Source organism: Paraburkholderia sp. J10-1, assembly GCF_905220165.1.
Lineage (GTDB): Bacteria > Pseudomonadota > Gammaproteobacteria > Burkholderiales > Burkholderiaceae > Paraburkholderia.
In genome coordinates this window covers 1,256,020-1,371,362 of the sequence record NZ_CAJMYW010000001.1, presented here as the reverse complement: position 1 = coordinate 1,371,362, position 115,343 = coordinate 1,256,020, and the positions used below count along the sequence as shown (strand labels likewise).

General features: G+C 63.9%; 98 protein-coding genes (1 of these 98 running past the window's edge). 46 read left to right on the top strand and 52 right to left on the bottom strand.

The genetic code is table 11. From position 1 onward, the window contains the following. Both U5A65_RS05985 and U5A65_RS05980 read left to right on the top strand, forming a co-directional pair. Nucleotides 1–391, top strand: the 3' portion of a protein-coding gene (locus U5A65_RS05985) for an enoyl-CoA hydratase/isomerase family protein (protein ID WP_321945752.1). 398 nt of this gene lie to the left of the window's left edge; the window shows 391 of its 789 coding nt (coding positions 399–789); the start codon falls outside the window, past its left edge; the stop codon is at nt 389–391. 58 nt (nt 392–449) lie between these two features. Further along, on the top strand, nt 450–1,361 hold the full coding sequence (locus U5A65_RS05980) for a LysR family transcriptional regulator (RefSeq protein ID WP_321945751.1): 912 nt from the start codon (nt 450–452) through the stop codon (nt 1,359–1,361). Nucleotides 1,362–1,652: 291 nt separating this feature from the next. On the opposite strand, the gene U5A65_RS05975 is transcribed toward U5A65_RS05980, so the two are convergent. Together U5A65_RS05975 and U5A65_RS05970 are read right to left on the bottom strand one after the other, a co-directional pair. Then, a complete protein-coding gene (locus tag U5A65_RS05975) occupies nt 1,653–2,024 on the bottom strand; it encodes a hypothetical protein (RefSeq protein ID WP_321945750.1) in 372 nt (123 codons plus the stop codon). A 52-nt stretch (nt 2,025–2,076) separates the two neighbouring features. Further along, on the bottom strand, nt 2,077–2,565 hold the full coding sequence (locus U5A65_RS05970) for a hypothetical protein (RefSeq protein WP_321945749.1): 489 nt from the start codon (nt 2,563–2,565) through the stop codon (nt 2,077–2,079). Nucleotides 2,566–2,718: 153 nt separating this feature from the next. Between U5A65_RS05970 and U5A65_RS05965 the strand changes: the two genes are divergently transcribed. Beyond that, complete coding sequence (locus U5A65_RS05965; RefSeq protein WP_321911062.1) at nt 2,719–3,414, top strand: response regulator transcription factor; 696 nt, start codon at nt 2,719–2,721, stop codon at nt 3,412–3,414. Here U5A65_RS05965 and U5A65_RS05960 read toward each other — a convergent pair. Together U5A65_RS05960 and U5A65_RS05955 are read right to left on the bottom strand one after the other, a co-directional pair. Beyond that, nucleotides 3,411–5,333, bottom strand: a complete 1,923-nt coding sequence (locus U5A65_RS05960) for a hybrid sensor histidine kinase/response regulator (RefSeq protein ID WP_321945748.1) — start codon at nt 5,331–5,333, stop codon at nt 3,411–3,413. The two genes, U5A65_RS05965 and U5A65_RS05960, sit on opposite strands and share 4 nt — an antisense overlap. A gap of 282 nt (nt 5,334–5,615) precedes the next feature. Next, on the bottom strand, nt 5,616–6,926 hold the full coding sequence (locus U5A65_RS05955; RefSeq protein WP_321935908.1) for an MFS transporter: 1,311 nt from the start codon (nt 6,924–6,926) through the stop codon (nt 5,616–5,618). Nucleotides 6,927–7,380: 454 nt separating this feature from the next. Between U5A65_RS05955 and U5A65_RS05950 the strand changes: the two genes are divergently transcribed. The 4 genes from U5A65_RS05950 (at nt 7,381) to U5A65_RS05935 (ending at nt 10,828) form a co-directional block, all read left to right on the top strand. Then, nucleotides 7,381–8,190 carry an acetoacetate decarboxylase gene (locus tag U5A65_RS05950; RefSeq protein WP_321945747.1) on the top strand — a complete coding sequence of 270 codons (810 nt, stop codon included), beginning with the start codon at nt 7,381–7,383 and terminating at the stop codon, nt 8,188–8,190. Between the two features lie 34 nt (nt 8,191–8,224). Beyond that, nucleotides 8,225–9,007, top strand: coding sequence for a 3-hydroxybutyrate dehydrogenase (locus tag U5A65_RS05945; RefSeq protein WP_321945746.1), 783 nt, complete (start codon nt 8,225–8,227; stop codon nt 9,005–9,007). A gap of 26 nt (nt 9,008–9,033) precedes the next feature. Beyond that, nucleotides 9,034–10,296 carry a patatin-like phospholipase family protein gene (locus tag U5A65_RS05940; RefSeq protein WP_321945745.1) on the top strand — a complete coding sequence of 421 codons (1,263 nt, stop codon included), beginning with the start codon at nt 9,034–9,036 and terminating at the stop codon, nt 10,294–10,296. Between the two features lie 97 nt (nt 10,297–10,393). Beyond that, entirely contained in the window at nt 10,394–10,828 is a 435-nt protein-coding gene (locus tag U5A65_RS05935) for a MarR family winged helix-turn-helix transcriptional regulator (protein WP_321911326.1), read from the top strand. Nucleotides 10,829–10,858: 30 nt separating this feature from the next. On the opposite strand, the gene U5A65_RS05930 is transcribed toward U5A65_RS05935, so the two are convergent. Then, nucleotides 10,859–11,635 (bottom strand): enoyl-CoA hydratase-related protein, encoded by a 777-nt coding sequence (locus U5A65_RS05930; protein WP_321911075.1) that lies wholly within the window; start codon nt 11,633–11,635, stop codon nt 10,859–10,861. Between the two features lie 245 nt (nt 11,636–11,880). On the opposite strand from U5A65_RS05930, the gene U5A65_RS05925 reads away from it, so the two are divergent. Next, nucleotides 11,881–12,342, top strand: coding sequence for a hypothetical protein (locus tag U5A65_RS05925; RefSeq protein ID WP_321945744.1), 462 nt, complete (start codon nt 11,881–11,883; stop codon nt 12,340–12,342). Between the two features lie 131 nt (nt 12,343–12,473). Beyond that, nucleotides 12,474–12,851 carry a hypothetical protein gene (locus tag U5A65_RS05920; RefSeq protein WP_321911079.1) on the top strand — a complete coding sequence of 126 codons (378 nt, stop codon included), beginning with the start codon at nt 12,474–12,476 and terminating at the stop codon, nt 12,849–12,851. Between the two features lie 253 nt (nt 12,852–13,104). Here U5A65_RS05920 and U5A65_RS05915 read toward each other — a convergent pair whose 3' ends face one another. The 11 genes from U5A65_RS05915 to U5A65_RS05865 all read right to left on the bottom strand — a co-directional run bounded on the left by U5A65_RS05915 (nt 13,105) and on the right by U5A65_RS05865 (nt 31,367). Continuing rightward, nucleotides 13,105–14,271, bottom strand: coding sequence for an alginate O-acetyltransferase AlgX-related protein (locus U5A65_RS05915; RefSeq protein WP_321945743.1), 1,167 nt, complete (start codon nt 14,269–14,271; stop codon nt 13,105–13,107). 4 nt (nt 14,272–14,275) lie between these two features. After that, nucleotides 14,276–15,685: an MBOAT family protein gene (locus U5A65_RS05910; protein WP_321945742.1), complete on the bottom strand. Its 1,410-nt coding sequence runs from the start codon at nt 15,683–15,685 to the stop codon at nt 14,276–14,278. A 4-nt stretch (nt 15,686–15,689) separates the two neighbouring features. Then, entirely contained in the window at nt 15,690–16,406 is a 717-nt protein-coding gene (locus tag U5A65_RS05905; RefSeq protein WP_321935915.1) for a cell division protein FtsQ, read from the bottom strand. A gap of 39 nt (nt 16,407–16,445) precedes the next feature. Then, on the bottom strand, nt 16,446–17,099 hold the full coding sequence (locus tag U5A65_RS05900; RefSeq protein WP_321945741.1) for an SGNH/GDSL hydrolase family protein: 654 nt from the start codon (nt 17,097–17,099) through the stop codon (nt 16,446–16,448). Between the two features lie 45 nt (nt 17,100–17,144). Then, entirely contained in the window at nt 17,145–21,203 is a 4,059-nt protein-coding gene (locus U5A65_RS05895) for a cellulose biosynthesis protein BcsC (RefSeq protein ID WP_321945740.1), read from the bottom strand. A gap of 13 nt (nt 21,204–21,216) precedes the next feature. Continuing rightward, entirely contained in the window at nt 21,217–23,553 is a 2,337-nt protein-coding gene (bcsB, locus tag U5A65_RS05890; RefSeq protein WP_321945739.1) for a cellulose biosynthesis cyclic di-GMP-binding regulatory protein BcsB, read from the bottom strand. 40 nt (nt 23,554–23,593) lie between these two features. Continuing rightward, on the bottom strand, nt 23,594–25,981 hold the full coding sequence (gene bcsB / locus U5A65_RS05885; protein WP_321945738.1) for a cellulose biosynthesis cyclic di-GMP-binding regulatory protein BcsB: 2,388 nt from the start codon (nt 25,979–25,981) through the stop codon (nt 23,594–23,596). Further along, nucleotides 25,978–28,224 (bottom strand): UDP-forming cellulose synthase catalytic subunit, encoded by a 2,247-nt coding sequence (gene bcsA, locus U5A65_RS05880; protein WP_321911094.1) that lies wholly within the window; start codon nt 28,222–28,224, stop codon nt 25,978–25,980. The genes bcsB (U5A65_RS05885) and bcsA overlap by 4 nt, the downstream gene beginning before the upstream one ends. Beyond that, a complete protein-coding gene (gene bcsR, locus U5A65_RS05875; RefSeq protein WP_321945737.1) occupies nt 28,221–28,748 on the bottom strand; it encodes a BcsR/BcsP family cellulose biosynthesis protein in 528 nt (175 codons plus the stop codon). The genes bcsA and bcsR overlap by 4 nt, the downstream gene beginning before the upstream one ends. Nucleotides 28,749–28,837: 89 nt before the next feature. Then, nucleotides 28,838–29,266 carry a cellulose biosynthesis protein BcsD gene (bcsD, locus tag U5A65_RS05870; protein WP_321911097.1) on the bottom strand — a complete coding sequence of 143 codons (429 nt, stop codon included), beginning with the start codon at nt 29,264–29,266 and terminating at the stop codon, nt 28,838–28,840. A 463-nt stretch (nt 29,267–29,729) separates the two neighbouring features. Then, the gene (locus tag U5A65_RS05865) at nt 29,730–31,367 is read right to left on the bottom strand and encodes an MFS transporter (protein ID WP_321945736.1); all 1,638 of its coding nucleotides are present in this window, start codon (nt 31,365–31,367) and stop codon (nt 29,730–29,732) included. Between the two features lie 211 nt (nt 31,368–31,578). On the opposite strand from U5A65_RS05865, the gene U5A65_RS05860 reads away from it, so the two are divergent. Further along, complete coding sequence (locus U5A65_RS05860; RefSeq protein ID WP_321945735.1) at nt 31,579–33,663, top strand: alpha/beta fold hydrolase; 2,085 nt, start codon at nt 31,579–31,581, stop codon at nt 33,661–33,663. Here the strand turns inward: U5A65_RS05860 and U5A65_RS05855 are convergent. After that, the gene (locus U5A65_RS05855; protein WP_321911104.1) at nt 33,649–34,128 is read right to left on the bottom strand and encodes a monooxygenase family protein; all 480 of its coding nucleotides are present in this window, start codon (nt 34,126–34,128) and stop codon (nt 33,649–33,651) included. The two genes, U5A65_RS05860 and U5A65_RS05855, sit on opposite strands and share 15 nt — an antisense overlap. A 60-nt stretch (nt 34,129–34,188) precedes the next feature. On the opposite strand from U5A65_RS05855, the gene U5A65_RS05850 reads away from it, so the two are divergent. The 6 genes from U5A65_RS05850 (at nt 34,189) to U5A65_RS05825 (ending at nt 42,009) form a co-directional block, all read left to right on the top strand. Then, nucleotides 34,189–34,752 carry a TetR/AcrR family transcriptional regulator gene (locus U5A65_RS05850; protein ID WP_321945734.1) on the top strand — a complete coding sequence of 188 codons (564 nt, stop codon included), beginning with the start codon at nt 34,189–34,191 and terminating at the stop codon, nt 34,750–34,752. 75 nt (nt 34,753–34,827) lie between these two features. After that, entirely contained in the window at nt 34,828–35,946 is a 1,119-nt protein-coding gene (locus U5A65_RS05845; RefSeq protein WP_321945733.1) for a patatin-like phospholipase family protein, read from the top strand. A 94-nt stretch (nt 35,947–36,040) separates the two neighbouring features. Continuing rightward, the gene (locus tag U5A65_RS05840) at nt 36,041–36,811 is read left to right on the top strand and encodes a hypothetical protein (protein ID WP_321945732.1); all 771 of its coding nucleotides are present in this window, start codon (nt 36,041–36,043) and stop codon (nt 36,809–36,811) included. A gap of 54 nt (nt 36,812–36,865) precedes the next feature. Next, the gene (locus tag U5A65_RS05835) at nt 36,866–37,645 is read left to right on the top strand and encodes a phosphoribosyltransferase (RefSeq protein WP_321935929.1); all 780 of its coding nucleotides are present in this window, start codon (nt 36,866–36,868) and stop codon (nt 37,643–37,645) included. Nucleotides 37,646–38,037: 392 nt separating this feature from the next. Then, nucleotides 38,038–41,013 (top strand): patatin-like phospholipase family protein, encoded by a 2,976-nt coding sequence (locus tag U5A65_RS05830; protein WP_321945731.1) that lies wholly within the window; start codon nt 38,038–38,040, stop codon nt 41,011–41,013. An 81-nt stretch (nt 41,014–41,094) separates the two neighbouring features. Further along, nucleotides 41,095–42,009 (top strand): lipase family protein, encoded by a 915-nt coding sequence (locus U5A65_RS05825; protein ID WP_321945730.1) that lies wholly within the window; start codon nt 41,095–41,097, stop codon nt 42,007–42,009. Nucleotides 42,010–42,024: 15 nt separating this feature from the next. On the opposite strand, the gene hydA is transcribed toward U5A65_RS05825, so the two are convergent. The 5 genes from hydA to U5A65_RS05800 all read right to left on the bottom strand — a co-directional run bounded on the left by hydA (nt 42,025) and on the right by U5A65_RS05800 (nt 49,235). Next, nucleotides 42,025–43,479 carry a dihydropyrimidinase gene (gene hydA / locus U5A65_RS05820; protein WP_321945729.1) on the bottom strand — a complete coding sequence of 485 codons (1,455 nt, stop codon included), beginning with the start codon at nt 43,477–43,479 and terminating at the stop codon, nt 42,025–42,027. 44 nt (nt 43,480–43,523) lie between these two features. Next, nucleotides 43,524–45,026, bottom strand: a complete 1,503-nt coding sequence (locus U5A65_RS05815) for an NCS1 family nucleobase:cation symporter-1 (protein ID WP_321945728.1) — start codon at nt 45,024–45,026, stop codon at nt 43,524–43,526. 73 nt (nt 45,027–45,099) lie between these two features. Next, entirely contained in the window at nt 45,100–46,377 is a 1,278-nt protein-coding gene (preA, locus tag U5A65_RS05810) for an NAD-dependent dihydropyrimidine dehydrogenase subunit PreA (protein WP_321945727.1), read from the bottom strand. Between the two features lie 76 nt (nt 46,378–46,453). Then, nucleotides 46,454–47,848 carry an NAD(P)-dependent oxidoreductase gene (locus tag U5A65_RS05805; RefSeq protein WP_321935937.1) on the bottom strand — a complete coding sequence of 465 codons (1,395 nt, stop codon included), beginning with the start codon at nt 47,846–47,848 and terminating at the stop codon, nt 46,454–46,456. Between the two features lie 121 nt (nt 47,849–47,969). After that, nucleotides 47,970–49,235: a Zn-dependent hydrolase gene (locus U5A65_RS05800; protein ID WP_321911120.1), complete on the bottom strand. Its 1,266-nt coding sequence runs from the start codon at nt 49,233–49,235 to the stop codon at nt 47,970–47,972. A gap of 347 nt (nt 49,236–49,582) precedes the next feature. Between U5A65_RS05800 and U5A65_RS05795 the strand changes: the two genes are divergently transcribed. Beyond that, nucleotides 49,583–50,302 (top strand): TetR/AcrR family transcriptional regulator, encoded by a 720-nt coding sequence (locus U5A65_RS05795; protein ID WP_321936033.1) that lies wholly within the window; start codon nt 49,583–49,585, stop codon nt 50,300–50,302. 61 nt (nt 50,303–50,363) lie between these two features. On the opposite strand, the gene U5A65_RS05790 is transcribed toward U5A65_RS05795, so the two are convergent. Beyond that, complete coding sequence (locus tag U5A65_RS05790) at nt 50,364–51,140, bottom strand: helix-turn-helix transcriptional regulator (protein ID WP_321911121.1); 777 nt, start codon at nt 51,138–51,140, stop codon at nt 50,364–50,366. Nucleotides 51,141–51,274: 134 nt separating this feature from the next. Between U5A65_RS05790 and U5A65_RS05785 the strand changes: the two genes are divergently transcribed. From U5A65_RS05785 to U5A65_RS05770, 4 genes are all read left to right on the top strand, one after another. Continuing rightward, nucleotides 51,275–52,222 carry a DMT family transporter gene (locus U5A65_RS05785; RefSeq protein ID WP_321911122.1) on the top strand — a complete coding sequence of 316 codons (948 nt, stop codon included), beginning with the start codon at nt 51,275–51,277 and terminating at the stop codon, nt 52,220–52,222. 213 nt (nt 52,223–52,435) lie between these two features. Continuing rightward, nucleotides 52,436–52,924, top strand: a complete 489-nt coding sequence (locus U5A65_RS05780; RefSeq protein WP_321945726.1) for a MaoC family dehydratase — start codon at nt 52,436–52,438, stop codon at nt 52,922–52,924. Next, a complete protein-coding gene (locus tag U5A65_RS05775; protein ID WP_321945725.1) occupies nt 52,921–54,606 on the top strand; it encodes a class I poly(R)-hydroxyalkanoic acid synthase in 1,686 nt (561 codons plus the stop codon). The genes U5A65_RS05780 and U5A65_RS05775 overlap by 4 nt, the downstream gene beginning before the upstream one ends. A gap of 392 nt (nt 54,607–54,998) precedes the next feature. Continuing rightward, nucleotides 54,999–56,915 (top strand): SMP-30/gluconolactonase/LRE family protein, encoded by a 1,917-nt coding sequence (locus U5A65_RS05770; RefSeq protein WP_321945724.1) that lies wholly within the window; start codon nt 54,999–55,001, stop codon nt 56,913–56,915. A gap of 709 nt (nt 56,916–57,624) precedes the next feature. Here U5A65_RS05770 and U5A65_RS05765 read toward each other — a convergent pair. Beyond that, complete coding sequence (locus U5A65_RS05765; protein WP_321945723.1) at nt 57,625–57,852, bottom strand: hypothetical protein; 228 nt, start codon at nt 57,850–57,852, stop codon at nt 57,625–57,627. 663 nt (nt 57,853–58,515) lie between these two features. Here U5A65_RS05765 and U5A65_RS05760 point away from each other — a divergent pair. Both U5A65_RS05760 and U5A65_RS05755 read left to right on the top strand, forming a co-directional pair. Further along, on the top strand, nt 58,516–58,767 hold the full coding sequence (locus tag U5A65_RS05760) for a hypothetical protein (RefSeq protein ID WP_321935941.1): 252 nt from the start codon (nt 58,516–58,518) through the stop codon (nt 58,765–58,767). A gap of 438 nt (nt 58,768–59,205) precedes the next feature. Then, on the top strand, nt 59,206–59,967 hold the full coding sequence (locus tag U5A65_RS05755) for a YoaK family protein (RefSeq protein ID WP_321911129.1): 762 nt from the start codon (nt 59,206–59,208) through the stop codon (nt 59,965–59,967). Between the two features lie 35 nt (nt 59,968–60,002). Here U5A65_RS05755 and U5A65_RS05750 read toward each other — a convergent pair whose 3' ends face one another. The 9 genes from U5A65_RS05750 to U5A65_RS05710 form a co-directional block, all read right to left on the bottom strand. After that, a complete protein-coding gene (locus tag U5A65_RS05750) occupies nt 60,003–60,299 on the bottom strand; it encodes an H-NS histone family protein (protein ID WP_321945722.1) in 297 nt (98 codons plus the stop codon). A 118-nt stretch (nt 60,300–60,417) separates the two neighbouring features. Continuing rightward, on the bottom strand, nt 60,418–60,693 hold the full coding sequence (locus U5A65_RS05745) for a hypothetical protein (protein WP_321911131.1): 276 nt from the start codon (nt 60,691–60,693) through the stop codon (nt 60,418–60,420). Between the two features lie 137 nt (nt 60,694–60,830). Next, a complete protein-coding gene (locus U5A65_RS05740) occupies nt 60,831–61,601 on the bottom strand; it encodes a J domain-containing protein (RefSeq protein WP_321945893.1) in 771 nt (256 codons plus the stop codon). A 231-nt stretch (nt 61,602–61,832) separates the two neighbouring features. Next, nucleotides 61,833–62,030, bottom strand: coding sequence for a hypothetical protein (locus tag U5A65_RS05735; RefSeq protein WP_321911134.1), 198 nt, complete (start codon nt 62,028–62,030; stop codon nt 61,833–61,835). 88 nt (nt 62,031–62,118) lie between these two features. Further along, on the bottom strand, nt 62,119–62,352 hold the full coding sequence (locus U5A65_RS05730; RefSeq protein ID WP_321945721.1) for a phasin family protein: 234 nt from the start codon (nt 62,350–62,352) through the stop codon (nt 62,119–62,121). Between the two features lie 480 nt (nt 62,353–62,832). Next, the gene (locus U5A65_RS05725) at nt 62,833–63,117 is read right to left on the bottom strand and encodes a hypothetical protein (RefSeq protein WP_321911138.1); all 285 of its coding nucleotides are present in this window, start codon (nt 63,115–63,117) and stop codon (nt 62,833–62,835) included. Nucleotides 63,118–63,561: 444 nt separating this feature from the next. Next, complete coding sequence (locus tag U5A65_RS05720) at nt 63,562–63,780, bottom strand: hypothetical protein (RefSeq protein ID WP_321945720.1); 219 nt, start codon at nt 63,778–63,780, stop codon at nt 63,562–63,564. Nucleotides 63,781–63,988: 208 nt separating this feature from the next. Then, nucleotides 63,989–64,129 carry a hypothetical protein gene (locus U5A65_RS05715; RefSeq protein ID WP_321935949.1) on the bottom strand — a complete coding sequence of 47 codons (141 nt, stop codon included), beginning with the start codon at nt 64,127–64,129 and terminating at the stop codon, nt 63,989–63,991. Between the two features lie 70 nt (nt 64,130–64,199). Then, the gene (locus tag U5A65_RS05710) at nt 64,200–65,390 is read right to left on the bottom strand and encodes a porin (RefSeq protein ID WP_321911141.1); all 1,191 of its coding nucleotides are present in this window, start codon (nt 65,388–65,390) and stop codon (nt 64,200–64,202) included. Between the two features lie 491 nt (nt 65,391–65,881). Between U5A65_RS05710 and U5A65_RS05705 the strand changes: the two genes are divergently transcribed. From U5A65_RS05705 to U5A65_RS05660, 10 genes are all read left to right on the top strand, one after another. Continuing rightward, nucleotides 65,882–66,739 (top strand): VOC family protein, encoded by an 858-nt coding sequence (locus tag U5A65_RS05705; RefSeq protein ID WP_321945719.1) that lies wholly within the window; start codon nt 65,882–65,884, stop codon nt 66,737–66,739. Further along, the gene (locus U5A65_RS05700; RefSeq protein ID WP_321945718.1) at nt 66,736–67,839 is read left to right on the top strand and encodes a M14 family metallopeptidase; all 1,104 of its coding nucleotides are present in this window, start codon (nt 66,736–66,738) and stop codon (nt 67,837–67,839) included. The genes U5A65_RS05705 and U5A65_RS05700 overlap by 4 nt, the downstream gene beginning before the upstream one ends. A gap of 46 nt (nt 67,840–67,885) precedes the next feature. Further along, nucleotides 67,886–68,902 (top strand): quinone oxidoreductase family protein, encoded by a 1,017-nt coding sequence (locus U5A65_RS05695; protein ID WP_321945717.1) that lies wholly within the window; start codon nt 67,886–67,888, stop codon nt 68,900–68,902. Further along, nucleotides 68,899–69,321 (top strand): PaaI family thioesterase, encoded by a 423-nt coding sequence (locus tag U5A65_RS05690; protein WP_321935957.1) that lies wholly within the window; start codon nt 68,899–68,901, stop codon nt 69,319–69,321. The genes U5A65_RS05695 and U5A65_RS05690 overlap by 4 nt, the downstream gene beginning before the upstream one ends. A 69-nt stretch (nt 69,322–69,390) precedes the next feature. After that, nucleotides 69,391–71,049: an ABC transporter substrate-binding protein gene (locus U5A65_RS05685; protein ID WP_321945716.1), complete on the top strand. Its 1,659-nt coding sequence runs from the start codon at nt 69,391–69,393 to the stop codon at nt 71,047–71,049. A gap of 13 nt (nt 71,050–71,062) precedes the next feature. Beyond that, nucleotides 71,063–72,055 (top strand): ABC transporter permease, encoded by a 993-nt coding sequence (locus U5A65_RS05680; protein WP_321935961.1) that lies wholly within the window; start codon nt 71,063–71,065, stop codon nt 72,053–72,055. Continuing rightward, nucleotides 72,052–72,945 carry an ABC transporter permease gene (locus U5A65_RS05675; RefSeq protein WP_321945715.1) on the top strand — a complete coding sequence of 298 codons (894 nt, stop codon included), beginning with the start codon at nt 72,052–72,054 and terminating at the stop codon, nt 72,943–72,945. The genes U5A65_RS05680 and U5A65_RS05675 overlap by 4 nt, the downstream gene beginning before the upstream one ends. A 46-nt stretch (nt 72,946–72,991) precedes the next feature. Beyond that, nucleotides 72,992–74,539 carry a class I adenylate-forming enzyme family protein gene (locus U5A65_RS05670; protein WP_321945714.1) on the top strand — a complete coding sequence of 516 codons (1,548 nt, stop codon included), beginning with the start codon at nt 72,992–72,994 and terminating at the stop codon, nt 74,537–74,539. An 8-nt stretch (nt 74,540–74,547) separates the two neighbouring features. Further along, entirely contained in the window at nt 74,548–75,327 is a 780-nt protein-coding gene (locus U5A65_RS05665) for an SDR family oxidoreductase (protein ID WP_415764315.1), read from the top strand. 13 nt (nt 75,328–75,340) lie between these two features. Next, a complete protein-coding gene (locus U5A65_RS05660) occupies nt 75,341–76,999 on the top strand; it encodes an ABC transporter ATP-binding protein (RefSeq protein ID WP_321945712.1) in 1,659 nt (552 codons plus the stop codon). 38 nt (nt 77,000–77,037) lie between these two features. Here the strand turns inward: U5A65_RS05660 and U5A65_RS05655 are convergent, their stop codons facing one another. From U5A65_RS05655 to U5A65_RS05625, 7 genes are read right to left on the bottom strand one after another with little or no spacing between them, the layout of a single operon-like run. Next, a complete protein-coding gene (locus tag U5A65_RS05655; RefSeq protein ID WP_321945711.1) occupies nt 77,038–77,997 on the bottom strand; it encodes a branched-chain amino acid ABC transporter permease in 960 nt (319 codons plus the stop codon). A 9-nt stretch (nt 77,998–78,006) separates the two neighbouring features. Continuing rightward, a complete protein-coding gene (locus U5A65_RS05650; RefSeq protein WP_321945710.1) occupies nt 78,007–78,885 on the bottom strand; it encodes a branched-chain amino acid ABC transporter permease in 879 nt (292 codons plus the stop codon). Between the two features lie 12 nt (nt 78,886–78,897). Beyond that, nucleotides 78,898–79,644 carry an ABC transporter ATP-binding protein gene (locus U5A65_RS05645; protein WP_321945709.1) on the bottom strand — a complete coding sequence of 249 codons (747 nt, stop codon included), beginning with the start codon at nt 79,642–79,644 and terminating at the stop codon, nt 78,898–78,900. Then, nucleotides 79,641–80,411 (bottom strand): ABC transporter ATP-binding protein, encoded by a 771-nt coding sequence (locus U5A65_RS05640; protein ID WP_321911164.1) that lies wholly within the window; start codon nt 80,409–80,411, stop codon nt 79,641–79,643. The genes U5A65_RS05645 and U5A65_RS05640 overlap by 4 nt, the downstream gene beginning before the upstream one ends. Next, entirely contained in the window at nt 80,408–81,649 is a 1,242-nt protein-coding gene (locus U5A65_RS05635) for an ABC transporter substrate-binding protein (RefSeq protein ID WP_321945708.1), read from the bottom strand. The genes U5A65_RS05640 and U5A65_RS05635 overlap by 4 nt, the downstream gene beginning before the upstream one ends. 42 nt (nt 81,650–81,691) lie before the next feature. Beyond that, nucleotides 81,692–82,237: a carboxymuconolactone decarboxylase family protein gene (locus U5A65_RS05630; RefSeq protein WP_321945707.1), complete on the bottom strand. Its 546-nt coding sequence runs from the start codon at nt 82,235–82,237 to the stop codon at nt 81,692–81,694. Nucleotides 82,238–82,279: 42 nt separating this feature from the next. Beyond that, entirely contained in the window at nt 82,280–83,659 is a 1,380-nt protein-coding gene (locus tag U5A65_RS05625) for an LLM class flavin-dependent oxidoreductase (protein WP_415764313.1), read from the bottom strand. An 18-nt stretch (nt 83,660–83,677) separates the two neighbouring features. Between U5A65_RS05625 and U5A65_RS05620 the strand changes: the two genes are divergently transcribed. The 3 genes from U5A65_RS05620 (at nt 83,678) to U5A65_RS05610 (ending at nt 87,547) form a co-directional block, all read left to right on the top strand. Continuing rightward, nucleotides 83,678–83,917: a hypothetical protein gene (locus U5A65_RS05620; RefSeq protein ID WP_321945705.1), complete on the top strand. Its 240-nt coding sequence runs from the start codon at nt 83,678–83,680 to the stop codon at nt 83,915–83,917. 463 nt (nt 83,918–84,380) lie between these two features. Then, the gene (locus U5A65_RS05615) at nt 84,381–85,991 is read left to right on the top strand and encodes an ABC transporter substrate-binding protein (protein ID WP_321945704.1); all 1,611 of its coding nucleotides are present in this window, start codon (nt 84,381–84,383) and stop codon (nt 85,989–85,991) included. Between the two features lie 29 nt (nt 85,992–86,020). Further along, on the top strand, nt 86,021–87,547 hold the full coding sequence (locus tag U5A65_RS05610; protein ID WP_321945703.1) for an amidase: 1,527 nt from the start codon (nt 86,021–86,023) through the stop codon (nt 87,545–87,547). A 49-nt stretch (nt 87,548–87,596) separates the two neighbouring features. On the opposite strand, the gene U5A65_RS05605 is transcribed toward U5A65_RS05610, so the two are convergent. From U5A65_RS05605 to U5A65_RS05590, 4 genes are read right to left on the bottom strand one after another with little or no spacing between them, the layout of a single operon-like run. Further along, complete coding sequence (locus U5A65_RS05605) at nt 87,597–88,337, bottom strand: ABC transporter ATP-binding protein (RefSeq protein WP_321911329.1); 741 nt, start codon at nt 88,335–88,337, stop codon at nt 87,597–87,599. Between the two features lie 53 nt (nt 88,338–88,390). Then, nucleotides 88,391–89,257: an ABC transporter ATP-binding protein gene (locus U5A65_RS05600; protein WP_321945702.1), complete on the bottom strand. Its 867-nt coding sequence runs from the start codon at nt 89,255–89,257 to the stop codon at nt 88,391–88,393. Nucleotides 89,258–89,270: 13 nt separating this feature from the next. Next, the gene (locus tag U5A65_RS05595) at nt 89,271–91,094 is read right to left on the bottom strand and encodes an ABC transporter permease (RefSeq protein ID WP_321945701.1); all 1,824 of its coding nucleotides are present in this window, start codon (nt 91,092–91,094) and stop codon (nt 89,271–89,273) included. Nucleotides 91,095–91,136: 42 nt separating this feature from the next. Continuing rightward, a complete protein-coding gene (locus U5A65_RS05590) occupies nt 91,137–92,315 on the bottom strand; it encodes an ABC transporter substrate-binding protein (RefSeq protein WP_321945700.1) in 1,179 nt (392 codons plus the stop codon). A 305-nt stretch (nt 92,316–92,620) separates the two neighbouring features. Between U5A65_RS05590 and U5A65_RS05585 the strand changes: the two genes are divergently transcribed. After that, on the top strand, nt 92,621–93,820 hold the full coding sequence (locus tag U5A65_RS05585; protein ID WP_321945699.1) for an ABC transporter substrate-binding protein: 1,200 nt from the start codon (nt 92,621–92,623) through the stop codon (nt 93,818–93,820). Nucleotides 93,821–94,030: 210 nt separating this feature from the next. After that, nucleotides 94,031–95,371 carry an LLM class flavin-dependent oxidoreductase gene (locus U5A65_RS05580; RefSeq protein WP_321945698.1) on the top strand — a complete coding sequence of 447 codons (1,341 nt, stop codon included), beginning with the start codon at nt 94,031–94,033 and terminating at the stop codon, nt 95,369–95,371. A 266-nt stretch (nt 95,372–95,637) separates the two neighbouring features. Here U5A65_RS05580 and U5A65_RS05575 read toward each other — a convergent pair whose 3' ends face one another. The 6 genes from U5A65_RS05575 to U5A65_RS05550 form a co-directional block, all read right to left on the bottom strand. Further along, nucleotides 95,638–95,916, bottom strand: coding sequence for a hypothetical protein (locus U5A65_RS05575; protein ID WP_321911181.1), 279 nt, complete (start codon nt 95,914–95,916; stop codon nt 95,638–95,640). A gap of 2 nt (nt 95,917–95,918) precedes the next feature. Further along, a complete protein-coding gene (locus U5A65_RS05570) occupies nt 95,919–96,266 on the bottom strand; it encodes a hypothetical protein (RefSeq protein WP_321945697.1) in 348 nt (115 codons plus the stop codon). 537 nt (nt 96,267–96,803) lie between these two features. Further along, entirely contained in the window at nt 96,804–97,622 is an 819-nt protein-coding gene (locus U5A65_RS05565; RefSeq protein ID WP_321935991.1) for an alpha/beta hydrolase, read from the bottom strand. A 488-nt stretch (nt 97,623–98,110) separates the two neighbouring features. Then, nucleotides 98,111–101,209, bottom strand: a complete 3,099-nt coding sequence (locus tag U5A65_RS05560; RefSeq protein WP_321945696.1) for an efflux RND transporter permease subunit — start codon at nt 101,207–101,209, stop codon at nt 98,111–98,113. Continuing rightward, on the bottom strand, nt 101,206–102,327 hold the full coding sequence (locus U5A65_RS05555) for an efflux RND transporter periplasmic adaptor subunit (protein ID WP_321945695.1): 1,122 nt from the start codon (nt 102,325–102,327) through the stop codon (nt 101,206–101,208). The genes U5A65_RS05560 and U5A65_RS05555 overlap by 4 nt, the downstream gene beginning before the upstream one ends. A gap of 76 nt (nt 102,328–102,403) precedes the next feature. Continuing rightward, nucleotides 102,404–103,021, bottom strand: coding sequence for a TetR/AcrR family transcriptional regulator (locus U5A65_RS05550; protein WP_321945694.1), 618 nt, complete (start codon nt 103,019–103,021; stop codon nt 102,404–102,406). Nucleotides 103,022–103,119: 98 nt separating this feature from the next. On the opposite strand from U5A65_RS05550, the gene U5A65_RS05545 reads away from it, so the two are divergent. The 8 genes from U5A65_RS05545 (at nt 103,120) to U5A65_RS05510 (ending at nt 112,213) form a co-directional block, all read left to right on the top strand. Next, a complete protein-coding gene (locus U5A65_RS05545) occupies nt 103,120–104,589 on the top strand; it encodes an efflux transporter outer membrane subunit (RefSeq protein WP_321911193.1) in 1,470 nt (489 codons plus the stop codon). 549 nt (nt 104,590–105,138) lie between these two features. Beyond that, nucleotides 105,139–106,608, top strand: coding sequence for a catalase (locus U5A65_RS05540; RefSeq protein ID WP_321945693.1), 1,470 nt, complete (start codon nt 105,139–105,141; stop codon nt 106,606–106,608). A 66-nt stretch (nt 106,609–106,674) separates the two neighbouring features. After that, entirely contained in the window at nt 106,675–107,316 is a 642-nt protein-coding gene (locus U5A65_RS05535; protein WP_321945692.1) for an HD domain-containing protein, read from the top strand. 171 nt (nt 107,317–107,487) lie between these two features. Next, nucleotides 107,488–108,234 (top strand): glucose 1-dehydrogenase, encoded by a 747-nt coding sequence (locus U5A65_RS05530; protein ID WP_321911197.1) that lies wholly within the window; start codon nt 107,488–107,490, stop codon nt 108,232–108,234. Nucleotides 108,235–109,230: 996 nt separating this feature from the next. Then, complete coding sequence (locus U5A65_RS40930; protein WP_415764311.1) at nt 109,231–109,545, top strand: AraC family transcriptional regulator; 315 nt, start codon at nt 109,231–109,233, stop codon at nt 109,543–109,545. A gap of 243 nt (nt 109,546–109,788) precedes the next feature. Further along, nucleotides 109,789–110,610: an alpha/beta hydrolase gene (locus U5A65_RS05520; RefSeq protein WP_321945691.1), complete on the top strand. Its 822-nt coding sequence runs from the start codon at nt 109,789–109,791 to the stop codon at nt 110,608–110,610. 104 nt (nt 110,611–110,714) lie between these two features. Then, the gene (locus U5A65_RS05515) at nt 110,715–111,638 is read left to right on the top strand and encodes an MBL fold metallo-hydrolase (RefSeq protein WP_321911201.1); all 924 of its coding nucleotides are present in this window, start codon (nt 110,715–110,717) and stop codon (nt 111,636–111,638) included. Nucleotides 111,639–111,667: 29 nt separating this feature from the next. Continuing rightward, nucleotides 111,668–112,213, top strand: a complete 546-nt coding sequence (locus U5A65_RS05510) for a carbonic anhydrase (protein WP_321911203.1) — start codon at nt 111,668–111,670, stop codon at nt 112,211–112,213. Between the two features lie 296 nt (nt 112,214–112,509). On the opposite strand, the gene U5A65_RS05505 is transcribed toward U5A65_RS05510, so the two are convergent. After that, the gene (locus tag U5A65_RS05505; protein WP_321945690.1) at nt 112,510–113,694 is read right to left on the bottom strand and encodes an endo-1,4-beta-xylanase; all 1,185 of its coding nucleotides are present in this window, start codon (nt 113,692–113,694) and stop codon (nt 112,510–112,512) included. 413 nt (nt 113,695–114,107) lie between these two features. After that, a complete protein-coding gene (locus U5A65_RS05500; RefSeq protein ID WP_321945689.1) occupies nt 114,108–115,136 on the bottom strand; it encodes an AraC family transcriptional regulator in 1,029 nt (342 codons plus the stop codon). Between the last annotated feature and the right edge of the window lie 207 nt (nt 115,137–115,343).

Genomic DNA, 115,343 nt, shown 5'->3' with positions numbered 1-115,343 from the left:
CATCGTCACCGTGCTCGGCGGCATCTACCGCGTCGCGGAACGCGCGGGACGCTCGCGCGCTTCCGAATGGGCGCTCACGTCGGAGAAAGTGCCCGCCGCCACGATGGAGCGATTCGGCATCGTGAATCGCGTGGTGGCCGACGCAGCGCTGCTGGATGAAGCGACCCAGTTCGCGCGCCAGCTCGCGAGCGGCCCCACGCGTGCCTATGCCGCGCACAAGGCGCTGCTGCGCGCATGGGCCGTTGGCGGCGTCGCGGCGGCGGACGAAGCGATGCTCGACATTGCGATGCCGCTGTTCGAAACCGACGACGTGCAACGCGGGCTGCGCTCCGCCGTCGACGCGCTGAAGGCGGGCCGCCCACGCCCGGCGATGGACTTCAAGGGCATCTGAAAGCAGGTGTCGCGATTGTGCGGTCTAATGACGGCGTCCCTTCGAACGGAGACGCCTCATGGACCGCATCGCAGCGATGAACGCGTTCGTGCGCGTGGTCGAGGCCGGTACGTTCACGAAAGCGGCCGAGACGCTCGACATGCCGAACGCGTCGTTGACGCGGCTCATCCAGAAGCTCGAAGAAGACCTGAAGGTGCGTCTGCTGCATCGCACCACGCGCTCGGTGACGGTCACGCCGGAAGGCGCGCTCTACTACGACCGTGTCGTGCGTTTGCTCGCCGACCTCGCGGACATCGAATCGTCGACGACCCATGCGCGGACCAAGCCCTCGGGCAAGATCCGTGTCGACGCGGCGACGGCGATCGGCACACTGGTGCTCGCGCCGGCGCTCGATGACTTCTACCGCACCTATCCGGACGTCCAGATCGAACTGGAGGTGGGCAATGAGCGCGCCGACCTGATTGCCGAGGGCTTCCACTGCGCGATCCGCGCCGGCAAGGTCGACGAACCGTTTCTCGTCGCACGGCAGATCGGTGCGTTCGGCTTCACCACATGCGCGACGCCGGCGCTGCTCGACGCGCACGGCACGCCCACCTCGCCGGATCAGTTGAGCAACTTTCCGACCATCGGCATGATTCCCTCGGGCGCAGGCTACCCCGCGTCATTCCCGTTTTTGTACGACGCTCGAAAAGAGGGGCTGCCGCTCACTCACCGGCTCATCGTCAACGATACGAATACTTATCTGGCAGCCGGCCTCGCGAGCCTCGGCATTATCCAGGCACCCGCCTATTCGGTGCACGACGCCATTGCCGCGGGAAAGCTCGTGCCGCTGCTCGAGGACTGGTCGCAGCCCACCTACCCCGTGCACGTGATCTATCCGCCCAACCGCTATCTGAGCGCGAAAGTCCGTGTATTTATCGACTGGCTCGTCGAGCTGTTCGAACACAATGAGCTTCTGCGACGCCGATGAGATTCAGGCGTCACGCTCGAAAAAAATAAATGCCGTGCGGCGCGATACGCGTGCCGCACGGCGAACGCCAACAACCCTGTAGTTATTGCTGGGTCTTCAAGGGCGGCGGTTGTTCTTGCAATCTCCTTGCCTGAACGACGGACAACGGAACCCCGAGCGTTGCTGTGTCCGATGCCAGCATCGCGTTCCCGCTAGTGCGAATGGATGGTTCTTTTCGCTGATTTTTTTGGTGGTCTCTCACGCTTCCCGTATTGCTTTGCTATGCCCCCGTTTTTCTGCTTCCAACATTATTCAGCCCATTGCCTGCCCCCCGGACATGACCGCGAACCGATCCAGCAAACACTTCAGCCGACGCTCCTGAACGTACAGAATGCCCGGTGTGGACCGGAGTTCGAGCACACGAGCGTGCCAATAGCCCGCACCGAAAATCTCCATCGCTTTATCTGCGCCAATGGCGCTTTCGAGGTGAGCAATCGCGGTGTCGAGAGTGTGGACAGTGTAGGGACTGTGAGGCCGCCGCTCTGTCTCTGTCTCTGTCTTTGTTTCAATCGCTTTGTCGCGCCCTGCCCGCCGGCCTCCCACCTGGCTTTCGCGTTCCTGCGCGAGCAGGGATTGCAGGCGCCTTTCATCAAAGGCGTCGTACTCGATGGAATGGTCTTGCATCGCACGATCTCCTCGTCAGCCAGGCGGTTCAGTCGGCCCATGCGTTGATCGTTCACCAATTACCATCGAGCCCATTGAGCCCGTCGCGCCGCTCGCTGATGATGACGGTCTGGCCACGGTTGTCGTGATTCACCAGGGTCACATCCGTGCACACGGCGCGCTTCGCTGCGGCCCCGCGCCGGTGCCGCGCAATCGACTCCAGCAGACTCAGCGTGATGCAGAAGCTCCGGTCGATCTGCTCCGTCCAGCACTTCTGGTCGTAGGCGCTCAAGGCCTGCACGAATACGTCGTAGATCTGGTCCGGGAATTTCACGCCGCTCGACTCGATGCGCACCATCAGCGCCCTTGCCCGCAGAAGCTCCGCCAGGATCGTGGCGTCAGGCTGCGTTGCCGGTTCCGCCTCCGGCTCCGGCTTGCACTGGCGCGCACGGGTTTCGTCGTCCGACGAGAAGCGGAAAATATTCAGCAGGCTTTTGAAGTCGGCATGCGGCGTATGCATGGTGGTGTCCCTAGTCGTCTGAACTGCACGTCCGAACTGCATTGACGCCATCGTGCTCGTTTCGGGACGCTGGAAAAACCGGCCATAGCGGGGGAAATACGCCTCCAGAAGGTGGCCCCGGATGCGTCCCCCGCTATGGGGGGATCGCAACCAGATGAATTACGGGTACAGTGGTCGCGACTAGAGAGGCGCCCGATGGACAACCTGTATTTCCGCCACGTACTGCTCGTAGAAGACGAAGGCCTGACGCGTATCGCGATGAAGAGCCTGATTCTGACTTCGGAGCCGACGCTCGATATCGACGAGGCGGGCTCGTACGACGCCGCCGTCGAGCGGCTCCAGAACAAGGCTTACGACCTCGTTTTTCTCGACTACCAGATCGGGAACAATCACACCGGGCTCGACCTGCTGCGCTGGCTGCAGGACAACGAGCGGGCTGCCCATGTAGTGATGCTGTCCGCGCAGGACGACCGCGAAACCGTGCTGGACTGCATCAAGAATGGCGCTGGCGGCTTCATTTCGAAGGCCAGCGAGGAAGGCGGCGCAGTGTTCCGGGAGGCCCTGCAGACGATCCTGAACGGACGCGTTTATCTGCCCAACAGCGTGCTCGGCAAAGGCGGGCATACCCCGCAGTCCCCGGGCCCGAGCAAGGGCGTGCCGATCGACTCGCTGAACCTGCCGCCGCGCCTCGCGCAAACCTTGGGCTTTCTATTGCAGGGCATGTCGAACAAGGCCATCGCGCGCAAGATGAATATCTCTGAGAACACCGCAAAGGAATACATCAGCGATCTGCTGAGCCGCTTCAACGTATCGCGGCGTACGTTCCTGATCGTCGAAATGGCGCGCCGGGGCATTGAGATTCCCACCGTGGCGCATGCCCCGGCGGTCTAACTCGCCCGGGCCGACGCCTCCGTCAATTCGAGCATGCGCGCAATCAGCAGGTCGGGAGACAACGGCTTGCTGAGCACGCAGCGCTCCGGCAATACGCCCTGCGTGCTGGCCACGGCTTCGCCCGTCACCACGAGGCACGGCACGGGCCGCGCAACGTGCTCGCCAAGCAGACGAATGACGTCGTGTGCGGTCGACATCTCCGGCAACCGGTAGTCGCTGATCACCAGGTCCGGCACGCGTTCGATCGACTGCAGCAGTTCGCTGAGTTCGGCGGCGGAGCGCACCGAATCGGACAGCACCCCCCACCGCGCAAATAGCGCTTCCATGGACGCGCGCACGAGGCTGTCGTCTTCCACCAGCAACACATAGAGACCGCGCAGCGACGACGGTGACTGCGACGCTGCCGTATCGGCCGGCGGCAGCGTGGCATCCTGGAGCGCAAATTGATCCGCCACCGGCAAGCGCACCGAGAAGCGCGATCCGTGTCCCTCGATCGATTTCAGTTCGAGACGGTGCCCCTCGAGCAGGGACACCACCGCATTCACGATCGACAAGCCGAGTCCAAGTCCTTTCTCGCGGTCCCGCTCCGGATTGCCGAGTTGCACGAACGGCTGGAAGATCGTGTCCCAATGCTCCGGCGCAATGCCAATGCCGTTGTCGAGCACGTCGAGGCGAACATAATTAGGCATACGTACCAATCCCACTAGCACCGTGGAGCGCCCCGCTTTCGATGGATCCGAGTATTTGATGCCGTTCGCAATGAGATTGCTCAACACGCGGGGAATCCAGTCGGGGTCGGTACGCACCCATGCCGGTTTTTGCAGCGCCCTTGCATAGCGCAGCGTCACGCCGCGGCTCGCCGCGAACGACGCGAGTTGCTCAACCGTCTCCGCGATTACGCGGCTTAAGTCGACGCTCGTATAGACCGGGTCGACGTGCCCCGATTCGAGCTTCGACAGGTCGAGCACCGCGTTGAACAGACGTGCCGACAACACGGAAGCCTTGCGCGCCTCGCCGATCAGCTTGCTCGACGCTTCTATGTCGCGCGCATCCAGCGCTTCGTCAGCAGCGGCAAGAAAAAGGTTGAGCGCGTGCATGGGCTGGCGCAGGTCGTGCGCGGCTGCCGCCATGAAGCGCGATTTCGCCCGGCTCGCCTGCTCGGCGGCTTCGCGCTGCTGCTCGCGCAACGCGATCAGGGCTTCCGACTTGGTCTGCTGGTCGCGACGCGCGCGCTCGAGATCCTGGTGCTTTTGCGCGAGTTCGGCATTGGCGCTTTGCAACGCGTCGTTGCTATGGGCAAGCGCCTGGACGGCGACATAGCGGTCGCGCACATGCCGCTCGGCGTTCACGTTGACGCTATGGCCCAAAAGGGCGACGTTCAACAGGTAGAACATGCCCGCCGCGAAGTTATCGGGCTCGACCGCCTGAGTGAGCAATTGCGCCGCCACGATCACGGTTATCACGCACACGGTGAGTATGAAAGTCGCCTTGGCCCGCAAGCGAAGAAAGCCGAACAGATAAAAGAGAATGAGATAAAAGCCGACGAAGAAATGGGTGAAATTGAACGGACGTGGCGCGAGCACCGTTTGCATCAACAGGCAGAAGCACATGAACGCCAGCCCCGAAAGCAGGATCCAGTGTGCAACCTTGTCGCGATGAAATTCGAGTCTGAAGGCGAGCACAATGCCGACGGTCGCGCCCAATGCCCCCGCGCAACGGAACGCGAACACCTCTGGAAAGTACGGCCGGAACACCGCGCTGGTCTGCGCGAGACTGATTTCCCAAAAGCCGAAACACACCCAGATCAGCGTGCCGAGCACTAATGCCGCGCGGCGAAAGTCGGCAAAACGCCGGCCGTAGTCCTCCGTGAATTCCCGCTCGACCTGCGGATCGGCGAATCGGGCTGGCCAGCAAAGCATGTCGACCAGCCATGCACGAATCGCGCTGGGCGCATGCGATCGTTTGAGAAATGCCGAGTCCGTCGCCGATTGAAACCTGAATATGCTCATCGCATCTCGCCGGTATGCTCGCAGGCCTCGCGAAACAGGAAGCACGTCTTGTGCTTAGGCGTGCCAATCCATTTTAGTCCGTCACTATCTTGCTCACTCGTAAAGTGTCACGTTCCAGTCCCGGCCTGCAAACCCGCTTTCATGCGCAATGAATTTAGGCGGCAGGCCGCGCATACCGTTGCTCGTTTGTGATCACCCGACGAGCGCCGGTGCCTCCTCCTCCTGCGCAACAGCGATCTTGCCACGCACGAGCGCCACATAGGCGAGTGCCGCCAGCAGCGACATTCCCGCGCCAATGTAAAGCGCAAGATCGAACGAACCGGTCTTCTGAACGATGAGACCCGTCACGATCGGCGCGCAGGCGCCGCCCAGGTAGCCGCCGAAGTTCTGCAGCGAACCAAGCGAACCCGTATAGGCCGCGGGCGCAAACACGCTGACCATCGCCCATGCGATCGTCGTGGCGGCCGTTCCGCAGAACATGGCCCCCGAAAGGCATGCAATCGCGACCGCGTTGCTCGTGCTCGACACCGCGCAAATGACGAGCAGCGTCTGCACGACGAGGAACACGCACGCGGGCGCCTTGCGGCTCGTGGTCAGGCTCGCGCCGCGCTTCGAAAGCCAGTCGACGAGATAGCCCGCCGTGATCGCGCCCACTACCGCGCACGAATACGGAATGGCCGCCATCCAGCCCACTTGCACGAGGCTCATGTGCCGCTGCATGTGCAGATAGCCGGGCAGCCACGTATTGAAGAGCCAGTTCACGTAGATGATGCCGAAGTAGCCGGCAAGCATGCCCCAGGTGGTGCCGGACCGGAAAAGGCTCGCCCACTGCCGCAGGCTCACCTGCTGAGCGCGCGCGCCGCCATGGGCGGGCGTGCCGAAATAGGCTCGCTCGTCTTCACCGAGCGCGACTTCGTGCGGGCTGCGGTATTTGAGCCCCCAAACGAGCGCGACGATCAGTCCGAGCACGCCCATGATGACGAACATCCAGCGCCAGCCGAACGTCAGCATGAGCCCCGTGATGAGCGGCGCGGCAATGCCGGTGCCGAGATAGCTCGCGCACATGAACCAGCCGGTGGCGCGGCCGCGATCGCGCACGGCGAACCAGTCTCTCGCCGCGCACGCGGCGGTCGGAAACTGCGGTGCCTCCCCCACGCCGAGCAGCGCGCGCGAGCCGGCGAACGCGAGGGTGCCCGTAGCCGCGCCGCACAGCATTTGTGCCGTGGACCAGACGGCAATGCCGGCGGTGAGCACACGGCGCGGACCGAACCGGTCGATCAGCGGCCCGATGGGCAACTGGGCGACGGCGTAGGCCCACAGAAACGCGGACAGCAGCAGCCCCATTTCCGAAACGGAAAGGCCGAGGTCATGCCGGACAAGGGGATTGGCCACCGCAAGCGCGGCCCGGTCGATGGTGCTGATCGATACACAAATGACCAACAGGATGAGGGTTTGACGCTGAATGGTTTTGACTCGCCGTGAAGGCGCCACGTCGGGCTGCATAGTGTCTCCGTAACTATTCTCGCTGCCGGCGGGCCTGCCCCGCCGCCTTCCCCGCAGGAAGCGACGCTATGTTACGCCAGACAACCAAAAAGATGTATTACAACATCGCATGTGTTGCGGGGCGCGGCGCGGCGCGCCGCGGCGTTCGTGCACGATGCAAGGGGGCTGGCCGCCCTTCCCGATCCACGCATTAATCTATTTCGTGTTTTGAGCGCGGCATTCCTCATACGTTTTCACGCAGATAAACGTAATGCGCTGATTAAGCGCCGGAAATTGTTCAATACGAGGCCGAAACCATTACCCGAAAATAACCGCGTTATGGCCGATAAACTTTCAATTTCCTTTTTATTTAACGAAATCGAAACGGTGTTTTATCGCCATAAATGCGATTGTGTCATGGTTTCCCCTTACCATCTGTTGCGACGTTTTCACGCAACCTGGCCTGGAGAACAGTATGGATCTGGCAAGAATCCGCCGTGATGCTTTCGCAATGCCGATGCACAACCCCGCGTATCCGCGGCCGCCGTTTCGCTTCGTCAATCGCGAATATTTCATCATTACCTACGAAACCGATCCCGATGCGCTGCGCGCCATCGTGCCGGAGCCGTTGAAGCCCGAAAACAATCTCGTCCACTACGAATTCATCCGCATGCCCGACTCGTCGGGTTTCGGCGACTACACCGAAAGCGGCCAGGTGATCTCCGTGCGCGATCCGCAAGGCCGTCTCGCGAATTACACGCATTCGATGTATCTCGACGACGAAGGCCCGATTGCCGGCGGACGTGAAATCTGGGGCTTCCCGAAGAAGCTCGCACGCCCCGTGCTCGCGGTCGACGGCAACGACACGCTGCTCGGCACGCTCGATTACGGCACGCAGCGCATCGCGACCGGCACGATGGGCTACAAGCATCATGTGCTCAATAGCGAAGACGAGCGCCGCAAGCTCGCCGACACCCCCAACTATCTGCTCAAGATCATTCCGCACGTGGACGGCACAGCACGCATTTGCGAACTCGTGCGCTTCTATCTGCGCGACGTGACTGTGCGCGGCGCATGGAGCGGCCCGGCCGCCATCGAACTGCATCCGCACGCGCTTGCGCCCGTCGCCGATCTGCCCGTGCGCCGCGTGGTGGGCGCCCGCCACGTCATTGTGGACCTCACGCTCGACATCGGCGAAGTCGCCTTCGACTATCTCGCCGACGCATCCAACCACGGCGCGAGCCGCGGCGCCGCCTTGGACGAAGCCGAAACCGAGATCGCCTGATCTTTTTATCTATTTCACTTAGTAAGGAATACGTATGTCTTTGAAAGATAAGGTGGCAGTCATCACGGGCGCCGCGAGCGGCATTGGCGAACATTGCGCACGCACGTTTGCGAGCCAGGGCGCGGCAGTCGTGATTGCCGACCTCAATCTCGCCAACGCCGGCAAGGTGGCGGACAGCATCGTGGCCGCAGGCGGCAAGGCGCTTGCCGTGGCGATGGATGTGACCAACGAGGAAGCCGTGAACGCCGGCATCGAAGAAGCGGCGAAAGTCTTCGGTGGGATCGACGTGCTCGTGTCGAACGCGGGCATCCAGATTATCAGCCCCGTCGACGAGTTTGCGTTTGCCGACTGGAAGAAGATGCTCGCGATCCATCTCGACGGCGCGTTTCTCACGACCAAGGCCGCGCTCAAGCATATGTACGCGAGCGGCAAGGGCGGCTCGATCGTCTACATGGGCTCGGTGCATTCGCACGAGGCTTCGAAGCTCAAGGCGGCGTATGTGACCGCGAAACACGGTCTGCTCGGCCTGGCGCGCGTAGTGGCGAAGGAAGGCGGCCCGCGCGGCGTGCGCGCCAACGTCGTGTGCCCGGGCTTCGTGCGCACGCCGCTCGTCGACAAGCAGATTCCCGAGCAGGCCAGGGCGCTCGGTATTTCGGAAGCCGACGTCGTGAAGAACGTCATGCTCAAGGACACCGTGGACGGCGAGTTCACCTCGCTCGACGACGTGGCCAACACGGTCGCGTTCCTCGCGGGCTTTGGGTCGGCGGCGTTGACGGGCCAGTCGGTCCTCGTCACGCACGGCTGGTCGATGCACTAAGCGACAAACGAACGAAGGGAGAACGTATGCGCAGCAGCACACTAACCGCACGCACGGAGCGCAAGCCGTTTGAGCTGCCGCGCTACGACGAAATCGCCCTTGTTTTGCAGGGCGGCGGCGCGCTCGGGTCGTATCAGGCCGGCGTGTTCGAAGGGCTCGCGCAGGCTGGCGTCGAGCCGCATCGCATCGCGGGCGTGTCGATCGGCGCGCTCAATACGGCGATCATCGCGGGCAATGAGCCTGCGCAGCGCGTAGAAGCGTTGCGTGGCTTCTGGGAGTCGATCTGCCATCCGATCGACTGGCTCGGCAACCTCAGCGCCCTCGCCATGCCGATGTTCAGCCATCAGGAACTGGCGCGCCGCTGGGCTAGCATGTGGGCCGCAGGCCGCGCGATCACGGAGGGCCAGCCTGGCTTTTTCGCACCGCGCCGCCCGCTGCCCATCGCGGGCTGGCACAAGGCAACGCCGAGTGCCGTGAGCTACTACGACACCGCCGCATTGAAGTCGACGCTGCAACGTTTCGCCGATTTCGACCGTATCAACGATGGCCCAATCCGGGTGTCGGTGGGTGCTGTCAATGTTCGCAGCGGCAATCTCGTGTATTTCGATAACGCGAAAATGCGCCTCGAGCCCGAGCACTTCATGGCATCCGGCGCGCTGCCGCCGGGCTTTCCAGCTGTGGAAATCGACGGCGAATATTACTGGGACGGCGGCCTTGTGTCGAACACACCGCTCACGGAAGTGCTGCGTGACGCGGACCATAAGGACACGCTCGTCTTCCAGGTCGATCTCTGGAGCGCGAGCGGCACTGTGCCCGCCGATTTCATGGACGTGGCCGAGCGAGCCAAGGACATTCAATACTCGAGCCGCACGCGCGCCATCACCAACATGCTTGCCGATCGGCAAAAGCACGCGCGTTTTATCAAGGAACTGCTCGAGCACGTGCCCGCCGAGGCGCGCAGCAGCGATCCCCTCTTCCGGCTCGCCGAAAAGGTAGCCGACGGTTCGTCGATCAACGTGGTCCACCTGATCTACAAGAACAAGCCTTACGAAGGGCATTACAAGGACTACGAATTCAGTGCCAACACGATGAAAGAGCACTGGTCGAGCGGCGTAGAAGACATTCGCGCCTCGTTCGCGCATCCGGACTGGTTCGCGATACCGAGCCGCGAACAGGGCTTCGTCACGCATGACATCCATCGGCGCGCGGGCGAGGTGCCTGAGTCGGACCGCGCCGAGCTGAGCGCCGGCGCTTCGGGGCAAGTGGATTTGACTCGCAAGGTCGCGTAGGCAGCAGAAGGCAGGGAAGCCACAGAGGAAGATGCCGACTATCGCGCGTGATATCATTCGCGCGCGAACTAAATCGCTCAACCTTCTCTGCCGCGAAATGAAGCACCGCCTCGTCTATCTATTGAATGTCGGACAGCGTCGACTGCAACGGTGGTCGCAAGCACGCGCCGCCGGTGGCGGCGTGACAGCCGCGCAAGCGGGGCTGCTGTTCTTTCTGGGTGAGCGCAACGGCGCGCTGATGAGCGAGGCCGCTGCCGCGCTGGATCTGGGCGCACCGGGAATGAGCGGTCTCGCTGACCGCACAGAAAAAGCCGGCTTGATCGAACGCTGTGCCGACGAGAACGATGGCCGGGTGTCGCGCCTGTGGCTCACTGAGGCCGGACGCACCGCACGCCAGCGCTCAAAGCTTCGCATGAAAGACTTGAACGCGAAATTGACCGAAGGCTTTACGGAAGCGGAAATTGACGTCGTGGCGCGATGGCTGACCAGCCTGCAGACCAGGTTTCCGCTCGCCGAAGACGGCGACGCGTAACCCGATCCGCAGCCGCCAGCCAGGCATTGACTAGTGCTGCGCAACCTTGGAGAAGTCCGGCTTGCGTTTTTCGGCAAAGGCCGCGAATGCCTCCCTTGCCTCGGCACTAGCCAGCCGTTCCTGGAACTTTGCACTCTCACTGTCCATCTGCACAACCAGCGCCTCGGCGTCGCGCATGAGCTTTTTCATGGCGCTCAGCGAGCCGGCCGGCTTTGCGGCGATTCTTTCTGCCATCCTGCGCGCGTCATCCCGTAGCTGCCCCTGCGCACAGACCTTGTTCGCGATGCCCAACGCGACAGCAGATGGCGCGTCGAGCGGTTCGCCCAGCGCAAACATCTCGAAGGCCCTGACGTGGCCAATGCGCAGCGGCAGCAGCCAGCTGGACGCCGCCTCGGGAACGAGGGCGAGATTGACGAATGGGGTGATCAGCTCCGCGTCGGGTGCGAGCAGCACGTAGTCGCAGTGCAGCAGCATGGTAGTGCCAATGCCGACTGCCTTGCCCTGGACTGCCGCGATGACGGGCACGCTCGACTTCGCCAATGCATGCAAAAAGCGATGCACGTGTCGTTCAGCCGGCCCCTTTCCCGCTGCGATTGCGGCGAACTCGCCCACATCGTTGCCCGCGGTAAACATGTCTCCGTCCCCTTGCAGCAGCAATACACGGATCGTGCTGTCGTGCTCGGCGTTCTCGATGATGTCCGCCAACGTGCCGTACATCACATTCGTCAGCGCATTCTTCTTATCCGGCCGGGCAAGCGTAATCGTCAGAATACCGTCGGCTTGATCGACATGAATTTCCGCAGTCATCGTGCTCTCCATGAATTTACTTTGCATGCGAATTATATAGATAGTTCGCATGCAAAGTAAACCTGTGAGTCTTTAGCCGCGCGCGAAACGTTAGTAGACATATCAATCTCATGTCATTGACGGGCGGCCACCCTGCCAATAGTTAGAGTGGAGCCTCAATGCGCGCCGCCTGGTCGCAGGCCTCCAGCCGGTGAAATCCTATGCTCCAGTTGCCCCCGAGAAACCCATTGCACAGGAGCCGCAACGTGGACAACATCAAGCCCTTTCGCCCAGGATCGAAAGCTTCGCCGTCTTTCCACCTCGCGCACGTTCGCTCCCTGATTCAGTGTCCTGGCACGGGTGGCGACGCCATCGATCCGGCTCCGAATAGCACGGCCCCCACCTTCGAGGATCGCGTGGCCGGCGAAGTGACCGTACTCCTGCCTGGTGGAAGAGTGAGCCGCGCCCTTGCCTTCGAATCTCCGGCCTGCGATGAAGTCCCTTCACACCGCTTTTCCCACGGTGTCCTGAATGGAATCACCTACTGGTTTCGCTGTTCAGACGCGCCGGGAGTGCGTGACGATTCGCCCTGTTTCCGGGCGTATTTTGACCGCGAGGGAACGTGGTTCTTCTTCTACACCCAGGACTGCGCGCTGCCGTTCGGCGCAGAGGTCAGTTTCTCCGGGAACACCCATCGGGCGACGTGGAGCGTCGCGAGCGCAGCCTGACGGACCGTACCTGAGCTGTTTCGCCCGCGTGCGGCCGAGGGTTTTCCCGAGCGTCGGGCACGGCAACATTGCCAATGGTTGGTCAACGAAGGACGTGCTAGGCTTTTCTCCAAACAACTCCGGAGACTGCGATGCCGTTCATCTGCGAAAACGTTGAATGCCGTGCCGTGCTGGCTCGCGGGCAAGTCAGAGCCAGTCACGAGGACGCGGGTTGGTGCTTCTACTGCCCGGACTGCCACGCCAGGAACGAGTTGAAGGATATCGGCGCGCCCGAGGGGCCGGTCGAGTTGGTTCAGCCAGAACGATCCAGCCCTCCGCACAAGATCATTGCGAGGGCTCAGCCATTGGAGGATGGCCGCTATGCGGCGCAATTGTGCGTGCAGCGTGCGCTCGCGAAAAAAGGGACCTACGCGGTCGAAGAACGCTGGGAACAGCTCGGCGTATTTCCCGACGCGCAAAAGGCCGTAGCGCATGCCAATTCTTTTGCAGCGGAGCTGCTGAAAGCTTAGAAGCGCGCCGCCCGACGCCTCCAGGCACACTGCCACCCCAACGGCATGTGATTGTTGGCGCAGTGCATCGACAGGCGTCGGACCGTGTGCTGTCAGCGGACCATTCGACGGCCCATGGGTTGGCGCTGAAACGGCTGCCGGTGTTGGAAGCGTTCACTCGGCAGCGCAAGCGCCCGGTCGGCAAAAGCTGAAGGACGAAACCTACGTCAAGCTCAACGGCCACTGGCGCCAACTGTACCTGGCCGTGAACGCTTCAACGCGAAGCCACCGTGCCGACCGCACCGGATTTCGGCACGACAACATCATCTTCCGCTTCGAGCGGCGCCTGCAAATCCCGTTCGTCCAGTTCCCAAACGATCAGTTTGGGCGGCGTCTGCGCATACGCGGCGCTAGTGAAATAAGCGCGTGCCGAGCCGCCGAACTTGCCACCCTCGCGCGCGAAATTACCCACGCCCTTGCCTAACGCCAACGCCAGTTGGGGCACGAAATCGGACGTCGTCGAATACGACGTGCCGATCACCGCGATGGCCGGCAGGTCGGCATCGCCGAACAGATCGTCTGCCGACGCAGCCGCCTGGGCTACGTGAAGGTAATCGCGGCCGGCCACGATCTCCGCTCTCGGTTGCCACGACACCGGCAACGCATCGAGCCCGGCCAGTCGTACGAGATCGCCGGGCCGACGGGCGGCCGGCTTGCCGGCGACACGGTAGCCGGGCTGGCTCGAAACGCCTGAACCCAGCGGCTCGCGCATCGCCCGAATATGCTGCGCGAGCGCCTGCGCCGCAGCGCCCGCGCCGTCCTGGGTCCAGTGTGTGTCGGTCCGGAAGAACGCGTCGCCCGGCACGCTGCGCAGCGCTGAAGCGAGGTCGACTACCGGCACGCCCTCGGCAGCCAGACGCGTTGTCCAGTCAGAAAGCCGCGCACCCAGCGATGCAGGCCGATACAGCCCGCACAGATGTTGGGCTTCGATGCGCGACTTGTCGGGCACCACGGCGACGACCAGCGCAATACCGTGGCGCGCCAGTTCGCGCTGTACGGCGGCGACCGTAGCGGCGCGCTCCGCGAGATGGCGCTCGCCGTCGGCGTATACGTTCAGTTCGTCGCGCAGGAACAGCCAGCCGGGACAGCCCTGCCGCACGCGCGGGCCCAGATCGCCCACCGTGAGCCAGCCCAGCGCGCGCTGCATGCGTGCGGCGTCGGCTGCGACTGGCGTATCGGCCATGCGGCCGGCGAGCTCTTTCGATACGGCGCCGTCCAGCAGGCCTGCACGCGTGAGCGCGTGAGGCAACAGCGACGCCGTCGTCGCGGCGAAGCGGATATTGAAGCACAGGCCCGCGAACAGAAACACCATCAGAATGACGGCAACGACCTTGGCGGCGCGCGTAGCAGGCAATTGCGGTAGCGGCTTGGGATCGTCCATGGCGTCAGAACTGGAAGTAAAGGAAAGGCACCGCGCCGCGCGCGACAATCAACCCGAACGACAGCAGAAAGCCCGCGAGCGGCCACCCGGCTTGCCACAGCCTTCCCAGCGACGTATCGGCCAGGCGGTTCCAGCGCGATTGCCAGATCGGCAGCAGCACGCAGACGATGCCGAGCGCGGCGGCCAGCCCATGCACAGGCCGCAGCAGCACTAGCGTCGCGTCGCTCAGGCCAATGCCGTTCAGGCCGAATTGACCTCGGTACACGGCGAGCGCCGCATGAAACCCCACTGCGCGAAACAGCGTCCAGGCAAGCATGACGAACAGGATCGTCAGCACATGCGACAGCCAGAGCGGCACGGCGGCCATGCCGGCGCGGCGCCACAGGCGCGCCACGGTCAGCGCCACACCATGCGCGACGCCCCACAGCAGAAAGTTCCAGCTATCGCCGCCGTGCCATAGGCCCGCGATGGCCATGGTCAGCAACAGGTTGCGGCAGGTTTGCCATTCGCCGTCGCGGTTGCCGCCTAGCGGGATGTACAGGTAGTCGCGAATCCAGCTCGACAGCGAGAGGTGCCAGCGGCGCCAGAAGTCCTGAATGCTGCTCGCGAGGTACGGATGATTGAAGTTCTCGGGAAAGCGAAAGCCCAGCATTTGCCCCAACCCGATGGCCATCGCGCTATAGCCCGCGAAATCGAAGAACAGTTGCAGCGTGTAGAAGCCGCAGCCAAGCCACGCGTCCGCAAGCGTAGGCGCGTGCATGGCGAAGACCGCGTCGACGATGGGCGAAAGCGTGTCGGCCACCAGCACCTTCATGCTCATCCCCACCATGAGCCGCCGCGCGCCAGCCGCGAAAGCGTCCCAGTCGACCGTGCGCGACACCAGCTCGCGCTTGACCCAGGCGTAGCGAATGATCGGCCCGGCGATCAGGTGTACGAACATTCCCTGATAGGCGCCGTAGCGGATCACGCTGCGGTCCGCCGGCACCGTGCCGCGCTGCACGTCGATCAGGTACGAAACGGACTGCAGCACGATGAAGGACAGCCCGATGGGCAACACGACGTGCTGCCAGGGAATGGGTCCCGCATGGCCCGCCGCCAGCACGCTGTCGAGGCTATCGACCACGATGTTGGCGTACTTGTACCAGCACAGGATCGCGACATTCACGGCGATGAAGACCGCGAGCCAGCCACCGCGCGCACGCGGGCTCGGCGCGCTGTCGATCACCACGCCGCCGAGCCAGCCGCAGAAGGTCAGCGCGATGAACAGCAGCAGAAAGACCGGGCTCCACCAGGCGTAGAAGAACCAGCTGCAAAAGAGCAGCACCGCGTTGCGCCAGCGCGCGGGCGATACGACGTAAATCGCGAGAAAGGCCGGCAGAAACAGTGTCAGGAATTCGAGGGACGCGAAGACCATGCGCTCAGCGGCTCACCGCGTCGTTCGCGAAAAAGATGCGCGACTGCGCCCCGGCCGGCACGAGGAACACCGTATAGCGCTGTCCCGCCACGAGCGTGCCCAGACTCAGCGGCTGGCCCACCGGCTGGCCGCCGCACGCCAGTTGCACCGAAAGCGCGACCGGGTTGACCTGGCGGCGCTTGCCCTGCCCCGCGGCCACGCCGTCGAGCAGCACGATGTCGCGGCCAGGCACCTTCAGCGTGGGTGCGGCGCAGCGCGCATCGAGGTTGTAAAAGCCCACCGAGGCTTTGAGCGCGTTGAAGTCGTCCGGTTTTTCGCGCACCGTCACGACCTGCGAGCGCGCGCCTTTCTGCGCGCCGTCGAGCGCCACGATGCTGACGAATTCGCCGGGCTGCACGGTTGCGCTCACATCCTGGTGGGCGCCGCCCGCCGTCAGCGTTCCGGCCACCGGCTTGCCCGCGGCGATCGGGAAAAAGTGGCTGGCCGGGCTCGCGGCATTGAGTGTCAGGCGGGCTTTCGAACCTGCCGAGCTCACGTCCACCGGCTGCGATCCGCCGTCGACGAAACGCACGAACGATGCATCCTCCGCGGGCCCGGTTGGGTACAGCGGGATATCGGCGGCCATGGCCGGTTCAATGACGGACTGCGCGGCCAGCGCGAAGCCGGCCAGCGCGAGGCCGCGAAAAACGAAGCGCAGCGGCTGGAAAAGGACTTTTTTCATTGTTCTTCCACTCTTTCGATGTCGCGAGGCGGCGGCGCCTTACTTGTGCTGCTGCACGGCCGGCAGTTGAACCAGCGCCTTCATGATGTCCGCGCCCCAGTACTTGTAGCCGGTCGTCGTCAAATGCTGACCGTCGACGGTCGCCCATTCGCCCGGCTTCGAAAACGTGAGCGAGTCGATGTACTGGCACGGCGCGACATTGGTGGCGAGAAACGACGAAAGCTGCTTCACGCGCGCAAAGGTCTTCTGGTACTTGCCGCCCTCGGTGCCCCAGGCCGGGCCGACCCAGACGCACGCCGTCTTGCTGGCCGCCAGGTCTTGCGTGAGCGCCGTGACCTGCTGCCACGCCCAGCTCTTGGGAAAGTCGTCCTTGCCGTAACCGCCGATCGTGTCGCCTTCGACGATGATGACGAGGTTGGCCTTGTTCGCGGCGACCAGCTGATCGATCGGCTGGGTCTTCGCGTTGTGATCGACGACGAGCGGCGACTTGCCGTTACGCGTGGCCCCGCCGCAGGTGCCGGGCACCGACTTCACCCAGTCGCCCGGCGCACTGCCGCACACGCCGTAGGTATGCACCTGCGCGCCGGCGGCGATCAGCTGATCCTGCAACGTGTCGATGAGATAACCGGGCTCGCTCAAATGGCTATCGCCAATCATGAGAATGCTGAGACCTGCAAGTACGGAAGCAAGCATGAATCTGTGACTCCTGAAAAACGATCGATCGTCGAATCGATCGGGCTACTGATCGTTGTAATGCGACTGGTAAGGCATGACCGGCATGTCCAGCGACTTCGTTTGCGGTGCGAAGCTAAAGCGCAGATACAGTCCGGCCACCCACTGGCGGTAACTGGACGCGTTGTTGGCCCCCACGGACGCGCCGCCCGTGAGGTGATTGCTGAAGCGGTATTCCGCCGCGGCCAGCAGGTTGTAGCCGATGCCGGTTTTGGACTGCGCCGGATGCACCGCGCCATCGCTCAAGCCTAGCGTCGAAGCCGCCGATTCGGCCGCCGACTGCAGCGTGCCGTCGGTCGGGAAATACGGCGCGCCGGCCTCGTGGTAGTACTGCAGCCCTGCGGACCCTTGCAGCTTGTAGGTCCAGCGGTCCGAGCGCTGCGCCCAGGTGACCGGCACGGTGAACGCATAGAAGCGCTGCGGACTGAAATAGCCGCCGTTGCCGTAGGTGAAGTTGTTTTCGTTGTGGCGGTAGAACTCGCCGCTCAGGTTCATGCCTACGGTCAGCATGGTGTTGGCACTGCGAAGCAGGTACCAGTACGTGCCCGCGCCAACTTCCGCGCCCTCGTTGGACTGGACGTTATGGCCGTCCAGGTACTTCAAGGAACCGTAGCCGTAGAAACCGTAGTCCTGATTGTCGAGGCCGATCGCCCCATGCAGCCCCGTGGCGGTCACGCCGCCCCAGCTCAGGCCCGAGCGCGCATCGGTCGAACCGGCGAACGACGTGATGCTGTCGGTCACGGCCCGGCGCGACACGCCCGCGTTGAACCAGCCGCCGTCTTTCGCGCCGAACGCGCCCCTGAACGACGCGCCGCCGACCACGTTGGTGTACTGGAAACCCAAAGGCGTCGTGCCGATGTCGAACGCCCACTTGCGCGTTTCATAACCAACACCCAGACCCACGCCGTAAGCGCTCTGCGCGCCGGGAGCCGCGACCGTGCCGTCTTTCTGCGCCTGCGCCGCCACCGGCCCGCCGCCGAACTGGCTGCTGCTGTAGACATCGGTGCCGAGCGTGCCGCCTTCGAGCTCGACCGGCGTCACGCGCAACGACAGCTTGCCGTTGCCGACCGGCAGCAAGGCTTCGAGCGGCTGCTGCACGTTCGTCAGTTGCGAGGTCCCGCCGGCGCTGTTGTTCGACGCGACGAACAGGCCGCCGCGAATTTCCGGCGAGCGCTCCGAGCGGATATCGTCGAGTTCGTTGCGCATGTCGTCGAGCGAAATGGCGCCCTCCTGAGGCGCGCTAGTGGCCACGGCGTCCTGCGGCGCCCGCTCGCCGATCGGCGTGCCGGCCACCGTAGGCAGCGCGGACGCGCGCACCGGCGAACGCTCGCCCGCCGCCGTGGACGCCGCGGACGCCGTTGTTGACGCGAGGCCGGGCATCGTTGCCGCATCGTTCGCGAGCGCGCCGTCGGACACGGCGCCTGCGTCGCCCGCGGTGCCTGCGGTGCCTTGTGCCGCGAGCGCATTGGCCGCGCTCCGGCGATTGTCGCGAGCCGCACGGCGGCGGCGATCGTCGTCGTGCACGAAGGGATTGCCCGCCACATGGGCGCCTTGCGCCTGCACGCCGAGCCGCTGTTCCTTCGCGGCAATGGCCCTCACCAGCAGCGACTGCGCCTCGCGCGTCTTGCCCTGCATGACGTAAATGCGCGCGGCGCCCGCCAGCACGTCAGGATCGTTCGGCGCCTTCGCAATGGCCTGTTTCAGGGCTGCGTCCGCCACGCCGCCCTTGCCGGCCTGCACCGCCGTCATCGCCACGCCCAGTTGCAGCCCCGGATTGTCGGGGTCGTTCGCGAGCGCCTTCCGATAGAGCGACAGCGCTTTGCCGTACTGGCCGTCGGCGGCATACATGCGCGCAAGCGCGGCGTTGGCCAGGCTGTCGTTGGGCCGCTTCGCGAGCACCGGCGCGAGCGTGTCGTAAGCCTGCGCAAGATCGCCTTGCTGGCGCTGCTGTTCGGCGAGACGCACGGCGTAGAGATAATTCAGATCGTCGAGCTGGCGGCGCTGGTCCGCGGTCAGCGTCACGGTCTGCAATCCGCGCATCACTTCCTGGGCCTGAACGTTCTGGCCGGTCTTGAGCAGCAGGCCCGCATAGGCCAGTTGCATATCGGGACCGCCGCCCTTCACGCCGCTCCTCGTCGAATCAAGCATCAGCCCGTGCATCAGGGCCATGGCGCGCGGCAGGTTCCCGGCGTCCACCCAGGCCTGGGCGAGCGCGCTCACCCGCGCCGGGTCCTTGCCCGCCGACGCCTCGAGCCGCGCCAGCATGTTGCGCGCGTCGTCGAGATTGCCGTCGCGCGCCAGTTGCGAGGCTTGCGCCGCCACCGCCTGGAAATCGATCTGCTGCGCCGTCGCCACCATGTTCGGCGTGCGCGCGGCAGCGGGGATGCGCGCCATCGTGTCCTGCGCGCGCGTCCAATCGCCCATTTGCATCGCCAGCAGCGCGCTCGCGTAGAGGGCGTCCGGATTGTCCGGGTTCGACGCGAGCAGGCCATCGACGAGTTCGCGCGCCTCGTCGGCATGGCCCTGCCTCAGTTCGAAGCGCGCCAGTTCCAGACGGAGCCACGGATTGTCGGGATCCGCGCGCTGCGCGTCTTCGAGAATGCGGTGCGCCGCGTCCAGATCGCCGCGCTGCTCGGCGGCGTCGGCACGCCCGGAAGCGACTGCCGCGCGCAGACGATCGAGGCCGCCGATGCCGGCCTGCTGCTCGGGCGACATGCCGTCGACCCACTTCTGGGCCTCGTCGGCGCGCCCCGTTGCCGCGAGGATATCGACGAGCCCGCTCACCGCTTCGCGGTTGTTCGGGTGTGCCGCCAGCACCTCCCGGTAGACTTCTTCCGCATGTGCGAGATCGCCCTGCGCCGCATACAGGCGGGCCGATGCGTTGCGCCCGCCCGGTTCGGCCGGGTCCATGCGCAGCGCCTGGTCGAGCTTGCTGCGCGCGGCGGCGTAGTCGCCCACGCTTTGCGCGCCTTCGGCCTGATTCACGAGCAGCCAGTAGCGCGCCGAAGCGAGCGCCTTGTTCCAGTTGGCGCCGGCACCCGGACGCGCGACGGCGCGCGCGAGCAGCGTCTGCGCCTGCGCGAGGTCGCCTTGTTGCATGCGCACCAGACCCAGGCCGCCGAGCGCGTCGGTGTCGTTGGGTTTGTCGCGCAACACGTCGGTGAACGACTGCTCGGCGGTCGTGATGTCGCCCGCCTTGAACGCCGCGAAGCCGCGCGTGAGGCGCGGGTCCATGACCGGCACGGCGGCGGCGCCCGGCGCGCTCGGCGAGAGCAGCTGATGACGGATCTCGTCGTCATCGGGATGCAGCTTCAGATAGTCCTCGAACCACGACCGGTTCTTCGGCGTGGGCGTGACCCAGGTCAGCACGGAGCGCCAGGCTTCCGTGGCCGCGCCGCCGATGTCCGGCCGCACGGCCAGCTTTTCCAGCAACGCGACGCCGGCCGCGCGCTCGCGTTCGTCGCGCACCTGATGCTGGGCCAGCGCCAACAGGGTGTACGGATCGTTGGGCGTTTGCGCGTCCAGGCGCGTCAAGCCCTGAATGGCCGGGTCCACGCCACCCTCCGTATAGCCGAGGAAGGTGTAGTACTCGCGCGCCACGCTGCCTTGCGGCGGCTTGCCGCCCAGGGCCTTGTCGTATTGCGCCATCGCCGCCGCCAGCGCCTTCGGGTCGTTCTGGTTGACCGCGTCCTGCGCCATCTGCCGCGCCTTGGCAAACGTGGACTTGCCGGGCTCCACCGCAAGACGCAAGTCCTGCTCGAGCAGCGGCACGTAGCGGCTGTCGGGCGCCGCGGCGCGCAGTCTCGCCAGATAGTCGTTGGCGACCGAGAACTGCTTCTTGCCGACGGCGATCGACCCCATGCCATACAGGCCTTCGGGCTGCTTCGGGTCGGTCAGCAGCAGTTTCGACCAGGACTGCGCGGCCAGATCGGGCTTGTCATGCGCCTGCCAATAGCGGCCCTGCTCCAGCAGCATTCTGGAACTGGCGTCCTGCGCCCACGCGGGGTGGCTGACCGAGGTGAGCAACAAACCCAGAACACAGGCCTGGCTGCGGCTGACTAACATGAAGGTTTCCTGATTATTGTTGCGCGTGCTGCCCGGCGCGCAGCCGTGCCTCGGCCGCGGCATCGCGCCGTGCCTGACGGCGCCGCAACGTGACGAACCCGAGCGCTGCGAGCAGCACGAGCGCGACAGCACCGAGCGCCCTGAGCAGCGAGGCCAGCGAGAGGCCGAACGAAGCCAGCCACCAGTCGAGGCCGCGCCAGAGGCCGAGATGCCCGACGTAGTAGGTGTGCTCGCCCACGAGCGAATCGACTTGCTGGCCGCGGATCGACACGAGGCTGCCCTGGATGGGCTGCTTGTCGTAGTTCGGCACGCCCAGCAGCGCCGCAACCGCATCCTTGAGGCCCTCGGGCTGATTGCTGACCAGCATGACCACGCTGCGGCCCGTTGCCTTCGGCGACTCGAAACCCGCCAGCACGGCGCTCACGCCAGGCCCTGTCCAGGCGAGCGAGAGGCGGCCAGGCGCCGTGTCGAGACGCGGGTTGGCGTGGAACCATCCGCGCACGCGGCCCGGCAGATCCGAGAGCGAGAACTGCGCGCCGTGGTCATAGGCCGCGGGCATGTACGGCGCCCAGTCCTTGAGCCACGCCTGATCGGCGCCCGTGGCGATCACGAGCAGGTCCTTCGCCGTCGGCATGGCGTCGATCCGCTGACCGCGCAGCACGGTCACGCCGCGCGCCGGATAGCCGGTCGAGTCGCCCATGCGGCCCATCACGGCCAGGTACGTGCTGTATTCCTGCGGCCCCGCATTGGCGCCGAGCACCACATCCGTGTCGGACAGATCGGCCATGCGCGTGAACGGGAAACCCGCCTGCGCGAAGGCGGCCAGATTCGGCATGGCGATGTAGTGCGGATAGGTCGAGAGATCGATCGTCGATTCGGGATCGATCGCGCCGCGCACGTTGTCGATGATGATGTCGCGGCACTCGCCCTGCTTGATGTAGTCGTACATGTAGCGGAACTGCAGCTGCGTGTTCGGCTGCAGGAGCGTCTCGAGCGGCACTTCCAGCTTCGCCTGGCGCGGCAGGCTGCTGTCGGGCAGCACTTCGGCGCGCAGCTTGTCGCCGCCTTCGAGGCGCTCGAGCGGCAGCAGCGGGATCGACTTCATGAACTGGTCGCTGACGCTGAAGAGCAGCGACGAATTGACCATATAGGGCTGCGGCGTGTAGCGGTAATGCAGATCGATCGGCACGTTGGGCGCGTGCCAGCCGAACAGGTCGGGCGGCACGCGCGTGCTGATGCGGATGAGGTCGGGACTGTAGCCCGACACGCTCAACTGTTTAGTGTCGATCAGTTCGCCGAACGACACGGGGCGATCGGTGCGCAGCCAGCGCGGCGCGTCATAGGGCTTGCGCGGCGCGAGATCGGCGAAATGCGTGATGAGCGCGCTCGCGCCCGACAGCGTCTGGCTGCCCGTGACCAGCGCATCGGCCGCCTGCTTGAGTTCCTTGCCGTCGCGGCCCATGACGAGCAGCAGCTTGCCGTTCGCATCGTTCGGGTTGCCGACGATGGCGATGGTCGGGCCCTGCAGCGGTGCGCCCGCGAGCGCCGCCTGCTGCGCGCCCTCGACGATGACGACCGCGTTGCCCTGCGCGGGCACCGTGGAGAGCGACACCGGAAAGTCCGCGCCGCGATAGCTCGCCAACGCGCCGAACCACGACGACACGGCGCCGGCCGCCTCCAGCGCGGCCGCGTCGGGGTTGCCTGCGAACACGACCGGCAGCGTCAGCCGGCGGATGTCCTGGCCGTCGAAGAACGGCTTCGGCAGGCGCGCCAGATCGTTGGCCTGCGCGAGCGGCTGCGTGTCGAGGCTCAGCGTGCTTTCGTTGCTGATGTTGGCCCACAGGCTCGAATGCAACGGGTCTTCGCACTGCGTGGTGTAGTGGCCGATCAGTTGCAGACGCAACTTGCTGTTCGAGGTGAACAGATACGCCGGCAGCGTGATCGTGCGCTGCAGGCTGGTGCCGGCCGTGTCCTTCGGCACCGCGATCGAAGCCGCCACCTGGTCGTTCACGAGCACGTTGATGTGCGAGACATCGGGCAGCAGCGCCGGTGAATACGCATAGCGCAGGTTAAGGCGCGCGCCGCTCACGACCCGATCGTCGCGCACGCCGACCGGCAGCGTATTGCTGCCGTCGACACCGCGCAGGTTGAGCGCGTATTGCGCACCCAGTTGCCGCAACGACCAGGTCACGGTCGACGCCGCCGACGACGATGGCGTTGCCGCTGCTGCCACGGTTGCCGCGGCGGGCTGCGTCTGTGCGTTGCTTGCGGCATTGCCGCCTGCCGCGGCCTGGGCGTGCGCGGCCGAGGCGAAGACGCAGCCGAGCAGCAACGCCGGCTGAACAGTCATGCAACGCGCGAGGCGTGCCCGGGAGATAGCAGGCCGTCTTTTAAACATGAGAACCTCGTCGTCCTTCTTCACGTTGCGATGTCTGGGGGATGTCCAGGTTCAGGCGGCTCAGGGCGCGCCGATGCAGCAGCACGCCGCCGAGCAGACCGATGAGCACGACGCTCACGAGCGTCGACACGAGCAGCAGCACGATGTGGCTCGCGAAGAACCACTCCACAGCGAGCCGGAACGGCAAGGACCCGATGAAATAGCTCTGATCCTTGTTCAGCGTGGTGAGGATGCCGTCGTTCACGACCACGAGGCTGCCGCCGATCGTGTCGTCGACGCGGTAATGGCGCGTTTGCAGCGCGTCCACGACCGCACTGAGCCCGCGCGGCGTATTGCCCGATACGAGCACCACGCTGCGGCCGTGCGCCAGCGGCGACTCGAACCCGGCCACCATGCCGTCGTCGTCGTCGCTGCGATAGAGCGCGGCAATATCGGCTTCGCGTCTGGCCTGCGCCTGGCCGCCGGTCAGCTTGTCCCACCACCTGGCGAACCCGTTGCCCGGCGTCGCGTCCGGTGCGAAGAACCCGCGCGGCAACTCGGCGCGCCAGGTCGTGAGCAAGGGCTGGTTGTCGCCCGAAGCCAGCACGAGCAGATCCTTGTTGCGCAGCGTTTGAACCTGCGACGCATTGCCTACTGTCACGCCCAGCACCGGATAACCGGTGGCCTGCCCCATGCTGCCCATCAGCGTCAGATACGCGCCGTAGTCGTCCGCGACCGGCTGTGCCGGCAGGATCACAGCGGTTTCGGACAGATCGGCGAGGCGCGTGAACGGAAAGCCCGCGTTGGTGAAAGCACCCAGGTCGGGCATGGCCGTGTAACGCGGCAACTGCGAAATGTCGATCGTCGAAGTCGGATCGATGGCGCTCAGCAGCGGGCCGCCGGGCACGTCTTGCCAATGGTCCTTCGTCTTGACGGCTTCGTAGCGGTAGTCGAATTGCAGCGTCGTCAACGGCGGCAGCAAATACGTAGGAATACGAATCACGGCATGGCCGTCCGACGCGTCGCCAGGCAGCGGCAAGGCTGCGAGCGGCGTATTGCCCGCCAGCACGTGCAGCTCCGAATGCCGGGACTCCGGGCGCGCCGTATAGCGATAGCGCAGATTCAGCACCGCACCAGCGTTGTTGAAACCGAACAGGCCCGGCGGCAGACGCAGGTCCACATCGATCGCGCCGGGGCGCAAGCCCTGGATCGTGAAACGGTCCGCCGGCAGCAGCTCGCCCAGTTCCACCGGGCGGTCGCCCGGCAGCCAGTTCGGTGCGTCGAACGGCTTGCGCGGTAACGCGTCAACCGGGCCATCGATGCGGACCTGCGGGCCGGCCAGCGTCTTCGCGCCGAGCACCAGTGCCATCGCCGCCGTGCGCAGTTGCGGCTCGTCGCGGCCCGTGACGAGCAGCAATTTGCCGTTGGGGTCGTTGGGGTTGGACACGATCGCGAGCGCCGGACCGCTCGGGCCGTCCAGCGCAGCCGGGGCCAGGCCGAGGCCCGGCAACTCGTCGCGCAGCGCCAGCACGACGGCATGGCCATGCGCGGGCAGCGCGCCGAGACTCGCGGAAAAGTGCGAGCCGCGATAACCCGCCTGCGCGCCCAGCCACGAGGCGACGATCCCCGCAGATTCGAGGCGGCCGGTTCCCGGCGTGCGCGGCATCACGATGGGCAGGCTCAGCCTGCGAACGTCGCGCACGTCGAAGAACGGCGCGGGCAGTTGCGACAGATCGCTAGCGAGCGCTGCGGGCGCGACGGTCAGTTCGAGCGCGCTCTGCGGGCCGGCCTTCAGCCACAAGTCGGGGCTCAGCGGATCATTGCCCTGATCGCTGGCCTTGCTGTGCGCAATCAACTCGAGGTTCAGATGGTTGAACTCGGCGAGCAGCGACACCGGCAGGTCCACCGTCACTTGCGTCGACGTGCGCGGCGCAGGTTCGGGCAGTGCAAGCGTCGCCCCTACCACGCTGTTGACCAGCACATTGAGGTGCGAGAGCGTGGGGAGCAGCGTAGGCGAATAGCGATAGTCGAGCACGAGCCGCGCGCTGAGCACGCGCTCGTCGCGGCGCAAACCGAAGTCCATCCCGCCATACGCGTCCTCGCCGAGCAAGGTCAGCCCCTGCGCCGCGTTTTGCCGTAGTAGCGGAATGCGATAGGTATAGGTGTTGGCCGAGTCGGCGGCGGCTGGCTGCCCGGCCTCGGGCGAAGCCGGCGCCGCGGACGCGGCCTGCGAAGCGAACGCAGGCGCCGCTACGGCGGGCACGGTGGGCGCGGCGGGCAAACTCGCGGCCAGCGCAACGTTGGCGCCGAACGCGAGACCGGCGAGCACCGAAGCCCACCGCGGCGCCAACCGGCGCGTGCACGCGAGCGCGCGCAAAGGCAACAAATAGGCGTGGCTCACGATTGCTTCGATCCCAACTCGCTCGCCTGCGCCTCGGCCGAACGTGCGAAACGCTCGCGTCCGCCCATCAACAGATGGCGGGCCAACTCCTTCAGCCCGCGCATGCCGACGCCGAGCACCTCGAACAGGCTGCGCAGCGGCCGGTCGCGGCGATAGCGGCCCCAGGAGCCAATCCAGCTGTCGGCGCGCGAGAACGTCACGCGCATCAGGTCGCGTTCCTGATCGATCGTCAGGGCCGGGAAACTCACGCCCACGGTGCGGCCGCGGCACACCTGGACCTCGGCGGGGAACTTGCCCTCGTAGTCGTCGCGAAACACCGAGACCACGACGCGCTCGCCGCGTTGCGGCAGTGGGGCGTCCTCGGGCAGCACCAGTCCCAGGCCGCCTTGCGAATAGTCGCTGGTCTGGCACGTGACGCGACACCCGTTGGCGAGCTGCAGCGCGGCGGGCAACTCGATCTGCACGCGCGGCGTGAGGCGCAGCTGTTTCGACTCGGCCGCCACGCCTGCCGCCGCGCTCAGGTTCATGACGTTGTAGGTCACCCAGACCAGATTGAACAAAATACTCATCGCCTCGGGCCAGCCGGGGCTGCGGATCAAACCCGCCACACCCACCGCGAACCCGGCGAGGTTGATGAGCAGCAAGACGATATAGGGCCGCGCCATCGCCCAATCCAGGAAGGACTGCCGGATCACGCCGCCCTTGGAGGTCACGTTGAAGCCGCGGCTGCCGGGACGCAGCACGGCCTGGAGCGCGGGCAGCATCACATACCACGCGAGCACCGTTTCGTAGACTTCGCTCCAGAACGAATGGCGAAAGCGTCCTTGAATGCGCGAAGCGCCGATGCTCGAAATCACGAGATGCGGGACGACGTAGGCCAGCACCATGAGCGCCGACGCATGAAAGACATGCGCGCCGAAGAACAGAAAGGCCATGGGCGTGATCAGAAACACGATGCGCGGCAGGCCGAAGAAGAAGTGCATCATCGCGCTCAGGTAGCACAGCCGCTGCGGAATCGTCAGCCCCGAGATCAAGAGCGGATTGAACTGGCGGAAGATTTCCGCCATGCCGCGCGCCCAGCGAATGCGTTGGCCGATGTGCCGGCCCAGGCTCTCGGTGGCGAGACCCGCCGCCTGCGGAATGGCGAGGTAGCCCGTGTTGTAGCCCTTCATGCTCATCTTGAGCGCGGTCAGCGCGTCTTCCGTGACGCTTTCGGTCGCCACGCCGCCGACCTCCTGGAGCGCGGAGCGTCGCAGCACCGCGCAGGAACCGCAGAAAAACGCGGCGTTCCAGAGATCGTTGCCGTTTTGCAGCACGCCATAGAACAGGTCGCCCTCGTTGGGCACCTTCCGGTAGGTCTCGAGATTGCGCTCGAACGGATCGGGCGAATAGAACACGTGCGGCGTCTGCACCATCGCCATCTTCGGATCTTTCAGGAACCAGCCCATGCAGACCTGCAGAAACGAGCGCGTGGTGACGTGGTCGCAGTCGAACACGGCGATGAACTCGCCGCTCGTCTTCGGCAGCGCCGCGTTGAGGTTGCCCGCTTTGGCATGCGCGTTGTCGGGCCGCGTCAGATAATCCACGCCGGCCTGTTCGCAGAATGCGCGGAATTCGTCACGACGGCCGTCGTCGAGCAGGTAGACGCGCAACTTGTCGGCCGGCCAGTCGAGCAGCGTCGCGGCCAGCACCGACTGCCGCACCACTTCGAGCGGTTCGTTGTAGGTGGGGATATACACGTCCACCGTGGGCCACGTCGAGGTATCGGCGGGCAGCGGCGCAGGCCGTCGATGCAGCGGCCAGAGCGTCTGGAAGTAGCTGCACAACAGCATGAGCACCGCGTAGCCTTCGGCCAGCAGCAGCAGATAACCGAAGGTCCTGTCCAGCGAGTTGGTGAAGGACAGCGTCTGCGTTACGCGCCAGTACAGGTAGCGCAACGAGATGAACACCGACAACGCCACCAGCGACACCGTGAGCACACGGCCGCGAATGCGGCTCAGCGCAAGCGCCACGCCCATGCAAAGGATGGCGAACACCCACTGCTTCGACAGCGCGAGGTGCACCGTCATGGCGGACGTGAACAGCAGCACGGCCGCCAGCGTTACGAGCACGCGCGACCAGCGCGACGCGAGCAGCGACGCCCCCACTTCCAGCAGTGTGTCGTCCCAGTCTCCCGCATCGTCGCTTTGTCCCGCACCGGCGGGTGGTCGTTGCGGCTGCATCGATTTGCGTTTGAAGATCATGGCGCCCCGCGTGCTGCGACATCGGCGCGAGGCTCATTGCGTTCCATGAGGCGCGCAAACACACTGCTCAGCGCGGCAGACTGCTGCGCGGCGACGACAGGCTCGGGCGTAAGTTGAACGACAGGCTGCTCGGGTTCTACCTGATCAACCGGGGGAGGTTCTGAAGCGGCAGCGGAAATGGTGCACGCGACCGGCTGCGGCGGCTGGGGCGCGTCGGGTAACGTATCGGGCGTGGCGGCCGTTTCGCGCTTATCGACCGTCTCGACCGTGTCGGCCGTATCGACCGTCTCGGCCGTATCGGCCGTATCGAGCGTGGCGATCGCAGCGGGAGCCTCGGCCGAATCGGTGGCGGCGTCCTGCAACGCCATTGGCGCGGGCGCGACGGTATCCGGCTCCGCCGCGTTCAGCGTGGACCAGCGCCCACGCAGACCTTGCATCTGCTCCGCCCTTTCCACTTCCTGATACTGAAAAGGGCTTGCGTCCACTACCTCGAAAAGATTCGCAATGTCCGATGCACTGCTCATGCCCCGACCCCGTAGTATTCGTTGTGCTGTCCACGAAGGCGCGTGACGCGCGCAGCACGTTTTGTGTTTTTTTACTGACTTGCCGACTTCTACTTACCGAACAGGAAAACCATCGTTCCCGACGCATCCGCTGGGCCTGCCGTGGTCATTCGCAACTGCGAATCGGCGCCCAGCTGGTGCATCCATGCTTCATAGGCCCCCTCGAGGAAAGCGCCAGCCCAAGCCACGTTCTCCGCGCCGAATACGACCTTGAGCGGCGCGTGGTAATGCGTGAGCACCAGCCAGTCCTGAGCCTCGCGTATCTCGACCTGCCCCCAGTCCAGCTCGCCCCAAACCTGATTCATGGCGTCGCGCATCGCGGCCACGGTGAGCGCCTCGGCAAGCGCATATTGACGGGCGAACTGGCCGCCAGCAGCACGCATGAGCTGGGTCAGAAACCTGGGCGTCAGGTTCTGCGTCAACTCTTGCGTGAGGAACGACACGAACGGACGCCATTGCGGTGCTGGCATGGAATTCATCACATATTCATGCGCCCGGAAAGAAGGCGCATAGGGTCAACAAAACTTGCGCAAGCAACCTCATCACCATCCGGGCGGTGACCGGCGTTAAGCGCAGGCAATTCTTGCTGGTGATTCCGGAAGAACGTCGGATCAACTGACACGCGCGGCGGATTATACGTATTATTCCCGCCGTGTTTATTTTTTAATTGGCCTGCATCATTGAATTTGTCACGCCTGCGCGACAGATCAAATACGAAAACGTTTGCGCATAAAATGGGGCACGCAAGACTTAAGGCCGCTCGCATGGCACGGGCGTTTTTGCGGCCGCCACGGTGCACGAGATAATGTTGTCGTGCTGTTGTGCGTTTCGATTTGCCCGAATTTGAAACCTGAATTCAGTCGTTGTCATTTTTATTTAGTGCGTGTATAGCCCTCCGCGATTCGCGAAATGAACGTGCCATGTGTAATTTTGCGAAATATTTCAGCTGCAAACGTTTGCAGCGCGTTTGCGCGGCTGGATGGCTGCCGCAGCAATCCCAGCGCCAGCAAATGCGCACGCGGCCGACACAACGGCGACGGCGCGCAGCGCATCGATCAGGGCGTCCGCTTCTGCACGCGCCATCAGCGTCTCGTGCTGCCCGTGGGCGCCGCGCGATGGCATTTCCCCTCGCGCGTCAGGCTCCAGCAACTGCCTCGCCTCGCGCGCGTCGGGCGGCACGTGCAACGCGTCGAGCCGCGCCGATAGCGCCGCGTGATGCGACCACACGAACACGATGCCAAGCACCGCAACCGCCAGCAGACTCGCCACGCGCGCAACGGCATTGTTGATGCCTGAGGCGACGCCAGTGCGCTCGTGCGACACCGAGCCCATGACGGTGGTGGTGAGCGGCGCGACGGTAATCGTCATGCCGAGCCCAAGCACCGCGAGCGCCGGGAAAAATCCGGCCCAGTAGCCGCCGCGCACGAATGGCAATGCCAGGAGCGCGAAGCCGATTCCGGCGACGCCCGGCCCCACGGTCAGCAACGCGCGCGAGCCGAAACGGCTCGTCAATCCGCCGGTGAAACGCGATAGCAAGCCGATGATCACAGGCACCGGCAGCAGCGCCGCGCCCGCTTCGGTCGCGGTGTAGCCATGCGCGCGGATCAGCGTGAACGGCAGGAAGAAGAATGCGCCGCCGAGCCCGAAGTAAAGCAGCAGGGTGACGAGATTCGCGCCGGTGAAATCGCGTGAGCGGAACACGTCGAGCGGCATCATGGGGCTGGCGCTGTGTGCTTCGATCACGACGAATGCGACAAGCACGAGCACGCCAGCGCCTATCGCGCCCAATACGAGCGGATGCTGGAAGCCTCGCGCCGACGCCTCGGTCAGCCCGAACGTCAGTGCGCCGAGGCCTCCTGCCGCGGCCAGCGAGCCGGGCCAGTCGAGCTGCCCGGGCGCATCGAGCCGGTGGCTGTTGGGCACCGACGATACGGCGAGCGCGATCGTTATCGCGGCGAGCGGGACATTCAGGAAAAAGATCGCGCGCCACGAAAACGCGTCGACGAGCCAGCCGCCCGCCACGGGCCCCAGCGCCGACGTGATCGCGCCCACGCCCGCCCAGGTGCCGATTGCCCGTCCGCGCGCGGCGTCGTCGAACACCGCGCCGATGATCGCGAGACTGCTGGGGACGAGCAGCGCCGCGCCTATGCCTTGCACCGCGCGCGCGGCGATCAGTGCGCCCGCATTCGGCGCCAGTCCGCAAGCAGCCGACGCCAGCGTGAAAAGCGCAATGCCCGCGATAAACACCGTGCGGCGGCCAAGCTTGTCCCCCATCGAGCCGCCGACCAGCACGAGGGACCCGAGAAAGAGCAGATACGCGTTGACGACCCATTGCATCGCCGCGACGCTCGCAGCGAGTTCGCCCTGAATGGACGGCAATGCGACATTGACGACCGAGCCGTCGATAAACGCCATGCTCGAACCCAGAATCGTCGCCGCGAGCGCGAGACGCTTGCGCTGGCACGGACGGTCGACTGTGGTGGGCTGCGTGCGGATCACGAGCTTGTCGCACGGGCTCGCCTGCGCAGCGACGACGTGCACGCCCTTCGGCTCGCTTTCAACAAGATCCGGGTTGGCCAAGTTCGCTCCCTTGTGGATCGAGGGTGACTAGAGTCTGTTGATGCCGGGCTCGCCAGTCAACCCGGGAGAGCACATACCTGCGCGCCGCGGATCACCGCGCGAACGCAATCCGGATCAGGCTGGTATACATCGACCTGATGGCCACAGCGCCGCGCCGTCCCCCATTTCGCCACACGCTTGTGCGCGCCCGCGCGATTGGCCTGGATCCTTCATGACGCGCCCTTACTCATCACGCATGCCGCGTTGCCCGCAGGTGGCCCGTGTATTGGCCCAGCTTTCGGTCATTCTCGTCGCCGCGCTGCTGTCCGGCTGCGCGATGGTGCGCGTGAACTCGCTCGGCCCGCAGCAGTACTTTGCCATGCGCCGCGGAGATATCCTCTCGACCGGCCAGTTGAGCACGGCGACACAAGCCACGTTGCGCGTTGCGGCCCTGGACGAAAGTGCATGCCGGAACGCACCGCAAGCGTGTATCGACACGATCGCAACCGTGGGCGGGCTCAATACCGACCAGCGTCTCGCCAGCCTGGCCGAGTTATCGCTCCAGATGGCGCTTGCGCAAACGCCGCCTGCCGGCAACCCCTGGGGCGACGCGCAATTCGATTCGTGGCTCAAGACCGCGCGATACGCGTACGCCTTTCTGTTCCTCGGCCAACGCACGGCTGGCGAGCGCGCATTCGAGGACCGCCAGACACAGGTTCGCGACTACTACAACTATGCGGTCCAGGAACTCGCCGGCGCGCTGTTCCTGCGCGGCGCGCATGAAACGAACAACAGCAACCGCGATCCAAAAAAGCAGTTCATAGCAGGCTGGACCCTACGCATCGACCTGAGAGAAGTCCGGCTGCCCGAGGGCGTACGCGAACTCAGCGAAGTCATTCCGGCCGCGGGGCTGTCATTCGCGGGACTGCGCAACACGTATCGCCGCGACGGCCTGGGCGCGGAACTGGTCGCCGTCACGCAACCCGCGGCGCCCGACCCGGCCAGCGAGACGAACAACAGCGACGAAAACAGCGCCAAAAACAGCACAACAAGCAGCGCACCAACGGCCGAAGGCAACGGGAATTCGAACGCGGCCGCCACTATCTGGCTCGCCCCCGGCGCGCGGCCGTTCAACGAAATGCCTTCGCCGAGCGTCACCGCACTGCTGTCGTTTGGCGACGGCACGCTCGAGCAAGTGCTCGATTCGCACGACGTGGTCTTTTCCGCCTACGATCCGTATCGCGTAGAGAGCGTAGAGCTGAACGGCCAGACCGTGCCGCTCGCCGCCAACTTCAGTGCGGGCTATGGCATCTGGCTCGCCCGCTCGGGCTTTGCCAGGCAGTCCTTGCGTTCTCTGCTCGGCCGCACGCGGGGCATCGACCGTCCGCGCATTTACATGATGCAGCCCTTCGACCCGGACCGGCGCATCGTTCTGATGCTGCACGGACTAGCGAGCAGTCCTGAGGCGTGGGTCAACGTCGCCAACGACATTCAGGGCGACGAAATGCTTCGCGAGCATTTCCAGGTCTGGCAGGTCTACTACCCGACCAACGTGCCCATTCTCGTGAATCTCGCGAGAATACGCCAGGCGGTGCAACTGACACTCGCGCATTTCGATCCCGCTGGCGTGCTGCCCGCATCGAACGGCATGGTGCTGATCGGGCACAGCATGGGCGGCGTGCTTGCCCGGCTGCTCGTCTCATCGTCCGACGATGTGCTCTGGGTCACCGTCCAGAACAACTACCTGCCCGAAGGCATCGACATCGTTCGCGAGGACGAGCGGCTCAATCGTCTGCTGCGCTTTACGCCAATGCCACAGGTCGAGCGCGCGATCTTCATCGCCACGCCACACCGCGGCACGCCGTTCGCAAGCAATCGCCTTTCTCGCTGGGTTGCAAACCTGGTGCGCTTGCCGCTTGCGCTGTTAAAGGAGCTTGACGAGATGCTGCAGAGCGCGACCAACGCGGATAGCACCCACAGGGCGGGAGAGACCATCGCGGTTCCCAACAGCATTGAGCAGTTGCGGGACACCAATCCCATCATTCAGTCGACCTCGCGACTGCCGATCAGCCCAAACGTGTGCTTTCACTCGATTATTGCGAGACGCCGCGAGACGGGCCCGCTCGAGGATTCCGACGATGGGGTCGTCCCTTATCGCAGCGCGCACCTCGACGGCGCACTCTCCGAAAAGGTGATCGTTTCGGGACATAGCGTTCAGGAAACCCCGGAGGCGATTTTTGAAATCCGCCGCATTCTGCACGAGGATATCGAAGTGTTTGATAACGATGGCGCTTGCGCGCATTTACGCGCCAATTGAACCGGCCACGCCCTTGTCCGCCGCCATGCGTTTTCTCGCGCTCATAAAAGGCCCGGTCGGCTCGCACGCCGGCGCGAACCGGTCGAAGCCCACGGGCCCCGGCATGTCGACATAAACCGCTTCCATGCCTTGCCGGCTATAGCTTTCATGCCAGAAGCCCGCACCGCCGCTGTCGCGCAGGAACTCGCCCCACCAGCGCGAATGCGGCGCGCTGCGCGTGAAAGCTTCGAGGCTTTCGAGGTCACGCCAATACTGGCGAATCCCCACGTGGTTCAGTGCGAACAGGAACTGCTCGCTCGAGAGCAGTCCGGCAGGCGGGTTCAACTGGATTTGCCGCAAGCCCTTGCCGATGCCGAACAAGGTGGCGATGCCGCGCAGCCGCCGCACGCGAAAACCCAGGAGGATGACCACGAGATTCGGATAGGCGCTGAGATCGACGGACCTGCGGGTCACGGAGGCTTGCATGATGGCTCCCGGCTGCTTACGCTGTAAGCATAGTCCTTGATGATTACAGTGTAAACAGCCATGAACGATTCGATTTCGTCCCTGCGTGACCGGCTGGTTGACTGCGCGTTGGCCCTGCTCGAACAGGGCGAGAGCGACGTCAGCCTGCGTGCCGTTGCGCGGGCAGCCGGTGTTTCGGCGATGGCGCCCTATCGCCATTTCGAGGACAAGGCCGCGCTGATGGGCGCCGTCGCGCTCAAGGGCTTTGCCATGCTGGAAGCAGACGCCGCGCGCGCGGATCAAGTGGACAACGCGCACGAAGCGCTCACGGCGCAGGGCCTGGCCTACGTTGCCTTCGCCCGCGCGCATCCTGCGCTGTTCCGGCTGATGTTCGCAGATGGCGCGGGACTCGCGCTGCCCCACGGTGACTGCCGGGGCGCTTACACACTGATGGCGCGTCGGGTGGCGGAACTGGCGCCGAATTGGGCCGAGGCCGGAGCACTTGCCTGCTGGGGACTGGTTCACGGCCTGGCGACGCTGGCGCTCGACGGACGCATTCCGGCCAATGCCGCCGGTGAACGACTGGCAATCGCCCTGCTGACGCATGCGCTGGAGGTAGCGACGCCCGCCCTCACCCGTTGCTGACACAGCATCCATAGCACGCGCATTCCCGCTCGCGCGTACGATTGCCAGCAACGCGATGACGACGAGAGAAGAGCCATGGCGACCGAGCAATCCCCGAGCGGCATGCAACAGTCAGGCCCCAAAGTCGCGCTCGCGCTGCAGGGCGGAGGCTCGCACGGCGCGTTCACGTGGGGCGTGCTCGATCGACTGCTCGAATCGACAGCGCAGGGAACGCCACTCAACGTCGCGGCGATCAGCGGCGCGAGCGCGGGCGGCATCAATGCGGCGCTGTGCGCAGCGGGCCTCGCCACCGGCGGCGCCGCGAAAGCGCGCGAGATGCTTCGCACCTTCTGGGAAGCGGTGTCGCGCGCCGGCACGCTGGCCGGCAATGCTCTCTTCGGCTTTTCCGAGCCTGGGCCGTTCGGCGGCTGGAATATCGACTGGAGTCCCGGCGCCATTTTCACGGAGGTCGTGGGGCTCGTCGCCTCGCCTTACAACAATCCCTTTTATCGCGATCCGCTCGGCCCGTTGATCCACGCCACACTGTCGAAAACGGCTCTCTCCACGCTCAACACAACGCGCGGCGCCCCGCAGCTTTTCATTTGCGCGACCAATGTACGAACCAACGAACGCGCCATCTTCACGCAGCCCGACATTTCCGTCGAGGTGCTGCGCGCCTCCGCGTGCCTGCCGAGCGAATTCCGTACCGTGGAGGTCAACGGCGTGCCGTACTGGGATGGCGGCTATCTGGGCAATCCGCCGTTGGCCCCGCTGATCGCCCACGCGCAGGACCTGATCCTGATTCTCGTGAATCCGTTCGCGCGCCACGACATGCCGCCTAAAAACGCACGCGGCATTCTGGAGCGGCTCAACGAAATCGGTTTCAACGCCTCCGTCGTGCTGGAGATCAACGCGATCGAAGCGGTCAACCGCGTGCTCGACTCGGTTGGCGAGGAAGCCGCAAGCAAAAGCCGCTACAAGACCGTCCGCTTCCATCTGATTCGCGACGACGACTTTCTCGCGAAGTTCGGCTTCGTCTCCAAGAGCAGTACGTCCTGGTCGTTGCTCAAGGCGCTGTTCGAGCGCGGACGCGAGGTGGCGGACGGATGGCTCGAACATGACTACGCGAATCTCGGGCAAACGTCTTCGCTTGACGTAAAGGACGCGTTGCTCGATCCAACGCTCAAGCAAGGCAACGCGCCGCACTCGCAGTAACGCTCGCTCGAACGGCGGCTCAATAGCGTACAGTGACGCTTCGCGCACGGTGGTCCAGGAATCGACCTGGACTCGGCCTTGAGGGAGCAGATCGATGCCGTTCGAATATATCGATGTCGAAACAGCAGTCCAGCGGGACGGATTGCGCATGGTCGTGGTCGGCGGCGTTCCTAGCCCCTGGAGCGAGGCGGCCAAGGGCATCCTGCATATCAAGGGTATCGAGTGGGCCGCCGTGCGCCTCGCCTACGACAGCGAGACCCTGAAACAGTGGACCGGGGAGTTGAGCGCGCCCGTGCTCATGGTTGGACAGGAGCGGCCGCGCCGCGGTTGGGCGGATATTCTTCTGCTCGCGGAGCGGCTGGTGCCCACGCCTTCGTTGCTGCCGGACGACCCCGCGGAGCGCGCTCTGGCTTTTGGCCTCGCGCATGAACTGTGCGGCGAGTGCGGTTTGGGATGGTCGCGCCGTTTGCAGCTCATTCATGCAGGTTTGCACAATAGCGGCGGCTTCCCCGAGCGGGTCGCGAAATATCTGGGCAAGAAATATGGGTACAGCCAGGAAACCGGCGCGGCGGCGACCGGGCGCGTAACCGCCGTGCTGGGAATGCTGGCCGCGCGTCTGAAGGTGCAGCGGGCGGCGGGGTCCTCGTATTACATCGGCAATACCGTGACCGCGGTCGATGTCTACAGTGCCAGTGTTGTCGGACTTTTCCGCCCGCTACCGGATGATGTGTGTCCGATGGACGCGAGCGTGAGGGCCGCATTCGAAATGCGCGACCCCGAGACCGACGCGGCGCTGGATCCCATCTTGCTTGAACATCGCGATCTGATGTACGCGCGGCATCTTGCGCTGCCGCTTTCGCTGTAGATGAATTGACGCCACGTGAGCCTGAATTTCGCCCTTAAGATGGAGCAAAAATAGATGGACACCGAGTTCGCCAAACGCCCCGTCTACTTCTATGGCTACGACGACATAGAAACGTTTTGCCTGTCCAGAAGAGACCCACTGATTCACGAAAACGTGGGTTTGATACTCGGCATCTTGCGAGGCGGCGCCATACCCGCCCTGATGCTTTCGCAGATGTTGGGCCTGCCCGTGGACTTTGTTCACTACGATCGGCGCGAAGCTAAGGCCGAGATAAAAAACAAGAAAGCGCTCGATCTTGTCGACGCCTGCATCAAGGAAGGCAAGAGAATCCTGCTGGTGGACGACGTTGCCGGCGTGGGATATACGCTGGCCAATTGCCGCGATTATTTGCTTTCCCTTGTTAAAGACGAGTCTTCGATCAGGGTGCTGACACTGGTGCACCACGCAAACAGCAGAGCACAAGCGGACTACTACAAAGACTGTTCGTCAGTCCACGCGATTTTGCCATGGGAGCGCTATGTCACCAGCCACGAGTGCCTCGATGATTTCGCGAAGGCGCAAGCGGCACTGCTGGACGATCAACGGTATAAAAAAACATTGGCCATCGACGACGCTAACTACCCATTAAACCTGAAGCAGGAGTGGAGAGTCGATTGCCGCCTGGCATTCAACGGTGACTATCATTCGATCGTGCATGGCATTCGTGCCGTTGGCCCCGAGGAAATTTATTGCAACAACGAGTCTCTGATCAGCGCCATATTGAGCGAATGCCCGTTCTCCATCATCTATAAAACCATTCATGGCAGACGATACAGAATAAGCGCGTTTGATTGACGATTGAGTCGGCATTGACCGCGCCGACGCCTACCCGCACGTTGTAAGCAAACCAGTCGCTCACCACACGACCTCATGGTCAAGCGCCCAGCGCTACGTGAGTTACCTCAAGTGTTTGCGCCGCTTGTGTTCGCCAGATCACATACGCGTCCCACTATCCGGCCTTTAATTTCCTCATATGTGTTCGAAAGCGCATCTGCAAAGCGCCTGCCGTTAGCGCTTCACGTTCGCCCGGTTCCAGCACCGCTTCGGTAGCAGCCGGCGGGCGGGCTTGCGCGCATGCCAGGGCTCGCCGCCGCAGTTCGAACACGCCACGGTCTCGCGTTCTGCGCCTGTCTGTCCTGCCACTGCGACAAGTGCTGCGCCGTTCATCGTCCAGAGAACAGGAGTGAATGATGCCGGGCCTCCTCTCGTTCCTTGTCAGGACCCTACTGCGGCCCGCCTCCAAACGCGCCAGGGCCGCGACGCCCCCACCCGCGCCGTCCTGGCAATTGCCCACGGACTTCTCCCGCCGCGAGCACGCGCAGGTCGAGCGACACCGGCATGCGGTCGGCCTTTCCGCGTTGCCTCATGCCACCGATGCCTGCGGCCTGGCGATCTCGGGCGGCGGCATACGAAGCGCCGTATTTTCGTTAGGTATCCTTCAGGCGATGGCGGACAAGGGCACACTGAAGCATTTCGACTATCTATCCACGGTATCCGGCGGCAGCTACATCGGCGCATTCTATGGCAGTCTTTTCGTTCCGGACGAACTGCGCGCAGGAAACCTGCAGCTTGAAAAGTCGGCTTATATCGACCAAGCCAAAAGCGCGTCGGGCAAACTATGCCCGGACGCGCAGCCTGACGCTGCGAACGCGGTCACGCCCATTGCCTATTTGCGCGACAACTGCAACTATCTCGTGCCGAACGGCTTGAAGGACTACCTTCAATATCTCGTGTTCTCGATGAGAAACTGGTTCGCCGTGCAGTACGTAATCGGCGTATCGCTCCTGACTATCCTCCTTGCGTTTGGCCTGCTGGACTTCGCCGCGCACGGCCTGGCGGAGCAGCTCCTCGGGCCGCCCTCGCCAGCATCGAACGTCTGGTGGTTCTACGTACTCTCGCCGCACCCGGCGACCTGGTTGACGCATCCATCGATGGCCACAGCCGGTCTAAAGCAATTGCAGCTGGTTTCGCCGGAAGTGTGCTGGTCTCCGCTGCTCTCGTCCGTACCCGACGTCTGGTGTTCGCCGCTGATCGTGGGCGACCCCTGGTGGGCGCCGCTGCAGTCGGCCGTGCCCGACATCTGGTGGGCGCGCTCGCTGTTGCCCGCGTCCATCGCCGTCTTCATCGCCGCATTTGTTTTCTCTCCGCTCAGCCGCGCCTACTGGCTGACCCAGAACCTCGCGCAGAAAACGGGTTTCGTCGGCAAGTGGCTGCCATTCATATCACTCTTCGTGGTCACCGCATTGGCCGTCAGCACGATCGTCATCTTCAACTACGGATCGTCAAAGCCGATCGCAACCCTCCTTCTGGGCCAGCTCAAGCATCCATCGGGCAAACTTCTCGCTGCGATATTCGTCATCAGCACCGGCGTGCTCGGCACCCTCTATCTCATCATTGCATGGCTGTATGTCGGCAAGCGCGGCAGCGGCTCCGGCAAATCGTGGTTCCGCGGGTCGACGCCCTCCTCTTCGCCGCGCTCGGACAGCCGCGCCTTCGTCGACCGCTTGCGCAATGCGCTCACAAACGCGTTCACAACACCGCTTCGCCTCTGTGGACATCGTGTCGGCGCCGGTCCAATTCAGATCGTGCTCTGGTTGCTGCTTCTCGCACTCGTCGACGCGCTCGGCGGCCTCGCATACGAGGCCACTCGCCATGTCTCCATGAACTTCCTTAGCGCGACGAACTCCGGCCCGCTGGGCGCGCTGGCCGGCATCGGGGCGGTGCTATGGACTCTCGCGCGGTTCCTGTTAGCGCAAGGCGACAACATCGTCGGCGGTCTGGCCAAGATTCCGCGCCTCGTTCTCGCTTCGGTCGCCGCCATCTTCGCCGCGCTCGCGACGCTGGCGTTCTGGTCCGCCGTGGCCCTTTCGATCTCGATGGTCATATGGCGGCATTACGGCAACGGGCACGACTACGCCACGCGCATGGCGATCCTGTGCGTCGCCTTTCTCATGCTCGCGATCGTCGACGGCCTGTGCATTCAGTTCCTGAACCTCTCGACTTATCAGCGGCTCTATAGCACACGACTCACCCGCGCTTTCCTGGGCGCAACGAATGCCGAGCGGTTGCGCACGCCCGCCATGCGCGATGTGACCAATCTCGTAGCCGGCGACAGCATCACGATGGGAGAATATTTCCACTCACGCAGCCATGCGCCGGTGCATCTCATCAACGCGACGATCAACAAGACGATCGACTGGGACTCGTCGCTGGTGCAGCGCGGCGCGCGGGGGCTCGCCTTCAGTATCGGACCAGCAGGCATGACCGTGGGCGCGAGGCTCGGCGTGCTCGAGTGCGAATGGGAAAGCGCGAACGATATTTCGACGCCGGCGTGTTACGTGCGCGGCGACTTGCGCACGCGTGACATCTGGCTCGAATCGATGACGCTAGGAGACTGGGTCGCCATTTCCGGTGCGGCTGTGAGCACCGGGCTCGGCCAGAATACGCACGTCGGCTACTCGCTGCTGCTTGGCGTGGCCAATATCCGCCTGGGCTATTGGTGGGACACGTATTCGAAGCCGTTCCGGTTCGGTGCGGTGAACTTCGAGCGCAAGCGTGTACCGATACCCGATGCGAACCTCCCTCACCGTTTTCTCTCCGAGAAGCTCTTCGGCACGCAGTTCTGCCTCATGGACGAACTGATGGGCGAATTCGACGGACCTCGTGGCCGACGCTGGTATCTCACCGACGGCGGTCATTTCGAAAACACGGGCGCCTATGAATTGCTAAGGCGTAAGCTGAAATTCATTGTGCTGATCGACAATGGCTACGATCCGAAATACCGGTTCGGCGATATCGCTAACCTGATTCGCCGCGCGCGCGTCGATTTCGGCGCCGAAATTCGCGAGCCGGCCACACGGCTTTCGCTCCCGTCGTCATTGCGCCTGAATCCGGCCCATATCGCCCTGTCGATCGGGGAATTCAGGAAGAAGCGCAAGTTTCTCGCGCTCCAGTTTGCCGTCAAGTTCGCCGACGCAAGCGACGGACAGATACTGGTCATCAAGCCGCGCGTCACGTCTGCCGCGCCGCCCGACGTGCGGGAGTATCGCAAGCAGAACCGCACGTTTCCGAACGAGACCACGGCGAACCAGTTTTTCGACGACATCCAGTGGGAATCGCATCGCGAGTTGGGCTACTCGCAGATGCGCAATCTAATGCAGTAAGCGGCACGCTTTTGAAGCGCTTTTATCCCGGAAGCGATTCTATGTCCGCTTTATCGATTCGAGCCCCGCAGTGATCTGCCATTGCCCCGCGAATGCGTGGCAACAAAGAAGAAGCTCAACGCGAAAATGGAGGTACACATGCCGACTATCCCCTACGATCCGTCGCTCAACGCGCTCAACTCACCGGGACTCAGGCCAACGGTGTTCACCGCCGGTGTCAACTATGACATCGACGGACTGTGTGCCGAATTCGCCCGCCTTGCCTACATACGCTACGAGAATGGCGCCGCTGAACGCCAACAGCTCGACCAAGCGCTCGCTCTGGTCGGTTTTCAAGGCGCTGTCACCTTCAACTTTGCAGGCGATGACGTGCACGGATTTGGCGCCGTGAGGCAAGCCGACGGCCTCGCCATCCTCGCCTTCCGCGGAACGGACCCGCAGTCGATTAGCGATATCGCGGATGATCTGAAATTCAACTTGACGGACTGGCCGGAAAGCGCTGGCCAGGTTCACGCTGGATTTGCGGGCGCTGCCCGCGGCTTGCGCAGCGCAGTGGAGAACTGGTTGCAGGAGACCGGGCCGACTCGATCGCAACTCATATTGACGGGCCATAGCCTTGGTGCGGCCATCGCGACGCTCTTCGCCAGCTTATGCAAGCCAAGCGCCCTCGTGACGATCGGCTCGCCGCGAGTGGGCAACGCGGCGTTTGTCGCAACACTCAACGGATTACCCATCACGCGCTATGTCGACTGCTGCGATCTCATCACCGATTTGCCGCCGCCCACGCTTAGCGGATACGTCCACGCAGGAGAGTCGAACTACATCACGCGCAAGGGCGAGCTTGCACCGCACGCAGACGACGCCTTCGTGCAAGCGGACCGAAGCGCCGCGCGCGACGACTATCTGCTCAATTGCGCGTGGCGCATCGGTAACGTCGTGGTGCGCGACCTCGCGGATCACGCCCCGATCAACTACGTGAGAAGTCTGGTGCCTTGAAACAACGCGTCGACGTCAGGACGCATCGCCCTCACGATGCACCGGTTGCGTTTCCTTCAAGCTCTTCGCAAGCCGCGACGCCTGCAGATAACCGGGATTCGCCGGCCGCTTCAGGTAACGCCCGGCGCCGCGCCGCGCACGTAGATCGCCGTTCGCCCACACGAGTTCGCCTTGCGAGACCGTGTGCGTGGGCACGCCGCGCACCGTCATGCCTTCGAAGACGTTGAAGTCGACGTTTTGGTGATGCGTCTTCACCGAGATCGTACGCGTGGCCTCCGGGTCCCACACGACCAGATCGGCGTCGGCGCCAACGGTCACCGCGCCCTTGCGCGGGTACAGGTTGAATATCTGCGCGGCGTTCGTGGAGGTCACCCGCACGAACTCGTTTGGCGTAAGCCTTCCCGTGTTCACGCCCTGATCCCATAACACCGCCATGCGATCTTCCACACCGCCGCATCCGTTCGGAATCCTTGTGAAATCGTTGCGGCCCATTGCCTTTTGCGAAGCGCAGAACACGCAGTGGTCAGTGGCCGTGGTGTGCAGCAGGCCGCCTTGAAGGCCGCGCCAGAGCGCGTCGCGATGCTCTTTCGTGCGGAACGGCGGGCTCATGACATGGGCGGCGGCGCGCGTCCAGTCCGGGTCGCGATAGACGGACTCGTCGATCACCAGATGCCCGGCGAGCACTTCGCCGAACACGCGCTGCCCTTCGCTGCGTGCACGGGCGATGGCTTCGAGCGCGTCTTTCGCCGAGACATGCACGATGTACACCGGCACGCCCAGCACCTGCGCAATGCGAATGGCGCGATTCGCCGCCTCGCCTTCGACTTCCGGCGGCCTTGAAAGAGGATGCGCCTCCGGCCCCGTGAAGCCGCGCGCAAGCAACTGACGTTGCAACTGGAAGACGAGTTCGCCGTTTTCGGCATGCACAGTGGGCAACGCGCCCAGTTCCAGCGAACGCGCAAAGCTGTTCACGAGAATCTCGTCGTCGGCCATGATGGCGTTCTTGTATGCCATGAAGTGCTTGAAGCTCGACACGCCGTGTTCGTTCACGAGCAGCCCCATGTCGCGATGCACGCTGTCGTCCCACCACGTGACCGCCACATGGAAGCCGTAGTCGGCGGCGGCCTTTTCGGCCCAGCCGCGCCATTCGCGAAACGCGTCCATGAGCGGCTGCTTAGGGCTCGGAATCACGAAGTCGATGATCGACGTCGTGCCGCCCGCGAGACCGGCCGCCGTGCCCGTGTAGAAGTCGTCGCTAGCCGTCGTGCCCATGAACGGCAGTTCCATATGCGTGTGCGGGTCGATGCCGCCCGGCATCACGTACTGGCCGCCCGCGTCGACCACGGTCGCGCCCGCAGGCGCGTCGAGGTTCTCGCCCACGGCCTGGATCACGCCGTTTTCGCACAGCACGTCCGCGCGCCAGCTCTTGTCCGCATTGACGATGGTGCCGCCTCGAATCAGGATCGCCATGATGCCATGTCTCCTTCAGTTGAACGATTTCACGCCGCCATGCCTCACGCGCTCGCCACGCTCGGCCGCCGGCTCTTGCCGAGCTTCATCATCACGCCGTACACGATCGCCGCAATGGCAAGCCCCACGAACCACGCATAGGTGTAGATGCTTTTGAACGCGTCGGGCACGGAGGGAAACGCGTTCGGAAACGCGGTGTTGAGGAATCCCGGCAGGTTGGGCAGCACGCCCAGGACGAGGGCGATCACCGCTGCCATATTCCAGCCGTTCGAGTAAGCGTATTCGCCGTTTTCTTCGAATAGCTCGGCCGTATTCAGGCGCGTGCCGCGTACGAGAAAGTAGTCGACGATGAGAATGCCCGCCACGGGCCCGAGCAGCGCCGAATAGCCGACGAGCCAGGTGAAGATGTAGCCCTGCGTGGTGGCGAGAATCTTCCACGGCATCATCACAATGGCGATGCCCGCGGTAATCAGGCCGCCCGCCTTGTACGAAATGGCTTTGGGCCAGAGGCTGGAAAAGTCGTAGGCCGGGCCGACAAGATTGGCGGCGAGATTGCAGCACATCGTGTCGAGCGTGAGGATGACGAGCGCGATGCCCACGCCAACGCCTTCCATGCGGCTCGTGAGGTCGATAGGGTCCCAGATCGCCTTGCCGTAGATCACCACCGTCGCCGAAGTCACGACCACGGAGACCACCGAAAGCAGCGCCATCGGAATAGGCAAGCCGATGGCCTGGCCGACAAACTGGTCCTTTTGCGTTTTCGCGAAGCGCGTGAAGTCGGGAATGTTGAGCGCGAGCGTGGCCCAGAAGCCCACCATGGCCGTGAGGCTTGGCCAGAACGTCGCCCAGAAGAGCCCCGCCTTCTTGCCGCCCGCGACGAACTGGGAGGGTTGCGAGAGCATCGAACCCACCCCGCCTGCCTTCGAACAGGCCCACCACACGAGCACCACGCACATCACGACCTTGATGGGTGCGGACCAGCTTTCGAGCCAGCGGATCGAATCGGTGCCGTGCAGGATGAAATAAAGCTGCAGCACCCAGAACACGAGGAAGCACGCGCCCTGGCCGATAGAAATGCCGAGAAACGGCAGCGCGTCGCCCACCAGCGCGTTATGCGTGAGGATATTGATGAGCGTATAGATGGCGCTGCCGCCCAGCCACGACTGGATGCCGTACCAGCCGCACGCCACGATGGCGCGCAGCATGGCAGGCAGCTTCGCGCCCTGGGTGCCGAACGAGGAACGCACGAGCACAGCATAAGGAATGCCGTATTTCGCGCCTGCGTGGCCAATCAGCAACATCGGCACGAGCACGATGAGATTGCCGAGCAGCACCGTGAGCACCGACTGCCACGGCGACATGCCCTGCTCGGTGAGCCCCGCCGCGAGCATGTACGAGGCGATGTTCATCACCATGCCCACCCAGAGCGCCGCGAAGTGATACCAGCGCCACGTGCGCTGCGCAGCGCCGGTTGGCGCGAGATCGTCGTTGTATAACTCGCTTTCGGCGCGGCGCGCGCTGGCGTCGCCAGTCAAGGGTTGACTCATGGTTGCGGTTCTCCGTGGCTTGTCGTTGGTTTCTTTCGTTTCGTTCGGTTCGGCTCAGTGCGGTTTCAATGCGTCAGGCGGCTTTCGGGTCGGCCACGCGTGCAGGGTTATTCGGATGCGTGGTCCAGTTCGCGTAGCGGCCCGAGTCGACGCGCTCCATCGTGATGCATTGGTCGACCGGGCAGACATGCATGCATAAATTGCACCCGACGCAATTCGCGTCGACCACTTCGAAGTGGCGCTTGCCGTCGCGCGTGGCGGTAATGGCCTGATGCGACGTGTCCTCGCAGGCGATATGGCACAGGCCGCACTGAATGCAGCGGTCCTGATCGATGCGCGCCTTGATGTCGTAGTTGAGGTTCAGGTACTGCCAGTCGGTGACGTTGGGCACCGCGCGGCCGCGAATGGCGTCGAGATTCGCGTAGCCCTTGTCGTCCATCCAGTTGGCGAGGCCATCGATCATGTCGCTGACGATTCGGAATCCGTAATGCATCGCCGCGGTGCAGACCTGCACGCTTCCCGCACCGAGCACGATGAATTCGGCGGCGTCGCGCCAGTCGGAAATGCCGCCAATGCCGGATATAGGCAGGCCGTGTGTTTGCGGGTCGCGCGCGATTTCCGCGACCATGTGAAGCGCAATGGGCTTCGCGGCGGGGCCGCAGTAGCCGCCGTGCGTGCCTTTTCCATCCACGGTGGGCAGCGGCGCCATCACGTCGAGATCGACGCCCACGATCGAGTTGATCGTATTGATGAGCGAGACGCCGTCCGCGCCGCCCTTCATCGCGGCACGCGCGCCATGGCGTATGTCGGTCACATTGGGCGTGAGCTTCACGAGGCAAGGCAGGCGCGTGCCCTCCTTCACCCAGCGCGTGACCATTTCGATGTATTCGGGCACCTGCCCCACGGCCGCGCCCATGCCGCGCTCGCTCATGCCATGCGGGCAACCGAAGTTCAGCTCCACCGCGTCGGCGCCAGTGTCTTCCACCAGCGGCAAGATCCACTTCCAGTCTTGCTCGGTGCACGGCACCATGAGCGAGACGATAAGCGCGCGGTCGGGCCAGTCGCGCTTCACCTGCGCGATTTCCTTGAGGTTCACGTCGAGCGGCCGGTCGGTAATGAGCTCGATGTTGTTCAGCCCGGCAATGCGCTGGCCGCGCCAGGTGGTCGCGCCATAGCGCGAACTCACGTTCACCACGTGCGGGTCGAGCCCGAGTGTTTTCCACACCACCCCGCCCCAACCCGCCTCGAAGGCGCGGTTGACGTTGTAGGCCTTGTCGGTGGGCGGCGCAGACGCGAGCCAGAACGGGTTGGGCGATTCAATGCCGGCGATCGTGCAACGCAGGTCGGCCATGATGCGACTCCTTCGAATTGTCTGGTTTCGATGTGTTGATCGCGCAGTTCAAGCCGCGCAGTTCAAGCCGCTCAGTTCAAGCCGCTCTGGCGGACTGACTCGCAAGGTAGCGGTCGATCGCGCGCGCAGCGAGCTTGCCGTCCTGCACGGCCTGTACCGTGAGGTCGGTTGCACCATGGCCCGCGCAGTCGCCGCCAGCGAATACGCCTTCGATGGACGTCGCGCCGTCCGCATCCACGGCGATACGCGCATCGCCTGCGCTCAGCTGCAGGCCATCAAGGCCAGCCAGGCCTTCGGGCACGAGCTTTTGGCCAATGGCTTTCAACACCATGTCGGCCTCCACACGCACCATTTCTCCGGTGCCTCGCAGCGCACCGCCTGCGTCGAGCACTGTGCGCTCGAACTCCACGGTCTGCACGCGCGTGTCGCCCGTAATGCGCAGCGGCTTCATCCATTCGACCAGCGCCACGCCCTGTGCGCGAGCGAATGCCTGTTCGGCCCAGGTAGCGCTCATCTGCGCCGCGCCGCGCCGATACGCGAGCGTCACCTGCTCCGCGCCCAGCTTGCGGCTTTGCACGGCGGCGTCGATGGCCGTATTGCCGCCGCCGATCACCACCACCTTGCGGCCCACGGCCAGCGTGGAGAGATCGCTGGCTTCGCGCAGGCGTGCGATGAATTCCACGGCATCGAGCACGCCATCGAGCGCTTCGCCTTCGATGGAAAGCGCTTGCGTGCCGCCGAGGCCCACGCCAATGAATACGGCGTCATACGCGGCTCGCAGCTCCGTTAGGGTGATGTCACGGCCAAGGCGCTGCCCCTGATGTATTTCGATCCCGCCGATGGAAAGCAGCCATTGCACTTCGCGCTGCGCAAAGTCGTCGACGACCTTGTATGCCGCGATGCCGTATTCATTGAGGCCGCCCGCCTTTTCACGCGCGTCGAACACGCTCACGCGGTGCCCGGCAAGCGCAAGCGTATGCGCGCAGGCGAGCCCCGCCGGCCCGGCCCCGACCACGGCAACGCGGCGCCCCGTCTCGCTGGCGCGCTTGAAGAGCGCCGGTGCACCGGCGGCTTCGCGCGCCATCTGGAAGTCGGTGGCATGGCGCTGCAGCGCGCCGATCTGGACTGGTTCGCCATCCTGATGATTGCGCACGCATGCGCCTTCGCAGAGAATCTCGGTTGGGCACACGCGCGCGCACGTGCCGCCCAGTGGGTTTGCGCCCAGAATATCGCGCGCCGCGCCCTTGAGATTGCCGTTGCCGATCTTGCGGATAAAGCCCGGAATATCGATGCCGGTCGGGCAGGCCGCTACGCACGGCGCGTCGTAACAGTAGTGGCAGCGGTCGGCGGCAATGACAGCGGCGTTGGCGGAAAGCGGCGGCGCGACGTCGGCGAAGTTGCAGCCTAGCTGTTCGGCGGTGAGGCGGCCAGGTGCGATGCCGTCGGCGGCATTCGAGTTGGGCTGGGACATCCGGATGCTCCTTGCGAGGCAAAACACGGACTCGCCGGCTGTGCGGGACGCACAGCCGGTACGTGGGGACAACGGGAATGACAACGCGGCTCTCAGGCCGCTTGCGCTAGCGTCAAAAGCGTCAGCCGGGCTCGCTCGCGCGTTCGAGCATGGCGTGCAGCAGCACGTTCGCACCCGCCTCGATCCAGTCGATCGTCGCGTCTTCGATCTCGTTGTGACTGATGCCGTCGATGCATGGCACGAACACCATCGAAGTCGGCGCGACCGTCGCGAGATAGCAAGCGTCGTGGCCCGCGCCCGATACGATCTCGCGGTTCGAATAGCCAAAGCGCTCCGCCGCCGCGCGCACGGAACTCACGCAGGCCTTGTCGAACGGCACCGGCGCGTAATAGAAAATCTGCTCGACCTGCGCTTCCAGCTTGCCTTGCTCTGCGATCTTCGCAATGCCTTCGCGCAGTTCGGCGTCCATCTGCGCAAGCACGTCGTCCAGCGGATGGCGAAAATCGACGGTGAAGAACACGCGGCCTGGAATCACGTTGCGCGAATTCGGATGCACCTGCATCATGCCGACCGTCGCACAGGCGAGCGGCGCGTGGCGCAGGCCAATTTCGTTCACGAGCTGCACGACGCGCGAGGCGCCCAGCAGCGCGTCGCGGCGGCGCGGCATGGGCGTGGGGCCCGCGTGCGCTTCCTGCCCCGTGAGCACGACTTCGTACCAGCGCTGGCCCTGTGCATCCGTCACGACGCCAATGGTCTTGTTTTCGGCTTCGAGTATCGGCCCCTGCTCGATATGCAGCTCGAACGCCGCGTGAATCTTGCGCCCGCCGCACGGCAGCTCGCCCGCATAGCCGATACGCTGCAATTCCTCGCCGATGGTCTTGCCATCGACATCCTTGCGGGAAAGTCCGTAATCGAGCGTGAAGACGCCCGCAAACACGCCGGAGGCGACCATCGCAGGCGCGAAACGCGAGCCTTCTTCGTTGGTCCAGATCACGGTTTCAACGGGGCGCTCGGTCTGAATGCCGTGATCGTTGAGCGAGCGGATCACTTCGAGCCCGCCCAGCACGCCATAGATGCCGTCGAAACGCCCGCCCGTGGGCTGCGAATCCGCATGCGAGCCGGTCATCACGGGCGGCAAGTCGTTGTTGCGCCCCGCGCGGCGCATGAAGACGTTGCCCATCTGGTCGACGCTCACCGTACAGCCCGCCTCTTTCGCCCATTGCACGATGAGATCGCGTCCCTGTTTGTCGAGGTCGGTCAGCGCGAGACGGCACACCCCGCCTTTGGGCGTGGCGCCGATTTTCGCCATTTCCATCAGGCTGTCCCACAAACGCTGGCCATTCACGTGGATCGCGGTCGTCAGCGCGGCTTCGCTTACTGCGTTCATGCGTGTCCTCCTGTGCGTGTTCGTCAAACGTGCATTCGTGCCACCTTCTGGGGCGGGAAGAACCATGGCGGTGCACGCCTCGGTGACTCTTCGCGATTGCCGAAACCTCGCCCCGCGAATCCTGTCCGATTGGACAGGTTGTAGACGATAAACTTTGCGAATTCAATGCGGTGTTACCAGCGAGAAGCGTGCCATCGATGCTGCAGTGCGCGAAAGCGCCCGCGCCGGTCCACGCGTTTTCCCCGAGTGCGGCGAATGCACGAGGCGCTTACATCGTGACTACAATGAAGCCGTCAAAGGCGCGGGAGCCGCGCGCCGCCTCTTTTCTTCTGAACGGACCGATCATCATGCGCGACGACGAACCCACCACGCGAGCCGCGACCCACGCGCTGCGCGGCACGGCGCACGAACGGGAAGCGGCTGACGCAACGCACAAGCCGCGCCGTCGCAAAGCCGCCATTCGCGAGTCGAACGAAGCGCATCTGCTCGCCTGCGCGGAGGCCGTGTTCGCCGAGCGCGGCTTCGAAGGCGCGAGCACGGCGCTGATCGCCGAGCGCGCGGGCCTGCCGAAAGCGAATCTGCACTACTACTTCCCGACCAAGCTCGCGCTCTACTGGCGCGTGCTCGACGACCTGTTCGAGGAATGGAATGCGGCCGCCAACACCTTCGACGCGAGCGACGATCCGGTCGAAGCCATTGGCGGTTATGTGCGTGCGAAGATGGCACTCTCGCGGCGCAGGCCGCTTGGGTCGAAAGTGTGGGCGAACGAAATCATTAGTGGTGCGACGCATATGCAGGACATCCTGCTCAAGCGCGTGAAACCCTGGATGGAGACACGCGTCACGCTGATCGATCGCTGGATTGCCGAAGGACTGCTTGCCCCCGTCGATCCGAAGACGCTCCTGTTCATGATCTGGGCAACCACGCAGCACTATGCCGATTTCGAGGCGCAAATTCGCGCGCTCTCGGGCAAGCGCGCACTTTCCACGGCGGGGTTCGAGGCGAGCACCGAGGAAGTGGTGCGATTGATCTTGCGTGCAAGTGGCGCGCGCACGCCTGGGCAATAAGAAAATCGGCAACGTCGTGCCGATCGCCGTCTTGCTGGCATGAACGCGTGCTCAATTAATCTCAGCGGTAAAACTCGGAAGGCGCAACACCAAAATGCCGCTTGAACATCGCGGCAAACGCACTCTGGCTCGTATAACCGTGGTCCAGCGCCACGGTCACGATCTTCTCGCCTCGCGCAAGACGCTCGAGCGCCAGAAAGAGCCGCGCATGCCGGCGCCAGCGCCCAAGCGTCATGCCGGTCTCGCGCTGGAACGCGCGGTGCAGCGTGCGCTCCGCCATGCCCAGCCTGTGCGCCCAATGCGCGACTTCGTGGGGCGCATCCGGCGCGGCGATGATCGCGTCGCAAAGCTTGCGCAATCGCGCGTCGGCAGGCCAGGGCAAATACAGCGGCAGTCGCGGTATCACCGCGAGTTCGGCGAGCAGCAAACGCATGAGCAGGTCGTGGCGGCCGCCCGGCGCGTAGTCGAGCGGCACTTGCACCGCGCCAAGAATCAATTCGCGCAGTAACGGCGGCACCTCGACCACACAGCTGCCTTGCGGCAGATCCGCTACAGCGCCGGGTTCCACGAACACGGTACGCATGCGCACGTTGCCGCTCATGCGTACCGTGTGCTCGAGCCCGGCATCGAGCCATACCGCACGCGTTGGCGGCACGACCCAGCGGCCCGCCTGCGCTTCGATCAGCATGACACCCTCGACCGCATAGAGCAGCTGCGCGCGCCTATGGCTATGCGTGGCGACGAACGCGCCGTGTGGGTAGTCGGCGGCGAGCGCCGCGACCGGCATTGGCGTGTTTTCAAAGGGAACGTGCACGTCCGGCGGCGGGAGGACAGTCATCGGCGTGGGCGCGGGGTCGAAGTTGAGTTGATGTTCGGTGGCAGTTTTGCGACAGGAGTTGCCATTCTAGCGCGAGACAGCCCCCGTTCTGGGCGCGCAATCTCCGGGTTCATTCCACTCGCACATCTACCCCGATGCTCGCTGCTTCCTCGCGCTCCGCGCTCTATTCGCTCTTTCCGGTTACTGCCATTGCGCTGTGGTCCGGCAACGTCATGGTGTCGCGCCTGTCCGCGCACACCATCGATCCGTACGCCATCACCTTCTGGCGCCTCGTGCTCGCCGTCGCGCTGATGAGCCTCTTCGTGCCCGTGGGTGCGTGGCGCAACCGCGCCGCAATCATTGCGCAACTGCCCAGGCTCGCCTTTCTCGGCCTGCTCGCAATGGCGCTGTTCCAGTGCCTCTCGTACGAAGCCGCCAAAACGACAACGGCCACCAACATGGCCATCATGACCGCGCTCGTGCCGCTGCTCACCCTGCTGCTCTCGGTCGTGTTGCTCGGCGAAACGCCGACGGCCGGCATGGCCACTGGCGGCATGCTGTCGTTCGCGGGACTCGTGTGGCTGATCACGGGCGGGCGTCCTGCCGCCCTGCTCGCGGGCGGCGTGCATGCGGGCGATCTGCTGATGCTTTGCGCAAGCGCCGCCTACGCACTCTATGGCGTGCTGCTCAGGCGCTGGCATGTCGGACTGCCTTCGTGGCAATCGACTTATTTCCAGGCGATCGCCGCGTTGCTCTTCATGCTCGTGCCGATGGCGCGCCTTCCGCTCGCCGAAGCGCTGCCCACGCGCGCGAGCCTGCCGCTCATCGCCTACGCCGGATCGCTCGCATCGGTCGTGCTGCCGTTTTTCTGGATGCAAGGGGTGAAGCACCTCGGCCCGAACCGTTGCAGCATGTACATGAATCTGTTGCCTGTGTTCACCGCGGTGCTCGCGGTCGGCGCGTTCGGCGAGCGGCTGTACGCGCATCACCTCGTGGGCGGCGGCGTGGCGCTCGCTGGCGTGCTGCTCGCGCAAACGTGGCGCGTGCCGATTGCGGCCTTTTTTGCGCCCCGTTCCGAAGCCGACGATGGCGCGAAATCTTAAAACTGTGGCGTCCAATCGTAAATGCGTTATCCGTGTTTGCCGTATTGTGCGAATTCGACCACGAACCCTGTACTGACGACATTTCGTGTGAACAATCGCGACATGATCGTCGGGCCGCGACAGCATCCTCCGCCGCGCTACGCGAGGTGAGGTGAACCGCCTTCGCCGCATGCCCCAACAGATCAAGCGACAATCATATCTTTAGGATAACGTATGAATGATATTGCAGGATACGACTTCGAAGATCTGGCACCGGGCATGAGTGCGAGTTTCGCCAAGACCATCACCGATGCGGATATCGTGCTGTTTGCCGGCGCGTCGGGAGACAACAACGCCGTGCACATCGATGAAGAGTTTTCGCGCAAGACGCCCTTCAAGGGGCGCATTGCGCACGGCATGCTCAGTGCAAGCATTATTTCCGCCGCAATCGCCGGCCGCTTGCCTGGCCCCGGCACGATCTACCTCGGGCAGAATCTGCGCTTCAAGGCGCCCGTGAGGCCGGGCGACACGGTGCAAGCCACCGTGACGGTGCGCGAACTCATTCCCGGCAAGCGGCGCGTCGTGCTGGACACCGTCTGCACCGTGCAGGGCAAGGTCGTGATCGACGGCGACGCGCTCGTCATGCCCACTTCACGCGCGGATCGCGCTCCCGAAGAGCGTTCGGCAAACGACTTGGCGAATACTGCATTGGAACGGGCATGAGCAATCTCTTCAATATGCCCGACGAGGTCGCGCACGGATTTTCCCGCTCGGCGAAAGACTTCCTGAACGCGCTGGCCGGTATTCCCGCGAGCGCAGCCGTTGCGCCAGCCGTGTTGCAGGAAGCCGGTTCTCGCTACTGGGGGCAGCAGTGGACGCTATGGACGAACATGCTGAACCTGCAGCCTGCAGGCAGCGAGGCATGCCGCGACCAGCGGTTTCGGGCGGACGAGTGGACCAGCAACACCTGGTACAGCCTGCTGCGGCAGAGCTACCTCGCCAATGGCGGCCTGCTCGAAGACATGATCGGCGCGACAGGCTATAACGAACGCGAAAAGCACAGACTGCGCTTTTTCATGCGCCAGATCATCGATGCTGCGAGCCCCACGAACTACGCCGCCACGAACCCGGAGGCGATCCGCATGGCCATCGAGTCGAACGGCGAAAGCCTTCGTACGGGCATGACCAATCTGATTGGAGACCTCGCCCGCGGCACCATTACGATTACCGACGAGGCCGCCTTCGAGGTGGGTCAAAACGTTGCTGTGTCCAAAGGGGCGGTTGTCTTCGAGAACGCCCTGTTTCAGTTGATCCAGTACGCGCCGCTTGGCACGCACGTAGCCAAACGTCCGTTGCTCATCGTGCCGCCTTGCATCAACAAGTTCTATATTCTCGACCTGCAGCCTGAAAACTCGTTTGTTCGCTTCGCAGTCGAGCAGGGACAAACGGTATTCATGGTGTCGTGGCGCAACCCCGACGCGCAAACCGCGCATACGACGTGGGACGACTACCTGGAATCGGGCGTGATGGAGGCGATCGATATCGCCCTTGCCATTACCGGTGCGGACAAGGTCAACACGGTAGGCTGGTGCGTGGGCGGTACGATCCTCTCTTCGGCGCTTGCGGTGATACGCGCGCGCGAAGAAGAAAAGGTTGCGAGCCTGACGCTGCTGACGACCATGCTCGACTTCACCGATCCGGGCGACCTCGGTGTATTCATCGACGAGCAAACCGTGTTGCAGCGTGAGCGGGCGATCGGAAGCGGCGGCATCTACCCGGGGCGGGAACTCGGCTTCGTGTTCCAGATGCTGCGCGCCAACGATCTGATCTGGCCTAACGTGATCAACAACTATTTGAAGGGGAAAAGCCCGGCGGCTTTCGACCTGCTGTACTGGAACGCGGATAGCACCAACCTGCCCGGCCCGATGTACACCTGGTATTTGCGCAACATGTACCTTGAAAACAACCTGCGCGTGCCCGGTAAGCTCACCATGTGCGGCGTTCCGGTCGACCTCGGCCGCATCGACATGCCGGCCTATGTGCTGGCGACCCAGGAGGATCACATCGTTCCGTGGAAATCGGCGTGGCGCAGCACCCAGCTTCTTGGCGGGGAGACCCAGTTCGTGCTCGGGGCAAGCGGACATATCGCTGGCGTCATTAATCCGGCGACAAAGAACAAACGGTGCTACTGGGCAGGCGGCGATGTGAACAGCAATCCGGCAAGTGACGCCGATGGTTGGTTCGCCTCTGCGCAGCAGGCTTCAGGCACATGGTGGAACCACTGGATCGCCTGGCTGCAACCGCACGCGGGTGGGCGAGTCAAGGCGCGCACAAAGCTTGGAAGTGCGAAATTCCAGCCGACCGAGCCCGCGCCCGGGCGTTACGTCAAGACGCGCTCGAGTTGAGCGACGCGTGCGAGCAGTCATCGCACGTGCTACGCGGCCCTGACTAACTCACGCTCGCCAAACACATGGCGATGTTCCAAACCACGCAACTCGTGTTAGAGGGGGCGGCCTTTCGCCGTGCCCCGCTACCGGGCTTTCCGGAATGGCGGCTTCGTCGCGACGACACGTATTTACCATCGTCAACTCAACGCGCATACCGTTGGCCAATCCGCTGCGCACCATTGACCCAAACCCATGAACGGGTTGACACGCCGAGCGCAATTTCCTGACTACACTTCATAGGCACGGGCGCACAAGCATGACCTCCTGGATGCAACGGTGCTTCCAGTGCGGTCACTTTATGCGCCGCGATTCGCGCCATCCTGGTGCGATGTCTATGGGAAATACGGCGTATGTCCAAAAGCCGGATTCGTGCAGCACTCATCGGTGTCTTCGTCGCCGCCATTGCGCCCGCCAGTCACGCGCAATACACGACCGACTGGCTCGCCAACACGTTTGGCACGCTCGCCGCCCACGTTGGTAACGGCGCACGCTCGATGTGGGTTGCGCCCGAGGGGGTCATCTACACGTCATCGCGCTGGGACGAAAATGCGGGCGGCGTAGCGCTCTATCAAAACGGCGCCGCGCGTGGCACCGTCGGGGCGCACGACGAATTTCAGGGCAGTGCCATTACCGGCAACGCGACGTCGATCTTCGTCGCGCTCGGTTACAGCCGCGCATTCGGCAGCGGCTCCGTGGGCCGCTACAACCGGAACGCGAATGCGCGCGACCTGCGCATTGCAGTCAGCACCTGGACCGGAATCCAGAATGCAGACGTAATCACGGGTCTCGCAACAGCGGGCACACTGCTCTACGCCAGCGACTACTACGGCAACCGCGTACGCGTGTACACGACCGACGGCGTCTGGCAGCGCGACATCGGCGTGCAGCAACCCGGCGCACTTGCCATCGACGGTGCCGGCAACGTTTGGGTGGCGCGCGAAAACGCTGGCGTGCTCGCGCAGTTCAGCCCAAGCGGCGCACTGCTGAACACGATCCAGATGGCCGCGAGCGCCCGTCCATCGGCGCTCGATTTCGACGCACCGACGAATCAGCTGCTGGTTGGCGACCAAGGGCCCGACATGAACATCAAGTGTTACACCCTGACCGGTGTGCCGGCGCTGGTCGGCACCTTCGGCGTGCAGGGCGGCTATCTCGACACCACCACGGGCATCAAGGGGCAAGTCGGCGACAAGCGCTTCATGCGCGTCGTCGGGATCGGCAAGGACGCAGCCGGCAATCTCTACGTGCTCAATAACGCGTGGGGTGGCGACTGGGATCTCGGGCGCAACGGCAGCACCGACATTCATTCGTACAACTCAACGGGCACGCTGCAGTGGACATTGCAGGCGCTCAATTTCGAAGCCATCGCGGCGCCCGACCCGGCAACGGACGGCGCGAACTTCTACAGCGGCAACACCATCTACACCGGTACGTCAGGCGGCACGTTCGTCGCGAACACGATCGATCCGTTCACCTGGCCGACCGATCCGCGACTGAACATGAGCGACTATCAGCGCGGCCAGTTTTTCGGCCAACTCGTCGTGGTGGGCGGCAACCGCATTCTCGTCGCCTCCGGTCAGAATCCCGACACGTTCAACTTCTTTCATTTCCAGCCGTCTAGCGGGTATATCGCCATTCCCGACGGCTCGATTCCGGGCAAGGCGTTCAATACGAATACGAAGGTGACGGGCGGCTTCGCGATCGACGGCAATGGCGACGTCTGGGCCGGTCTCGACCGCACCAACCAGATATTCCACTACCCGCTAGCGGGCTTCGACGCGAACGGCAAACCGTCATGGGGCCCAGCCAGTACGATCCAGATTCCGCGCACCGTGCGGCCGCTCACGCGCATTGTTTATCAAGCGGACAGCGACACGATGATCCTCGCGCAAGGCATTGCGGGAAGCTGGGACTGGACGGCGATGAACGGTCACATCGAGGTCTATCACGGCTGGAAAGCGGGCAACACGAGCGCGCCGGGTCCGGTGATCGATCTCACGAGTCCGAATCCGAAATCGATCGCGGCGGCCGGACACTATCTGTTCGTCGGCTACGTGCATACGGTGCCGAATATCGACGTGTTCGACCTCGACACCGGCAGTCTCGTCACGACGCTGACGAACTCGAATCCAGCCGCAATCGATGTCGGCAACGACGTGGATTCGATGTATGGCATACGCGCGTACCTGCGCTCGAGCGGCGAATACGTGATCACGAAAGACAATTACAACGGATCGAGCATCGTGGTTTATCGCTGGCACCCGTAACCGCATGGCCTTTAATCGCGCAAGCTGTTCGACGAGCGCGACGCGATCCAACGACCCATTGTCGGACGCTTCGCGCTCGGTGCGATGGTTAAGGCGATGCGGGTCGCCAACAATGTACGTGCGCTGAAGCGGCACATGTTCGAGTCGGAAAACCGGTTTCGCGGCAGCGAAGATGCACGCGCAGTGACTCCGCATTAGGGCACGCTGCCGGGCCTGACCCCGCGCAGGCATGTGGGGCGTCTGGTTCGCGCGTTGAAAGCGCTTTGTTCGCGCGCTACCGTCCCCTGCCGTGGGCGTCCCTTCCCCGCCATTCGCTAGCATTTCTTCGCCAACGCACCCCATCGCAACGGTTAGCCCCGACAATCCATATAAGGCGGCTCCGCGTTGACCGCGCGAGTGGATCATATGAATCGTATTGCTTCGTAATGCGAATCAAGTAGTGGATGACTTGCGTTTCAAGTCATCGCGCTTTGCAGCGATACGTTATTGCGCTCCGCTAGTAACCGGCGGGGCCGCAACGACGATAGTTGCTCTGAACAATGCCGACGACGCACCAGGGGAGCGAGTCGAGGTATATCGCTTGCGCGCCTGTGGAGCGACGCGCGGAGCGGCTTTGCGCGAGCCAGACGCGGTTTTTGAGTCGGCTTGCGCGAAATTGGGGGGGACGATGAACCGATCAATCAAGCAGGCCGTGGTCTGGGTGCTCGTTTTAGCCCTGTCGGGCGCGGCCTATGCTGCGGCCGGTGGTAATGGCGGTGGTAATGGCGGTGGGAACGGCGGTGGTAATGGTGGCGGGAACGGCGGTGGGAACGGCGGTGGGAACGGCGGCGGGAACGGCGGTGGGAACGGCGGTGGGAACGGCGGTGGTAATGGTGGCGGGAACGGCGGCGGGAACGGCGGTGGTAATGGTGGCGGGAACGGCGCAGGCGGTGGCCACGGCTCTGGGTCGGGCTCTGGGTCGGGCTCTGGGTCGGGCTCTGGGTCGGGCTCTGGGTCGGGCGCTGGCTCCGGCTCCGGCTCAGGCTCCGGATCGGGCTCAAGCTCTGGATCGGGCTCCGGATCAGGTGCGGGCGGCTCGGGTTCAGGCAGCTCCGGCGCAGGTAGCTCGGGTGCGGGCGGCTCCGGCGCGGGCAGCTCAGGCGCAGGCAGTTCGGGTGCGGGCGGCTCCGGCGCGGGTAGCTCCGGCGCAGGCAGTTCCGGCGCGGGTAGTTCTGGTGGTGGCAGTTCTGGTGGAAGCAGCGCTGGCGCAAGCGGTTCCGGCGGAAGCAGCTCCGGCGCAGGCAACTCGGGGGCGGGTAGCTCCGCGGGCGGCGCGAGTGCAAGCGGGCCTGGCGGACATCTGGGCCGCAGCTCATTTGGCGTGAGTACACCTTCGGCCGTAGTCGAAATAGTGCCACCTCGCCCACCCGCGCCGGTTATGAACGCGTACGACCCACCGTCGCACGTCCCCGATTCGGACGCCCCCAAGAGCGCGGCGGCGGTGCCCGCGCCACCCAGGAGCGACTACGCCGCGCCAACGAACGTGACCCCTTCGGTCCGAAGCACGACCGCCGGGGCAGCCACTACGCCGATTGCACACAACGCCCCGCCGCCGGCTGTCTTGGCCCCTGTTGCGGTACCGAGGCCCACTGCCGCTGCGGCGGCGACCGATTACGGTCCGCCAGCCATAACCGGCACGGGCAGCGGCGCCGGTCCCGCACGGGCTTCGAACAACTACGGCCCGCCGGCCGGTATGACCGGCGTGGCCAAAACGGGTTTCGCGGTGGATACGGGCGGCTACGAGCCGCCGATACTCACCCCAACGCGCAGCGGCAAGGGAGCACAGGAGGCTCCCGACGAGCCAGCGCAGTGACGTGCGGCCCAGGTTCGGCGCGAGGTCGTGCGCCTGTCGAGAGCGCTCGCCATGACCGCATCGCTTTGGTATCGGCACGGCGCAGCGTTACCGTGCCGAATGCACAGACGTCGGTGTCGAACCGCGTGAAGACCGACGCGCCGTTCAGCGCGAATCGCAATCTGTTCGCGACAACCGGTGAGAATCTCAACAATCTTTACCGATTGATCGTCCAAACGATGCCTCGCACGCGAGCCTGAACGATCTCCCACCGACGCGCACCGCAAAAACCCGGCTCGTGCGTGGCAAAGACACGTGCAATCGAGCTACACGAATTCACGACAACGTGGCGGGCCCTGCGGCAAACAACCGCACCCCAACGCCGCATCGCGCGGGGCCATGCAATCCGTACGCATCGTAGACTGTGCGTTTCGACGCTCGTCGCCCCGGAACGCCGTCGTGCCCATTCACTATCTGCGCAGCTTCACCTCCGTCGAACGCACCGAGCAGGCCAACCTGCGGCTCGGCCGCGCACTGGCCTGGGTCGCCGGCGCGATCAATGCCGGCGGGTTCCTTGCCGTTGGGCAATACACGTCGCACATGTCGGGCATCGTCTCGTCTCTTGCCGACAGCGCCGCGCTCGGCAATAGCGCCATCGCGTTGTCCGCAATCAGTTCCGTCCTTGCCTTTGTGAGTGGCGCCGCGACTTCCGCCATTCTGATCAACTGGGGACGCCGCCGTTGCGCGCGCAGTGTCTACGCACTGCCGCTCATGCTCGAAGCCGCCCTGCTCCTGTGCTTCGCCGCGCTCGGCGCGAATCTCGAGATTCATCGTGTTCTCTTCGTGCCGCTGACGGTTGCCGTGCTCTGTTACGTCATGGGCGTGCAAAACGCCATGATCACGAAAATCTCGCACGCAGAAATCCGCACAACGCATGTGACTGGCATCGTGACCGATCTGGGCATTGAATTGGGGAAGGCGCTGTACTGGAATTGGGGCGTACCGGCTTCAGGATCGGAGCACGTGGCAGCCGATATGCAGCGCGTACGCGTACTCGGTTCCCTGCTCGGCATGTTTTTGCTTGGCGGAACGCTAGGCGCACTGGCGTTCCGCCATTTCGGATTTGCCGCGGGCGTGCCTTTGTCGATGCTGCTGGTGGTCCTTGCCAGCGTTCCGGTCACCGACGATTTGCGTCGCCTGCCGCTGCGCGACCTTTTTTGAGGACGACGTCGGTCTGACTGCCGATATCAGGCAACTTATTCGCTTATCAGAAACTTGTCGCGATTCTTCGCGTCCTTGATCCAGTTCGGTGCGCGGCCCCTGCCGGACCAGGTCGCGCCGCTTGCGGGATCGCGATACTTCGGGGCCGCCGCGTGATGCAAAAGCCCCGGCCTGCCACGGCGACTACCAAAGATGTCCTGCTCCGTGTAACCGAATTCGGCCACCTTTGCGCGGATATCGGCGAGAACCGACTCGAACTCTTGCTGACGGGCAATCGCCGCTTGAGCCTCGAGTTCCGCGAGTTGCGCTTTGAGTTCCTTGTACGTTGCCACGAATCGTCTCCTGCACGTGGACACCATTCGCTAATCATAGTGGCTTTCGCGCGCGCCCCCTCTCAACGTGATCGCACGATCTTTGCGGCGGCGAAACCAGGCGGGCGCGGCAGATCGGTCAGGCTGCGACGAAGACGACTGCCCCCACGTCGGCGACCTGAGCGAACAACCGTACAAAACGATAGCTTTGCGCCTGGATAGTCAGTTCGTTGAGCCCGGAGCGCGTGCCCTCCAGTATCGCCCGGGCCACCGGCTCTGGAATTGCGCCAAGGTGCGCCCACTCCTCCTGCAACAGAGCGGGGTCACCCAGATACACCTCGCTTTTGCCGCCAGGCGTGCGAACGAGAATCAGGCTTCCCCCCTTGTCGAGTGCAAGCTCCAGATACTCTGACAAGGTAGCCAACGCCTCTGTGTCGACATCGTGGGAGGCATGTGAGTTCGAAGTCATAGGGTGACCACGCTGAGTAATGTTTCACTCACTATCGTACCCCTGCTCCTGCACATGCGCCTGAATTTGGCACGGGTGCAGGATCAGGGATGCAACCCGAACATACCGTGCCAGATCGCACTAAAGAGGTTTGCGTGACGGCGATCGTCGGCATTTTGCGACGCTTCGTCGCCTGCACGATGCGTTGCAGATGGCTGCATTGCCTCGTCCGGTTCCCCGGCTTCGCGCGGCGTGGCGTTGTCCGCCTGACGCGAAAGGTGCAGCGCGAGCGCACCGTCGGCAATACGCCCGGCCAACTGGGTTTCGCAATCGCCTGCGAGCAGTGCGCCAAACACGACGTCGCGGTTGTAGCCCTGCTCGGCAAAGCGCATGGCCACGGCCACGTAACGCGCGTACGCCTCCTGGCGCGCCGCCTCCTGCAAACGCGCCTGTTCCTCCTGCTCACGGGCAAGGCGCCCCATCTCCTCGGCATAGACCGCGTCATAGACGCTGCGCTGCACCGGATCGGAAAGAATCGCGTAAGCCTCCGTGATCTCCTGGAACTGCGCATGGGCAGAGGCTTCGCGTCCCATATTACGGTCGGGATGCGCTTTCATCGCGGCCCTGCGGTAGGCCCGCTTGATGTCCGCGTCGCTCGCGTCGTCGCTTACGCCCAGCAAGTCATACAACGTCGCCATGGCTCGCACAAATTGAAGTGAGATGCCGTCGATCGTAGCATGTCGTCCGCGGACACACCGGTCGAGCGTAGGCAATCGATCAATTATCCTAAGCAAATGGGCATCGATTGAAGACCTCTGCCCGCAGCGCCATCGCAGCACGAGGCGGCTCAGCGTCGAACGCGTGTCCAGCGACACCAATCGTGGTGATCGAGATTGCGCAGCAAATCGGCCCGGCGCCGTTCGCGGCGGTAGTGAGCGGTGACACTAACTGCGGCTATCACAAGCACGATCGTGCCGGCAGCCATCCCCAGCCAGGACTGGTCCACGTCAGCCTCCTCAGATCCATGCGGATCGCAACCCATTTGTGAGCAACGCACTCTGAATATAGCCGGTTCATGTGACAGGCTATGCGGTCTCGACCGCCAATCAGCGCACTCGGGCAACCGCTCTCAGAAGCGCATCGCCTTGAGGCGTCACTCGGGGCGTTGGGAAACCCGAATCGGGCGTATCGACAATAACCAGATGAAGGTCGCGAAGCGCCCAGAGTTCCTCGCGGTCCGGCTCGATACGTCCGGGCGCATTCTTTATCAGCATCAACGTGGCAAGTTCGTGGGGGCTCAACATGTTATTTCCCTCCCGCATGATCCCGCTTTTTTCTGCTTCGCATTGGATCGCGCCAGTGAGCGCACTCGTCGCTCGAACGCGATGCGCGCTATCTCAGCTTTGCCGCCGTTTCCGCCGCGATTTCCATATATGCGCGCGTGTAGCCAGCCGTCTGCGAAGCGACCCACGGCAACATATCGACCTGGTTGCGGACCAGTTGCTCCGGCGTCTGCGCCGACATGATGCCTTCGAAATGCTCTCGGGACCCAGCGAATATCGACCTGCAAGTCGCGAGATTCAGGCGTGCCAGTTCACAAAAACCGTCGAACAGATGAGCGCTCATCGTAGTGATATTTGCGGCCCATGGTCCGCTTTCCCCGGTTGCGAATTGTTGATTAGACATACTAATTTATCCCCCGTGTATTCCATCAATCGTTATGTCTGTATCGACCGCGCTTGATGTATGGCTTCGCAACGCAAGAGACGTTGCCCGTTCAGAGACGAATGCCGGCGTCGATCTAGAGCCTTCATTCTAACTTTGTTAAATCCGCGAGATGACCAGGGATTGAGTCAGGAGTTTCCCCAATTCATTACGCAAACTCGTTGACCCCGAACTATGACGGAGGCGAGTTTCGAACAGGCATGCGGAAAATTGACTTGTCAGATTGGATTTAAGCCAGTCAGACAAGAAAGGGCGAACCACAGGTTTTGCAGCGGGGATGACGCAAGACGTCAAACAAGACAGCGCCGCGATGAGAAGTCAACGTAAGCGTTTGGCCAATGCTGTGCTCTGATGCAAATCAAACCAAGGTGAGTTGGCAGATCAATGTGCGCCAACTTTCACCGCATTGCGTTGCGCAAGCAGCTCGCGTATGCGCGCCAGATGCAGGTCGCCGACGGCCGTATGGACGGGCTCGATCTTGCGGGTACGACGTGCAGAAGGAGGCCACGCACCCAGGTAGCGGCACAGCGCGGAAACGAACGGCCGCTTCCCTCCGCCAGCAAGCCGTTGGGCCGCCGCCGCAACGCGATCCGCACCTACATTTGCGAGCAGCCATTCAAACGCCTGACGGTCTTCGTCGTTCACAATGCGGATTGGCGATTTCATGCGACGCTCCTACTGGACGTAAACACATACTGTTAATTTATACAGTATTTTGCGTCAGTGCAAGGAAAGATCGGAAATCGCCCAGTGAGTGACCGCCACTGACATTTTTGAGGGGTTTACTTGGCCGCTCGATTGGTCTGACGAGCTCCGGCCACAAGACCCACGGCGATCGGCTACCGGACAAGTCGACGCCGGGGAACCCAAGAAAAATGCAGAAGCGGATGCAACGCCAAGGAGGCGCGACCGCGGTCCAGTTAGGGTCTCGCGCCCAGCAATCTGCTGTGCTTTTCCGCATCAGCAAATGCTCGATCAAGGCAGCAACGCCGACGCGGCGAAATGGGCAAGACAAGGCACACCGCGCGCGCTGTTCGATCGCGATCTCACAGTGCAGCACCGATTCACGACGCTCGCGCGGAAAATCGCAGCTGTGGCCGATCCGCTCTCTCATCTCGCAGCCGGCTTGCCGCGCTGATCAATCCATAGTCGAGCCCGGCGTGAGGCGTACGCGACGGCGTGATCGGCCTCGAAAAAGTAATCGAGCGCTTCGAAACAAAACGACGATTCAAGCGCGGGCGAGCTGTTCTCGATGGTCAGGTTCGCCGCATAGCGTCCGCTTGGCAACGCATGCGCGGACGGTTCGACGTTGTATCCCTTGTATCGCATGAAGGGTTCTGTGAGCACACTGGCGGACAGGAGCGCCCGCGGCCTTTCATAGCAGTGCGCGAATCGCGCGGAGCCAAAGAATGCTTTGACGATAGCAAATCAGCGTGAGCCTCACTTCGTCATCACGCTGTGCTTCGCGCCAGCGTGCTTCGATTCAACGCAAAGCACATATGGTTTGCGCAAATCGTTATTTTCCGGCGCCCTGGATTCAGGATTCGCGTTGCTCGAACACAGCGTCGCGCACATAAACCGTTGCGATGATCAATCCAATATAAAAAACCGCCACGTTGTGCGCGGCGGGTAACTCCACTTCAGGGTGTCCCGGAGAAGACCCCATGATCGTATCCATGCGGTTCACGCGCGTGAACCGACGGATCGATATAAGCAAATAACGGGGCCGGCTTGAGAGCGCCTGTCGCCTAGAAGCGATGCGTCATCCCGAAAATGGCCGCAACCGCGTGGCTCGTGCTCGAGTACGTCGAGCCGCTGAAGTTCGCCACGGCGGCCTTGCCGGTCGAATCCGTCCCCGCAGCAGCTTGATAGAAGCCATCCGCATAGAGCGACGTGCGCTTCGTGATCGCGTAGGTCGCGCCCAGGTTCACCTGGTTGTAATGGGCACTGTCGTAGTTGCCGGCGCCGCTGTTGTGGGTATAGATATAGGCTGCGGCAAGCGTCAGGCTGGGATTGACTGCGTACTTGACGTTCAGTTCTCCCGAATTGAACGTGGCCGTACCACCATGGTATTGCGTGCCGTAGCTTCCGCCGGCGTTGACCTCGCCGAGATTCTGGAACTGCGTGTTCGAATACAGCACCGCCACCGTTACCGTCCCGAGCACGTACGAGCCGCCCGCAGTCACGATCTGCTGGGAACCGGCCGACGCATAGCCGCCAAAAATGCGGCTTGGCATGTTGTTGTTGGTTCCGGTGGCGGAGGTCGAGGAGTTCCCCTGATTGCCGAAGGTCGCGTAGTACGGGTCCTTCGTGAACATGTAGCTCGCGCCTAGTTTGACGGGCCCGTTGGCATACGCGAGCGCCACGTCCTTGACGGAGTTCTGGCCGAAGTTGCCGGCAACATTGCCGAAACTGTAGAGCACGCCGAGCGTGAAGCCGCCGACGTTCGGGCTCGTGTACTTCACGGCGTTCTGGATGCGGTTGGACGTATCGACGTTGTCGACGTCGGCAGCGCGCGTGCCGTAACCGAGTCCCGAAGCGGCCCAGTCCGCACCCGAGGCAAACGAGCTTGTTGCGTCGTTGCTGGCCGAGTACTGCCGCCCGGCGGTGACAGTACCCCACGTCACGCTGCTCAGGCCCACGAATGCCTTGCGTCCGAACAGCAGGCCGCCCTGCCCCAGTGCGCCGGTACCCACCGTGAAGCCGTTTTCGATATCGAAAATTGTCTTGAGGCCGCCGCCGAGATCCTCGGCGCCGAGCAGGCCCCAGCGCGACGACGTGCCGGACGACAGGCCGTACAGCGCCCCGCCCTTCACATTGTTGTTGTACAGGAAGCCGGCATCGACAATGCCGTAAAGCGTGACGCTGCTTTGCGCGTGCGCGGCGCCGGCAACGAGGCCGAGCGAGAGAGCCGCTGCGCTGAACTTGTTGAATTTCATCTGCGATGAGTTCTTCGGTGATTGTGGACTAGTCGACAACGTGCGTGTGTAAGTGCAGCGGACCGGCATGAAGATGCGGCGGCGATCAGCAAAGTGCTGCCTTGCCGAATCCGCGGGCACCGAGTCTAGGCACTCCACATTCCTTTTCAAAACAAGTTATTTGTCTAAGCTTTACGACGGGCAAGCGGATCGTGGGCACCTCAGCGCAAAGCGATGATCCGTGAAGCGGGTCATTCATCTACTGCGATGTTGATTTGGATTCCTCTATATTTGATCAACGCTGGCGGAACAAAACGTATGACACAACCCACGGCACGCCGCACACAACTGAGCTGCCCACATTCGAACGAATCGCGCTGAGCAAATCACGATAGGTTGGTTTGTTGCGGACCGAGCCGTCACTACACTCTTCAGCGACCTTCCATCTGACGCAATCGCAGTGGGCTACGTGGCGTGCGTTCCGCCGCTGCCCACAGGAGACCCTCACCACGATGAGCCGCATCCCCGCCCCCGTTCTCGATCACGTCGTCGTCAACGTCAAGGACCAGCTCGACGACGCCTCGCACACGTATCGCAAGCTCGGCTTCGCGCTGACCGCGCGCGGTCATCATTCGCTTGGGTCGAGCAACCACCTCGCGATCTTCGGCGAGAACTATCTGGAACTCCTCGGCTTCGAGCACGGCAAGAGCGTGGACCGTCCCGACATTGTCAACGCGCCCCCCGGCCTGTCCGGGCTCGTGTTCAAGACGGACGATTCGCTCGCGCTGCATGAAGCGATCACTGCGCGCGGCATTGCCGTCGAGCCGCCCGCCGAATTTTTCAGACCCGTTCAACTGCCGGACGGCGCACAGGACGCACGCTTTCGCACCGTGCGTCTGGGCGCCGAGCTGGTGCGCAACGGCCGCACGTTCTTCTGCCATCACTTCACGCCGCAACTCGTGTGGCGCGACGAGGACCGGCGCCATCCGAACGGCGTGACGGATATCGTCGGTTTCGTCGTCGCTGCGCCTGCACCTGAGCAGGTCGCGGATCTTTATGAGCGGCTGTTCGGGCCCGGCATCGTCGAGCGTGCCGGCAACGATCACTATCGCCTGCCGGCCGGGCGAGCGACAGTCGAGTTCGTCACGCCCGCCGAGGCAGAACGTCGCTACGGCGCGGTCGCGGCCACGCAAGACGGCAGTGAACGTTATGTGGCGCTCGATCTTCGCGTTCGCTCGCTCGATGCCCTGCGCCAATTGTTCGAGCGCAATGACGTCGCTTTTGCCACGATCGCGGACGGCTCCGTGCGCGTTGCCGCCGCGCACGCCGCGGGCGTTGCGCTGCGCTTCGTCGAAGGCGGCGCGGCATGAGCGAGGCAGCCGCCTTTTGGCATTACTTCGCTCCCGACTATGCTTCGGCGCGCGAACGGTTCGTCGCCAGCGCCCAACGCGCTGGCGCGCAACTCGCGAGCTACCGGCATCCGCATGCAAGCGGACCGGGCGGCATCGCGCTCAGCATCGACGTCGCGCGTCTCGGAGCGCAGCATGCGCCAAAGCAGCTTCTCGCTATCAGCGGTACGCACGGTCTTGAAGGCGCCGCGGGCTCGGCTGTGCAGATTGCGTGGCTTGAGAACGCGGCAGCCAGCCTGCCGCCCGATGTCGCCGTCACGCTCGTACACGGCCTCAACCCTTACGGCTTCGCGCACGCTTCGCGCACCACCGAAAACAACGTCGACCTGAATCGCAATTTCGTCGATCACGACGAGCCGCATCCGCACAATCCGCATTACGCAGCGCTGCACGAGTGGCTGATTCCGCCGCGCTGGGACCACGACACGCTCGCGGTCGCGAAAGCGGCAACCGACCGCTTTCGCGACACACACGGCGCCGACGCCCTCTTCAATACGCTCGCGAGCGGTCAGTACACACACGCTGACGGTCTGATCTACGGCGGCCGCGAACGCGAATGGTCGAACCACACGCTGCAGCGTGTGGTCGAGGACCATCTGGCGCACGCACAGCGCGTGGCGTTCATCGACTGGCATACCGGCATCGGCGAATACGGCGAGCCGTTTTTTCTCTGCTTCAACGCGGAAGGCAGCGAGCTTCAGCAGCGCGCCGCGCAATGGTGGGGCGCCGGGCGCGTGCTGGGTCAGCGCCCGCACGGTCTCGCGCGGCCCGACTATCGCGGGCTTGTGTTCCGCGGCGTCGAGCGGTTTCTCGCGGGACGGCCGATGGCCGGCGCCGTGGTCGAGTTCGGCACACGCGGGCCGAATGTGAGCCTCGCGTCGCGGCTCGACCAGTGGCTGCGTTTTCGCGCCCCGCAAGCACCCGAACCCGAGCGCGACGCACAACTGCGCGCCGATCTGCTCGATGCGTTCGTACCCGTTTCTTCGCTCTGGCGCGACAGCGTGATCCGGCATGGCCTCGCAATCACGGCGCAAACGCTAGACGGGCTCGCTCGCTGGTAACCAATATTCATCGTACTTCGAAGTTATCCACGTTTTCGTCTCCATCATGAAAGCTATTGTTTTGCGCGAGCACGGCGGCCTCGACAAGCTGCGGCTCGAAACTGCGTTCCCCGATCCGGCGGCCGGTCCCGGTGATGTCGTGCTCCGCGTGAAAGCCGCTTCGTTGAACTACCACGACGTGTTCACACGGCGCGGCATGCCCGGCATCAATCTGCCCTTTCCCGTCATTATCGGGCTCGACGTGGCGGGCGAAATCGTCGCGGTCGGCGAAGGCGTGCGCGACTGGCGGCCAGGCGATCGCGTGCTCGTCGACCCCATCGATCGCGTCGACGGCGGCCTCGTCGGCGAAACCACGCACGGTGGCCTGGCCGAACTGTGCCGCGTGCCGGCGCATCAGCTGATCCGCTTGCCCGACGATGTGAGCTTCGACGAAGCGGCCGCATTGCCGGTCGCCTACGGCACCGCACTGCGCATGATGCGCCGCATCGGCCAGATCGAGGCCGGCGAGCGCGTGCTCATTCTCGGCGCGAGCGGCGGCGTAGGCGTGTGCGCGGTGCAGCTCGCGAAGCTCGCGGGCGCGGAAGTGATCGCTTGCGCGGGTTCGCCGGAAAAGGCACAGCGCCTGCGCGATCTCGGCGCGGATCACGTCATTCTGTACACCGAAGAAGACTTCATGCGGGCGGTACACGCGAAGTTCGGCAAGCCCGCGCGGCGACGCAACGCCGCGCAACGCGGCGGCGTGGACGTGGTCGTGAACTTCACCGGCGGCGACACCTGGACGCGTTCGCTGCGCTGCCTGCGTCTTGGCGGGCGCCTGCTCACCTGCGGGGCGACCGCGGGCTATGCCCCGCCTGAAGATATCCGTTACATCTGGACTTTCGAATTGCAGATTCGCGGCTCGAACGGCTGGGAGCGCGAAGACCTTCACGAACTGCTCGATCTCGTTCAGCGTCGCCAGTTGCGCGTGCTGATCGACCGGAAGTGGCCGCTGGAAGAAGGCGCGCAGGCACTGGCGACGCTCGAAAATCGCGAGGTGGTCGGCAAGGTGCTGGTGGCGTCATGAGCGAAGCGCGCGACATCCTCACGATCGAGCAGATCCAGCAGGCGTTCGACCGTTCACCCTACATCGCCTCGCTGCGCATGCGCGTGACCGGGGCCGACCACGAAGCGCAGGCGCTGCGCGTACACATACCGTTTCAGCCCGGTTTCGAGCGGGGCGCGGGCACGGGTCAATGGCATGGCGGCCCGCTCGCGGCGATCATCGATACCGTCGGCGACTTCGCGGTCGGCATGTTGGTCGGGCGCGGTCTGCCCACCATCAACTTCCGCGTCGACTATTTGCGGCCCGCCATCGAGACCGGCATCGAGGCCGTCGCCACCGTACGACGCCTCGGCCGCAGCGTGAGTGTGGCCGACGTCGAACTCTACAACGACAAAGGTGTGCTGCTCGCCATCGGCCGCGCCAGCTACGCCACCGCGTGAGACCACGACGGCTCGCGATCCCTCCAGAACCCACGCTACGCCGGCCCGTGCGGGTCGCCCCATTTCGTCATGAAGAAGAATCCGCCCTACTCCCGACGCTCCTTTCTTTCCTTGACCGCTCGCGGCGCGCTCGCGGCCGGTGCCGGCGTTAGCGGCATCGGCGGTCTCGCCACGGCGGGCCGCGCCATCGCCGCCACGCCCGCCCCGCAAGCCGTCGCGCCCAGACGCGGCGGCGCGCTGGTGGCGAGCTGGGGCGGACTTGAACCCCAGGCGCTGTTCGTGCCCGGCGGCGGCGGCTCCAGCCCGCTGCAGACGTCCACGAAGATCCTCGAGCGCCTGCTCAAGCTCGACAGCACGCTTGCGTTCCAGCCGGTGCTCGCCACGAGTGTGAGCGCTTCGCCCGACTTCCAGACCTACACCATCAAGCTGCGCCCGAACGTGCGCTGGCACGACAGCCAGCCGTTCACGGCGGACGACGTCGTCTTCAATGTGCTCGAATACTGGAAGCCCATTTCCGCGGGCATCGCGCTCAAGACGCTGCAAAGCGCAAAGGCCCTAGATCCGCTCACGGTCGAACTGCGCTTCACGCGGCCCGTGCCCGACTTCTTCCTGAAATCGGTGCTCGCGGGTCAGTACCAGGTGCTGCTGCCGAAGCACCGCTATGCCGGCAAGGAAATCCTCACGAATCCGCTGAACAACGCGCCGGTCGGTACTGGCGCGTGGAAATACGGCGAGTGGGTACGCGGCAGCCACGTCGAGTACCGGCGCAACGATCAATACTGGGGCGCGGGTCAGCCGTATCTCGACAAGCTGGTCGTCTCGTGGTGGGGCGACTCCGCCTCGCGTTCGGCAGCACTCGAAACCGGCGAGCTTGCACTCGCGTACTCGAACCCGGTGCCGGTGCGCGATATCGACCGGCTCGTGAAAACCGGCAAGGTGGTCGTCGATACCAGGGGCTACGAAGATTCCGCGTGGACGGTCACGGTCGAGTTCAACCAGCGCCGCGCGAACGTGCAGCGCCGTGAAGTCCGCCAGGCGTTGCTGCATGCCATCGACCGCAAGTTCATCGTCGACACGATCTACTTCGGGCGCGGCCGCCCCGCCGTCTCGCCGATCTTTCACAGCAATCCGCTCTTCTTCACCGACGACGTGCCCCATTACCCCTTCGACCCGAAGCGCGCAGGCGCGCTGCTCGACGCGGCGGGGCTGCCGAACCGCGAGGGCGGCCGCTTCACCGTGAACCTGCTCGCGGCCGCGTGGTTCGAGGAGAACGCGAAGCTCGGCCAGTACCTGAAGCAGGCGTTCGAAGACGTTGGCGTGAAGGTGAGGCTCGATTCCGTTGACCGCGCGACCGCGCTCAAGCGCATCTACACCGACTACGACTACGACATCGCCATTTCGAACTTCACCGCGCCGCTCGAACCGGTGCCGGTAGTCACGCAATATTTCACGACCGATGGCATCGTGAAGGGCGCGGCGTTCCGTAACGCGACCGGCTATTCGAATCCGGCCATGGATGCGCTCGTCGACAAACTCAGCACCGAGACGAACCCCGACAAGCGCAAGCAGCTCGCGCACGACTTCGCGCGCCTCGCCTCGACCGAGGTGCCGATCGTGCCGCTCGTCGAAATGCAGTCGTTCACGCTCGCGCGAGCGAACGTGCGCGATTTCACCACCAGCTCGAACGTGCAGGGCGACTCGCTCAACGCGGTCTGGCTGGCCGCGTGAGAGGGGCGCAGCCATGATCGCGCGCCTGATCGTACGCCGGCTGTTGCAGGCCGTTCCGCTGCTGCTGGGCGTCATCGTGCTCAACTTCTTCCTGATTCACTCGGTGCCGGGCAGCTTCCTCGACGTGATGACCGCCGACCAGCAGGTCACCGACCCCGCGCTGATCGAGCGTCTGCGCGTGCTTTACGGCATGGATCAACCGCTGTGGCAGCAACTGCTGCATTACATCGGCGCGGTCGCGCATCTCGATCTCGGCTACTCGTACCGGCACAACGAACCGGTGTTCGACGTGATCGTCGAGCACCTGCCCGCCACGCTCGTGCTGATGCTCTCCAGCATCGCGATCGCGGTGCTCGTCGGCGTAAGCGCCGGTGTGATCGCCGCGGTCAAGGTGAACACGTGGTGGGACTCGCTCGTTTCCGCCGCGGCCGTGCTGTGTTTCGCGGCGCCGAGCTTCTGGCTCGGCATCATGCTCATCATCCTGTTTTCGGTGCGGCTCGAATGGTTTCCCGTGGGCGGGATGACCACCATCGGCGCCGACTATGGCGGCGGGCTCGCGGGCCAGTGGCATGCCGCGCTCGATGTCGCGCGGCACCTCGTGTTGCCGGCCACCACGCTGGGGCTCTTTTATGCCGCCACCTATGCGCGCGTGATGCGCGCGTCGATGCTCGAAGTGAGCCGCCTCGACTTCGTTCGAACCGCCTACGCCAAGGGCCTCACGCGCCTGCGCGTCGTGCTCTCCCATATGGTGCGCAACGCGCTGCTGCCCGTTCTCACGCTGCTCGGCATCCAGCTCGGCGCGGTGCTCGGCGGCAGCATCGTCGTCGAGGCCGTATTCAGCTGGCCGGGCATCGGCGGCGTGCTGTTCGACAGCGTGATGAGCCGAAACTACCCCGTCGTGCTGGGCATCCTCGTGCTCAGCTCGCTGCTCGTCGTGCTCGCCAATCTCGTGGTTGACCTGCTCTACGCGCGGCTCGATCCGCGCATTCGTACGGAGGCGCCATGACGACGCTCGATCCGCTCGCCGGCACCGCGCCCGTTGCACGCGAGCCCTCGCCCGCGCGCGGCGGCGCATGGCGGCAGTTCCTGCGCCATCGAGGCGCGGTGCTGGGCGCACTGCTGCTCGTGTTCACGGTCGCCGTCGCCGTCGCGGCGGGCTGGCTCTATCCTGGCGACCCGCTGCGTATCGTCGGTGCGCCCGAGACCTGGCCCTTCCAGACGCGCGACTTTCCGCTCGGCACCGACGCACTCGGACGCGACATCGCGGCACTGCTCGCGCACGGTGCGCGCGCCACGCTGCTCGCGAGCCTTTGCGCCAGCCTCGTCGCAACGCTGATCGGCGTCGCGATCGGCCTCGCCGCCGCGTGGTACGGCGGCTGGATCGACGCCCTTCTCATGCGCACGACCGAGCTGTTCCAGATCGTGCCCAACGTCGTGTTCGTGCTGACTATCGTTTCGATTCTCGGCCCGCGCCTGCAGAACACCGTGATCGCCGTGGCGCTCGTCTCGTGGCCGGCAATCGCCCGGCTCACGCGCGCGCAATGCCTGAGCTTCAAAAGCCGCGACTTCGTGGCGGCGTGCCGCACCGTCGGACTCAGCCCGTGGCGCATTGCGTTCGGCGAGATCCTCCCCAACGCGCTGCCGCCCGTGCTCGTGATGGGCACGCTCGTCATAGCGGGCGCGATCCTCTATGAATCGGTCGTGTCGTTCCTCGGGCTCGGCGACCCGAACCTCGCGAGCTGGGGCCGCCAGATCGGCGAGGGGCGCACGCTCATCAGGTCCTCCTGGTACCTGTGCGCCGAGCCCGGCATGGCGATCATGCTCGTCGTGCTGGCGCTCAACCTGATCGGCGACGGCCTGAACGACGCGCTCAATCCCGTGTTCCGCAAGCGCTAGGCGCGCGGTCGCGATTTTTCAAACTCATCAAGAAGGATTCCTGATCATGACACGATGGACCAATCTCGGCAGCCTGGTCGATCGCTCGCTCGATCTCGACAGCCCCGCCATTATCGATCTGCGTGACGCCTCGCGTCCCGTTACATGGACACACGCCGAGGTCGACCGTCTCGCGAACGGCGTGGCGGCCGCGCTCCTCGCGCGCGGGTTGCAGGCTGGCACGCATGTCGCCATCGCCTCGCTGAATCGGGCCGAATATCTGATCGCCTACTTCGGCATCATGCGGGCGGGACTCGTGGCAGTTCCGATCAACATCAAGCAGTCCCAGGAGAACCTGGACTACGTGCTACAGGACGCCGAAGTGGCGCTGGCGTTCGTCGACACGGACCGCCGCGAGGCGCTGGCCGCGCGCGTACCCGTGATCGACTTCGACGACGTCGGGCCCGAAGGCTTCGCGGCGCGCGTCGCGCCTGCCGACTTCGAAGCCGTCGCCGCGAACCCTGGCCAGGTCGCGCAGATGCTTTACACGTCGGGCTCGACGGGCAAGCCCAAGGGGGTGCCGCTCACGCACGCGGGCCAGTTGTGGGCGCTCGGGGCGACCTGGGTCAAGCCCGCCGACCCTGGCGCGGAGCGCTATCTGCTCGCACAGCCGCTCTTTCATATGAACGGGCTGTTCATGGCCAAGCGCGCCTTCTCGGTGAACGGCCTGCTCGTGATCCAGCCAGGCTTCGACGTGCCCGCCTACGTGGATGCGCTCGAACGCTACCGCATTACCGTGCTCGCCGCGGTCCCCACCATGTTCGCGCGCATCGTGAAGGACCCCGCGCACTACGCCGGCCGCGACTTTTCCGCGCTCGGGCGCATCATGCTCGGCTCCGCGCCGATGAGCCTCGCGTTGTTCGAGCGCATCCAGGCGGTGTTCGCGCAGGCGCGCATCGTCCACGGCTACGGGACCACAGAAGCCGGGCCGAGCGTGTTCGGGCCGCATCCGCAAGGCTTGCCCACGCCCCCGCTTGCCCTCGGCTACCCGCTTTCGACCGATGCGGTGCGTCTCGTGAACGGCCCGGATGAAAGCGAAGGCGTGCTGCTCATGCGCAATCCCGCCGTGATGCATGGCTACCACCGGCTGCCGGAAAAGACCGCGCAAGTGCTCGACGACGGCTGGTACAACAGCGGCGACGTGATGCGCCGCGACGCGAACGGCTTCTTCTACTTCGTAGGCCGCGCCGACGACATGTTCGTCTGCGCGGGCGAGAACATCTATCCGGTCGAGGTCGAAAAACTGCTCGAGTCGCACCCCGAAGTGCGCCAGGCGAGCGTTGTGCCGCTGCCCGACGAGGAACGCGCCGCCGTGCCCGTGGCTTTCGTCGTGCGGCAGCCCGGCAGCGCGCTGTCGGCCGATGCGCTCAAGCAGCATGCGCTGGCGAACGGGCCAGCCTATCAGCACCCGCGCCGTATTGCGTTCGTCGCGGAACTGCCGTGGGCGGGCACGAACAAGGTCGATCGCCACGCGCTGCTGCAGCGCGCACGCGAGCTGGAAGCCGCCGGCGGCTGGAGTCGCGGCAAGCTGGCCGCGCCGGGAGTCCTCGCATGAGCGCCGCCCTGAACGTCAATGCCGCGCCCGGGAGCCTCGCGGGCAAAGTCGCGCTCGTCACGGGCGCGAGCCGTGGCATCGGCCGTGCGATCGCGCTCGCGCTTGGCCGGCGTGGCGCGTTCGTCGCGGTACATTTCGGCAGCGCGCATGAAAAGGCCGAGCATGTCGCACGCGAAATCGCCGATGCAGGCGGCCAGGCCTTCGTGCTAGGCGCGGACCTCGCCACCACCGATGGCGTGCGCGTGCTGCTCGACGGCCTGCGCGCCGCGCTGCGCGAACGCGGCCTGCCCGAAGCCTTCGACATCCTCGTCAACAACGCCGGCGAGGGCTTGCGCGCACGCATTGCCGAGGTGCAGCCCGACGACTACGACCGCATCATGCAGGTCAACCTGAAAACGCCCTTCTTCCTGATCCAGCAGTCGTTGGCGTTGCTGCGCGACGGCGGGCGCATCGTCAACATCTCGTCGATGGGCACGCGCGCCGCCTATCCGCGCATGAGCGTCTATGCGCCCGCCAAGGCCGGGCTCGAAGCGCTGACGCTCGTGCTCGCCGCCGAACTCGGCAGCCGCGGCATCACCGTGAACGCCGTGCTGCCCGGCGCGACCGCGACGGACCTGAACCGCGACGCGAGCGACCCGGTCGCGAGCGTGGCCATCGCGCAAACCGTCGCGCTAGGCCGCGTGGGCCAGCCCGACGACGTTGCCGACATCGTCGCCTTTCTCGCAAGCCACGAGGGCCGCTGGGTCACGGGCCAGAAAATCGACGCAAGCGGCGGCCAGCGCCTCTAACCCCGGAAACGCGATGACTACGCTGCTCGAAGTACGCAACCTCACGGTCGACCTGCCCGCAGGCGCCGACCGGCCGCACGCGTTGCGCGACGTATCGCTCTCGCTCGACGAGGGCGAACTGCTGTGCATGGTCGGAGAAAGCGGCTCCGGCAAGTCGATGACCGCCGGCGCCCTGCTGGGATTGTTACCGGAAGGCGTGCGCGTGACGGGCGGCAATCTGCTGTGGCGTGGCGACACCGATTTGCTGACACTGCCGCACGCGCAGTTGCGCCGCTGGCGCGGCAGCCGCATTGGCATGATCTTCCAGGAGCCGATGACAGCACTCAATCCGCTGCGCACGATCGGCGACCAGATTGCCGAAGTCTTTCGCACGCACACTCGCCTTGGCCGCGGCCAGATTCGCGCGCGCTCGCTGGAACTGCTCGACGCCGTGCAGATTCCCACACCGGAACACGCGCTGCGCCGCTACCCGCACGAGCTCTCCGGCGGCCAGCGCCAGCGCGCGATGATCGCCATGGCGCTCGCGCTCGAACCGGCGCTCTTGATCGCCGACGAACCGACCACGGCGCTCGACGTTACGACGCAAGCGCAAATCCTCCATCTGATTCGCGACCTGCAGCGCCGCAACGGCACCGCAGTGTTGTTCATCACGCACGACTTCGGCGTGGTGGCCGAAGTTGCCGATCGCATCGCGGTCATGCGGCATGGCGAAGTCGTCGAACAAGGCGCGGCCCGCGAAGTGCTGAACCGGCCGCGTCATACCTATACGCAGACGCTGATCGACGCAGTGCCACCGGCACCTGCGGCAACTCGCGTCGACGCCGCGCCGCCCTTCACGCAAGGGGCCGCGCCGGCGTTGCTGAGCGTCGAGGGACTGACGAAGACGTACCGCGCCCGCGGCCGGCGCGCGCAAGCCACCGCCGCCTTACGCGACGTGTCGTTCGAGGTGCAGCAAGGCGCGACGCTCGGCATCGTCGGCGAAAGCGGCTCGGGAAAATCGACGCTCGCGCGCGCCATCATGCAACTCATCGCCCCCGACGCCGGCGCGATCCGCTACGGCGGCGACGACCTGGCCCGCCGCGCCCGCACCCGCGAAACGCGCGCGCACCGCCTCGGCGTACAGATGGTGTTCCAGGACCCGTACGGTTCGCTGAACCCGCGGCGGCGCGTTGGCGACATCGTCACGCAAGGGCCGATCGCGCGCGGCGTGGAGCCGGCGCGCGCCTATACCCGCGCGCGCGAACTGTTCGCGCTGGTCGGTCTCGCACCCGACGCGCTCACGCGCTTTCCTCATGAATTCTCCGGCGGACAGCGTCAGCGCATCGGGCTCGCGCGCGCGCTCGCACTCGAGCCCAAGCTGCTTGTCGCCGACGAGCCGGTATCGGCGCTGGACGTTTCGGTGCAAGCGCAGGTGCTGAAGCTGCTCGCGCGGCTGAAGGACGAACTCGGCCTGTCGATGCTGTTCATCACGCACGACCTGCGCGTGGCGGCGCAACTGTGCGACCGCGTCGCGGTCATGAAGGGCGGCAACATCGTCGAGTACGGCGCGCCGGGCGAGATATTCTCCGCGCCGGCCCACCCCTATACGCGCACGCTGCTCGAATCGGTGCCGGGGCGGGACTGGAATCCGCCGCGGCGGCGCGAGGACACGGCGCTTGCGCAAACCGGCTGATCGCGCGAGCGCACGTGGGCGCTTGCGCGCTTGCGCACTCACACCGATCGCTCACCCGCGCTTGCCGCCGACCGCCTCCGGCGCCCGCCCCCTACGCCGTTAGCGGCCTGATTCGATTGCGAACCGCGCCCGACTTCGAGCCGGTACTCGCGCACGAAACCTTCGGGCTTGAAGATCAGCGCGAGTATCAGCCCCAGTCCGACCAGCATGAGCCGCAACGCCGCGAGCTGGCTCGAAGACAACCATGTCACGTAGTCGTTCAGGAATCGCGTGCCCTCGAGCAGCAGCACCACCGTGAACGTGCTGAGCAGCATGCCGCGATTGCTGCCCCTGCCGCCGATGATCACGTTCATGAACGCATACGCGGTGAGAATGGGACCGAATTGCGTCGGGTCGATGTACTGGTAGTAAAAGGCATGCAGGCAGCCTGCCAACCCGATCGCGCCGCCGCCCAGCGCGAACAGGCGCAGGCGCAGCGCCAGCACGTTCTTGCCGAGCGTCGCGGCGACCAGCGGATCGTCGCGGATCGCGCGGGCCGCACGCCCGAGCGGTGCGCGCGCAACGAGTTCGAATAGCACGAACACGCCCGCGAGCAGCGCGAGCGTGAGGAGCAGAAGCGACGCGTCGCCCGCGACGGGCCGCGCGATGTTCGAGATGCCAAGGCTTCCGCGCGTGAGCCATTCCTCATGAACCACCACGAGCTTCAGACATTCCGCCGCACCGAGCGTGACGATGGCGAGATAGTCGTCGGACAGACGTATCGAGATGAGGCTGACACACGCGCTCGCCAACGCGGTAACGACGACGGCGCAGACCATCGCGAGCCACGGGTTGAGACCCATCTTCGTGAGCTGTGCGCACACGTACGCCGCCAGCATGTAGAAACCGAAGAGCCCGAAGTTGACGAGACCTGTCAGGCCCCATTGCGCGTTCAGCCCGAGCGCTGCGATGCCCGCAATCGCGATCAGCATCATCAGAGAAAGAAAATACGGCGCCATGTCCTTGACCTATCGAGTAACGCGCGCCTGCCCAAACACGCCCCAGGGGCGTGCGAGCAGCAGCGCGGCGAGCACGGCAAAAGCGACCACGGTGCGGTAGTGCGACGCAATGACGAGCGTCGAGAGTTCGGATGCCACGCCCATGACGAGCGCGCCGAACACGGCGGCCATCGGCTTGTCGATGCCGCCGAGAATCGCCGCGGCGAACACCGGCAACAGGTAGTTCCAGCCCATTTGCGGATCGAGCGTCGCGTCGAGCCCGACGAGCAGCCCGCCGGCCGTGGCGAGCGCGCCGCTCACGAACCACATCGCGGCCACCGTCCGGTTGAGCGAGACGCCGCGCACCGCGGCAAGCGCCGCGTTGTCCGCGACTGCCCGCATCGCCCGTCCCAGACGCGAATAGCCGAACAGCGCCCACACGGCGACGAGACTGCCGAGACCGACGGCAGCGATCAGCCACTGCTCATGATTCACGCGCAAGCCGCCGAGCGAATCGAGCGACGGGAAACGCGTCGGCCGCGCCGGCTCCACGTCGTAGCCCAGCGGCGTGCTGCCCGCCACGAAGCGCACCGCGTTTTCCATGACCAGCGCGACGCCCATGCTCGCGACCAGCAGCGTCACGCCGGAGCGGCCGCGCAACGGGCGATAGACCAGCCAGTCGATCACGACCGCGATCAGTCCGCCCAGCAGGATACCGGCCAGCGCCGCGAACTGGATTGGCCAGCCCAGCGCGACATTGAAGAAGTAGATCACGTAGGCCCCGAGCGTGAGCATTGCGCCGATCGCGAAGTTCGCGAAACGCAGAATGCTGAAGCTCAGCGCCAGCGCCAGTGCCGGCAGTGCGACGAGCAGGCCGGAGACGAGACCGTTGAAAAGGATCTGCAACATGGTGCGAGGTAATCAGAGAGTCTCGGGCACGCCGGGCTGCGTGCCGAGGTAAAGACGATGCAGCCGGTCATCGGCGAGCAGTTCCTGCGCTGGCGCGAGCAGGCGAACCTGTCCCGCGACGAGCACGAGACCGTGATCCGCTGCTGCGAGGCCGAGCTTCACGTTCTGTTCGATCATCAGCAGCGTGATGCCCGTCGCGCGAATGCGCGCGATCGACTCGAACAGCAGTGCCGCGTTGCGCGGCGAGAGGCCCGCTGAGGGCTCGTCCAGCACCAGCAGCGAAGGGGTCTGCATCAGCGCGGACGCGATCGCCACCATCTGGCGCTGCCCGCCGCTCAGCAAGCCGGCGCTCGCCGCAAGGCGGTCGCGGATCTCGGGAAAGAGCTGCAGAACGTAATCGAGCCGATCGCGCCGTGCGGATATCTCCATGCGTGGATGCAGAAACTCCCAGCCGAGCCGCAGGTTGTCGCCAACGGTGAGATTGGCGAACACATTGCGCTCCTGCGGCACATACGCGAGCCCGAGACGCGATCGCGCGAGCGCGTTCAACGCTTCGACAGGCTTGCCGCTTAGCGCGATCGATCCACGCGACAGCGGCAATAGCCCGACCACCGCCTTGAGCAGTGTCGATTTGCCCGAGCCGTTGGGCCCGACGACGGTGAGCGCGCCGCCCGCCTCCAGCTCGATATCGACGCCATGAAGAATGTCCTTGCCGGCGTATCCCGCATGCAGGCGTTGCAGTGACAGGGCCGCGCTCATGCCGGCGCTCCGAGCCAGGCTTCCTGCACGCGCGCATCGGCGGTGACGGCATCGAACGTGCCCTGGGTCAGCACACGGCCTTCCGCGAGCACATACACGTGATCGCACAGCGCCGCCATCAGTTCCATGTTGTGTTCGACGATGCCGAACGTCATGCCTTCATTGCGCAGATCCACAATGAACTCGCCGAGTTCGCCGATGAGCGCAGGATTGACGCCCGCGGCGGGTTCGTCGAGCAGCAGGATGGACGGTTCGAGCATCAGCGCGCGGCATAGCTCCAGCAGCTTCTTCTGACCGCCCGAGAGGACCCCCGCCGGTTCGTCGGCCAGATGTGTCAGACGTACGCGCGCGAGCAGCGACAGCGCCTGTTCCGTGGCCAGCGCTTCGGCGCGCCTCACGCTGCGGCGCGAGAACACTGCGCCCACGAGACTTTCGCCGCGCTGTGCGGGCGCGGCGAGCAACAGATTCTCGAGCACCGTGAGGCTATCCAGTTCGCGTGACAGCTGAAAGGTGCGTCCGATGCCCGCATGCGCGCGCGCATGGACCGCGAGCCGTGTGATGTCGCGTCCGCGCAGCATCACCGTGCCGCGCTGCGGTCGCAGCGTGCCCGCGAGCACATTGAAGAGACTCGACTTGCCCGCGCCGTTCGGCCCAACGAGCCCGGTGATCTGGCCGGCCCGCAAACCGAGCGATGCGCCGTCGAGGGCGTGCACGCCACCGAAAGCAACGCTGACATGCTCGGCGCTCAACGCAATGTCGTCGTTCATCCGAGCGTGTCGACCAGTTGATTCGCGCCGTTCTTGATGACGAAGTGCCCGTACTCGCGGTTGAGCTGATCGCCGGTCGGCGTGAAGCGGAAACTCGACCCCGCGCCGCTGTAGGCGATCGCCTGCTTCGCGCGCAGCGCCTTGAGGCCATCGACCGGATTCTCGACCGTTTTGGAATTCGGCCCCGTGCCGTTGACGACCGGCAAGATGAACTTCGCGAACACGGCGGGGTCGGCACTGCCCGCGCGTTCGATCGCAAGCGCCAGCACCGAAATCTCGTCCCACACGTTGGAAGGAAAGATTGCGAGCGTGTTCGCCGGAATGCTCGCCCGCTGCGCAAAGGTCTTGTACGCGGTCGAGCTTGCGCTCGGAATCGACTGAATATGATGAATGCCCTCGGCCACGCTCTTGCCGACGTTCTTGATGAATGCGCCCTCCGCGTCCGCCGCCGACGAGTTCGCATAGATACGCGAGTCGCTGAAGCCGCTGCGATAGACTTCGCGCGTGATCGCCGAGAGATCCGGCAGATAGCTCGGCAGGAACACGGCGTCGGGCTTTTTGCCGAACACCTTCTCCACTTCCGCGCGATACGAAGCCTGATCCGGGTTGTAATACACCACGTCGAGAATCTTCCCGCCACCCTTTTTGAAGGTATCGACGAACGGATTCACCATGCTCAACGTGAACGGCGTTTGCAACGCGAGCACCGAAGCCGTATGCGCGCCGTCCTTCAGCGCGGCATGCGCGAACGCCGTGCCCCAGTCGGTGCCACGCGCCTGGAATCGCCACACGAGGCCCTTGTTGTCGCCTTGCGTGACTTCGTCGCCGGAGCCGGTCACGAACAGTGGCACACCCTTTTCGATGGTGAGCGGCTTGATCGCCATCGCAACCGCGCTGCTCCACACCCCTGTGATCGCCACGACCTTCGAGACGTCGAGCAGCTTGCGTGCGGCGGCAACGCCCGCGGTCGGATTGCTTTCGTCGTCTTCGACGAGGATCTCGATCTTGCGGCCGCCCAGCACACCGCCGCCCTCAGTGTTGATGAAGTCCGCGGCCTTTTTCGCGGCGTTGACCATGCCTTCTCCATAGGCGCCGCCCGCGCCGGTGAGTGGCGCGAGAAGCCCGATGCGGACAGGACCCCGGTCCTGTGAAAATGCGAGACGCGGAGCGGCAAGTGCGGCGAGCGCGGCACTCGCCACACCCAGGAAGGCACGGCGGTCGAAGGTGGAATCGGACATGACTAACGGTGAAAAGCGGTGAAAAACGGTGAAAGGGAGCTGTTAAGCCGGATGCACGGCAGTCGGGTCTTCGCCGATCTGCAGCGCCTGGTTGAAGCGATTGAAGAAGCCGCACAGCGCGATGCGCAAGGTCAGTTCGACGATCTGCGCCTCGTTGAAGTGCTCGCGCAGACGCTCGAACACCTGGTCGCGAATGCGCTGCGGCGCGTTGGTCACCGCGATCGCGTATTCCACCACCAGCTTGTCCACGGCATCCAGTTCCGGATGGTTCCGATACTCGAGCAACGAGCGCGCACCGGCCTCGCTCACGCCTTCGATCGCGAGACGCGGTGCGTGATTGCTCACGCAGTACTCGCAGTCGTTCAGCAGCGAGACCACGACGATCGCCATTTCGATGTACCGGTACGGCACCGCATTTCGCGCTTTCAGTGCAAGCAGCATGCGCGGCAAATGCTCGACCGCGGGCCCGACGTGCGAAAGTACGGAGAACTGATCGGCGAAGTGTGCGCCATTACCGGTGAATGCATCGAAGAGTTCACGCAGTCCGGCGGAAAAGTTGGAAGGATCGGGTTCGCTAACGCGGGGCATAGGGGGTTCTACCGTGAAAGGGAGGGGATGAAGGGCTCGTACTCACTGCGCCGCGCCGGAATCGAAGCGCAAGCGCGCGCCTGCGTGTGGCGCTTCGAGATGCGCACCCTGTCCGAGCAGTTTCTCGCGCAGCGTGCCTTCTTCATAAGATGTCTTGTATGCGCCGCGCCGCTGCAGTTCGGGCACGAGGTAATCCACGACATCGTGGAACGTGCGCGGAGATTCGACCCACGCGAGATTGAAACCGTCGATGCCGGTTTCCTCCACCAGCGACTGCAGTTCGTCCGCGACCTGCGCGGCATCGCCGACGATCACGGCGCCGCGTCCGCCGATCGTCACGAACTCAACCGCGTCACGCACCGTCCATTCACGATCCGGATCGAGCTTGCTGAACGACGCGAGCGCGGACTGGCCCGCATCCGTATCGACATAGTGCAGCGTATCCTCGGGCTTGTAACGCGACAGATCGATTCCCGTCCAGCCTGAAAGCAGCGCCAGTGCGCCCTCGTAGCTCGCACGTTGCCGGTAGGCTTCGTAACGCGCCTGTGCCCGTTGCGCGGTTTCGTCGACGATGACGGTGCACATTGCAAACAGCAACGCGCTGTTGGGCGCGCGTCCCGCTTCTTCGAGCGCCGCGCGGATCGCCTGGACCGATTTGCGAAGACCGTTGCGCGTGGGCGCGCCAACGAAGATACATTCCGCGTGCTTCGCGGCAAACTGCGTGCCGCGTGTGGACCCGCCGGCCTGAAACAGCAGCGGCGTGCGCTGCGGCGACGGCTCGCACTGGAAAATGCCTTCGCTCTGGAAGTAACGGCCCTTGTGCACGATCGGGCGAACCTGTTCCGGGTCGGCGTAGATGCCTCGCGCCGCATCCCGCTTCACCGCGCCGTCTGCCCAACTCCCCTCCCACAGCTTGTAGCAGACTTCCAGGAACTCGTCGGCGCGATCGTAGCGTTCGTCGTGCGCGCGCAGTTGCGTCTCGCCAAGACTGCGGGCACCGCTTTGCAGATACGACGTCACGATGTTCCAGGCTACGCGTCCTTTCGTCAGGTGATCGAGCGTCGTGAAACGTCGTGCAAGCAGGTAGGGGGCTTCATAAGCGACCGAGACGGTCACGCCAAAGCCGAGCGACTTTGTGGCGTGCGCCATCAGGGGAATGAGCGGGACGGGATCGTTCATCGGCACCTGCGCGGCCGTGCGAACGGCGGCTGCGGGGCTTGCGCCGAAAACGTCGTAGATGCCGGTCACGTCGCCGAGGAAGAGTCCGTCGAAGAGTCCGCGTTCCAGCACTTTTGCGAGGTCGACCCAGTAGTCGGTATCGAGGTAGCCGATTGAATTGTCGGCGGGGCCGGTCCACTGTCCGGGCGCAAGATGCCCGACACAATTCATCATGAAAGCGTTCAAGCGGATCTGGCGGGGCATGGCAGCAGGGAACGGCGTGTGAAACGGCTGATTGTATTGCTCGCTCATGGCCAGGTGAACGCTGCTCTTCTTATATCCTTATGGGGGCCTTCATCAAAAGCAGCACACGATTTCGAATATGGTCTTGAAGCATTGCGCAATGCGCTGTGCGAGCACGGCCATCGCGGACTCCATCTAGCCGATGGCAGGCGAACGCACGATCCGCACGGTGATTTCGGGCTTGAAGTCGCTCACCTGCACGACGGATACCGGAAATGATTCGATGTTCGTATTATCAGCGGCCGATATGTAAATCTCGAATTGATATTGGCCGTCGTTCAAGGCGAAAACCATAATCGGCAATGAGCGGCTCTCGCCGCACACGCGCGCTCGCCCTGGCGTGAAACGCGCGCTCTCAACCCCGTCTGGACCGCTGCGGGCGCGAACGCTTGCGCCACACGGTGATACGCCTCGCGCCAGCGCCTGCATACAGGAGGTAACGTCTTGAGTACTACTGATCGGGCAGCTATGGCTCGGCGTGCTCGGTCAGGCCTCATAAGCCGCGCATTTTCGCGCAGCAAAGCGTTGCCGGCCGCTGTCCTTACGCCGACGAATTCCGTACAGCGAACCTGCACAACGATACCTGCAAAGGCTATCGGCAGCCCGACTAGTTCCCGCGTTGGCACGAACGCATTGCGGCGCGCGAGGCGCGCCGAATCCCGTTTCCACCACTGGAGGCACGATGAGTATCGACCGCAGGGCTTTCCTGCAACTTTCCGCGAGCCTGCTCGCGAGCGGAGCCGGCATGCCGCTCGCGGCGCGCGCACAGACGGCCGCCGCATCCCCCACGCCTGCAGCGGGCGGCACCCTCACCTACGCGGTCCAGCAGGAGCCCCCCGGCCTCGTCTCGCTGCTCGACACCAATACGGTGATCCGCAACATCAGCGCGAAAATTTCCGAGGGACTGCTGCGCTATGACGCACAGTTCCGTCCGCAGCCGCTGCTCGCGGTGCGCTGGTCGGTGAGCGACGACGGCCTGCGTTATACGTTTGCGCTGCGTCCCGACGTGCGCTGGCACGACGGCCAGCCATTCACATCGAACGATGTGCGTTTTTCCGTACTCACGCAAAAGCGCCTCGGCCCGCGCGGGCGCATCACGCTGGCGAACGTCTCCCGCGTGGACACGCCCGACGCGCTGACAGCCATACTCGTGCTCGACAAGCCCACGCCGTATCTGCTCAAGGCGCTCGCTTCGGCCGAACTGCCGATCGTGCCGCAACACCGCTACGGCGAAGGCGATCCCGTGACGAACCCGAACGTGCTCGCGCCCGTCGGCACGGGTCCGTTCGTTTTCGACAAATGGGTGCGCGGCACGTACATCAGCCTCAAGCGCAACCCGGACTACTGGCGCAAGGGCGCGCCGCATCTCGACCACGTGGTGTATCGCATCACGCCCGACCAAGGCGCGATTTCGGCGGCGCTCGAAACGGGCGAAGTCGACGCCGCCACCAACGTCGCGCTCGCCGACTTGCCGCGGCTTGCGAGCCTGCCACATCTGCGCGTGGACGACAGCTATGACGCGTACCTCAACAATGCAGCGTTCCTCGAATTCAATCTCGACAATCCGGTGTTCGCGAACGCCGACGTGCGCCGCGCCATCGCGCATGCGGTCGATCGCAACTTCCTGCGCGATCACGTGTTCTACGGCCGTTCGCAGGTCGTCAATTCGCCGGTGCCGCCCGTGCTCGCCGACTACTACGACGACAGCACCTTCGCCTATTCGTACGATGTCGCAAAGGCCAATGCGCTGCTCGACGCCGCGGGTCAAAAACGTGGCGCGGACGGCCAGCGCTTCACGGTGAAGATCAACTACATCACCGGCAGCGATTTCCGGCGCAGCGCCGAATACCTGCGTGCGGCGCTGTCTCGCGTGGGCATCAGGGCGACGATTCTCGACGGCGATCTGCCCACGTATCTGCGCCGCGCTTATACCGCACGCGACTTCGATCTCAACATCAACGGGCTCGGGCGCCTCTACGACCCGACCGTGGGCGTGCAGCGCATCTATTGGGGCGACGGCGTGACGCATCCGCTCATCTGGATCAACGCGTCGCATTACCAGAGTCCGGAGGTCGACGCGCTCTTCAAGGCAGCGGCCGTCGAGCAGAACGACGCTCGGCGCGCGGCGAACTTCAAGCAGATCCAGCAGATCGTCGGCCGCGATTTGCCCGTGCTCCCGCTCGTGACCGTGCCCTCGGCGGTACAGGTCTACAACCGCCGCTTGCACAACCTCAACAACAGCATCGATCTCACGGCCGGAGACCTGTCCGACGCATGGATCGCACCGGCCTGAGCCGACCTGACCACAAGGAAAGCCACACCATGAGCACCACTAACCTGCACGACACCGACACCGACACTGCCAGCGTGCTCGATGCGCTCACCTTCGCAAGCGCGAGCGAACAAGCCCGCGCGCTCTCCGAAGGCCGCGTGAGCGCACTCGAGTTGCTCGAACACAGCCTCGCGCGCATCGACCGCTTCGACGGCGCGATCAACGCAGTCGTCGTGCGCGACGACGAACGCGCCCGCGCCGACGCCCGTGCCGCGGACGCCGCGCTCGCACGCGGCGAGCGCAAGCCACTGCTCGGTGTACCCATCACCGTGAAGGAATCGTTCGATGCCGAAGGGCTCGTCACGACGGTCGGCAAGCCCGAATTGGCTGAAAACCGCGCGCAGTGCGATTCAGCGGTGGTCGCCGCGTTGCGCGAGGCAGGCGCAGTCGTGATCGGCAAGACCAACGTGCCGCTCGGGCTCACCGATTTGCAGAGCTATAACGCGGTCTATGGCAACACCAGTAATCCGTGGGACCTTGCGCGTACGCCTGGCGGCTCATCGGGCGGCGGTGCGGCGGCCGTCGCGGCGGGCTATGTCGCGCTCGAAGTCGGCTCGGATATTGGCGGCTCCGTGCGTATTCCGGCGCATTTCACGGGCGTCTATGGGCACAAGGCGAGCTATGGCCTCATCGCCACGCGGGGATCCGGCCTGCCGCCCGGCCGCCACGCACCGCGCGATCTCGGCGTGGCCGGGCCGCTGGCGCGCACCGCCGCCGATCTCGATCTCGCGCTCGGCCTGCTGCTCAACCGCGACCCGGAGTTGAACAAGGCGTGGCGCGTCACGCTGCCGCCGCCGCGCCACTCGCGGCTCGCCGAGTTTCGCGTGCTCGTGATCGATCGCTGGCCGGGCGTGGAGCCGAGCGCCTCGGAGCGGCTCGTTGTCGATCGCGTGGTCGAGCGCCTGAACGCGCAGCGCGTGAAATTCCGGCGCCCTGCCGATCTACCCGAAGGCTTGCTGCCTGATCTGCGCACTTCGCACACGGTGTACCGGACGCTGCTCGGTTCATCGGCGGTGCAGCCGTTGCCCGACAAGACTGCGCAAGCGCGCCTCGCCGCCCTCGCGCACGACGACGACAGCCACGAAGCCGCCACGCTGCGCGCGCCTTCGATCTCGCATCGCGACTGGCTGGCCGCCAACGAGCGCCGTTTCGCGCTGCGCTCGCAATGGGAAGCGCTCTTCGAAGCGTTCGACGTGGTGGTCACGCCCGTCGCCCCCACGCCGGCTTTCCGCCACGATCACAGCGAACCCAAGGACCAGCGCGGGTTCGCCGTGACGTTCGCGGACGGCGTGCGTACGCTGCGTTTTAGCGACTTCTTCTACTGGGCCGGCTTGCCGGTGCTGCCCGGCCTGCCCGCGACGAGCTTCCCGCTGGGCCTGGACGACGACGGACTGCCGATCGGCGCACAGGCGGTCGGACCGTGGCTGGAAGATCGCACGCCGATCGCGTTTGCACGCCTGCTGGAAGATGCGTATGGCGGCTTCCAGGCGCCGCCGGGCTATGGCTCGGGCGAATGAGCGGCACGACTGCACGTCGCGCCGAGTGGCGGACACGCCGGCCGCGCGCTCAGGAGGCGGTCTGCGCCGCGAGCGGGCCGCCCAGGTAAGCGTCACGAATGCGCTCGTCGGCGAGCAGCGCGCCAGCCTCGCCCGCGAGCACCACACGCCCGGTTTGCAGCACGTAGCCGCGATGCGCGATCTGCAACGCGAGGCTCGCGTTCTGCTCGACCATGAAGAACGTCACGCCCTGAGCGTTGATCGTGCGGATCAGGTCGAGCACCTTGTCGACATAAAGCGGCGACAGTCCCATCGTCGGCTCGTCCATGCACACGAGCCTCGGTCGGCTCATCAACGCACGCGCCATCGCCAGCATCTGCTGCTCGCCGCCGGAGAGCGTGCCCGCGCGCTGGCTGAGCCGCTCCTTCACACGCGGGAACAACGTCAGCATGCGTTCGTAGTCCTCGGCAATGCCTTCGCGGTCGCGCCGCGTGAAGGCGCCCATCAGCAGATTCTCGCGCACGCTCATGTCACCGAACAGCCGCCGCGCCTCCGGCACGGAGGCGATCCCGCGGCGCACGATCTGTGCGGTGCTTAGCCCGTCGAGCGGCGCGCCGTCGAAGTTCACCGTGCCCGCGCGCGGCTTGTGCAGGCCGAGAATCACCTTCATGGTCGTCGATTTGCCACTCGCGTTGCCGCCTAGCAGGCAGACGATCTCGCCGCGCGGCACCTCGACAGTCACGCCGAAATGGACCTGACTCTGGCCGTAGAACGTGTCGATGCGCTCGAGTTTCAGGAGCGGCGTGGTCATGGCGCGGCGTTCGCGTGAAGCGTCGTTGAAAAGTGGAATGACGTGCGCCTCGCTCATAAGCCCACCGCACGCGATAGATCGTCGGCGCCGACATGGTGATGACCGAGATAGGCTTCGATCACTGCCGGATCATGACGCACCTCGTGCGGCGCGCCCGCTGCGATGACGCGGCCCTCGTCGAGCACGAGCACGCGGTCGGACAGCGTCATCACGAGTTCGAGTTTGTGCTCGATGAGCAGAATGGTCAGCCCTTCGCGCTTGAGATCGAGCAGCAGCGCGAGCATCTCGGCCGTTTCGGATTCGTTCATGCCGGCGGTCGGTTCATCGAGCAGCAGAATGCGTGGGCCGAGCATCAACGCGCGCGCGATCTCCACGCGCCGCCGGTTCGCATAGGAGAGGCTATGCGCGGGCTGATCGACGCGCGGCGCGAGACGCTCGCCAAAGCGCGCGATCACGGCGTGCGCTTCGGCGCGCAGCGCCGCCTCCTCTCGCCTCACTGCGGGCGGCTGGAACAACGCGCGCAGCAATTCCACCACTGCCCCGGCAACCGGCAAGCCTTTGCGCGCGGCGTCAAGGCGTGCATGCGCGCCCATCAGGACGTTGTCGAGCACGCTCAGGTTGCCAAATACGCGGCCGTGCTGGAACGTGCGCGCGAGGCCGCGCGCAGCAAGCTGCTCGGGCGCATAGCCCGTTACATCCTCGCCTTCGAAGCGGATCACGCCTTCGTTGGGCATGTCGGCGCCCGCGAGCAGGTTGAAGAGCGTGGACTTGCCCGCGCCGTTGGGGCCAATCACGCTCACGCATTCGCCTCGCGCAATGGAAAGGCTCACGCCCGCAACCGCGGTCAGTCCGTCGAACCGGCGCGTGACATTACGCACGTCGAAGAGGATTTCGGCTTGCGCCGTGGAATGGATGGACATCGCAGATCCCCCTTCAGACCGAACCGAACAGACCCTGCGGCCTGAATCGCACGAGCAACAGAAGCACGACACCGTACACAAGCATTCGATACTCCGCCGCGAAGCGGAACAGCTCGGGCAGGCCAATCAGCGCCGTCGCGCCGATCAGTGCGCCCGCAACGTTTCCGAGTCCGCCCAGGATCACCATCGTCAGGCCGAGAATCGACACCTGCGAATCGAAAGTCTGGTAGTTGATATAGCTGTACAGGTGCGCGGCAATGCCGCCGCCTATCCCCGCCGCGAAGCCGCCCCACGCAAACGCAAGGGCTTTGTAGCGGTTCGGACGCACGCCGTACGCGCGCGCGGCCACGTCGTCTTCGCGCACCGCGCGCCATGTGCGGCCCAGATGCGAACGCAGCAGCCGCAGTTGCAGCAGCGCGAGCACGATCAGGACGGTGAGCGTGAACCAGTAAACCTGGCGCGCGCCTTCGAGCGCCCAGCCGAAAAGCGAGAGCGGCGCGATCCCCGACACACCGATCGGGCCGCGCGTGAGACCGTCCCAATTGAGCACGATCAGTCCCACGATTTCGCCAATGCCGAGCGTTGCGATCGAAACGTAGTGGCCGCGAAGGCGGAACGACGGATAGACCAGCAGCGTGCCGAGCGCCGCCGTCAGCAATCCTGCCAGCACAATGGTCAACGCGGGCGTCCATCCGAAATGGGCGCTGAGCAGCGCCGAGGCATAGGCGCCGATCAACAGCAGCGCCGCGTGGCCCAGCGAGATCTGCCCCACGGTGCCCGCCACGAGCGTGAGACTCAGCGCGAGCAGGCCATAAATCCATGCGTTCGTGAGCGTTTGCAGCACATACGGCGAAGCGACCACGAACGGCAGCGCGGCCGCGATCACGATCAGGGCGGCGATCGCGGGCCTGGGCACGCTCAGCGCCCGCCGATTCGAAACAAAGGTGCCCGTGAGCGGCTCCGGCGGCAAGCGCCGGTTTGCGCTGAACAAGCCGTTGGGACGCCACACCAGAAACGCCAGCAGCAACACGAACGCAAACAGATCGCGATAGCTCGTGCCAAAGAGCGCCACGCCATAGCTCTCCACGAGCCCGAGAATGAGGCTGCCCGCGATCGCGCCCGGCACATTGCCGAGCCCGCCGATCAGCAGCGCCACGACGCCTTTGAGCGTGGCCTGGAAGCCCATCGCCGGGTCGATGCTGTTGTAGTACATGCCGACGAGCAGCCCGCTCAGTCCGCCGAGGCCGCACGCGATGGCGAACACCGCACGGTTGACCGCGTTGACGTCGACACCCATCTGCTGCGCGGCGTCGCGGTCCTGGGCCGTCGCTCGCACGGCCCAGCCAAGGCGGCTGAAGCGCAGGAAGGCGTAGAGCACGCCGGCCGCACCGATGCCGATCGCCGCGATCAGCACGTCAAGCGAGCCCAGCGTGGCGCCGCCGATCGCGAGCGTCCAGTTCGGCAGCGGCGACGGCACGGGGCGCGGATCGGGCCCGAAGGCGAGCTGCGCGAGCTGATCGAGCACGAAGCTGATGCCGATGGTGGCGAGCAGCGGTGCGATGCGCGCGGCCCCTTGCAGCGGACGCAAACCGATGCGCTCGATCACCATGCCGAGCAGCGCGCATCCCGCCACGGTGGCAATGAGCGCGAGCGGCAACGGCAGGCCGAGCCGCGTGAGACACAGCCAGCCGATGAACGCGCCGACCATATACACGGAACCGTGCGCGAAGTTGATGAGGTGCGAGACGCCGAAGATCAGCGCCAGCCCAACCGCCAGCAACGCATAGATGTTGCCGACGATCAGGCCGTTGAGGGTGTAGTCAAGCCATGCGCTCATGGTCGCGGAGGTTCCGTATGGGAAGTGCGAAAAACACGGCGCCTACTGCGCGCGCAGCGCGCTCGCGCCGTCCCAGCGCGCGAACTTGCCGTCCTTGACGACGAGATCCTGATTCTTCGCGCCCGCCACGCGGCGCGTTTGCGGGTCGAAGCGAAAGCGCCCGAAGATCACGCTCGGCACATCGTCGATTTGCGCGAGGCCGTCATGCACAGCGGCGCGCGTCGCGCCGTAGCGGCGCAACAATTCACCCGCGAGGATCATCGCGTCGTAGGCGCGCGCGGCGAACGTGTCGGGATCGGCGCCGTACTTCGCGCGATAACGCTGCACGAAGCTCTGCACCTCGGGGCGCGGATCGCCGGGAAAGAAGTTCGACTCGGTATAGACGCCGTTCACGGAGTTCCCGCCGAGTTCGAGAAACTTCGGCGAATACACCGATCCGACGGCGGCAATGGGCAGCGTGACACCCGCGGTGCGCGCCTGGCGCACGATCTGCGCGCCGTCCGAGTAGTAGGAGATCAGCACGATCGAATCGGGGTTGGCGCTGCGCACGCGGGTGAGTGTTGCGCGGAAATCCTTTTCGTCGGGCGGGTAACCTTCGGCGGCCACGATCTGCGCGCCGTGTGCACGCGCGGCCTTCGCAAAGATGTCCGCGCTGGTGCGGCCCCAATCGCTATTCAGATAAAGCACGGCGATCTTCCTGAAGCCAAGGCCGCCGGTTACATATTTCGCGAGCATCGGCTGCTCCTCCGCCTGGCTGATCGCCGTGCTCCACATATAGTCGCCGCCCTTGGTGAAGTCGGGATGCGAGTTCGTGAAGCCGAATTGCACGAGCCCCGCGCGCTGATAGACGGGCGAAGCCGCCATCGAAGCGCCGCTCGAGAGGTCGCCCAGTTCCAGCAGGATGCGGCTGTCGCCCGCGAACTTCTGTGCGATGGCCACGGCCTGGCGTGGGTCGCTGCGGCTGTCTTCGAAGTCGTATTGCAGCGGGTGGCCATGAATGCCGCCGCTGCCGTTGATCTGATCGAGCGCGAGGTCGAAGCCGCGTTTCCACTGCTCGCCGTACTGGGCGTCCTGACCGGTTAGCGGTCCGCTCACGCCTACCCAGTATGGGTCGGCGGCGTGCGCCGCGCACGGCAGCGCAAGCGCGCCGAAGCACGCCAGCGCGCGCAGCCACCTGAATGACGCCAATGCGCCGCCCTCTTTGCCTACCCCGTTTGCCATGCTCTGTTCCCGTACAACGGATTGATGTGCCGAGATCTAATCACGCGGCAAAGAGGCGGACCAACCAAGTTTCGTGTCAAAGCTTTTAAGCGCGGCTGTGAAATGCTTATTCGCATTGCTGAAATGCGCTTTGTGCCTGTTGAACGACGCGCCCGGCGCACTTCACGAAGCGGAACCGGGCCCTTGTGAACCGCATATCGATAGTTGAATCGCTTTGTTGTGCAGAGGGAGGGCACGTTGGAGACTCGACAGGAAATCGCTTTCCATTCATGCGAACTCAACGAATCCACAAAGGAAGCACAGCCATGACGACATCATTTCGTGGTGCAAAACGCAAGCTGCTCGCCCGCCTCGCGGTTGCGCTCGTGCTCGCGCCAGGCGGCGCGGGCTTTCTCGCGTTTGGCACAAACGCGCAAGCCGCGGCTGCGACGGGCGAACCTGTCTGGTTCGGGGTGAGCGGTCCGCTCACGGGCCCGAACGCGCAGTACGGCGCCCAATGGCAAGCGGGCTTCGATCTCGCGCTCGAGCAGATCAACGCGCAAGGCGGCATCAACGGTCATCCGCTGCGCTACGTGTTCGAGGACAGCCAGAGCGACCCGCGCCAGGCCGTCACCATCGCGCAGAAGTTCGTCTCCGATCCTCGCATCCTGATCGAGCTCGGCGATTTTTCGAGCCCGGCTTCGATGGCGGCCTCGCCGATCTATCAGCGCGCGGGCCTCGTGCAGCTCGGCTTCACGAACTCGCACCCTGACTTCACCAAGGGCGGCGACTATATCTGGAGCCCATCGGTCAGCCAGGCCGACGCGCAGCCGCTCATCGCCGATCTCGCCGTGAAGCAGGGCTTCAAGCGCGTGGCAGTGCTCTATCAGAACACCGACTGGGGGCGCGCCAGCAAGGACGTGTTCGTGAAGGCCGCCGACGCACGCGGTGCGCAGGTCATTGCCGCCGAAGGCTATCAGCCCACTGACAAGGACTTTCGCGCAACGCTCATTCGTGTGCGGGACACGCACCCGGACGCCCTCGTGCTGATCGCTTATTACGCCGATGGCGCGCAGATCGTGCGCCAGGCGCGCGAAAGCGGGATCGGCCTGCCGGTGGTCGCGGCGGGCTCAGTCTATTCACCGAAATTCCTCGAGCTGGGCGGCGACGCCGTGAATGGGGTGACAACGAACACGAGCTTCTTTCCCGGCGACCCGCGCCCCGAGGTTCAGCGCTTCGTGCAGGGCTTCAAGGCAAAATATCATCGGGACCCCGACGCGTTCAACGCCTACGCGTACGACGCGGCCATCATCGCCGCCTATGCGCTGCGCGCGGGCGGCACGACACGCCAGGGCGTGCACGACGCGCTACCGAAGCTGCACGACGTGCCGAGCGTGGTATTCGGCAAGGCGACCTTCGATCCGCATACGCGCCGCGTCGACGGCGTGAAAAGCATCGACCTCGTGGTGCGCGAGCATCAATGGGCGCTGTTGCCCGTGCAGCAGACCGTTGCCGTCAGGCAGTAACAAAAAAAGGGCGGCGCGCGGATGCATGCCGTGCGCCGCTTTGGGATCCAACCGCCAGAACAGCCTCGGGCTGCCCCGGGGCCGAGGTGAAAAGCCTGCGAAATCGGGCGGCAATCCCGAACGCGGCCCAATGTGACGTCCAGCGCAATGCGCCGATCCGGCGTATCGTTGGTGCTCCCTGTTTCCCGATGACGCCCTCGGCGCTCCACCATGAAACGTCAACGACAACTGCATCTCGGTGCCTTCATGCGCCCAGTCAGCCTGCATACCGGCGCGTGGCGTCATCCGGACGCGTGGCCGGACGCCAACTTCAACCTGACGCACCTGAGGCGCTGCATCCAGACGCTCGAACGCGCTCGCTTCGACGCATTCTTCATGGCCGATCATCTTGCAGTCCTGAACATGCCGATCGAGTCGCTCAAGCGCAGCCACACGGTGACGTCGTTCGAGCCGCTCACGCTGCTGTCCGCGCTCGCGATGGTTACCGAGCGCATCGGCCTCGTCGCGACCGCTTCGACGACGTTCGAGGCGCCCTATCACGTCGCGCGCCGATTTGCCTCGCTCGATCACCTGAGCGGCGGGCGCGCCGGATGGAATCTCGTGACCACTTCGAATCCGGACGCCGCCCTGAATTTCGGCCTCGACGAGCACGTGGAGCACGATGCCCGCTATCATCGCGCGCGCGAATTCTTCGACGTCGTCACGGGCCTATGGGACAGCTGGGCTGACGACGCGTTCGTGCGCGATGCCGAAAGTGGCCTGTATTTTGACCCGCAAAAGCTGCACGTCCTCAGCCACAAGGGCGAACATTTTTCCGTGCGCGGCCCGCTGAATATCGCGCGCCCGGTGCAGGGCTGGCCCGTCGTCGTGCAGGCCGGTTCGTCGGAGGCCGGCCGCCAGTTGGCCGCCGAAACGGCCGAAGCCGTGTTCACGGCGCAATCGTCGCTCGACGCCGCCAAGCGCTTCTATGCCGACGTCAAAGGACGGCTCGATGCGCTCGGCAGGCAGCGTGATCACCTGAAGATTCTCCCTGGTGCGTTCGTCGTGGTAGGCGATTCGCTCGAGCAAGCGCGCGAGAAGCGCGAGCGCCTCGATTCGTTCGTGCATTACGACAGCGGTATCGCATCGCTGTCGATCGCATTGGGCCATGACGTTTCGGGCCTCGAGCCCGATGGGCCGCTGCCCGAAATTCCAGAGAGCAATGCAAGTCGCACGTCCCGGCAACGTGTGATCGAAATGGCCCAAACTGAAGGGCTGACGGTGCGCCAGCTTGCACAACGCGTTGGCGGCTACTCCGGCTTGCAGATGACCGGCACGCCGGAGATGATCGCCGACGAAATGGAGCAATGGCTGGTAGAGGAAGGCTCGGACGGGTTCAACGTCATGTTTCCGTACCTGCCGGACGGGCTCGACGATTTCGCGCAGAAGGTCGTGCCCGAATTGCAGAGGCGCGGCATTTTCAGGCGCGAATACGAAGGGACGACGCTGCGCGATCATCTGGGCCTCCCGCGTCCGGACAACCGATTTTTCCCGGTACGCGACGCGACCTGAGATTCGCCTGAGTGGCCCGTGTCCTGCCGATGCCGCGCGACACGCAACCCGTGCGCATCGCGTCTCGCCTGCACGGGCGCCCGGCCAGTGTGTGCACGGCGCGCTCGCCCCCCGACAAACCGGTACGCCAAAAGCGCCGATTGCGCAATAAAGTGTCCGGCGAGGTCGTCCCTCTCCCGTGCTCCTCTTCAGGCTGACGGTGTGGTCCAGGATCCGTGAGGCGGATTGCTCTGATGAGTGCGATAAAGATTGCTTACCCTGCTTCGTTAAGAAACAACCATCGAGAAGACTTTCTCCCGAAAGGGACCTGACCGGACTTTGCGGTCAAGCACAAGCAGGACGAGATCTCTGCCCTGCCGGTACAGGGTACCCTCTTCCAGCCGCTGCATGCGCTCGAATGGCTTGCCGCTACCCATGCTCGTTTCGAGGAACAGGGGCCATTCGTCCAAGCCCAGACAAAGATCCCTGGCAGGGATCGAATACTTCAGGAAGGAACGTGTAGGTTCAACGTCCTCCCAGTGAATAATTTTGGGTTTGCAGTTCATGATCAGTATTGCTCAGGGTGGTGTCCAAGGGCGGCCATCGCATGAAAGGCCGCGTAGACCGGGTCCATCGTGGGCGACTTTTTTGCAGTGTCCGTCGATTGTTGCATGCGTGGCGCCCGGTCTTTGACGGGTGCCAGGCCACGCTTGAAATGGCGCTCGCCACTTCGGCTGTCGCGCTGCGAAACATGCACGTCGCCGCTCAACACCAGTGCCCTAAGCACGTTTGTTAGTCGCCGGCCAGCTACACCCGAGGCTGCCGCCAACTGCGCGACGCTCTGTTGCGCTCCATCAGCTAGCACATCCAGCAATCGCGCTTCCAGCGTCCCGACAAATTGTTGTTCGGTCGTCATCGCCCCTCCGTCTTTCAAGTTGATAAATCAACTATAATTGAAACTGTAAGTAATTTGTATGCGTCGGTGAGTCGCCAATGACCGTTTAAATCTGGGTGTGGACCTTCCGAAAACGCTGACCATGCACCCGCAAACGTGGGGAGATACCGCGGGCAGTTGTACCCCCGTAGGCAGACATTGGTGTAGTGCCAGTCTGAAAGGCTGTTCAGAGCCGAAATACGTCCGCCCAGCGACGCATGCTCAGAGTGGCTCGTCATCGCCCGGCATCGGGGCACGCGCGACGTGGACGCGCGGCAACGGTCTGTCCGAGGCACGCATGGCGGCGCGCAGAGGGGTGACGGGGCGAAGGAGGTCGCGAGTGCGCGCCCGCCTGGATCCTTCTCTCTATTCGCGCGAGTTGAAAGTTGGGGAAGCCGCGCCCAAAACGCATCGACCTGATTTTCGTCTGTGGCCCAAGACGTTACGAGACGAATCACAGAACGAATCGACGCCGAGATCTAGCAGATGCTCAGCGCCGTCAGCAGTCCCTTCGTCCAGTCAGGATCTGATAAACGCGAGAAGGTCGGGGTTGAGGACGTCCGCGTGGGTGGTCAGCATGCCATGCGGGAAGCCAGGGTATGCCTTCAGCGTGCCGTTCGCGAGCAGGTCGACTGCGCGCGGCACCGAACTGGCGAACGGGACGATTTGGTCGTCTTCGCCGTGCATGACGAGGACCGGCACACTGATCTTCTTCAGATCTTCGGTGTAGTCCTCCAGCCAGGAGAAGACGGTCTCATAGTGGGCCTGGGCGCTGCCGGCCATGCCCTGGCGCCACCAGTTCGCGATCACTGCCTCAGACGGCTTGGCGCCCGGACGGTTGAATCCGTAGAACGGACCCTCCGGGACTGCGCGGTAAAACTCCGACCGGTTGCCAAGCACGCCCGACTTAACCGCTTCGAACCACTCTTGCGGCTGACCGCCGGGGTTCGCGTCGGTTTTCACCATGTTCGGCGTCAACGAGGCCACCAGCACTGCCTTGGCGACCCGCTCCTGGTGGCGAGCGACGTAGCGGGCCACCTCACCGCCGCCGGTGGAGTGCCCGATGTGGATCGCGTCGCGGATATCGAGTTGCTCGGTCAGTGCAGCGAGGTCGGCGACCCAGTGGTCCATGTCGTTGCCGGTGCCGACCTGGTCGGACCGACCGTGCCCGCGCCGGTCATGGGCGATCACCCGGTAGCCGTGGTGCAGGAAGAACATCATCTGGGCGTCCCAGTCGTCGGCCGACAGGGGCCAGCCATGGCTGAAGAGGATCGGCTGACCGGACCCCCAATCCTTGTAGAAGATTTCTACCCCATCCGGGGTAGTGATCGTAGGCATCGCTGGCACCTCCTCTCGTCGTTTGTCCTGTGGCATCTCGCGGGGTCCACACCGTAGACCACGCTCCTGGGTATGCCGCCAGAAGCGTAGTCAATTTGTCAGCATCGCTGTAGGGAGTTTCAGCGGCGGTACGTTGGATACCGCACATTCCGTCTGGATTTTTTCAGTCCACCCGATCCCTGACTTTCGCCCCGCGCCCGGGAATGTTTTGAACGACAGCTAACGGCGAAATCGGCGAGCGCGCGATCGGCCAGGACGAGCCATACAATCACGTCGTCGCTTGTTGCAAAACCCCTAAATTCGGATGTTCCACAGCCGATGCGCTCAGGTTTGGTTTGCTTCCGCGGAACGTCGGTTTGAGTGTCCTGCCAATACCGCAGTCGTCTTGAGGACTTCAGACACGGAGTTGCTTCCTGTCCGAATGCCTCGTTGAGGGCCCGCATCGACGAGCCCCGGGCGAAACCAGCATCGCCCGGATGTGGACATGTCTACATAATCGCACTGGCACTGGGTTCGAGCGCGGAGTGGTTTTCCCCTGTACCGGGCCGGATCTTGAACCAGATCGAATACATCGCCGGCAGAAACACCAATGTCAGAATCGTGCCGGCGAACGTCCCTCCTATCAGCGTATAAGCCAACGTGCCCCAAAATACGGAATGGGTCAGCGGAATGAAGGCGAGCATCGCGGCTAGCGCGGTCAGGATCACAGGCCTGGAGCGCTGGAGGGTGGCCTCCACCACCGCGTCGAACGGCGTCATGCCCTCGCGCGCGTTCTGCTCGATCTGGCCGATCAGGATGAGCGTATTGCGCATCAGGATGCCGGAGAGCGCAATGAGCCCCACCAGCGCATTGATCCCGAAGGGCTGGTCGAACAGCAGCAGTGTCGGCACAACGCCGATCAAACCCAGCGGACTGGTCGCGAACACCATCATGGTCGCGGCAATCGAGCGCGTCTGGAAAATGATGATGAGCAGGGTCAGCGCGATCATGATCGGGAACAGGGGTGCGAGCGCCTTCGTCGCCTTGTTGGCTTCCTCGATGGAACCCGCCTCCTCTATCCGGTAGCCTTCTGGCAGCTTCGCGACAATAGGCTGAAGCTGCACGAGCATCGCGGTCGACACGTCGGGCGGTTGCAACCCCTCCGCGATATCGCCACGCACAGTGATCGTCGGCGTCCGATCGCGGCGGCGAAGAATCGGCTCTTCCATTCGGATATCGACCTTGCCGACCTGCGAGAGCGGCACGCGCTGACCTGCCGCGCCGATCAGCGTAAATCCGTCGATGCGCTGTGGATCGAGCCGGATGTCGCCCGCCGATCTCGCGACAAGTTCCACCGAACGAATGTCCTCGCGCACGTGCGTGACGGGAATGCCGGTCAGCAGGAATTGCAGTTGTTGTGCGACGGCGCTCGACGTCAAGCCGAACGCACCGAGTCGATTCTGATCCAGCGTGAAATGCACCGTGGGAACGCGCGGCCCCCAGTCGGCGTTCACCGTTCGCATCATCGGGCTCGCGTTCAGGGTCCGTTCGACCTGCGCGGCGATCGTGCGCAAGGTCTGGGAGTCCGGGCCCATGACCCTGAACGCAACGGGGTAAGGCGAGTAAGGGCCGAACACCAGTTGGGTAACGCGCACCTGAGCCCCTGGCACCAGGCCTTCGGCAATCACTTTGCGCAGACGGAATTTGAGCGCCTCCCGCTGCTTCTCGTCATTCGTGCGGATCACCATCTTCGCGAAGGATGAATCCGGCAGCTCAGGCGACATCGCCAGATAGAAGCGCGGCGCCCCCTGCCCAATGTACGACGTCACGATCTTCGCTTCCGGCTGCTTCGCGAGCCAGGCCTCGACTTTCTCCGTCGCCGCGGAAGTTTGTTCGATCGACGTACCGTAAGGCATCTGCACTTCCACGAGTACTTCCGGGCGATCGGAGGTCGGGAAGAACTGCTTTTTCACGAGCCCCATGCCCATCACGGCAATCACGAACGAGCCCACCACGATCCCCGCGACCAGCCACTTTCGCCGGATCACACGCCCGAGGAACCGGCGAAAACGCTGGTAGTTCGGCGTGTTATAGATCGCGGCGTGGCCGCCTTCGATCACGGGAATGTCGGGCAACAGCTTGACGCCGAGATACGGCGTGAACACAACGGCCACGATCCATGAAGTCATCAAGGCGATGCCGACAATCCAGAACATGTTGCTCGTGTATTCGCCCGCCGTCGACCGCGCAAAGCCATTCGGCATGAAGCCGACGGCCGTGACCAGCGTGCCCGAGAGCATCGGCGCCGCCGTGTGGCTCCACGCATACGCCGATGCCTGAACGCGGCTATAGCCCTCCTCCATCTTCACGACCATCATCTCGATGGCGATGATCGCGTCGTCGACAAGCAGGCCCAGCGCGAGAATCAGTGAACCCAGTGTGATGCGGTCGAAGCTCTTGCCCGTTGCGGCCATGACGACGAACACGCCCGCGAGCGTCAGCGGCACCGCAGCCGACACCACAATGCCGACGCGCCACCCCATGCTCGCGAAGCTCACGACCATCACCACGAGCAGCGCAACGAAGAACTTGACCATGAACTCGTCGATCGCCGAATGAATATTGACGGCCTGATCGGTCACCTTCGTGAAACTCATCCCGAGCGGCAATCCGGCGTTGATCGACGCGACTTCCGTGTCGAGCGCCTGCCCCAGGCTGAGTCCGTTCCAGCCGTCCCGCATCACGACGCCAAGCAGTAGCGCCGGTTCGCCGTTATTGCGAATCTCAAAGCTAGCCGGGTCTTCGTAACCGCGCTCGACGCTCGCCACGTCTGAGAGCTTCAAGGTTCGGCCCTGAACGACGATGGGCGTGTCGCGGATGGTCTGCAGCTTGTCGAAAGCCCCTTCGACACGAATGAAAACCTGCGCGCCTTTGGTATCGATCGACCCCGCGGGCGTCAGCACGTTCTGGTTATTCAGGGCTGCGAAGATATCCTGAGGCGTCACGCCGAGCGTCGCGAGGCGGTCGTGCGAAAACGAAACATAGATCCGTTGCGCCTGCTCGCCGATAATGTTCACCTTCGTGACGCCCGGCACATGAAGGAGCCGCTGGCGCAGTCCCTCTGCGTCGCGCACCAGCAATCGTTGCGGCTCGCCTTTCGCCTTGAGCGCAAACAGCGCGAACGTCACATCGGAATACTCATCATTGACGAGCGGACCGATCACGCCGGGCGGCAGGCTGCCCGCTTCGTCGGAGAGTTTTTTGCGCGCCTGATAGAACTCCTCGGGAACGTCGGCGGGTGGCGTGCTATCGAGCAAGGTCACGGTGGTGAAGGCCAGCCCCGGGCGAGTATAGGTCTCGGTGCGGTCGTACCAGCGCAACTCCTGCATGCGCTTCTCGAGCGGCTCGGCCACCTGATCCTGCATTTCCTGCGCGGTAGCGCCCGGCCATGCTGTGATGACCGTCATCGACTTGACGGTGAATGGCGGGTCTTCGGCCCGCCCCAGTTTGAAGAAGGCAACGACGCCTGCGATGGAAATCAGAAGGATCAGAAACAGCGTGACCGAGCGCTCCCGCACCGCAAGCGCCGATAAATTGAAGCCGCTCATTGCGCAGCTCCTTGCCGGGAGACCGACGCCGTCGACACGGCATCGTGGGCGAGGCGCACGCGTTCTCCGTCGTGAATCAGCTGGGCGCCGAGCGCAACGACCTGGTCGCCTTCGTGAAGATCGCCGGTCACCGTTGCAGTGTCGTCGCTCAAGGCGGTGACACGAACCTTGTGCCAGCTCGCCCGCGCCTGCGATCTGTCGACGGTCCAGACGCCCGTGCCCGTGCCCGGGTCGAACAAGGCGCCGACCGGCACTTCCATCGCGGCCGGTCCCTGGCTGGCATCGCCGGCCAGATCGATGGTCACGGTCGCACCGAGCGGCGCATTCGACAGCGCGCCCTCGAGTACGTACCTTGCCTCGTAGGTCCGCGTCAGCCGGTCGGCCGAATCGGAGAGCTGACGCAAAGCGGCGGGCACCGGCTTCTTGTCCGCGCCATACAGCGTCGCCTCGGCAATCGAGCCCGGTGCGGGACGCAGCGTCTCGGGAAGCTGGACGACGGCCTCGCGGGGCCCGGCATGCGCGAGACGCACGACGATCTGCCCCGGCGCAACCACTTGACCCGGCTCTGCCAGCGTCTCTACCACCACGCCGTCGGCGTCCGCCACGAGAACGGCGTATCCGGACGCGTTGCTGGCGAGCGCCGCCTGCGCCTTCGCCGCGACGAGTTGCGCGCTCGCGGAATCGGCGGCCGCCTTGAGCTGCTCATAGGTCGACGCCGACACCGCGCCGGCCGCAACGAGATCCCGATAGCGCGCCTCGTCGGCGGCCGTCTGCGTGGCACGTGCCTGTGCGGCATCCACGAGTTCCTGCTGCGAGCGGGCCTGCAATCCCAGATCAATCGGGTCGATGCGCATCAGCGGCTGGCCGCGCTTGACCGTTTGGCCCACGTCGACCAGACGCTCAATGACCTTTCCCTGAACCCGGAAGCCGAGATCGCTCTGAACGCGAGCGCCCACGACGCCCGAAAACGACCGGCTTGCGCCCGACGCGCCGTGGACAGCGCTTGTCTGCACGAGCGGCGCCTCGGTACGCGGATCAGCGGCAGGCCGCTCGCCGCACGCCGCGAGGGCGAGCGAAACCAGGCTCAGTGCGCAGACAAAATGATGGTGCCGGAACATGAGGTCGCCCCTCGCAAAGAACAGGAGGCCTCATTTTGATTCCAGTGACTATTTCAGTCAATAGTCACTATCAAATTTATGGAGCAAGACTTCTGAGCACCAGGCTCGCGAGTTGAACCGTTGCCTCGTCGGCAGCATCAAGGTTGTACTGGAGCAGCAAAGGATTGAAGTAAGGCTTCATCACCAGAAAGATCGCATTCACAGCCTCGTCCAGTGGCGTCTTGCGCTCGAATTCGCCGGTTTCGCGTCCGAGCCGCAGGATATCGGCAATGAGTTGCCGGATCTGTTCTTCATAGCCTGCGACGGAAGGCCAGGGCGAGCCGGCCGCCACGGCGGCGATATCGTAGAGCTTGCGATCCTGGAAGAAAAGCTGGCTTCCTGCTGCCAGCAAGGTCTTGAACATACGTCGAAATTTTTCCGTCGCGCTGTGCGCGTCGTCGACGTTTTCGTTGACGGCCGCAATCATGGCGGCGAGGCGATTGGCGCAGATGACTTCGCCGATCGCCTGTTTCGAGTCGAAAAATTTGTAGATATAGGCCTTCGAAAACCCGATTTCCTTCGCAAGGTCGGAGACCGTGGTCTTTTCATAGCCGTAGCGACTGAAGTATTCCGTTGCGGCTTCGACGATCTGGGCACGAACTTCGTGGTCCGAGGGGCCACGGGACGGAGAGGCGGTGGGAAAGGGCTTGTTCATGTCTCAAGCTTAGCCCCTCACCCAGCAGTTGACAACTTGTGACCATATTGTATATTGGTCACACTTTCACCGCTTCCGATGTCGCTCCCGAGATGATCATGTCTTTGCGCCGTCCACTCGCTCTCCTGACTAGCGTCGCCGCCCTTTCGGCCTGCGCCGTGGGTCCCGACTACCATCGCCCGGATGCACCGCTGGCTCAGCGCTATGCGACCCAGCCGCCGTCCGCCAGCGCTGCAAAGGCTCCGGCTGCCGATCTGTCAGCATGGTGGGAAGGCTTCAACGACCCGCTGCTTACGCACTATGTTTCTCTGGCGCTGGCCCAGAATCTGGACCTGGCCCAGGCCGTGGCGCAAATCGCTCAGGCGCGCGCGCGCCTCGGCACGGCCAACGCCGCGCTGCTTCCCTCAGCCTCGGTTTCGGCCACGGCGGCGCGAGCCTACCAGTCGGTCGACACGCCGGTGGGCCAATTGCTCAATGCCACGCCGGGTTACGAGCGCTGGGGCACCGAGTACGAAACCAACCTGGAGGCCGGTTGGGAGATCGACATTTTTGGCGGCCTGCGGCGCCAGCGTGAAGCCGCGCTCGCCGACTATTCGGCGACGCAGGCGGCGGCGGTCGCCACCCGGCTCGCCGTCGCGGCCCAGACTGCGGATATCTACGTCACGATACGCGGCCTCCAGGCGCGTCTGGATATCGCAAACCGGCAGGTGCAGACGCAGCAGGCGCTGCTTGCGGACGTGCAACTCCTGTATTCGAAGGGTGCGGCCGCCGACTATCAGGTTCAGCAGGCGCAAGGCTCGCTCGACCAGGTTCAGGCCAGTGTGCCCGTCCTCGACGCGGCGCTGGATGCAGCGTCGAATTCCCTTGACGTGATGTTAGGTGCGCCGCCCGGCACGCACCGGGCAGAGTTGAACCCGCCGTCGTTGATCCCTGTTGCGCCCACGCTCGCAGATTTGGGCACGCCGGCCGAACTGCTGCAAAGACGTCCCGATCTGATCGCCGCAGAACGTCACCTCGCCGCCGCCAATGCGCGCATTGGCGCTGCGATCAGCGAGTACTACCCAACGGTCTCGCTGAACGCCTTCCTCGGCAGCGCAACCGCGGCCGCGGCCGGCACGTTGTTCTCGGGCGGCGCCAGCCAGGCGGCCGGGCTTGTCGGGCTGCGCTGGCGCCTGTTCGATTTCGCGCGCATCAACGCCGATGTCAACGAGGCGAAAGGCGCCGACGAGCAAGCGCTCGCGGCTTATCGCCAGTCCGTCCTCCGAGCCACCGAGGACGTGGAAAATTCGCTTTCGTCATTGGTGAATCGCGAAGCACAAGCGGCCACGCTGACGCACGCGGAATCGTCCTTATCCAAGGCCAAGGACTCGTCGATGACCGCGTACCGGAGCGGCGCGGCGAGCTTCATCGATGTATTGCACGCCAACGAAACCCTGCTCCAGGCCGCCGACGCGCGCGCGCAAGCGCAAACGGAATCCGCGCATGCAGCGATCTCGACGTTCAAGGCGCTCGGCGGTGGCTGGGATCCGGTCTCGCTCCAGATGCCGCCGTCGCTGTCTTCGCGCTGACGAAGCCACCCGGTGGTGGAGCGCGCAACGAAAATCGATACGAGCCTCGCGACCATCGCTTCGAACTGCGGCCTTTTCGCTCAGAGGCAGTTTTCGCGGGTGTTCTCGCGCCTCGAAGGGTGCGGGCCGAAGCACCGGCGCCAACAGAAGCGATAGCGTCGGGTATGCGCAAGCGTCGTTATCGACGCTTGTACGTCCGCGCGATGCTCGCCGACACACAACGCGCCGGAATTCCCTCGCCTTCGCCATTCCCCTGCAACACGAGCGACCGCAACAGCTGCGCGACGACCGCCCGCGATTTGTCCATCGAATCGTTGTTTTATCCAAGATCGGTCTGGCACCCAACAGGTACGCTTTCTCCACATCGACGAGTCGATGCCTCTGCCCCTCATCGCCCGTTGATCGAGAGGCCACCGCAGCGCGGCAGTTTCGTCACTCGCCGCGCCCGCAGCAATAGCACGCTGATTTGCCCGTAAAGCCTCGCGCGTGCGCCAGCCTGGAACGCTACGGCGCTGCGCCGGTCCCGCACAACCTTCCTGGAGTCGTGGCATGACAAATCGCGATACGTCTACGCGTCTTGATCACGCAACGGGTGCGCCCGTTGTCGACAATCTGAACATCGAAACGGCCGGGCCGCGTGGTCCCGCGCTGCTGCAGGATATCTGGCTGATCGAAAAGCTCGCGCACTTCGACCGCGAGGTCATTCCTGAACGACGCATGCACGCCAAAGGATCGGGCGCCCACGGCGTGTTCACCGTCACGCACGACATCACGCAGTACACCAGGGCGAAACTCTTTTCGGAAATCGGCAAGACCACGCCGGTATTCCTGCGCTTCTCGACCGTGGCCGGCGAGCGCGGCGCCGCCGACGCCGAGCGCGATATCCGGGGCTTCGCAGTGAAGTTCTACACGGAAGAAGGGAACTGGGACATCGTGGGCAATAACACGCCGGTGTTCTTTTTCCGTGACCCGCTGCGTTTTCCCGACCTCAACCATGCGATCAAGCGCGACCCGCGCACGGGACTGCGCAGCGCAAACAGCAACTGGGACTTCTGGACGCTTTTGCCGGAGGCGCTCCACCAGGTCACGATCGTCATGAGCGATCGAGGTATTCCGCGCAGCTATCGCCACATGCACGGATTCGGCAGCCATACGTTTAGTCTTGTCGATGCCGACAATCGCAGGACGTGGGTAAAGTTTCACCTTCGTACGCAGCAAGGCATCGAAAATCTGACCGATAGCGAAGCCGAGCACCTTGTGGGCAAGGATCGCGAGACGCATGGCCGCGATCTTTACGAGAGCATAGAGCGCGGCGACTTTCCTCGTTGGACACTCTTCATTCAGGTGATGAACGATGATGAGGCCAGGTCTCTGCCATTCAATCCGTTCGATCTCACCAAGGTCTGGCCGAAAGGCGATTTCCCCTTGATCGAGGTGGGCGTTCTCGAATTGAACCGCAACCCCGGCAACTTTTTCGCCGAGGTCGAACAGGCTGCCTTCTCGCCCGCGAACGTGGTCCCCGGGATTGGCTTCTCGCCCGACAAGATGCTCCAGGCGCGCCTCTTCTCCTACGGCGACACGCAACGGTATCGGCTCGGCGTGAACTTCAATCACATTCCCGTCAATGCGCCGAAGTGCCCCGTCCACAGCTACCACCGCGACGGCGCCATGCGCACCGACGACAACCTCGGCGGCACACCGTCCTACTACCCGAACAGCTCCGGCGAGTGGGAGGTGCGTCCCGAACTTCACGAACCGCCGCTGCGAATCGACGGCGACGCCGCCCATTGGGACCATCGCGTGGACGTGGATCATTTCGCGCAGCCCGGCGATCTGTTTCGTCTGATGAACGAGGCGCAGCAGCAGTTGCTGTTCGATAACACCGCTCGCCAGATGGCCTCCGTTCAGGCGCATATCCAGGAACGCCACATCCTCAATTGCTCGAAGGCCGACCCCGAGTACGGCGCGGGCGTTCGCGAGGCCCTCGCAAGACACAGGGCGATGACTGCAACGAAGTAGCAGACCATTCGCGCGCGGCGTCTGCGAGGACGTCAACGCGCGCTCACATCTCGATGGAGAAACGTCATGTCACAGTTCGTTCAGGATGTCTCCGTACCCGACAGTCAGCTCGCACGGGAAATTACCGAGTTCGTGCGCGACACGTCCAGCCCGCTGCTCTTTCATCATTCGAGCCGGGTGTATATGTTCGGCGCACTGGAGGGCCTGCGCCGCGGCCTGAAATTCGATCCGGAACTGTTGTACGCGGGCGCCATGTTTCATGACGTGGGCCTGGCCGGTGCGTACAGCAGCGCCACCGAGCGATTCGAAGTCGACGGGGCCAATGCAGCCCGCGACTTTCTCTCGGCCCGGGGCATCACCGCGAGCGACATCGATCTGGTCTGGACGGCCATCGCATTGCACACCACGCCCGGCATTCCACGCCATATGCACCCGATCGTCGCGCTGGTGACGGCCGGTGTCGAGATGGACGTGCTCGGACTCTCCTACCACGAGTTTTCCCACGAGGAACGCGAAGCCGTGACGCACGCGCATCCGCGCCCGCCCCACTTCAAGGAGGCAATCATTCAGGCCTTTTACGACGGCATCAAACACAAACCGGAGACCACCTTCGGCAACGTGAAAGCCGACGTGATCGCCGACAAGGAGCCGCATTTCCATCGCGGCAATTTCTGTTCGGTGATCCGAAATTCGCCGTGGCGGGGCTAAAGAAAAAGTCCTGCGGGACGATACGCGGCGATTCGTGCTACGCCATGCGATTGGCACTCCGATATCGCGACGCCGCATCGGCCCGGGGTGGCAGAAAACATTGGCGATCGCATCGTACGCGACGCGACGTCGGCTTCTATCAGCGGATTCATTCACACTGAGGTGAAAATCATGAGCAAGCTTGCAGGGAAAGTGGCGGTGGTCACCGGCGCGTCGAAAGGGATCGGCGCGGCCATTGCGAAAGCGCTTGCGGCAGAGGGAGCGTCGGTTGTCGTGAACTACGCGAGCAGCAAGAGTGGCGCGGATGCCGTGGTGTCCGCCATCACCACGGCCGGAGGCAAGGCGATTTCCGTGGGCGGAGACGTATCGAAGGCCGCCGACGCAAAAGGCATCGTCGAAGCGGCAATCGAAACCTATGGCCGCCTCGACATCCTCGTCAACAATTCCGGCGTCTATGAATTCGCGCCTATCGACGCGTTCACGGAAGCGCAATACCGCAAACAGTTCGACATCAACGTGCTCGGTGTTTTGCTCACCACGCAGGCTGCCGTCAAGCATCTTGGCGAGGGCGCAAGCATCATCAACGTCAGCTCGGTCGTCTCGACGCTCACGCCCGCCACGACCGCCGTGTACAGCGGCACCAAGGGAGCGGTCGATTCCATCACCGGCGCGCTCGCACGCGAACTCGGGCCGCGCAAGATTCGCGTGAACACGATCAATCCAGGCGTGATCGTGACCGAAGGCGCACAGCTCGCCGGAGTGATCGGATCGGAGTTCGAAAGTTCGGCGGTCAGCCAGACGCCGCTCGGGCGCGTGGGCAGACCGGACGACGTGGCGTCGATCGCGGTTTTCCTCGCCTCCGACGATGCAAAGTGGTTGACGGGCGAACATATCGTCGCCAGTGGCGGGATGCGATGAGGCAGGTTCGCGAAACTGCGCATGCATGGTCGTTCTCCTCGAATCCGCGAAACAAACGTCACGTTCGTTCTGGATTCCGCAGGTTTTAGTGTGTTGCCACGTCTAGTTGAAGCGTGACGACCGAGCGGCGCTGACACAAATTGACCACGCACGCGCTTAGCGGTAACGCACATTCGCAGGTCACCACCCTCCCGCCCGGTCAGTTATGGCAAGCCTGGCGGCGACTCCGGGCGCCGGCCGTCAGGCATTTCAGACGACGGCGCCCGGTTAGCGCAGCAGAAATAAAATTCGGTTAGATTAGCGATTCCTTCTTTGCACCTGATACCCCGCAACGGCAGAGCCGTCGGCACGGTCCCTTCGCGAGCGAGATCGATGAACGAAAGAAGCCCTGTGGATCTGAACCCGCCGTCTCTGGAGGAGGCGCTCGCCAAGCGGTTCAACCTGCTGGAAGCGCCGACCGTGCGCGCAGGCATCGTTTCGCAAGGCCCCCCGATCTCTTTCTCGAGGCTGACAAACAACCGGCCGCAACCCGGACGTTCTCTGACGCCACAACCGGAAGAGGCATTCGTCTTTCAAATTCCGCTTATTGCGTGTCCGGATTCCGACGTACGTTGTTCAGGTGCAAGCGTCTACGGGTCGACATCCTGCGTACCGGGCTACAGCTATCTGCTTGATCTGCGCGCGGGGCCGACGCGCCGGCTCGACTTGCCATTCGACAATATCCGGCTCTATCTCTCGCAGAGCACGATCGAGGAGTTCGCCTGGCAAAAAGGGCGACGGCGCATCGGGGGTCTCATGCAACGCGAATTCGGCGCGAGCGACCCTGTCCTGTTTCGCCTTTCACAAACACTGCAGGCTGTTCTGGAAAAATCGGACACGGCGAGTTCATTGTTTGTCGACTACATCGCCCTCGCCTTTTGCGAGCACGTGGTGATGCGGTATGGCAATGCCAATAGATCGAACCGCCCTCGCCGCGCTGGACTCGCGCCGTGGCAGATGCGGCGAATCGAAGAATTTTTCGACGCTCACCTGCACGGCAATCCGTCCATTCTCGACCTCGCGCGCCAGTGCAACCTCTCCACGAGCTATTTCACCGATGCGTTCAAACAGACAACCGGGCTCACACCCCATCAGTGGCTGCTGAAGCACCGGATCGAACGAGCGAAATCCCAATTGCGCGAGACCGACGCGAGCCTTGCCACCATCGCGTCCAACTGCGGCTTTTTCGACCAGAGCCACTTCTCACGTGTGTTTTCGCGCCTTGAAGGATGCGGGCCGAGGGAGTGGCGTCAGCACAATCGCAGACGCTAGGTTCACGCCAACGTCGCCGTTGACAGCTTCGAAGCCGAACCCGTTCGACTTTTGCAGCAACCGCCCGTGGTTTGTCCATCGTATCGTCGCTTCGTCCAAGACCACCCCGGTTCCGGCAGGTACGCTGGACATCCAGAACGCCGGTGTCAGCAGGGCGAACGATTCGCAATCGCTGATTCGGCCCGATGGCCGTATTGCTCTGCCTGAAGTATCCCTTCCATTTTTATCAACAAGGAATACGTAATGAGCTATTTCAAGTCCACAGACGGCACCGAAATTTTCTACAAAGACTGGGGCACTGGCACCCCAATCGTCTTCTCCCACGGCTGGCCTCTCTGTGCCGACGCCTGGGATGCACAGATGCTGTTTTTCGGATCCAAAGGCTATCGCGTCATTGCGCATGATCGCCGCGGTCACGGCCGCTCCGGTCAGCCGTGGGAAGGCAACAACATGGATCAGTATGCCGACGACCTCGCAGCGTTATTCAATCATCTCGATCTAAAGGGAGCGGTCCTGGTTGGGCATTCGACCGGCGGCGGCGAGGTCGCCCATTACATTGGCCGTCATGGAACAGGGCGCGTTGCGAAGGCGGTGCTGATCGGAGCCGTTCCGCCCATCATGCTGAAGACTACGGAAAATCCCGGGGGTCTGCCGATAGACGTATTCGATGGACTTCGTGCCGGAGTCGTCAACAATCGCTCGCAGCTCTACAAGGATCTGGCCGTCCCCTTCTACAACTTTAATCGTTCGGGTGTGGAAGTGTCGCAGGGGACGATTGATGCCTTCCAGGTTCAAGGGTTGATGGGCTCGATCAAAGGACAATTCGATTGCATTCGTGAATTCTCCGAAGTCGACTATACGGAGGATTTGAAAAGAATCGACGTCCCCCTCCTTATTCTGCATGGCGACGACGATCAGATCGTCCCCATCGACACATCGGCGCGACGATCGGTCGAAATCGCCCCGAACGCAAGACTCAAGGTTTACCCCGGCGGCTCGCACGGCATGGCCACGATAAACGCGGACGCAGTCAACCTGGATCTTCTCGAGTTCCTGGAAAACTGAACAGTTTGTCTGCGATGGTGTGCCTGTATAGCGATTCATACAGGCCTCGCGCAACAAATTGCACGCCCCGGCGAGGCTCGCGGGCGAGACAGAGGAGACGTCGCGTGGATCGATCACTTGAACACGCCATCGAGATCATCGTTCAGACTCGTGCCGGTCAACATAGGATGCCGGTCGTCCGTTCATTTTTTGACGAGGCCACGTTCACCGCGAGCTATGTCGTCCATGATCCGATTTCGCTTGCGGCAGCGATCATCGACCCCGTGCTCGACTTCAACGCGCCAACCTGCCGATATTCATCGAGGTCCGCCGAGGCCATCGTTGCGTATATTGAATCCGAGGGCCTTTCGACTGAATGGCTGCTCGAGACCCATGCGCATGCGGATCACCTGTCCGCCGCGCCTTTCCTGCAGGCTCGTGTCGGCGGCACGCTCGCAATCGGGCGTGCCATAACGACGGTGCAGCAAATCTTCGGCGACCTGTTCAACGCCGGGCCGGAGTTTGCGCGCGACGGCTCACAGTTCGATCATCTATTCGATGACGGCGAGGAATTCATAATCGGCTCGATCGGGTGCAGGGTGCTTGACGCGCCTGGCCATACGCCAGCCGGTGTCGCCTACGTAATCGGTGATTCCGTATTCTGCGGCAATACGTTGTTCATGCCGGACTATGGGACTGCAAGAACCGACCTGCCCGGCGGAGACGCGCGGCAACTTTTCCGCTCCATCCGGCGCTTACTCTGCCTTCCCGACGAAGCGCGACTTTTCTTGAGTCACGACTACAAAGCACCCGGCCGCGACACCTATGCCTGGGAAACAACCATCGGGGCCGAACGCATCGCAAACGTACATGCTCGTGATGGGATCACAGAGGGCGAGTTCGTCGCGGCACGCACCGCGCGAGATGCAACGCTGGCCTTACCAAAGCTGATTCTTCAAGCGATGCAGGTGAATATGCGGGCCGGTGCACTTCCACCTGTGGAAAGCAACGGCAAGCGCTACCTCAGAATCCCGCTGAACACGATCTGATGCAGTCGGCTTCAGACAAGGAGAACGTCATGGACTACATCGACACCCTGATGCGCCGTAACGTCGAGTTTGCCGAAAAGAGCTTCAATCCTGACCTCCGGATGATGCCGACAAGCAAAACGTTAATCATTGGATGCGTAGACCCGCGCGTCGATCCCATGGATATATTCAAGCTCGCGCCCGGCGAGGCGGGGATCTTCCGTAACGTCGGCGGTCGAGTGAATCCTGCCGTATTTGAAACGCTCGGGATTCTGCGCACAGTAGCCGTTGCCGCAGGTGGGGACATTGGCCCCGACTGGAACCTCATCGTCTTGCACCATACCGACTGCGGCATTAAGCGGTGCTACTGTCATGAACCGCGGCGCCTGGCAGCATATATGGGTGTGGCGATAGATGAACTCGCAAGCCTGGAAATCAACGACCCGTATAAAGCTGTGGCGCTCGATGTGGCAGCCTTCCGGGCGAACACCGGTGCCTTCGGGGGGTACACGGTCTCGGGTCTGGTCTACGACGTTGAGACGGGCAACGTCGAGATTGTTGTTCCACCTTCTCGAACACGGTCAAACGCGGGCTAAACTCTCCGCGCAGAACACAGGTTCGGCTTCGCGCTGCGCGTCTCGACGCCTTGTCGTCGTCTTCCCGAGCGGCCGGTGGTCGCTGGCAACCCACGCGCGGGTGCATACTGAATCGGTGGCATCGGCAGGATGCCGCCGCCGGTTGCCAGGTCGCCACCGCGCACGCATGAAACCGCGCACGGTCAGCCCGACGGTTTCGAGGCCACTCTGAACGCGCTCGAGCAGGTCGGCTCCGACGAGCCTTGATGGCCCGCACACTAGCGGAGGTCATCTGCTCTCCGGCTTGAAGGGTGACGTTACGGCTGATAAGACGAATCGACGATCGTCCACAGCGCAGCTTTCGGCTTCAGGTTCGCATCGAAGGGCAACGGCAGGTTGTTGCGCGGCACCGGCGTCGACGTCAGCCACGTATGCTTGTCCGAATAGCCCCAGAACGTCACCGCCTTGATGCTCGGCTCCTGCTCGAACAGAGCGAACACCGCACGATATCGCTCGGCTTGCGCACGCATGATGTCGTTCGGCACGGGATGGCCGAGGTCCGGCAGACATGCATGCGGATTGCTCCAGCATTCGCCCGGATCGGTATAGAGACTCACGTCGAGCTCGGTCACCTGGTTTTCGAGGCCGAGTGCGGCGACGTCGTCGAACGCCTGCTTGATATTCGGCAGCGGTGGCCAATTCACGCTGATATGCATTTGATGCCCAACCCCGTCAATCGGCGCGCCCTGCGCGCGGAGATCGCGGATCAACGCGAGCAGCTTCGCGCGCTTGCCCGGATCGTCCGTGTTGTACTCGTTGATATAGAGCTTCACGTTCGGGTCCGCCGCGCGCGCCGCGCGCAAAGCGATCGCGATGTAGTCCTTGCCGAGTGCGCGATACCACGGACTGTCTTCGCGATACACCTGATGCGGGTCGTCGCTGATCACTTCGTTGATCACGTCCCATGCATAGACCTTGCCGCGGAAGTGTGTGACGACGTCGGTTACATATCGATCGAGCCGCTTCGCCACGATGTCGTGATAGTGAGGGTCTTTTGGATCGCCGGCGAAGAACCAGGCCGGCGCTTCGGTCCAGTCGCCCGCCTTGAAGTGCCAAACGAGCGTATGGCCGCGCACCGCGATGCCGTGCGCCTGAGCAAACGCGACGATCTGGTCGGCCGGCTCGAAGTTGTACTGGCCTTCCGCAACGCCGATCGTGCCCGGCTTCATCTTGTTCTCGGCGGTGAGGCTCGAGAACTGTGCGGCGATGAGCGCCGCGTCGGCGGGACTGTCGATCGAATCGGGTTCGATCGCCGCGCCGACCTTGAAGTGCGCAGCCATCACACTGCGCAGTGGCGGCAACGCTTCAGCGGGCGCCGCGGCGAGCGGCGCCCCGTCGTGGGCCGCCACCGTCGGGTTGTTCGCGCAGCCCGCGGTCCATGCGAGCGTGCCAACGGCCACGGCTGCGCAGAGCACGCGTATCGAAGTCCTCGAAGGACGCATTGCTGGTCTCCTTGTGATGTGACGCTCGTCCGGGTGGTTTCTAACCACTTGCAACGTTATCGGTAACAACGCGAATGTTAGGCAGCGCCCCGCGGAGCAGCTATGAGGGATTTACCTGAGGTATGAACGAGGCAATGCAAGGTGAACGAGTGTCGAGCCGATCGTTCAAATCGAAGAACACAGTACAAAAACTCGCGTGAAATTCGGTCCCAAGGCGGAAAACCATGATGTGGCTACTTTCGTCGAGGCGGCGCTACACACGGCGGGTCGATAAGGCAGAACTGGCCGCTCACGGCATTTCAGTCACGAATCGAGAAGTCCGGGTTGCCCCATCGCGTCCGGTCTCGCACAGGAGCCAGTAAGCGGGACGGCATCGACTGAGCGTTGTTGCTCGCCAAAACCTTCTGCTCGTTTCAATCGTCCCGGAATTGCGTTGGCGATTTTCCGGTCCATCGCTTGAATGCGCGCGCGAAATTGCTGGTGCTGGTGAATCCAAGCAAGAAAGCAATTTCGGTTACGGAGCCGGTTCGCTGCTGGATGTAATTGCAGGCCAGTTCCCGGCGCGTGTCGTCCATGATCTGCAGGAAATGGGTGCCGCGCTGCGCTAACCGCACCTGCAAAGTCGCCGGGCTCACACACAACGCTTCGGCTACCTTCTCCCTGCTGCACTCGCCGGAAGGCAGCAATTCGATGATTTTCTGCGTGACACCGGTCACCACGTCGCTCTTGTCCAGGCGTGCAAGATATTGATTCGCGATATTGTCGTTGACTTGCGCCAATTCCGGGCAGGCTCCGCCGAGCGGCTGCATCAACTCATGTCTGTCGAAAGTCAGCGTCGTGGCCCGATTCGAAAAACTGATCGGCGCTCGCATCAAGGCCAGGTACGGCTCGTCGCCCTCACGCGGCATTGCACGATGGAATGCCACGGACAGCGGGTTGAACCCCGGTTTGTACAACATGCGCATCGTTTGCACCAGGAAACCGACGAAGGCATCTTCAGTCTCGCCACAAACCTCGATCCTGAAATCGGTGGCGCGTACGGCGATTGTGTCGCCTTCTTCAATGACAAGAACGGTCGCCGATTGCGACACCAGCCGGAAGTGCCGCTCCAGCCGGCGACAGAAGTCGAGCAGCGTGCTGCTGGCGGCGAGCGCGTAGCCAAGCGCATGCAAGTTGGAAATATGGATGTGCCGGGCGACCGAGAGGCCGAAATACGGATTGTTGGTGGCCTCCACGCAGGCACGGTATAGCCGGGTCAGGGTGGCAACAGGCAGCCGGACCATCGGGCCGTTCACCATCTGGGGTGGCACGCCGACGGAGCGAAAAATGCGCTCGCTGTCCATTCCGCTGGCTTGCAGAGTCTTGGCGATTGCCGAGCAGTAGCCCGCTATGGTCGTCGCTTCCTGCCTTGCGACGATGGAGGGTTGGCGGTCGGATTTCAAGGCGCGGCGATGTTGACAGACGGTGGTGCGGTCGATTCTACACCGCCATTGAACGAGTCAAGGCGCGCTTGCGGCCGCCGCCCTTCGTCCGTGCCGGGACGACGCCCCTCCTTCCACAGTCGCTTCTCACAGGCGCGTTCCACGAACGATGACTGTGGATCGCTTTGCGGAATGCACTTTTCGTTCCAAAGAGCCGCGCGGTCTTCG

Coding starts and splice junctions, on each gene's coding strand:
- U5A65_RS05980 (WP_321945751.1), top strand. CDS start 450: ATGGACCGCATCGCAGCGATGAACGCGTTCGTGCGCGTGGTCGAGGCC.
- U5A65_RS05975 (WP_321945750.1), bottom strand. CDS start 2,024: ATGCAAGACCATTCCATCGAGTACGACGCCTTTGATGAAAGGCGCCTG.
- U5A65_RS05970 (WP_321945749.1), bottom strand. CDS start 2,565: ATGCAGTTCGGACGTGCAGTTCAGACGACTAGGGACACCACCATGCAT.
- U5A65_RS05965 (WP_321911062.1), top strand. CDS start 2,719: ATGGACAACCTGTATTTCCGCCACGTACTGCTCGTAGAAGACGAAGGC.
- U5A65_RS05960 (WP_321945748.1), bottom strand. CDS start 5,333: ATGCTTTGCTGGCCAGCCCGATTCGCCGATCCGCAGGTCGAGCGGGAA.
- U5A65_RS05955 (WP_321935908.1), bottom strand. CDS start 6,926: ATGCAGCCCGACGTGGCGCCTTCACGGCGAGTCAAAACCATTCAGCGT.
- U5A65_RS05950 (WP_321945747.1), top strand. CDS start 7,381: ATGGATCTGGCAAGAATCCGCCGTGATGCTTTCGCAATGCCGATGCAC.
- U5A65_RS05945 (WP_321945746.1), top strand. CDS start 8,225: ATGTCTTTGAAAGATAAGGTGGCAGTCATCACGGGCGCCGCGAGCGGC.
- U5A65_RS05940 (WP_321945745.1), top strand. CDS start 9,034: ATGCGCAGCAGCACACTAACCGCACGCACGGAGCGCAAGCCGTTTGAG.
- U5A65_RS05935 (WP_321911326.1), top strand. CDS start 10,394: ATGAAGCACCGCCTCGTCTATCTATTGAATGTCGGACAGCGTCGACTG.
- U5A65_RS05930 (WP_321911075.1), bottom strand. CDS start 11,635: ATGACTGCGGAAATTCATGTCGATCAAGCCGACGGTATTCTGACGATT.
- U5A65_RS05920 (WP_321911079.1), top strand. CDS start 12,474: ATGCCGTTCATCTGCGAAAACGTTGAATGCCGTGCCGTGCTGGCTCGC.
- U5A65_RS05915 (WP_321945743.1), bottom strand. CDS start 14,271: ATGGACGATCCCAAGCCGCTACCGCAATTGCCTGCTACGCGCGCCGCC.
- U5A65_RS05910 (WP_321945742.1), bottom strand. CDS start 15,685: ATGGTCTTCGCGTCCCTCGAATTCCTGACACTGTTTCTGCCGGCCTTT.
- U5A65_RS05905 (WP_321935915.1), bottom strand. CDS start 16,406: ATGAAAAAAGTCCTTTTCCAGCCGCTGCGCTTCGTTTTTCGCGGCCTC.
- U5A65_RS05900 (WP_321945741.1), bottom strand. CDS start 17,099: ATGCTTGCTTCCGTACTTGCAGGTCTCAGCATTCTCATGATTGGCGAT.
- U5A65_RS05895 (WP_321945740.1), bottom strand. CDS start 21,203: ATGTTAGTCAGCCGCAGCCAGGCCTGTGTTCTGGGTTTGTTGCTCACC.
- bcsB (WP_321945739.1), bottom strand. CDS start 23,553: ATGACTGTTCAGCCGGCGTTGCTGCTCGGCTGCGTCTTCGCCTCGGCC.
- bcsA (WP_321911094.1), bottom strand. CDS start 28,224: ATGATCTTCAAACGCAAATCGATGCAGCCGCAACGACCACCCGCCGGT.
- bcsR (WP_321945737.1), bottom strand. CDS start 28,748: ATGAGCAGTGCATCGGACATTGCGAATCTTTTCGAGGTAGTGGACGCA.
- bcsD (WP_321911097.1), bottom strand. CDS start 29,266: ATGAATTCCATGCCAGCACCGCAATGGCGTCCGTTCGTGTCGTTCCTC.
- U5A65_RS05860 (WP_321945735.1), top strand. CDS start 31,579: ATGACGCGCCCTTACTCATCACGCATGCCGCGTTGCCCGCAGGTGGCC.
- U5A65_RS05855 (WP_321911104.1), bottom strand. CDS start 34,128: ATGCAAGCCTCCGTGACCCGCAGGTCCGTCGATCTCAGCGCCTATCCG.
- U5A65_RS05850 (WP_321945734.1), top strand. CDS start 34,189: ATGAACGATTCGATTTCGTCCCTGCGTGACCGGCTGGTTGACTGCGCG.
- U5A65_RS05845 (WP_321945733.1), top strand. CDS start 34,828: ATGGCGACCGAGCAATCCCCGAGCGGCATGCAACAGTCAGGCCCCAAA.
- U5A65_RS05840 (WP_321945732.1), top strand. CDS start 36,041: ATGCCGTTCGAATATATCGATGTCGAAACAGCAGTCCAGCGGGACGGA.
- U5A65_RS05835 (WP_321935929.1), top strand. CDS start 36,866: ATGGACACCGAGTTCGCCAAACGCCCCGTCTACTTCTATGGCTACGAC.
- U5A65_RS05830 (WP_321945731.1), top strand. CDS start 38,038: ATGATGCCGGGCCTCCTCTCGTTCCTTGTCAGGACCCTACTGCGGCCC.
- hydA (WP_321945729.1), bottom strand. CDS start 43,479: ATGGCGATCCTGATTCGAGGCGGCACCATCGTCAATGCGGACAAGAGC.
- U5A65_RS05815 (WP_321945728.1), bottom strand. CDS start 45,026: ATGAGTCAACCCTTGACTGGCGACGCCAGCGCGCGCCGCGCCGAAAGC.
- preA (WP_321945727.1), bottom strand. CDS start 46,377: ATGGCCGACCTGCGTTGCACGATCGCCGGCATTGAATCGCCCAACCCG.
- U5A65_RS05805 (WP_321935937.1), bottom strand. CDS start 47,848: ATGTCCCAGCCCAACTCGAATGCCGCCGACGGCATCGCACCTGGCCGC.
- U5A65_RS05800 (WP_321911120.1), bottom strand. CDS start 49,235: ATGAACGCAGTAAGCGAAGCCGCGCTGACGACCGCGATCCACGTGAAT.
- U5A65_RS05795 (WP_321936033.1), top strand. CDS start 49,583: ATGCGCGACGACGAACCCACCACGCGAGCCGCGACCCACGCGCTGCGC.
- U5A65_RS05790 (WP_321911121.1), bottom strand. CDS start 51,140: ATGACTGTCCTCCCGCCGCCGGACGTGCACGTTCCCTTTGAAAACACG.
- U5A65_RS05785 (WP_321911122.1), top strand. CDS start 51,275: ATGCTCGCTGCTTCCTCGCGCTCCGCGCTCTATTCGCTCTTTCCGGTT.
- U5A65_RS05780 (WP_321945726.1), top strand. CDS start 52,436: ATGAATGATATTGCAGGATACGACTTCGAAGATCTGGCACCGGGCATG.
- U5A65_RS05775 (WP_321945725.1), top strand. CDS start 52,921: ATGAGCAATCTCTTCAATATGCCCGACGAGGTCGCGCACGGATTTTCC.
- U5A65_RS05770 (WP_321945724.1), top strand. CDS start 54,999: ATGTCCAAAAGCCGGATTCGTGCAGCACTCATCGGTGTCTTCGTCGCC.
- U5A65_RS05735 (WP_321911134.1), bottom strand. CDS start 62,030: ATGTTGAGCCCCCACGAACTTGCCACGTTGATGCTGATAAAGAATGCG.
- U5A65_RS05730 (WP_321945721.1), bottom strand. CDS start 62,352: ATGAGCGCTCATCTGTTCGACGGTTTTTGTGAACTGGCACGCCTGAAT.
- U5A65_RS05725 (WP_321911138.1), bottom strand. CDS start 63,117: ATGAAATCGCCAATCCGCATTGTGAACGACGAAGACCGTCAGGCGTTT.
- U5A65_RS05720 (WP_321945720.1), bottom strand. CDS start 63,780: ATGCGATACAAGGGATACAACGTCGAACCGTCCGCGCATGCGTTGCCA.
- U5A65_RS05715 (WP_321935949.1), bottom strand. CDS start 64,129: ATGGATACGATCATGGGGTCTTCTCCGGGACACCCTGAAGTGGAGTTA.
- U5A65_RS05710 (WP_321911141.1), bottom strand. CDS start 65,390: ATGAAATTCAACAAGTTCAGCGCAGCGGCTCTCTCGCTCGGCCTCGTT.
- U5A65_RS05705 (WP_321945719.1), top strand. CDS start 65,882: ATGAGCCGCATCCCCGCCCCCGTTCTCGATCACGTCGTCGTCAACGTC.
- U5A65_RS05700 (WP_321945718.1), top strand. CDS start 66,736: ATGAGCGAGGCAGCCGCCTTTTGGCATTACTTCGCTCCCGACTATGCT.
- U5A65_RS05695 (WP_321945717.1), top strand. CDS start 67,886: ATGAAAGCTATTGTTTTGCGCGAGCACGGCGGCCTCGACAAGCTGCGG.
- U5A65_RS05690 (WP_321935957.1), top strand. CDS start 68,899: ATGAGCGAAGCGCGCGACATCCTCACGATCGAGCAGATCCAGCAGGCG.
- U5A65_RS05685 (WP_321945716.1), top strand. CDS start 69,391: ATGAAGAAGAATCCGCCCTACTCCCGACGCTCCTTTCTTTCCTTGACC.
- U5A65_RS05680 (WP_321935961.1), top strand. CDS start 71,063: ATGATCGCGCGCCTGATCGTACGCCGGCTGTTGCAGGCCGTTCCGCTG.
- U5A65_RS05675 (WP_321945715.1), top strand. CDS start 72,052: ATGACGACGCTCGATCCGCTCGCCGGCACCGCGCCCGTTGCACGCGAG.
- U5A65_RS05670 (WP_321945714.1), top strand. CDS start 72,992: ATGACACGATGGACCAATCTCGGCAGCCTGGTCGATCGCTCGCTCGAT.
- U5A65_RS05660 (WP_321945712.1), top strand. CDS start 75,341: ATGACTACGCTGCTCGAAGTACGCAACCTCACGGTCGACCTGCCCGCA.
- U5A65_RS05655 (WP_321945711.1), bottom strand. CDS start 77,997: ATGGCGCCGTATTTTCTTTCTCTGATGATGCTGATCGCGATTGCGGGC.
- U5A65_RS05650 (WP_321945710.1), bottom strand. CDS start 78,885: ATGTTGCAGATCCTTTTCAACGGTCTCGTCTCCGGCCTGCTCGTCGCA.
- U5A65_RS05645 (WP_321945709.1), bottom strand. CDS start 79,644: ATGAGCGCGGCCCTGTCACTGCAACGCCTGCATGCGGGATACGCCGGC.
- U5A65_RS05640 (WP_321911164.1), bottom strand. CDS start 80,411: ATGAACGACGACATTGCGTTGAGCGCCGAGCATGTCAGCGTTGCTTTC.
- U5A65_RS05635 (WP_321945708.1), bottom strand. CDS start 81,649: ATGTCCGATTCCACCTTCGACCGCCGTGCCTTCCTGGGTGTGGCGAGT.
- U5A65_RS05630 (WP_321945707.1), bottom strand. CDS start 82,237: ATGCCCCGCGTTAGCGAACCCGATCCTTCCAACTTTTCCGCCGGACTG.
- U5A65_RS05625 (WP_415764313.1), bottom strand. CDS start 83,659: ATGCCCCGCCAGATCCGCTTGAACGCTTTCATGATGAATTGTGTCGGG.
- U5A65_RS05615 (WP_321945704.1), top strand. CDS start 84,381: ATGAGTATCGACCGCAGGGCTTTCCTGCAACTTTCCGCGAGCCTGCTC.
- U5A65_RS05610 (WP_321945703.1), top strand. CDS start 86,021: ATGAGCACCACTAACCTGCACGACACCGACACCGACACTGCCAGCGTG.
- U5A65_RS05605 (WP_321911329.1), bottom strand. CDS start 88,337: ATGACCACGCCGCTCCTGAAACTCGAGCGCATCGACACGTTCTACGGC.
- U5A65_RS05600 (WP_321945702.1), bottom strand. CDS start 89,257: ATGTCCATCCATTCCACGGCGCAAGCCGAAATCCTCTTCGACGTGCGT.
- U5A65_RS05595 (WP_321945701.1), bottom strand. CDS start 91,094: ATGAGCGCATGGCTTGACTACACCCTCAACGGCCTGATCGTCGGCAAC.
- U5A65_RS05590 (WP_321945700.1), bottom strand. CDS start 92,315: ATGGCAAACGGGGTAGGCAAAGAGGGCGGCGCATTGGCGTCATTCAGG.
- U5A65_RS05585 (WP_321945699.1), top strand. CDS start 92,621: ATGACGACATCATTTCGTGGTGCAAAACGCAAGCTGCTCGCCCGCCTC.
- U5A65_RS05580 (WP_321945698.1), top strand. CDS start 94,031: ATGAAACGTCAACGACAACTGCATCTCGGTGCCTTCATGCGCCCAGTC.
- U5A65_RS05575 (WP_321911181.1), bottom strand. CDS start 95,916: ATGAACTGCAAACCCAAAATTATTCACTGGGAGGACGTTGAACCTACA.
- U5A65_RS05570 (WP_321945697.1), bottom strand. CDS start 96,266: ATGACGACCGAACAACAATTTGTCGGGACGCTGGAAGCGCGATTGCTG.
- U5A65_RS05565 (WP_321935991.1), bottom strand. CDS start 97,622: ATGCCTACGATCACTACCCCGGATGGGGTAGAAATCTTCTACAAGGAT.
- U5A65_RS05560 (WP_321945696.1), bottom strand. CDS start 101,209: ATGAGCGGCTTCAATTTATCGGCGCTTGCGGTGCGGGAGCGCTCGGTC.
- U5A65_RS05555 (WP_321945695.1), bottom strand. CDS start 102,327: ATGTTCCGGCACCATCATTTTGTCTGCGCACTGAGCCTGGTTTCGCTC.
- U5A65_RS05550 (WP_321945694.1), bottom strand. CDS start 103,021: ATGAACAAGCCCTTTCCCACCGCCTCTCCGTCCCGTGGCCCCTCGGAC.
- U5A65_RS05545 (WP_321911193.1), top strand. CDS start 103,120: ATGTCTTTGCGCCGTCCACTCGCTCTCCTGACTAGCGTCGCCGCCCTT.
- U5A65_RS05540 (WP_321945693.1), top strand. CDS start 105,139: ATGACAAATCGCGATACGTCTACGCGTCTTGATCACGCAACGGGTGCG.
- U5A65_RS05535 (WP_321945692.1), top strand. CDS start 106,675: ATGTCACAGTTCGTTCAGGATGTCTCCGTACCCGACAGTCAGCTCGCA.
- U5A65_RS05530 (WP_321911197.1), top strand. CDS start 107,488: ATGAGCAAGCTTGCAGGGAAAGTGGCGGTGGTCACCGGCGCGTCGAAA.
- U5A65_RS40930 (WP_415764311.1), top strand. CDS start 109,231: ATGCGGCGAATCGAAGAATTTTTCGACGCTCACCTGCACGGCAATCCG.
- U5A65_RS05520 (WP_321945691.1), top strand. CDS start 109,789: ATGAGCTATTTCAAGTCCACAGACGGCACCGAAATTTTCTACAAAGAC.
- U5A65_RS05510 (WP_321911203.1), top strand. CDS start 111,668: ATGGACTACATCGACACCCTGATGCGCCGTAACGTCGAGTTTGCCGAA.
- U5A65_RS05505 (WP_321945690.1), bottom strand. CDS start 113,694: ATGCGTCCTTCGAGGACTTCGATACGCGTGCTCTGCGCAGCCGTGGCC.